The organism is Flavivirga spongiicola, assembly GCF_030540825.1.
GTDB lineage: Bacteria > Bacteroidota > Bacteroidia > Flavobacteriales > Flavobacteriaceae > Flavivirga > Flavivirga spongiicola.
In genome coordinates this window covers 2,168,632-2,283,974 of the sequence record NZ_JAUOEO010000001.1, presented here as the reverse complement: position 1 = coordinate 2,283,974, position 115,343 = coordinate 2,168,632, and the positions used below count along the sequence as shown (strand labels likewise).

Sequence of the window (115,343 nt, the reverse complement as noted above, 5' to 3'; positions counted from 1 at the left end):
TAATGCTGGTATCTGGGTTTGTTTTATAATTTTTCCTGATGTTTTCCCTAAAAACACCTCATCTCTAATAGAATTAGTTCTGGGTTCTACTATAATTAAATCAATATTGGCTGCTTTACTCGCCAGTTCAAGAGTGTCAACCAACTTTCCTTTTAAAACCTTTGTAACAACTTCAACCTTTTTAGTATCAATTTTAGAAACTAAACCCTTCAAAAAAGCGTTGCTCTCCCGCTCTATGATGTGGTCTACTTTAATCATGGTTCCTGCCTTTGTATAGACGTTATATACCTGTACAATAAAAAGTTTTGCCTCGAAAGCTTCAGCAAAATCTACAGCATATTGTAAATGACTCAAAGCATTTTTGGATGACCCCACAGGAACTAGAATATTCTTCATAATAAATATAGTTTACTGACTAAATTTTTAACGATATTTATGCAAAAATAAAACATTTAAATGATTCGTAAAGGGAACCTTTCAGATATTGGTCATATTATAGAGATTACCAAATCTTGCGCTGTAGCTATGATGAATAAAAATATTTATCAATGGAACGAACATTACCCCAGTAAAGAAGCCTTTTTTAAAGATATTGAGCGTGACGAATTACACGTTTTAGAAATTGAAAATACCATCATTGGTTGTATAACCATTTCTACATTTATGGATGAAGAATATATTCCCATTTCATGGCTAACTGAAAATACAAACAACATTTACATACATAGACTAGCCATACATCCAACACATCAGGGAAAAGGATATGCACAAGACCTTATGACTTTTGCTGAAACATTTGCTGCAAAAAACAACTATATTTCTGTACGATTAGATACCTTTTCTCAAAACCATAGAAATCAAAAATTTTATGAACATCGTGGGTATAAACGTTTAGGAAATATTTATTTTCCTAAGCAAAGCAAACACCCCTTTTATTGTTATGAATTAATACTGTGAGTACAGATATCAGCTTAAAGCATATAAACAAATTAGCCATACCAGCACTTATTTCTGGTATATCAGAGCCTATTTTATCATTAACGGATGCTGCCATCGTTGGAAACATAGACTTAAATGCTACCGAGTCTTTGGCAGCAGTTGGTATTGTTACCACCTTCTTATCCATGCTAATTTGGGTGTTAGGGCAAACACGAAGTGCCATATCGTCTATTGTATCACAATATGTTGGCGCTAATCAACTCGAAAAAATCAAAAATCTACCAGCACAAGCTATTTTCATTATAACATCCTTAAGTGTTTTAATTATAATAGGCACCTATCCTTTTGCCCAAAGCATTTTTAAATTATACAATGCCTCCGACCTCATTTTAGACTATAGCGTCGATTATTATAAAATTCGTGTTTTCGGATTTCCATTTACATTATTTACTATTGCTGTTTTTGGTGCTTTTCGAGGTTTACAAAATACTTATTACCCTATGATAATTGCTATTATAGGAGCCTCTGCTAATATTATATTGGACATTATTTTAGTTTATGGTATTTCAGGTTTTATTCCCGCCATGCATATAAAAGGAGCTGCCTATGCAAGTCTTATAGCTCAATTTATAATGGCTATTTTATCAGCCTATTACTTATTAAAAAAGACAAGTATCCCTTTGAAATTAAGCTTTCCTTTTAACGAAGAAATCATTAGATTTATTATAATGATTCTTAATCTATTTGTTAGAACGCTAGCCCTTAATGTTACGCTTTACTTTGCTACTCGTTTTGCTACAGGCTATGGCGCTGCCTATATTGCAACCTATACTATTGCTATAAATTTATGGTTCTTTGCAGCTTTTTTTATTGATGGTTATGCAAGTGCTGGTAATATTTTATCAGGAAAATTATTTGGTGGTAAGGCGTATGATTTACTCCTTAAACTAAGTAATAGATTAATTAAATATGCTATAATTATAGGTGTTTTACTAGCTCTAGTTGGTGCTATTTTTTATTATCCAATTGGAAGGCTTTTTTCTAAAGACCCAGAAGTATTAGCTCTTTTCTATGACTCTTTTTGGATTATACTTATCATGCAACCTTTATGCTCGTTAGCATTTATTTTCGATGGTATGTTTAAGGGTATGGGCAAAATGAGATCTTTAAGAAACGTGTTGCTGTTTTCGACCTTTATTGTTTTTGTACCAATTCTTTTTTGGTTAGATTATTTAGGCTATAAACTACACGGTATATTTATTGCTCTTACATTTTGGATTCTGGCCAGAGGTATTCCTTTAATTATAAAATTTAGAAAAATATTTATTCCGCTTTCTTAACCCGTATTATTCACAGTTATTCTATTCCAAAGCCAAACTGCCTGCTAGCTTTGGCAATGCTCTTAATTTTTATACCTCAAAAGTGGGAGGCAATTTATCCTTTAAAAATTATTGTGCTTCCAAAATCTATTGCCATTTTGACTTTTCATAACGAAAACCATGAATAATACGGGTTAAAACGATTAACTTTGCATACAGTATAAAAACAAATATGCTATTACTAACTCCCTTTCTTCAACAAATTGGTATAGAAGAAAAAATACAAAACGCTCCTGATAAAGGTTACGAAATAGGTGTCTTTATTGGCTCCATGTTACCTTTTGTTGTCTTCGTGTTGATTGCATATTCAATTTATAGATATAACAAAAAGAAGAATCAATAAAGAATAATTATGGATATCATGTCATTTATAAGCGGAAACGGATTATTTCTGTTATTAGCTGTAGTTTTAATAATTGTTTATCTCGTAAATAAAAGAAAAAGAAGATAATGGATCATAACATTCGCATCACAAAACAATTTTCTTTCGAGACAGGTCATGCTCTCTATGGGTACGACGGTAAGTGCAAAAATGTACACGGCCACAGTTACAAGTTATCTGTAACGGTTATAGGAAAACCCATTACCGACCATACCAATGTAAAATTTGGGATGGTTATCGATTTTGGGGATTTAAAAAAAATTGTAAAGGAAGAAATCGTTAATGTATTCGATCATGCGACCGTATTTAATAAAAATACACCACATGTAGAGCTTGCTAAAGAGCTGGAAGATAGGGGACATAATGTGCTATTGGTAGATTACCAACCCACCAGTGAGATGATGGTTATCGATTTTTCTAAAAAGATAAAAAAACGTTTACCGAAACACATTTCATTATTTTCCTTAAAACTTCAGGAAACTGATACCTCTTTCGCAGAGTGGTATGCTTACGATAATCATTAATCAGTGTTCCTTTTTCAGTTTACAGTATCAGCATTCAGTTAACCGTTTTTAGTTGTCTACGAAGTTTATTAAGAGCATATCGAAAAACAAGAATTAGTTATATTTACAGCATGCAAATTCAAATTCCTAAAGGAAAAAAAATATACTTTGCCTCTGATAATCATTTAGGAGCACCAACCAGAGAAGCATCACTTCCTCGCGAAAAAAAGTTTGTAGCTTGGTTAGATGAAGTCAAACAAGATGCTGCTGCTATTTTTCTTTTAGGCGATTTGTTCGACTTTTGGATGGACTATAAAAAAGTAGTCCCAAAAGGCTTTACAAGAACATTAGGTAAATTAGCTGAAATCTCAGATTCAGGAATCCCCATTTATTACTTTGTTGGTAATCATGATTTATGGATGAACGGCTATTTCGAAGAAGAACTTAACATTCCCGTTTACCACAAACCAAAAGAATTCACATTTAACAACAAAACATTCTTTATTGGCCATGGTGATGGACTAGGCCCTGGAGACAAAGGCTATAAACGTATGAAAAAAGTGTTTACAAATTCGTTTTGTAAATGGTTGTTTAGATGGTTACATCCAGATTTAGGGGTGAAAATGGCACAATATTTATCAGTAAAAAACAAACTTATTTCTGGCGAAGAAGATGCTAAATTTTTAGGTGAAGACAACGAGTGGTTAGTACAATATTGTAAACGAAAATTAGAAGACAAACACCGCGATTATTTTGTGTTTGGGCATCGCCACTTACCGTTAGACATCGATCTTAAAAATCATTCAAAATACATCAATCTTGGTGACTGGATTTCTTATTATACCTATGGTGTTTTTGATGGAGATCGTTTTGAACTGAAGGAATATTAGTCCTCGTTCTCATGAGCCTCAATATCTTTTGTTAAGTCTAATTTTCTAAACGACGGTGACACCAATCCAGTAGTAACAACGGTTATTAATGTCATCGTACCTCCAAAAACGACAGCTGTAACGGCTCCCATATACTTTGCTGTTATACCACTTTCAAAAGCACCTAATTCGTTAGAAGACCCAACAAACATAGAATTTACAGAAGACACACGCCCACGCATATGGTCAGGTGTTTTAATTTGTAAAATGGTTTGCCTAATGACCATAGAAACACCATCTGTCATCCCACTAAAAAACAACGCAAGCAACGAAACCCAAAAGATAGACGACAGCCCAAAGACTATAATACAAACTCCAAATCCGAAAATAGCGGCTAGTAATTTCATACCTGCATTTTTACTTATTGGGATATATGCCGTCACTAACATGGTTAAAAAAGCACCAACTGCCGGTGCAGCGCGTAATACACCAAACCCTTCACTTCCTACCTTTAAAATATCCTGAGCAAATAACGGTAATAAGGCGATGGCACCACCAAATAAAACAGCCACCATATCTAAAGTCATAGCACCTAAAATGGCTTTTGTTTTAAATACAAATTCAACTCCTTCTTTTAAACTCTGTGCTACAGATTCACCAATTTTTGGATTTAAAATAGGCTTCCGCTTTATCTGTAATAAGATAATTAAGGATAGCAAAACTAATCCGAAAATAATGCAAAGCGACCAATGCACACCTATCCATCCAATAAAAAGCCCTCCAAATGCAGGACCCAAAACACCTGCCATTTGCCATGTAGAACTATTCCAGGTAGCAGCATTAGGGTAAACCTTTTTAGGAACAATCAATGCGACTAAAGAAAAAATGGTCGGCCCGAAAAAAGAACGTAAAAAGCCTCCAAAAAATACTAGGCCATAAATAGAGTAAAGTATTGTTCTTGTTGCCCAATCCTTAACAATGATATCCCAGGTTAATAAAAACAAACCTAAACTAATCAATGAAAAAGCAGCTATACATAAAGCTAAAAGATTTCGTTTTTCTTTCTGATCTACAATATGACCTGCAAATAAAGCCATAGTAAACGCTGGAATTATTTCCATAAGACCAATGATTCCAAGAGAAAGAGGATCTTTAGTGATGGTATAAACCTGCCATTCAATAATAATAAATTGCATAGACCACCCAAACACCAATATAAAACGAACCAATAAAAAGATATTGAATTCTTTGATTCGTAAGGCTGCATACGGGTCTTTTTTCGCCATAAATTATGCTTTAATATCTTTTAATTTAAGTTGCAACGATACGTTTCCGTTCCATTCATTTTCATCAATAGAATAGACTGCTCTAAATGGTTTTCCGTTAGAAATTAAATCCAATTTATGTCCCATACTAAAACCAATACAGACCATGTTATTTGCCTCAGGTTGTGCAGCTGTTAATCGTAAATGTGTTTTATCTGCTCCCACACACTTACCATAACCTGTATCTGTTAAATTTTCAGTCATAAAAATGGGTGCCATATTATTCGGACCAAAAGGAGCAAACTGTTTTAGAACTCTATAAAACTTTGGTGTAATATCCTTTAAATCTATTTGAGCATCTATCTTAATTTCTGGCGTTAACAGGTTTTTATCGATGGTTTTAGCAACCTCTTCTTCAAATGCTTGCTTAAAAGCTTCGTATTGGGCTTCTTTAAGTGTTAACCCCGCTGCATATTTATGGCCTCCAAATTGTTCAATATAATCGGTACACGCCTCCAAAGCACGATAAACATCAAACCCTCTAACCGATCGTGCCGAGGCTGCTAGTTTATCACCACTTTTTGTAAATACCAAGGTTGGTCTATAATAAGTTTCTGTTAATCTAGAAGCCACAATACCAATAACACCTTTATGCCAAGTTTCATTGTAAACAACAGTAGTAAAACGTTCCTGTTCTTTCTGTTCTTCAATTTGTTGTAAAGCTTCTTCTGTAATTCGTTTATCAGTTTCACGTCTGTCGAGGTTATATTCGTTAATTTCGGAAGCGTATTTTTTTGCTAAATTTTCTTCTGTTTCAGTTAATAAAGCCACTGCGTAATTACCATGTTTCATACGTCCTGCAGCATTAATTCTGGGGGCTACTATAAATACAACATCAGTAATGGTGAGTTCTGTCTTTTCAACCTGATCTAAAATGGCTTTAATCCCTGGTCTTGGATTCGCGTTAATTACTTGAAGTCCAAAGTAGGCTAATACTCTGTTTTCTCCAGTAATAGGAACAATATCTGCGCCAATAGCTGTGGCCACCAAATCTAAATATTCTATTAGATCTTCAACCGTTTTGTTTTCTTTTGATGCTAGTGCCTGTATTAATTTAAACCCAACACCACAACCGCATAATTCTTTATATGGGTATTCGCAATCCTTCCGTTTAGGGTCTAAAACAGCAGCTGCATTCGGAATTTCATCTGCAGGTCTGTGATGATCACAAATAATAAAATCGATACCAAGCTCTTTAGCATAAGTTACTTTATCAACAGACTTTATACCACAATCTAACGCTATGATAAGCGAGAAATCATTTTCTAAAGCAAAGTTGATCCCCTTATACGATATACCATACCCTTCGTCATAACGGTTGGGAATGTAAGTATGTACAAGCTCATACTTAGATTTTAAATAGGTAGACATTAATGCGACTGCAGTTGTTCCATCGACATCATAATCGCCATAAACCAAAATATTTTCTTTGTTGGCCATTGCTTTTTCAATACGGGCAACGGCCTTATCCATATCTCTCATTAAGAATGGATCATGTAAGTCACCTAAACGGGGTCTGAAAAACGTTTTAGCATCTTCGTAAGTTTCAATCCCCCGATGTAATAACAATGTTGCTAAGATTGAATCTACCTGAAGCGCTTCCTGTAAAGCCTTGATTTTTTCTGATTCCAGTTTTGGTTTTAATGTCCAGCGCATGTATTATTCCTTTAAACGAATACGATTTTTATACATTTCTTCTTCATCGACAAATACCTTAACATAATACCTTTTTTTAGGCAAATAAGACAGGTCAAAACTAAGAGCCCCTCGGCTAAAATTGGCATAAGAATGCGTTTCCAATACGTGGGCTTCATCTTCTTGATCTACAATAAGGACTTTTACATTTGCAGGTTTATTTGAAAAGTAATCTAATGTAAAAGGTCCATTTGTTCTTGCTGGAAAAGCAGCTATTGATGGCATATTATCCAACTCATAAGGCATATCTGTTCTTACCGAAAAATGATAGTTAATACTGCTACCAAAATCTGACTTAAATTGCTTTATGGCGTTTCCTAAAGAATCTAATAGTTTTACTTCACCACGACCATCTTTTACCTTATACCAAAACTCTAGGCCATCACCTTTAGTATCATTAAACGTAAAATTATAATTTCCTTTTTTTAGCTTAATAGTATCTTGATAAACAGTATTAGGCTTCATATTTAAACTATCTTTTTTTAAAAAGACATGTCCAAAACTGTCTTGAATGCTATACGTATTTTGACCGGGTTTATTATTGGTTTTATAATATACTATAATACTTTCTGGCAAAATATTAGGACGCTTATAACCCGATTGTTGCTTATTATCCGATATAAAAGCATCTTTTTTTCCATTTGGTTTTAATAATTCAACATGGAAATTTGCAGATTCTTTTTTGCTAAATACCTCTGTAGGAAGTGTAATAATTGCAGATTCTCCAAAAGAAATATGACCCGTCCATTTAAAGTTTTGAACACGTTCTCCTTCAATAAAATATTTTATGGTCATTTTTTTTAATGGTTTACTACCATTATTTTTAACTCGTATTACAGGTAAGCCTCCTATTGGGTTTTTTCTGCTATGCTCTAAACGTGTTGAGGGCTGAATAATATCTACTAAAGTGACATCGTTAGCTGCATTTACTTTTCCGTATTCTATAACGTAAGCCGTTAAAAGTTCATTCGCACTGGGTTTTTCGGTCTCATACGGTTCCATGTTAATGTCTATAGAAAAAGATTCATTGCCTTTAGTATTTAAAAACACTTCATCAGGTTGTACCAAATACCCCGGACACCAATTAGCACGATCGAAAATCCAGGTCCCAGCCTGAGGATACAATGGATTATCGCCACATGCTTTCCAAAGATCCTGATGGTCTACAATCGTTCCATTAAATACAACATCCCGATATTTACTGCAAAACTCACCGCAACCATTGGCATCCATTCCATGTCCTGTTTGATGAATTTTAATTTTCGAGAAATTGGTTTCAGGGTTTGTTTTTATTGTTACAGGTTTTAAATGGTTTTCGATAGGATCATCTTTATATCCATACTTATAATTACCATCATAAATTTTGTGAATAGCCACTGGATTGGCAACAGGGTTCCCATAAGTGATTTCGAAATCTACGGTTACCTTCCAGCCTCTTGTTTTATTATCTTCATACCCTGTATGAATATAATCTATTTCTACGTCTTCTCTTAATATCTGGCTAAAATCGGTAATATCAACCCGCCATTCGAATCCCCAATCTTTTTGAAAAAAACCACCGTAGGGTGTTAGCATACGTGCAATTTCGTACACAGTCGAATCATTTTTCTGCCTAGCTTTAATATGGTCTACATAATCCCAATCGGCACAACGCATTTTATCAGGGCACTCAAACTTTAGATTTAAAATAATGCTGCGTATTTTTTTTGTTTTATCGGGAAAAACAGCAAATCGTTTATAACTGTTACGCCCTTTTGAAGGGTCTGTAACAATCGTTTCTTCATTATGAGAGATAACATGTGTTTTTTGTTGTGCATAGCTTATAGCACTATTTAATAATAAGCCTATAACTAGTAAGTGTATTCTATTCATTTAAAATTTTATTTATTATGAAAATGTGTTTCTATTTTAATTTCAGCAAACTGACGAAACATTTCCATAACACCACAATATTTCTCAACAGACAAATCAACTGCTGTTTTTATTTTATTTTCATTCAAATTATTTCCATAAAAATGGTAATCGACAGAGACTTTATGATAATATTTTGGATGTTCGTCTGTAAGCTCCCCTTCTACAACCATTTTAAAATCATCTATTTTAACTCTCATTTTATTTAAAACAGAAACAACATCTAACCCAGAACACCCTGCAAGTGACGATAACATCATAGCCTTAGGAGCCATTCCCGAGTTCGTACCTCCAAAATCATCTGATGCATCCATCATTATTGATGGCCATCTGGGGTTGTCTGATTCAAATACCATATCTCCTTTCCATTGTGTTGTAATTTTATCTGCCATATCTAAAATTTTTTTTGTTTCTTGTGTCAAATTTTTAAAAAAATCAGGATACAAGCAACATCCTTAAAATAACTCGAATTTCAATTTGACTTTATATTAATGATGTTTCTTGTTGCTTCAAAAATACTACTAAAAAATAAAAATATGCCTTTAGTAACACCTTTATCTGCTGACCATAATTTAGAAACCAAAGAACTTGCAGAATTCTTTAATGAAACACTTGGGTTTTGTCCAAATTCAGTTCTTACTATGCAACACCGACCAGCCATAAGTAAAGCTTTTATAAATTTGAATAAAGCAGTTATGGCTAACGAAGGCAGAGTGACCTCAGCCCTAAAACGCATGATTGCCTGGGTAAGCAGTAACGCTACGGGTTGTAGATACTGCCAAGCACATGCTATTCGGGCAGCAGAACGCTATGGAGCCGAACAAGAACAACTCGATAATATTTGGGACTATAGAACACACCCAGCATTTAGTGAGGCCGAACGCGCTGCTTTAGATTTTTCTTTACAAGCTACTCAAGTACCTAATGGTGTAGATGAAAGCATTAAAAAACGTTTATATGAACATTGGAATGAAGGTGAAATTGTAGAAATGTTAGGTGTTATTTCCTTATTCGGATATTTAAACCGTTGGAACGATTCTATGGGAACTTCTATTGAAGATGGTGCTGTTGAAAGTGGTGAAAAACACCTTGGAAAACATGGTTGGGAAAAAGGAAAACATCAATAATTTTTAAATAAATACTTGATGGTTAAATAACGGATATTTAATCCATTGGATCCATTTTATAGGGAATTCTATTGTTAGAAGCATAAATAATTTCTAACTAAACACTTGGCGGTTAGGCAATTATTACTTATGTTAGCCCCAACTATTATAACCCAAAATAATGAATTTACCTACAACAACCGCTCGCGTGCTGTTATTTTGCGCGCTTTTTAGTCTTTACAATTGTAATAATAAAGCAAGTAAAGATCACACAGAACCCAACTACATTCCAAGAAACTCATATTTTGTAGACTCTTACAATAATGTAAAAATTTATAGAGATAACAGTACTAGAGAGCCTATGGATGGCTATTTCATCGTTGGAAATAAAACAACTAAATGGGAAGAATTCCATATTAAAGAAGGTCTTTTATATGGAGATTACGTTTTCTATCATCAAAATGGAGAAAAATTTATGCATTCCACATATAAAAAGGGAAAGCTTCATGGTGAAGAAATTACATATTTCCCTTCTGGAAAAGTAAAAAAAGAGAGTCACTATAAGAATGGTTCACTTAACGGGAAAGTTATATCGTATTTTGAAAATGGTCAAATACTTTCTGAATCTGTACTTAAAGATAATCAACCTATAACTTCAATAACATATAACGATACTGGGGACATTGAATCTAAAATGTTTATTGAAGAAGGAAAAAACATCACACAATCTATTAAAAACGGTAAAGTATTTAAGGAACAAATATCTTCTAACTATGATAATTTTGAAGGTGTAAAATTTTATAATGACGATAACACTATGAAAATTTACCTACAGATGGTAGATGAAGGAAAGGAGACTTTTTTAGTTGAGCTAAATGAAGAAGGCAAAGAAATAAAACGTATTAATTTTGCTACTAATCCTAGAGAAATCTCAAAATATAGACAGTATATTAGTAGTCTTTAATAATTACTTTTATATTATAAATTTAAACCTCACCGTTTGGTGGGGTTTTTTGTTATTAAAATATCCCATTTAAATCAGCTGCTTTACTCTTGCTTGTAGCTCTGGCAAAACCTCCACATCAAACCAAGGATTCTTTGTTAACCAAAAACGGTTTCTAGGTGATGGGTGCGGCAAGGGTAAATATCCTTTTGGCAAATAGTCTTTATAATTAGCCACTGTTTCCGTTAATGTTTTCTTTGCTTCTTTTTTTAAATAATATTTCTGAGCATACATTCCTATTAAAATAACCAATTCAATATTTGGCAACTTATTTAATAATGGTTCATGCCATTGCGGAGCACATTCTGGTCTTGGTGGTAAATCGCCCGTTTTTCCTTTTCCAGGATAACAAAAACCCATAGGGACTAAAGCAATTTTAGTTTCATCGTAAAACGCTTCGTCTGTAACACCTAACCATTTTCGTAGCTGTCTGCCACTCGGGTCATCCCAAGGAATCCCAGTTTTATGAACGCTAGTTCCGGGAGCTTGACCAATAATAATAATTTTAGCATCAGGATGTGCTGTTACAATAGGGCGAGGACCTAATGGCAAATGTTCTGAACATATGTCGCATTGCCTTATATTGTAAAGTAAATCATCCATCAAATAAACACCTATTTTTTACTTAGTGGTTCTCCATTAAAAGAAAGGCCGTCAAAGCCTGTTTTTATAAAATTTCTAATGTTTTGGTGGCCTGAACCATTAGGATCGTTCAATACCTCATCAAAATAAAATTTACCAAAACATGCCAAAGTTTCTTCTTTTGTTAAATCTTGTACTTTTGCAAAAGCAAACAATTTACAGGAACCCAAATTCTCTCCACTTTTATTTTTTAAGGGACCATTTGTGAATGCTACCGGAAAGAAATTATAATTTGATTCTATTATGTCCATCGTTTCAGAAAATTCGATGGTTCTGGGTGCGCTTTTAAGTTTATTTTTAAATAGCTCTATCGTCATTAAATCTTATTTTTTTCCACCAACAACAATCACAATTTCTCCCTTTGGCGGTTTATTAGTATAATATTCTAAAACCTCTTTGGCTGTCCCTCTAATAGTCTCTTCGTAAAGTTTTGTGAGCTCTCTGGATACTGAAACTTGCCTTCCTTCACCAAAATACTCACAAAAATGGCCAAGTGTTTTCACTAATTTATGTGGACTTTCGTAAAAAATAATGGTTCTGGTTTCTTCTGCCAGTAATAGCAATCGTGTTTGTCTCCCTTTTTTAACAGGCAAAAAACCTTCGAACACAAACTTATCGTTTGGCAGTCCAGAATTCACCAAAGCTGGTACAAAGGCCGTGGCTCCAGGAAGGCAGTCCACTTCAATATTATTTTCTATACACGTTCGGGTTAGTAAAAATCCTGGATCGGAAATTGCAGGTGTTCCTGCATCGCTAATTAATGCTACGGTTGTCCCGCTTTTTATTTTCTGAATAACACTTTCAACAGTCTTGTGCTCATTATGCATATGGTGTGATTGCATATGTGTTGTAATTTCAAAATGTTTTAAAAGTTTTCCAGAAGTTCGCGTATCCTCAGCAAGAATTAAATCAACTTCTTTTAAAACTTCAACAGCTCTAAAAGTAATATCTTTTAAGTTCCCTATGGGTGTTGGTACAATATAGACTTTACTCATTAGAACTCATTTTAAAGTTTTTGAATTATAGCGAAAATTAGTCATTTTTTTTATAGATAATAACTTATTTTAATGGCATAGCATCGCTACGACATTAAAAAAAGGCTAAATATAGATGAAAAAGGGCGGTTTTTTAGCCAATTGAAAAACTTTAAATGAGTTCATTAACCTCTAATTTGTTTTCCTAAAAAATAAGATGGAAAAATTAACAGCAACCCGTAAAGTGAAAAGCCTACAATCCCATGTCCTGCATAATGATGTGCTACTGTTGCTAATACCATATCAAAGAAAAAACCGGCATAAGCCCATTCTGTTAACCAGGTACTTTTTCGCCATAAAATCATAACGGTACCTAAAACTTTTAATATGGCTAAAGGAATTACTATATAAGTTGGATAATTAAGATTTTCAAAAAAACCTTTAACCATTTCTGTATTTGTAAAGTACATAGAGGCAGAATATGCCATTAACAAACACAAAAACACAGTGCTTGCCCAATATAAAATTTTGTTTATTTTCATCAGGCTATAGTCGAGAAGTTTTATTCAAACTTACTTTCTATAATTTGCATAAATCGTGTTTCAAACTCTTCTTTATCAACCCAGTTATTATAATCTGGCTTTATAATGTCTTCTATTAAACGCTTTGCGTCACTAAAAGTAACCGATGTATTTAGCTGGGAAACTACACGATCATAATCTTCACTTTTACCATCGAATAAATGTTTTATAAAGGCAATTTTATCGTTAAGCCCGATGTTAAAACCTCCAGTTTTTAATTTATCATTCAATGATTTTTTTTCATCTTCCTTCCCATTCTGCCCTTTAGAAACAGGTTCAAAAATCGGGGTGTCCTTAAATCCCGCAGTAATTTCTTCTAAATCTGTTTTATGATATTGTTTAGGAATGGCTTCTTCAAAAATAGCATCAATTTCTTGAGCTTCATGAGGCATTTGCGCTACCATGTCTTTAATCTTTTCTATAACAGGCTCCATAATATCGTCTTCTTCGACCTCATCAAGATTAATATAAATTTTGTCTTCAATTTCAATATTATCACTAACCTTGTTATTAAATGCCTTATCTAACATACCAAAAAAGGACGAGTCACTTCCAATTGTTGGTATACCATCTTCAAAATTCTCGTGCGCAAATCTTAATACCGACAGTTTTTCATAAAGAGCTGATACTTCTGTATGCATCTTAATAACATCTTCTTTCCCTTTCAGTTTGAGAATTCTATGTGCTATACTAATGAGTTCCGACTCTAACTTCTTCTTCATTATTTATAATTTTTAAATTATTGCTATTTTGGCTTTTGATTTTTAATAAATTTACGCCACCTTTATACAAACGAATAATAGCTTTGTTTTAGTGCTAAAATTACGAAATGTTTCTTGAAAATACAGTAAATCATAAAGAACAATTTGGATGGATTGAAGTTATCTGTGGTTCCATGTTTTCCGGAAAAACAGAAGAATTAATCCGCAGGCTTAAGCGTGCGCAATTTGCAAGACAAAAAGTAGAAATTTTTAAACCTGCTGTGGATGTCCGTTACAACGAAGAAATGGTGATCTCTCACGACGCTAACGAAATTCGTTCAACACCTGTTCCTGCTGCTGCTAACATCCCTATTTTGGCTGATGGTTGCGATGTTATTGGTATAGATGAAGCTCAATTTTTTGATGATGAAATTGTACGCGTTTGTAACGATTTAGCAAATAAAGGTGTTCGGGTTATTGTTGCCGGACTTGATATGGACTTTAAAGGAAACCCTTTCGGACCTATGCCCTTTTTAATGGCAACCGCAGATTATGTTACAAAAGTACATGCCGTTTGTACTAGAACTGGTAATTTAGCTCAATACAGTTATCGCAAAGCTAAAAGTGACAATTTAGTGTTTCTTGGTGAAGTTGATGAATACGAACCCTTAAGTAGGGCTGCTTATTACAAAGCCATGATGCGTGATAAAGTTAGAAATATGAAGGTAAACGATGCCGAAGAAGTGACTTCTAAACCCAATAATACCTGAGATGCCTAAAGCGCAAGAAACTGTACTTGAAATTGATTTAATAGCCCTTAAACATAATTTTGAGTATCTAAAGTCTAAACTCCAGAACAATACCAAGTTTTTAGCTGTTGTTAAGGCTTTTGGCTATGGAAGTGATGCCTGTGAAATTGCAAGTTACTTACAGACATTAGGAGCTGATTATTTTGCCGTAGCATACATAAATGAAGGTGTAGCATTGCGTAAATCTGGAATTACAAAACCTATTTTGGTATTACATCCGCAAGCAGTAAATTTAAAAACATTAATAACATATTCCTTAGAACCTAGTTTATATAACGCGAAAATCTTAAAGGAATTTATTAGCATCGCTTCAGTTGAAAAACAAAAAGATTACCCTATTCATATAAAATTCAATACAGGTTTAAACCGACTTGGCTTTTGGGAAAATGACGTTGATCATATTGTTTCAGAAATAAACAAAACAGACGCTGTAAAAGTAACATCTATCTTTTCTCATTTAGCAGCTAGTGAAGATTTAAATGAAAAAGAATTCACTTTAGGTCAAATTAAAAACTTTAATACTATTTCTAAAAATCTAATTGACAAACTTACTTATAGACCTATGCTTCACATGTGCAATACTTCGGGGATATTAAATTACCCCGAGGCACATTTTGATATGGTTAGAGGTGGCATAGGGCTTTATGGGTTTGGAAATTCTGACAAAGAAAACAAAAACTTAATACCTATTGCTACTTTAAAAACGATCATTTCTCAAATTCATAACATTGAAAAAGGGGAATCTGTCGGATATAACAGAGCTTTTAAATCTAATTCGTTTTTAAAAACAGCGACACTTCCTATTGGTCATGCAGATGGTATTGGTAGGCAATACGGAAATGGAAAAGGCTTTGTTACTATAAATGGGCAAAAAGCTCCTATTGTTGGCAATGTTTGTATGGATATGATTATGGTTAACATTACCAATATAGAATGTAAAGAAGGGGATGAGGCTATTATTTTTGGGCAAGATAATACTGCAGAGCAATTAGCAAAAACAACAAATACTATTTCTTACGAACTGATAACCTTTGTTTCTCAACGAGTTAAACGCCTTTTTTTAAAATAAGATATTTTAACAAATGTTAAATTTTTAACAGATTTTAACTATTTTAGTCTTCACTAACTAAAAATTTTAAAGATTATGCTTAAAGAATTCAAAGACTTTGCAATGAAAGGCAATTTAGTCGATATTGCTGTCGGTTTTGTAATGGGTGCTGCTTTTAACAAGGTAGTTGCTTCATTTACAGGAGGTATTGTATCTCCATTAATTGGGTTAATATTCAATGCCGATTTCAAGGATCTAAAATATGTCCTTAAAGAAGGGGTTGCGAATGCCGATGGTGTTATAGAAGGTGAAGTATCTGTACTTTGGGGGGCTTTCTTAACCAATGTCATTGACTTTATTATTGTGGCATTTGTGATGTTCATGATTGTTAAAGCAGTAAACAAAATGAAGAAAAAAGAAGAACCTGCTCCTGAAGCGCCTAAAGGGCCATCGCAAGAAGATTTACTTACTGAAATAAGAGACTTGCTTAAAAAATAACTATTTGTTAAATAAATAACAACGTGTTATTTGTTGTTAAAAAGACCTCGTTTAAAAAAAATGAGGTCTTTTTTTAGATTCTGGAATAGAATTAATACTTAATTTTGTCCTTAAGAAATTTATTAAATATTATACAAAATGAAAGTAGCAGTTGTTGGGGCCACTGGGATGGTTGGCGAAGTGATGCTTAAGGTGTTAGAGGAGCGTAATTTTCCTGTAACAGAATTATTACTTGTAGCATCAGAACGTTCGGTTGGAAAAAAATTAACTTTTAAAAATAACGAATATACCGTTATTGGTTTAGCGGATGCAGTAGCAGCAAAACCTCAGATTGCTATTTTTTCTGCAGGAGGGGACACCTCTGTAGAATGGGCACCTAAATTTGCAGAAGCTGGCACTACGGTGGTTGATAATTCTTCGGCATGGAGAATGGATCCTACCAAAAAACTGGTCGTTCCAGAAATAAATGCTAGTGAATTAACCAAAGAAGATAAAATTATTGCCAACCCAAATTGCTCTACCATACAAATGGTCATGGCATTAGCGCCACTGCATGAAAAATATAAAATGAAACGTGTTGTGGTTTCCACCTATCAATCGGTTTCCGGTACTGGTGTAAAAGCTGTAAAACAATTAGAAAATGAAATTGCTGGGATTGATGGTGAAATGGCATACCCTTATCCTATTGGTAGAAATGCCTTACCACATTGCGACGTTTTTTTAGAAAATGGTTATACCAAAGAAGAAATGAAATTGGCTCGCGAGCCTCAAAAAATATTTAATGACAGGACTTTTTCTGTTACAGCAACAGCCGTTAGAATTCCAACTGCTGGTGGACATTCTGAATCTGTAAATGTAGAGTTTGAAAATGATTTTGATGTAGCAGATGTTCGTAAAATGCTTCACGAAACGTCTGGTGTTATTGTACAGGACAACACAGATACCAACACTTACCCAATGCCTATTTATGCACATGATAAAGATGAGGTTTTTGTAGGTAGAATTCGTAGAGATGAAACTCAACCAAACACATTAAACATGTGGATTGTTTCCGATAATTTGCGTAAAGGAGCGGCAACAAATACTATTCAAATAGCTGAATATTTGGTTGAAAATGATTTAGTGTAGACTCTTTTTAATCTTAAAATAAGATAAAGCCCTTGTAATAAACAAGGGCTTTTTTTATGGTATTCAATCTTGCTTAATAAATGTCATCTTATAAGTCGTGGCAGCAAGTTTCATAATGGTTTTATAAATATATTCGCAAACCTGTTTTTCGCCTTTAATATTTATTAAATCGATGGTGTCTTCAGGAGTATGATATTGTGGATGTCCACCAGTGTGCATCCCTAAAACAGAAATTTCTTTTTTATAAAAAGACACATGATCAGATCCGCCAACAGAACCTGCATGTACTACAGGGTTTAAACCTAACGACTTTCCTAATTCTGACATAAAATTTACGCCATCAGGAAATGTGCCTGCACCTCCCATATAAACCTGTTTTTGGTCATTTAATCTTCCAACCATATCCATATTAATCATTAATTTAATTTGAGATATAGGGACTAATGGATTTTCTACAAAATATTTACTTCCTAATAAGCCTTGTTCTTCAGCTCCAAAAGCAATAAACAAAACACTTCGTTTTAATTGTTGTTGTTGAGATGCTATTTTTTCGGCTATTTCTAATAATGCAGCAGTACCACTGGCATTATCGTCAGCTCCATAATGTATCGTGTTTTTTTTATCCGATTTAGACGATGGCCCTCCGAGGCCTAAATGATCGTAATGAGCTCCTAGGACAATATATTCATTTTTTAAAATAGGATCGCTCCCTTCAATAAAGCCAATAACATTACATGTTTTTACAATGGGTTTCTTATCAATTCCTTTTTCTACACGCAATGCCGCTTTAAAGGGTTGTTTATACTTCTTTTTAATGGGGATAACACCGATTTTTTTAAATTCGCCTTCTATATATTTTACAACCCGTTTGTTCGCTTTGCCTCCTGGATATCTTCCTCCATTTACTTCTGAGGTTAAAAATAATATATGGTCTTTTAGTTCGTTTTCTGTTATTTCTACTTGAGAAAATACACTAAAACAAACAACATTTAATAGTAGAAAGAAAATCTTTTTTTTCATTGCTTTTTTATAATTTATTTAGAAGGTTTAAAGGTATAATAAACATCACTAATATTCGTGCGAATACAATAAACATTAACAGTATACGTAAATGATTTTGTTTATTTTTGAAAAGCTTAAAACACATTCGTCATGAAAAAAACAATAACAAACCTTTTAATCCTCTTAATATTAGTGGCTTGTAAAAAAAATAACGTAGAAAAAAAAGCTGTACTTGTGAATTACCCTGAAACAAAGGTTGTAGATACTATAGACACCTATTTTAATGTAGAAGTAAAAGATCCATATCGTTGGTTAGAAGACGACAAAAGCCCTGAAACTGAAGCTTGGGTTAAAACACAAAACAAAACAACATATGGCTATTTAGATAATATTCCGTTTAGAAGTGAACTAAAGGAACGTCTTTCAAGTTTATGGAATTATGAAAAAATTAGTGCCCCTTTTGTTGAGGGCGATTACACTTACTTTTCTAAAAATGACGGTTTACAAAACCAAAGTGTGATACATAGAAAAAAAAACAATGGTGAACCTGAAGTCTTTTTAGATCCTAATACTTTTTCTAAAGATGGCACGGTATCTTTAGGAGGCACCAGTTTTTCAAAAGACGGCAGCATTTTAGCGTATTCTATTTCGGAAGGTGGCAGTGATTGGAGAAAAATTCTTGTCATGAATACTGAAACCAAAGAAATCATAGAAGACACACTTATAGATGTGAAATTCACCCAAATATCCTGGTATAAAAATGAAGGTTTTTACTATTCCAGCTACGATAAACCAGAAGGCAGTGAACTTTCAGCAAAAACAGATCAGCACAAAGTATACTACCATAAATTAGGCACGCTGCAAAAAGAAGATGTTTTGATTTTTGGAGGTACCAAGGAAGAGAAACATCGCTATATATATGCGAATGTCACCGAAGATGATAATTATTTAGTTATTGCACCTCGTGTCTCTACCTCTGGAAATAAATTGTATATAAAAGACCTTTCCGTTCCTAACAGCAAATTAATTACTGTTCTAGATCATACAGACAGTGACACCAATATCATTGAGAATGAAGGCAGCAAATTATTTCTGGTCACCAATCTTAATGCGCCAAATAAAAAAATAGTTACTGTTGATGCTTCCAATCCAACTCCGGAAAATTGGGTGGATCTCATTCCAGAAACTAAACATGTCTTAAGCCCATCAACAAGTGGAGGATACTTTTTTACTGAATATATGGTTGACGCCATTTCTAAAGTAATGCAATATGACTATAGCGGTAAATTAATTAGAGATATCAAATTACCTGGGGCTGGAAACGCGAATGGTTTTGGTAGTAAAAAAGAAGAAAAAGCAGATTATTATTCTTTTACAAACTACAACACACCTTCTAGTATTTATAAATTGAATATTGAAACAGGCGAATCTGAATTGTATTGGAAGCCTTCTATAGAGTTTAATAGTGACGATTATGAAAGTAATCAGGTATTCTACACATCAAAAGATGGCACTAAAGTTCCTATGATAATTACTCATAAAAAGGGTATCGAGTTAAATGGCAAAAACCCGACCATATTGTTTGGTTATGGCGGATTCAACATTAGCTTAAATCCCTCATTTAGTATTACCAATGCCGTTTGGATGGAACAAGGTGGTATTCTAGCAGTTCCAAATCTTCGTGGTGGTGGTGAATATGGCAAGGCGTGGCATGATGCAGGAACCAAACTGCAAAAGCAAAATGTATTTGACGATTTTATTACCGCAGGCGAATATCTCATTGAAAATAAGTATACATCTTCCGATTATTTGGCTATAAGAGGCGGCTCTAATGGCGGCTTATTAGTCGGAGCCACGATGACCCAACGTCCAGATTTAGCTAAAGTGGCTTTACCAGCTGTTGGCGTACTAGACATGCTTCGCTACCATACCTTTACCGCTGGTGCTGGTTGGGCTTATGATTATGGAACAGCAGAACAAAACAAAGAGATGTTCGAATACTTAATAGGATATTCACCGGTGCATAATGTAAAAGCAGGTGTACAATACCCCGCAACATTAGTAACTACAGGAGACCATGATGATCGTGTTGTCCCTGCACATAGTTTTAAATTTGCTGCCGAATTACAAAGTAAACAAACAGGTCATAATCCTACTTTAATACGTATTGAAACCGATGCTGGTCATGGCGCCGGAACACCTGTTAGCAAAACGATTGAGCAATATGCCGATATTTTTGGTTTTACTTTATACAATATGGGCTTTGAAGTGTTACCGACAAAAACTAAAGAGAAAATAAAAGGATAAAATCAATTTAAATTCTACCAGACCTGACAGGTTTTAAAAACCTGTCAGGTCTATTTAGAATATGCTACAAGTAAAAAACATATGCTTTCGCTATAAAAAACAAGCGGTTCTAGAAAACATTAGCTTCCATGTAAAAGCAGGTGATCATGTTTCTATCATTGGTGAAAGTGGCTCAGGAAAAAGCACCCTTTTAAAGTTACTTTATGGCACTTACGATTTAGATGAAGGGCATATTTTTTGGAATGATTCTGAAATTTTAGGCCCTAAACATAATCTTATCATTGGTCCGGAATTCATGAAATATGTTGCCCAGGAATTCGACCTGATGCCTTTTATTACTGTCTCCGAAAATATTGGTGCTTTCCTCTCTAATTTCTTCCCAGAAGAAAAACAAGAGCGCATTAACGAATTATTAGATGTTGTTGAATTAAATCCTTTTGCAAAAACGAAAGTTAAAGAATTAAGTGGTGGCCAAAAGCAACGTGTTGCTCTGGCAAGAGCCATTGCCAAACAACCTGAAATCATTTTATTGGACGAACCTTTTAGCCATATTGACAACTTTAAAAAACAGTCCTTACGCAGAAGCTTATTTAAGTATTTAAAAGAAAAGAACATTACCTGTATTGTTGCTACGCATGATAAAGATGATGTTTTGTCTTTTTCTGATCATATGATTGTATTACATAACACTGAAGTTTTAGCCAATAACACACCTAAACATTTATACGATAATCCAAAAAACAAGTTGATAGCTTCTTTCTTTGGAGAGTTTAATGAAATAAATGGTGAGATTGTTTATGCTAATCAGTTAAAAACTGTTGATAAATCAGAATTAAAAGCCATAGTAAAACAATCATATTATAAAGGGTATTTCTATTTAATTGAAGCTGATTTAAATGGTGAAATCGTGTTTTTTGAGCATGGTACACAACTTAAAAAAGGAAAAACTGTGTTTTTAAATCAGGCCTGATATTAAACTCATTTTCTATATCTTTGCATTAGTTCATTGAAACTTTCTTTTGATAAATTTTGAAAGCTATGTAAGGCAATAATGTCTTACATAACATTTAAAATTAAATATTATGAATTGGAAAATTCAAAAACTACAAAATGGGGAAACCATTATTTCAAAAGAACCCGGTAATTCTATGTTACCTTTGCTAAAGTCTAAACAACCTGTAAAACTGAAACCTATTCGATGGGAAGATTGCGAAACAGGAGATATTGTTTACTGCAAAGTTAGAGGCCATTGCTTTACACATCTTGTAAAAGGAAAAAATAACAAACGCGGCTTATTAATTGGCAATAATCACGGTAGGATTAACGGATGGACTAAAAATGTTTATGGAAAAGCAATAGAAATATTACCAATGTCATAGACATTATCTAATAAATAAAACACTCACAATACTTCTTTTTCGGCATACTGCAATCCATTTGGCAATTCAATTGAGGAGAACTCTAAATGTAATACACGTCGTCTTTTCTGAACTGTAGTCTCAGAGGAAGCATGTAGTAATAACGGTTTTAATAATTGAACACCTCCAGAACCTATCTCACTAACAAAAGGAATGGAGTTAGCTGTTATCAACTTGATTTCGGCATCATTTAATCCTTTATTATGTGAGCCTGGAATGACTTTTAGCGCACCATTTTTTACAGTAGTATCATCTAAATGAATACGCATTGAAAATGTGTTTTTAGAAACCACTTCTGGTGGTCGCACACTAATCACACCCTTTTTATTAGTCCAGCAACTAAAACCATTAGTTTCTATTTTCTCTGCAACATTAATCGGGATATCCTGATGCCATGTAACATACCAATTATCTTTAGGCGATTTATCAAAATAAATAGCTTTCGTTAAAAACACCTCTTTATCAATCGATTTTATTAGTTTTCTGAAGTTTTTATTGAATAAAATGTCTTTTAATTCTGGTATCTTTAAAAGTACTTCACGCATGCCGAAAACCTGTTCTTCATTTTGTTTAATATAAGTATCAAATCTGGTTTTAAGTTTTCTGATATCTCGTTTTGAATACACATGGTTTAAGATCCCAAAACCTTTATACTCTAATCGCTTTGCAATCGTTCTCAGGTTTTTGTCACTAATTTCAGTTTCATAGGCGTCTACAGCGTCATATAGCCGCTCTTTAATGTTTCGTTTTAAACGTTCGGGAGCAATCACTTTCACGCCTTCACCTAAACCTAGTATTTCTTTCTCCAATTCAAAATTCAACTGAACCTCTAAAGAAATTGTGACACCATAATTATCTCGACTCACCTCCTTTTGGGAATGGTGAAAAGGTTTCGTAAGCACATAAGGTGCATGTTTATGATTCACATAAAGCAAAACTGTTTCGGGTTCTAAATTGGGGCTTACTGAAACTCCAATGGCATTTTTATAGTAGATTTCAGAATTAAAACCAGTATCAAAAACAAAGGCTTTTTCACTTCGTTTGATTGAAATGATTCGGTCTAAAGCCAAATTCATTAAACCTTCATTTTTTTTGCGCTTACCAATTATAAACCAGCGATTTCTAAATTCTTTTAATAAGTATGGATGGTAAGTAAATGTGCTTTCCTGTCGTGCTTTAAATGACTGATAAGTGATTTCTATCGCTTGTTTTTTTAATATAAATTGATAGAGTTCATCTAAAAACTCTAAACCTTTTAAATTTTCATTCTTCTCAAAGTCAATCAAAGATTTTTCCTGTGTTTTTTGAGTATAAACATGATCTTCTAGTTTCTGTACCATACTTCCCAATTCAGCAAAATGAGAAAAGCCCTGAAATTGTTTTAAAAACGAAACAGCTTCCGATAGTTTGGTTAAATCCTGATTAGAAATAGGGCTATTCGTGATGCTATAATTTTCATCATCATACTTATAAAATTTTCTATTATAAACTACAATTGGCGCATTGTATCCTAACTTATCACTGCGCATCATTTGCAAGTCCAGCTGTACTGTTCGCTTACTCACGTCTATATCTTTTCCTTCATATTCATAGAGTGCATCAGAAACAGCTTCAATCAAATCGCCAAGCGTCCATTGTCTAAAGTTATTTTGAAGGCATTTATCTATGGTTTTGTAACGAATTAATGCATTTTTGTTAGAAGCCATTTTACTAAAAAATTAAGTTGAAATAAAAGTAAAAAATTACTACGCAATAAATATGCGTAAATACAAAAAATGATGAAATTTGAAATTATTTCGAGGCTTATGTTGCTTTTTTCAAAAAAAGTTAATACTACGTATTAAGAGCTCGATTTTTTAGAAAACAAAAAAATAAATTTTGAAAATTGAAAAATAAATCTAAATCTTTGCATCGCAATAAAGCAAAAAAACAAGTTTAACTAAAATCGAAGCTATGTGTTTATTTATATCATATCAAGACAATCCGAAGGGCATAGTGCCTTTTGTGATGCTTCGTGATTATCGTTAGATAAACTTTTCAAATTATAAATGAAAAATCCGAAGCAACTTAAAACTGTTTCGGATTTTTTGTTTTCAGTCGTTAGTAATTCTGCTAAGCATTTTCCAAAAACAGTTTAAAATTAAAGTCAAAAGACTCAATTCATGAAATTGAATCTTAAAAAACTTTACAAAACAATTTATTAAAATTAAAACAATGGACACACATTTGTTAAACAACTATGTGCTAAAAGCCATCGATGCTTATCCATACGATTTAGAAGAAACAGTAGAAAATTTAAACTACGCCTTATCATACGAATCCAATAATGCTTACGCACTTTTCTTAATGGGGAAATTACAAGCTGAAAAAATTGGAGATTTTGAAATAGCAAAGTTGTATTTCGCTGAAGCTTTGGCATCAAAAATGGATTTTCAAAAGGTATATCCAAAATATATTCAAACCCTATTATGGAATGACGATCTGGATGAAGCTCAAAAATTAATAGACTTTGCATTAACCGTAAAAGGCATAGATAAAGGTGCTATTTGGGACAAACAAGGTCAGCTTTTTGAAATAAAAGAAGCATACAAAGCCGCTATAAAAGCATATAAAAAAGCAAAAACATTTGGGTATAACGACTCTTTTATAAGCTATATCAATAATGAAATTAGCAGAATAAAAGACAAAGTAAAGCCAAAGAAAAACACTTCTAAGAAAAAGAAGTGCAAGAAGAAAAAAAAGTAAAACAATATTTATTACGCAAAAACATTGCGCAATAGTATAAAATATTTGCAGAGTAATCATAAAGAAGTCTTATTAGTTAGACTTTGGTAGTAGCACTCCACCAGACGCGGACGCTGGTGGGGTTTAATAGAAAACGTTCATTAAAATATTAAATTGGAAGTATTGAGCAATTGGTTGGCTCGTCAGACTGTAAATCTGATTTCATTATGAACATGTAGGTTCAAGTCCTACTACTTCCACATCAAGCAAGTCTTGTTACGTGTTTCGGTATAACACTATTGTATAAATCCTTACTGTTTAGTATAAGGTTTTTATATTCAACTTGACTTGAAGGCTTCGGTTATTTGCCAAATAATAATCACCAATCTATCGGTCGTGGGTTCGATTCCCACTCTCATCAATTTGAGATAGTTCAGTCTGGTTAGAACAATAGATTCAAGTGTAGGTTCGAATCCTACTCACGCAAATGCGTGATGGCGAAACTGGCAGACGCACTGTATTTAGGTTACAGTTTGAAATGGACTCAAAATCCATCTTTACAAAGAAGGTCACTTTTAAAAATAGACCACCAAGTGGGTCGCACTTTAAACGGCAAAAACAAAGTGAAATTAAACCAGCACAAGCAACTTGTTGCTTGAGCAGTCCAGAAAACACCTTGAGATACAGTTGTATTACAAATCGTTTTAAATTTCCTTTTTATGGATTCATTTGTCAAAAGAGAATGGTAACCTATCACAAATCAAATTGACAAAACATCTCTAAAAACGACTCTTGAAATACTTTTAATCACTTGTATTTCCGTAGTTAGAAAGATCGTTTTCTTTTGCTTTGTTTTAACTCAGAATAGTCATTCTCATAAGAGAATTCTATTATAAATGTTTAATCGTTCCGAAGTAAAAAAAGAAACAGCGGAACAAAAAATTAGAAATCATGAAAAAAGTAAGAATTCATGCAGGTTTTGTAGGTTTAGTGTTTAAAAATGGTAATTACGCTCGTGTTATTACCGCTGGAAAACATTGGATAAGATTTAGTGAGCGCGTTATAAAATATGACTTGACCGTTCCATTTCAAGCACCAAAGGCATTAGAGATCTTACTTAAAGATCAAGCTTTGTCCGAAATGTTAATCGTCATCGAAGTAAAAGATAATGAGATTGTTTTGGTTTACGAAAACAGTAACTTCAAACGCTTATTGACCGCTGGTCGCTATACCTTTTGGAATAGCTTGATTGATTATAAATTTGAGACTGCCGATTTGGGCAAAATTGACATCATCGAAGATATTAGCAAAGCATTGTTTAACAACATACAATTGCGTCCATATATTCGTGTATTTGAAGTTGCAGCTTACGAAAAAGCTATCATGGTTGTCGACGACGAGTTCGTTAAAACCCTTGAACATGGCACATATCATTTCTGGAAAAACGAGCAAACCATTAAAATAGTGAAAGCAGATATGCGTCAATTGCAATTAGAAATAGCTGGTCAGGAATTGTTAACTAAAGACAAAGCAACCGTTCGTATTAACTTTTATGCACAATACAAAGTCACAGATATTGAAACAGCTTTGATGCGAAACAAAGATTACGAAAAGCAATTATACATCACATTGCAATTAGCATTACGAGCATTTGTAGGCGCTTACACATTGGATGAATTGTTAGAGCAAAAAGAAACCATTGCTGAAGCAGTTTTAAAAGATGTAAAAATGCAAGCAACCAAATTAGGTGTTAATGTATTACACACAGGTATGCGAGATGTCATTTTACCAGGCGACATGAAAGATATCATGAACCAAGTATTGATCGCACACAAAAAAGCGCAAGCCAATGTGGTAACAAGACGTGAAGAAACAGCTTCTACAAGAAGCTTATTAAATACTGCAAAATTAATGGAAGACAACACCATGTTGTTCAAATTGAAAGAGATGGAATATGTTGAGAAAATTGCCGACAAAATTGGAGAAATTACAGTTGCTGGGAACGGCAATGTGATTGAACAGTTAAAAGATATTTTCTCTGTGAATAAATAGAATAAGCCTGCAAGTTTAATAAAAACTCTTGCAGGTTTTATTAAACTTTAAGCTACGCAAAAACATTGCGTAATACACTATAACATTTGTAGTGTCATTAAAAATAAATTATGAAAACACATACTAAAATTACAGGATACGATTTAATCGCATTAGGATTTAGACAAGGCAAATGGATGAAAGAAGCCATTACATATATAAACGAAAACAAACTCGAAAATGAGGCAATAACAACCTATTTAGAACAATTTAAGTCACCGGATCCAATAGCGCTACACGAGAAACCAATTGATTTTTCAATTAATATCAAAGCAGAAAACGAATTGGAAGAAGACAATGTTTCTAAAGTAATCAACTCCATGCAGACTTTAATGAAAACACCAACTTTAGTTGACGGAGCTATTATGCCAGATGCTTGTCCAGCAGGTCCTGACGGAACGATTCCAGTTGGCGGTGTTGCGGTGGCGAAAAATGCCATTCACCCAGGCATGCATAGTGCCGATATCTGTTGCTCGGTGATGCTAACAGATTTTGGCAAAGCAAACCCAAAAGACATCTTAGATACAGCACATGCTAACACTCATTTTGGCCCTGGCGGACGAGATAGAAATTCACAGTTTAGATTTCCGAAGGAATTATTGGACGCTTTTGAAGCAAACTACTTTTTGAATGATGGAAATATGATTCAGATTGCGAGATCTCATTTAGGAACGCAAGGTGATGGCAACCATTTTTTGTTTGTTGGAATCTCTAAAAAAACAGGAAACACCATGTTAGTTACACATCATGGGTCCAGAGGTCCGGGAGCAAGATTGTATACTAAGGGGATGAAAATCGCTGAACGTTTTAGAAAAGAACTATCTCCAGATACTAAAAAACAAAACGCATGGATTCCTTTTGAAACTGAGGAAGGTCAATCATATTGGAGTGCTTTGCAAGTCATAAGAGATTGGACAAAGGTCAATCATGAAGTGATTCATAATTCAGTAGCTGAAACTTTAGAAATTGATATTGAAAACAGATACTGGAACGAGCATAACTTTGTATTTAAGGATGGTGACTTATTTTACCATGCCAAGGGAGCAACACCTTTAGACGCTAAGTTTATGCCAGATATTACCGGCCCGAGGTTGATTCCGTTAAATATGAGTGAACCTGTATTAATTGTTGAGGGATCTACTACCAAAACCAATTTGGGATTCGCGCCTCATGGAGCAGGTAGAAATGTAAGTAGAACACAACACAGAAAGAGCAAAACAGGAACCATTATGCAAATTTTTAAAGAGGAAACAAAAGGTTTAGATGTTCGGTTTTTCTCTAAAGAAATTGATATTACAGAATTGCCTAGTGCCTACAAAAGTGCAAAGGCAGTTAGAAATCAAATGGATGAATACGGTTTAGGAACTGTCATTGACGAAGTGATGCCATATGGTTGCATTATGGCAGGCGATTGGCAGAAAAATGCACCTTGGAAAATTAAAAGACGACAAGATAAAAGAAATAGAAAATGAATACTCCAGGATTACGTGCTGTAATTCAGCAATTAAAGGAAACTAACTTAAAAGAAAATGCCTATTTAGGTTTTTTTTATAATGATGATGAAACTTGTTATGTAAAAGCAAACAAAGAAGGCTTGGAGCTCTATGCAACTAAGCTTCTTGAAGCGAGTTTAGAAATGGATAGCAGAGTATTTATTGAAAATAAAAAAGAGGTCTTTAATTTATCTCTCAAAGAGCTTATTAAGGATTCTGATTTTCAATTTTCTTTTATTGAACTTGTACATAAAACAAAAGCTGAAATATTAGAACCTGTTAAAGAAGAGCATAATCAAACTTGGAAAGATGAGTTAGCAGGCTATATAATTATTGGTTGTTTTATTTTCGTTTTAATCTCAATGCTTACTGGTTTTGTAACCATTATCACTTGGTTTTTTTGAAGGAAAAATAAATCTTAGAAATGGGAAAACGAAATAAAAGATAAATAATGCTTGGAATTTAGAATCTATAAGCGAACTTATTCTATTCTTAAAACAGAACAATTCATAGAAAAAAAGTGGACTGGCGAGAGTTAGTCTGCTTTTTCATTTTTAACTAATCTGATTGATTATAAATTTCTGCTCCCTAAATACTACTTCTTCTCCAACCCTTTTTCCAATCAACAACTGTCCAATTGGTGTACTGGGAGAAATAGCATAAAACCGAACACCGTCAATAGTTAATTCTCCAACACTAATCGCAATAAAATAATTAGATTGAGAGGTATAAACGGCACTTCCTAAACCTATGACCTTTAATGTTTTAGAAATATCTATTTTAAATAGAATTTCTTTGATTTTTTGAATTTCGGCTAATTGGTTCCCTGCCTTTTCGCGTTCTAACTGTAGCATAGCACGTCCCGTTTCATGCTTATCTCCTGCACTGCTTTTAGTTTCTGAAGTTAATGAAACTTGAATTTCGTTTATAGTATTCTGTATGGTTTGAAATCTACTATTTATAACATCCAAACATTGCGAATAGAGATCTTCTTTAATTTTTAAGGGGTTTTCCATCATTCATTCTTAAGATAATCTAGCGGCCCAAAATAGTTCATTTGTTTTACAATCCAAGTTTTTCTGGATTGAATATAGTTTGATGCCGGATTTGCTTTGTAAACTCTCGGATTTGGCAAAATAGCAGCAATGGCAGCAGCTTCTAACTGTGATAATTTACTTGCTGGTTTTTTAAACCAATACTTCGATGCAGCTTCTGCTCCATAAATCCCATGACCCATTTCTATACTGTTTAAATAGACCTCTATGATACGTTCTTTGGTCCATACCCATTCAATTAAAAAAGTAAAATAGACTTCTAATCCTTTACGAAACCAACTACGTTGGGGCCATAAAAAAACATTTTTTGCCGTTTGCTGCGTGATCGTGCTAGCGCCCTTTAATCTTTTACCTTTTTTATTATTCTCATAAGCTTTTTCAATCGCTTTTATATCAAATCCTTTGTGGATTAAAAAGTTTTGATCTTCACTACAAATAACTGCTAACTGTAAGTTTTTAGAAATAGCATCAATCGACACCCAATCATGTTTCCAAAGAGTCTCTTTCTTAACATCTGAGTTTTCCAAATGTCTTATAACCATAAGAGGCGTAATAGGGACAGGCACCCATTTATATAGAAAAACTAATCCTATAGATACTATAAAGAACCATAATATAATTTTAAATATAAATTTAAAAAAACGCTTTATCAACTTGATTTTTTATTTTTAAGATTCCTTTTTACTTAGATCCCCGCTGGAGTTTGTCTTGAGTACTTCGACTACACTCAGTATAAACTAAAGTCGAAAGGCGGGAATGACAATTCCAACAGAAACCACGAGGCTAGCCTCGTAGAATTGTTTTAGACTAAATCTGCTAATTCTTTTCCGACTAAACTCCCGATAGCAACACCCATACCTCCTAAACGAACACCACAAAACACATGGTTTGATATGTGTTTTACAACTGCTTTTTTCTGATTGCCCAATCCCATAATACCGCTCCACCTATGATCAATTTCAAAACTAGCTGCTGGCAAAATAGTTGTTTTTAAAAGCGCCTCCAATCTATTTTGGATTAAAATTGTTTGATTAAATTCTATCGTTTCTTCTCCTTCAAAATCAAGATGTCGACCACCGCCAAGCAATATTCTATCATCAATATTTCTAAAATAATAATAACCTTTATCTAAATGAAATGTCCCATTTATATGAAGGTTTTTAATAGGCTTCGTAATTAACACTTGAGCGCGAGCTGGTTTTACATTTTCACCTAATAATTGCGATGCAAAACCATTAGTAGCTATTAATAGCTTAGATGTTGAAAACTCAAATTGATTGGTTTTTATTTTTACCGTATTGATATTTTCTGAAAAACTTTTAACAGTCATATTGTTAAGAATTTTTATTCCCTTTTTTAACACCAATTGTGTTAATGATACCATCATTTTTCCTGTATCAATTTGTCCTTCAAATTGATTGAAAATATATTTGTTCTCTATATTCTGAAATTTAAAACTATTAGGCCTTACGCTAAATACATCATCTTTAAATATAGGTTGAAGTAACTTGTTGATGTCTGTTTTTTTTGAAAGGCATTGCTCCAATAAACTATCTTCTTTTGTAAAACTCATAGCCCCCAAGTTCTTGATAGTTAATCGTTTTATCCCCTAAAGTTCTACGCAATAATTGCAGACCAACCATTCTTTTTTTTACGAGTTCTAAAACTTCAGCTTCAGTATGTGATTTTAAATCTTCAAGAATTTCGCTTAGACTACCAAAGCAAGCAAATCCGGCATTTTTAGTACTCGCTCCTTGGGGTAAAACACCCCTTTCCAGTACTAAAATATTGGCTTTAGGAAAGCGTTCCTTTAAATTTAAAGCACAATTTAAACCAACAATACCACTACCTACAATGGTAAAATCCACATTAGTCAACCAGCTTTTTATTTCCCAATACGATAAATTCATCTTACGAAATTACAGTTTTCGTGTTAAGAACAGAAGTACTCGGCTCACAATAATATAAAAAGGATATGGTGTGTTTTACCTTTATGTGGCTATTTAATTCTCCAAGTATATCTACATTGTCTCTAAATAGAGACCTTCATCTGCATTAACAATCTAAATTTTCATGCTTTTTCATCTAAAGGTATTTCAATAGTAACTACCGTACCTCTATTAAGAGCACTATCTATGACAAACTTTCCATTAAGCTGCTCTATTCTATTTTTTATATTGGAAAGCCCTATGCCGCCTTGTGCTTCCTCTACATTAAAGCCAGTACCATCATCTTCAAATAACAACTGAAACATTTTTTCATAAATAGTAAGATGCAAATCAACGTTTTTTGCATTTGCATACTTTATGGTATTAGTAAATAGCTCTTGAATAATCTGGTAGATTTGTATTTTAACCGCTTCAGATAAATTGTTTATTTTTTCCTCAGGATGTGTTAAAAAAGCTATTGAAAAATCTACATTTTGTTTTATGCTTTGAACATATCCATCTATAAGTGCCGTAAAAGCATTTTCATTAAACTTTTTAGGGATAAGGTCATGAGAAATGTTACGAACCAACTCATACGTTTCATCAACTTGGAGTATGACTTCCTGACCCTCTTTATTCAAACTTTTCATGTTGGACATTCGTAATTTGATTCCTGCTAAATTACCTCCAATACTGTCGTGTAATTGTTGAGCTATTCTGGTTCTTTCCTCTTGTTGAGCACCTAGGGATGTTCTTGCTAATTTTAGTTCCTGTTCACTTAAAAGAGATGCTATTTTACGGTTGTTTAATTCTTTTTGTTTTGTATTCAGTTGACTTTGTGTCTGTAATTTTTGATAGTAAACATAAAGTAAAGCCAAAACAGGAATTAAAAGAGCTAAGAACCCATATAAAAATGCTTGTTTAATCGTTTTTTGGCGACTTATTTCCTTCTCTTTCTGTAAAGTTTGGTATTTGTATTCCAAATCTTTGATGACTATGCTATTCTGTTGTTTTAAAACCTTATTAGAAACATTCAAATATTGGGTCAATAGATTATAAGCATTTTTATAATCACCTTTTGCATAAAAAACACGTCGCAAATCATTTATTATCTTTTTTTGAAGTTCAAAGCGGTTCCATTGTATGGCATTGGTATAAGCCATGGAGAGTATTATCTGTGCATCTTCATACCTGCCGAGCTCTGTGTATATTTTTCCAAAATTTAAAACCGCTTCAATATAAAGGTCATAATAGTTATGTTCCAAACTACGATCCATAACGCTCTTAAAAATATCTAAGGATTCATTTAGTTTTTCTTTTTCCCACGCTATAAGTCCTTTATATAATTCTATTTTTAAAATTAGTTTTAAAGATTTTTCTGAACTAGCTAAGGCTTCATCAAAAAACACAGTAGCCTCAGCTATATTGTTCTGCATATACTTCAAAGCTCCTAAGCAATAGTTTGCCTGTGTATTTAGCTCATTATCTTTAATAGATTTTGAACATTCTTGAAATAGAGCTTCTGCCTTTTTATAATCCTCTTTTTGAAAGTACACTTTTCCCAAGCCCAATTTCAACCATCCTAACTCTGAATACTTTATAGAGTTTTTGACCATGGAAATACCTTCTATATACGCTTTAAGAGCATTTTCATAAAGCCCATTCATATACATTCCATCACCGAGAAGCCTTTTGGCCTTAATTTGATATGAATTATAATTATTTAGTTTTTCATCTGTATGAGAAATAACCGAATCTATTTTTTTAGCATAGAATACTATAGAATCTGTTGTTCCTGCACGAACATGTGTTATTCCAATATTATATATCAAATTCAGTTTTTTATCTATATCTGTTTCGTGTTTTAGTTGATGATAAACGGAATCTGGAATAATATTAGGCATATAGCCAAAGGCCTTAAAATTAACCTTTTCTTGGCCAATAACTGTGTTAAAACAGAGGAGTAACACTAAGAAAATTACGGTATTGTCTCTATATTTTTGACAAGGAAAGACCTTCTTTGTATAATGACTCAATATGGTACTAGTTTTTAAATTTCAAGTAATAAAAAAACTCCGAAATTGCTTTCGGAGTTTTATGATTTATTCTTCTATTTCTTCTTTTTCTATTACAAAGTCTTCCATAAACTTGGTGGTATAATTTCCAGCTAAATAATCTGGATGATCCATAAGTTGCCTGTGGAAAGGAATCGTGGTTTTAATACCTTCTATTACAAATTCGTCTAGAGCGCGCTTCATTTTATTAATAGCCTCTTCCCTTGTTTGCGCTGTTGTAATTAACTTAGCAATCATAGAATCGTAATTCGGCGGTATCGCATAACCAGCATAAACATGTGTATCTAGACGCACACCATGACCCCCTGGGGCATGTAACGTCGTTATGACACCTGGTGATGGACGAAAACCATTAAATGGATCTTCTGCATTTATACGACATTCAATAGAATGTAATTTAGGCGTATAATTTTTTCCGGAAATTGGTACTCCCGCAGCTACCAAAATTTGCTCACGAATTAAGTCGAAATCTATCACTTGTTCAGTAATAGGGTGTTCTACCTGAATACGTGTATTCATTTCCATAAAATAGAAATTGCGATGCTTGTCTACCAGAAACTCTATGGTTCCTGCACCTTCATATTTAATATACTCTGATGCTTTAACAGCTGCCGTTCCCATGTCAGTACGAAGTTTTTTCGTCATAAAAGGAGATGGCGTTTCCTCTGTTAATTTTTGATGACGACGTTGGATTGAACAGTCTCTTTCTGATAAGTGACATGCTTTACCTCGAGAATCTCCAACAATTTGAATTTCTATATGCCTTGGCTCTTCAATAAGCTTTTCCATATACATATCGTCGTTACCAAATGCTGCCTTACTTTCTTGCCTTGCTGAGTCCCATGCATCTTTTAATTCTTCGGGTTTCCATACGGCACGCATACCTTTACCACCGCCTCCGGCAGATGCTTTTAACATAACAGGATACCCTGTTTCTTTTGCTATTTTTTCACAATCTTCAAACGTTTGTATAACCCCATCACTTCCTGGAACACACGGTACACCCGCAGCTTTCATAGTCGCTTTAGCATTCGCCTTATCGCCCATTCTATCGATCATCTCCGGCGAAGCACCAATAAACTTTATGCCGTGTTCGTCACAGATTTTTGAAAATTTAGCGTTTTCGGATAAGAAACCATATCCTGGGTGAATAGCATCAGCATTAGTAATTTCTGCTGCTGCTATTATATTAGACATTTTTAAATAGGACTCACTACTTGATGCCGGACCTATACAAACAGCTTCATCTGCAAATTTAACATGCAAACTTTCTTCATCTACCGTTGAGTAAACAGCTACCGTTTTAATACCCATCTCTTTACAGGTTCTAATAACACGTAGCGCTATTTCTCCTCTATTGGCTATTAATATTTTTTTGAACATAACTTGTTGAATTAAAAATTACAAATTCCAATCGCCAAATTCCAAACATTGGATTTTGAGATTTGTATATTGGAATTTTTAATAGGTTATGACGGGTCTACTAAAAATAGTGGTTGATCAAATTCTACAGGTGAAGAATCGTCAACTAATATTTTAACTATTTTTCCAGAAACTTCAGATTCAATTTCATTGAAAAGTTTCATGGCTTCAATAATACAAAGTACATCACCTTCTGCGATGGTTTGTCCAACCTCAACAAATAAAGGTTTATCTGGTGATGGTTTTCTATAAAAAGTCCCAATGATTGGAGACTTAATCGTGATGTATTTTGAGTCTGCATCTGCTGCAGGTTCTTTTGTTTCAGTTTTTGTAACTTCTGCTATAGCTGGCTGTACAGCAACTGGAGCAGCCTGAGGTATATGAGCGGCAGGAACCTGATGCACAATTGTTGTGTCTGATTCTGATCCTGTTTTAATGGTGATTTTAATATCATCCATCTCTAATTTAACCTCACTTGCACCAGATTTGGCAACAAACTTGATTAAGTTTTGAATCTCTTTTATATCCATAATTTTGCAATTAGTTAATGGTTAGTTTATTGAATTATATGCCCATTTTAAATAAATGGCCCCCCAATTAAATCCGCCTCCAAAAGCGGCAAATATTATATTATCTCCTTTTTTAAGTTTTGATTCGTAGTCATTTAAAAGCAAAGGTAACGTTGCAGATGTTGTATTGCCATATTTTTCAATGTTCATCATGACCTTTTCTTCTTCTAAATTCATACGTTGTGCAGTGGCATCAATAATTCGCTTATTTGCTTGATGCGCTGCCAGCCAAGAAACATCGTCTTTCGTTAAGTTGTTTCGTTCTAACACTTTAATAGTTGCATCTGCCATATTGAATACCGCATTTTTAAATACCGTTCTTCCTTCTTGAAAAACATATTGCCCACCTTCTTCCATAGTTTCTGGTGTTAACGGAAATGAAGACCCTCCATAAGTAGCTCGTAGAAACTCTCTACCAGAACCATCACTTCTTAAATATTCGTCTTGAAGTCCTAAATTCTCTTCATTAGGCTCAAATAAAACAGCGCCTGCTCCATCACCAAAAATGATACAAGTAGCTCTATCTTCATAATTAATAATGGAGGACATTTTATCTGCTCCAATTAATAATACATTTTTATACCTACCTGATTCTATATAACCTGAGGCTACCGACATCCCAAACAAAAAACTAGAGCACGCCGCATCCATATCAAACGAAAAGGCATTAATTGCTCCAATATTAGATGCTGTAAAAGCTGCAGTTGAGGCTGCTTTCACATCTGGTGTTGCCGTAGCGACAATAACAAGTTCTATATCTTTGGGATCAATACCTCTTTTATCAATAAGGTCTTGGGCAGCTTTAATAGCTAAGTAAGACGTTCCTTTTCCCTCGCCTTTAAGAATCCTGCGTTCTTTTATTCCTGTACGAGAGGTAATCCATTCATCATTTGTATCAACCATAGTCTCAAGAATTTGGTTGGTTAATACATATTCTGGCACATATGCGCCTACAGCTGTAATTGCTGCTGAGATTTTACTCATAATTTTATAGTTAATTAGACCAAAAAATCATTAGAATTGGACAAAAAAGTTCAAATTTTGGTGAAAACTACTAAATTTTAGTTTAATAACACACAAATAAATTGTTTTTGTCTTAGAAAAAACACTTCATAAAAAAAAACGCTCACATGTGAGCGTTTTATTATATGCGTGCATACTATTTATGCTACGTTTTCTACTTCTGAGTTATCAATTAAAACTTGACCTCTGTAGTATAATTTCCCTTCATGCCAATGAGCTCTGTGGTATAAATGAGCTTCTCCAGTTGTTGGACATGTAGCAATCTGTGGCGCAGTTGCTTTGTAATGTGTTCTTCTCTTATCTCTTCTTGTTTTTGAGATTTTTCTTTTAGGATGTGCCATTTTTTATATTTATTTATCCGTTAATAGTTTCTTTAATGTATTCCAACGAGGATCGATATCCTCTTTTTCTTTATCTTCTTTAAGTTTTGGACTTAATTCTTCTAGCTTTTTAAGTATGTCTGAATTTAAAGTGCCATCTTCAACTCCTGGATGTACTCTTTTATTTGGTACAGCAAGGACAATTAATTCGTAAATGTATTGTTGTATATTAATTTCATAAGTCCCGTGAGGAATTATAAGAATATCAATATGTTCATCATTATACGCATCTCCAAAATTCACCACTAAATCAAACTCATTTTCTATAGTTTGATTATATGGTTCGTTTGTTAAATCACAATTAACATTAACCCATCCTGAAACTTTAAAATGCAATTCAAGTAATGTTGTTTTTTTTTCTAGTTCAACATTTACATGGATATTTACATCATTAAATTCTTCATACTCAAAATATTCAAAGAACGCTTGTTCAATCTTGTACTCAAAAAGATGTTTCGCTATTTTTAACCCTACAAATGGAATTGTAAACTCTTTCAAAGGCTTCATTCTCTCATCTATTTTGAGCCTGCAAATATATGAATTTTTATGTTATGCAACATTACTTATAAACATTTTTTTGTTTATATCTATCTCTTTGCTTTTTTTAACGGATTTGAGGTAAGTTCTTCATAATCAAATCTATTCTTATATATCTGTATGGCGGAAAAAATAGCTTCCTTAAACGAGCTTGAATCCGCGGTTCCCTTTCCTGCTATTTCATAGGCGGTGCCATGATCTGGCGAGGTTCTTACTTTATTTAGGCCTGCTGTAAAATTAACTCCTTGACCAAAAGATAATGTTTTAAAAGGAATTAAACCCTGATCGTGATATGTGGCAATTATAGCATCGAAATTTTTATAATTACTAGACCCAAAAAAGCTATCTGCTGCATAAGGCCCATACACTAATTTTCCTTCTTCTTTAATCTTTTTAAGTGTAGGCCTTAAAACGTCATCATCTTCATGGCCAATGACACCATTATCGCCAGTATGTGGATTAATCCCCAAAACAGCAATTTTAGGCTTACTTATTTTAAAGTCTCTTTTAAGAGAATCGTAAACCGTATTTATTTTTTTCACAATTAAGTCTTCCGAAATATGCTCAACAATATCTTTTACGGGCACATGGTCTGTTAACAATCCTACTCTTAATGAATCGGTTACCATAAACATTAAACTTTCTCCTTCTAGTTGTTCTGCTAAATAATCGGTATGTCCAGGAAACTTAAAGTCTTCCGATTGAATATTATGCTTGTTTATTGGAGCAGTGACTAAAACATGAACGTCATTATTTTTTAACGCTTTTGTTGCTGCTTCTAAAGACTTTATAGCATACTCACCTATTTTAACATCGGCTTTCCCAAATTCAATTTTAACAGGGTCATTCCAGCAATTAAACACATTAACTTTTCCAATTGCTAATTGACCTATATTATTAATATTATGGAAATTAATACTAGATTTAAAATGAGTTTTAAAAAAATTCATGGTTTTTGCTGAAGCAAAAATTACTGGTGTGCAAAAATCCAAAATTCTTGCATCTTCAAATGTTTTTAAAACTATTTCACCACCAATACCATTTAAATCTCCTATCGATATTCCTACTATTATATTTTCTGTTTGTACCATTAAAATAACAACTTTTGTTCGTAATTTTGACCCTATACCAAATTAGCGTCTAAATAACCTATTGTATTTGTTTCTTTTTTGTTCATATTTCAATATAAAATATAACTGTAACTAATGCTATGCTTAGATTTCCTATTTTATCTGAATAAAAATAATTCAAAATAATGACGCTTGTTTTGAATGTCATTTGGTATGGCAAATTTAACCAAATAAAAAGAGAATAATATGTTTACAGGAATTATTGAAGATATGGGTGTTGTTTCTAACTTAAAGGAAGAGTTGGATAATCTCCACATATCTATTAAAAGCAATATAACAACAGAATTAAAGATTGATCAGAGTGTGGCTCACAATGGTGTATGTTTAACGGTTGTAAATATTAATGATGATGAATATACAGTTACAGCTATAAAAGAAACACTAGACAAAACAAGTCTTAATACTTTAAAAATTAACGATAAAGTGAACTTAGAACGTGCCATGAAATTGGGAGATAGGCTTGACGGGCATATAGTACAAGGTCATGTAGACCAAACAGCAACCTGTACTAAGATAGAAGAAGCAAATGGCAGTTGGGTATTTACGTTTGCTTATGATGCTTCTCTTAATAACATGACTATAGAAAAAGGATCTATAACAATTAATGGCACTAGTTTAACGGTTGTAAATTCAAAAAAAGACACCTTTAGTGTTGCCATTATACCTTATACATATAATCACACTAATTTTAATACTTTTAAAATAGGTACTACTGTAAACTTAGAGTTTGATGTTTTAGGAAAGTATGTCGCTAAATTAGTGTCATTGAATAAGTAGTGTCTAGCACAAAATTAAAAAAGTTTCTTTTTATAAAATTAGTCTGTTTCCGACTAGTTACTAAGTAACAATTAATGATTCTTATTCTTAATCAACAACTTTCTTACGCCATAAAATAAAGCGAAAATTATACCCATTAACACCCCTCCATCAATAGGAAGACCCGGAGGAGGCCCTGGTGGTGGTGGTGGATCTTGAGCAAAACAAGCAAAGCTTATTAATACAAATAAGACTGAGGCTAGTATTCTTTTATTTTGTACTGTCATGGGGTAACAAATGTATTAAAAAAAGCGAGTTCACAAAAAAAATATATCATTATTCGTAAAAAAACATCCATGAAACGCTATAAATCATCGTTGAAATACAAGTTTTAATCTGTTACTAGATTGTATTGATTAGCTATTTTTTTTAACAAAAAGGTATCTACATATAAAAAATAATCCTTCCTTTTTATTTTATGGGCAAAGATATATAATATTAATAATAAAAATGAATTAAATTTTAACTTCCTCTATTTTAAATGATTACAAATAATCAGCGTTAAAATCATCCGATAATACAAATGCCTTTCCTTTCTCAAAAGCTTTACCTTTTCGATAAGCTCATTTAAGAAGGTCTTTAATCTCTTCCAATATTTTTGTTTTGGTTTCTACTAAATTCTTAATGGTATAATAAAATAACAATTAACAGAAAATCACATATACACTAAAGTAACTCCTCTAAAAGTGTTCAACAAGACTAAAAAACAATGATTATCAAATGGTTATCGTCCTATGCATAGAAAAAAAGCAGAGATACTAATTGTAATACTTTTAATTTTACTGGGAAGCATTTTTCTCATAATTATAGCAATTATTGGAAGCTCTTTACTTTTATTTTTCTAATCTGATTTGTTTCCACAACCAGCTAAAACCAACACGATCAATAACACAAGGTTTGTTCGTTTAAAAAATTTCTGTCTCCCTTACAGTCTTATAACTCCCCAACAATGCGTTTACCGTGATAAGCACTAGATTGAATCCTTCCATGTACTGTCATGATATTTTCATCGGTAACCTTACCGCAGGCAATAATTTGTATCTGATTCGCTGCTTTTTTAATAAGTTCCTTAATCAATTCTTGGCCTTCTTCCCAGGTTGGTGACTTACCCGAAGTGAGTATGGCATCAATACCACCTATTCTCATTAGCCTGCCTAATTCATTCAGTGGGTCAGACACAGTATCAATCGCTTTATGAATCGTCACTTTAAGCGGAGTAGCAATACGTGTCAAGGCATCAATTGCCGAAATATCAAGTGTATTTTCCTTAGTCGTCATTCCAAAAACCACACCCTCAACACCTATATCTTTACAAACTCGAATACTTTCCTTCATTTGATCCAACTCTGAGACTGAATAAACAAAACCACCCTCTCGTGGACGTATAATGACCCTAATTGGTATTTTACAATTCTGAAAAACTGCTTTGATCATTTCAACTTCTGGTGTGACACCATCCAAATCTAAACGTGCGCAGAGCTCAATACGATCTGCTCCTTGTTTCTCCGCACGTATTGCCTGATTCAATCCTTCTACACAAGCTTCTACTAAATAATTTCTGTTCTTCATTTCTTATATTATACCATTTCTATTATAAAATCCAACATATAATTTATTTATTTTTCACTAGTTCAAATTATTTATATCGCATTTTATAACAGAACTGGTGTTGATCGTATTTAACTGCTCCTAATAAGCTTTACTTTTTATCCATCGTTTACGACCCTTCAACCTATTAGGTTGTTTTTTTATTAAAAACAACGTCTTATAACACAAATAAAAACCGATACTTACAATAAGCATCGGCTAAAAGCTAAACTCGTTCAAATTATTATAAATTCAAACTTGATATAAAAGTCGCTTATTTTAAGTCATGTTTATTTAACTAAATATCACAAAAAAACTTATTAAAAAACTATTTTTCTGATATTTCTAGGGGTTCACCTTTCATTACGTTAATACCGTTTTTGATATTTAAAACAGTCAAAATAGTCGGTGCTATTTGATTACTATATAATTGTTCTGCATGTGTAACTTCACCTAGGTTTTTAATGTTTTTTCCAAAAGCTATCATCCATACTTGTCCAGCACCTTTAATTTCACTTCCATGACTTTTCCATGTTTCCAATGGCTGGGTTCCTCTTCCATGGTCTGTAGTAATAATAAATACCGTATTGTTTTTATAGAATTCATCTTTCTCAGTAAATTCCCATAATTCTTTTATTAAAGCATCCGTATTATGTGCAGATTTCAAATAAGCCTCATAGTTCCCATCATGGGCAAAATCGTCTGTTTCTCCATATGAAATGTAAACGACTTTAGGGTGAACTCTTTTTATATACTCTACAGCATAATGATGCGTAAACGCATCCAGACGAACCGTTTCCCAAAGTCTGGGAATCTCAGGCTGTAGCTCATTTAAAAACTTTTCTATATCCGATAAATCACTTCCTTTCGCAATTTCAAAACCAGCATTAACAGGAATTCCTGAGCGTTCTTCATTGATAATATAAGGAAACACATCCCAGCTCCCAAAAGCAACTACTTTTCCTTTATACTGTGGCAAATTATTGATGATTTCTAAAACTGTTTTGTTGGGGTTGTTTATTTTATCATTGCTAGCAATGTTCTTATCATCAGCTTTTCCAGAAAGGATTTCATTGTATCCAGGGTAAGAAAACCACATGGTGTTAGTTAAATCCATCTTACTCCCTAACGTTCTGTTACCATGAATTTGCCCCATTTCAACAACTTCATTCCAAAAAAATGGCATTAATGCTTCACGTCTCTTATGGGGGGTTTCTCTCCAAAACTTTTCTTTTAAATGAGAAGCATCCTGTACATAATCCTTATGTGTAATCAAAAGTGAATCTGCACCAGAAAATAATTCTTGCCAGCGCAAACCGTCTAATGTGATTAAGATAACCTTTGTTTCTGTTTTTGATATTTTTTGAGCTACTAGAACATAGACAAAAAGGGAAAATATAATTGTTAATACTTGTGTTCTTTTCATTATTCTTTCGTTTTAATTAAAATTTGCATTTGGTCGTGCTGAGCAACTCCTACAAATGGAAATATGTAAGATTATAAGGAGCCTTATTATGCTAGTTTTTCATGATTTATTTCTGCTTTATGGTTTAAAATAGTTTATAAGTTGTGGTTCAAAATGTTAAAAAGCCTTATTTTGCTCTTTTCTTGAAATGATTAATGCTGATGATAACTGCAATACATTCCCTGAAGATACTTTAATTTTAAACACGCATACACAATCTATCCTGTTTCTTTGATTGCCTTTTTCTTTGTTTTTGTACCAGTTACTAATCTATGCCCCGTAAAAGTCCCATCACCCTAATCTCCAAAGACCGGGTGTTTCTTTTTAAGCGCTAAAAGTGAGGTCTCCATATATGTCGCATCTTTATTTATCTTTTTCAAAAGCCTGCTATCTTCGATAAACTTAATGGTCACTAATCCAGAAATGGCATCTAATGAAGCTCCTTCTTTTATTAATGTATCAAAAGTTGGTGTGTTTGCCTTTTCTAAACTATCAAAACCAATAACCACTACATACTTTGCTCTAAGGATTTCTTGAGTTTTTTCAGAAACACAAGACCATAGAAAGCATATTCCTATGGTCATGGTTATAAATATTATATGTTGATCCACTAGTCATTATCAGCAATATCCCACCAAAGTCTAGTATTTAAATCATCTGCACCCATGTTAGATACAGCCTTTTGATAGTTGGCATTATTGGTTGCCTTTACTGAATTTGGGTACTGAAAACGCACAGGAACTTTTCCTCCGTTTACTGCATCTGGGCCTGGTATTATTACCGGAATGCCAGTACGCCTCCAATCTGACCATGCCTCAAAACCAGTATAGAATAATGAAATCCATTTTTGAAGTGCAATTTTCTCAAGTTTTTCGTTAAATGTTCCGGTAAGTCCAACAGCAGTTTGAGCTATATACGCATCAACATCAAATCCTTGTAAATCATTAACAATGTCGCTCCATCCTCCAGCAATAACTCTTTCCAAATAATAAGCGAAAGAAGCTCGTATACCATTTTCATAATACTCAGAAGCATCACCTACACTTATAAATCCTTTCTCTCTCGCCTCAGCTAAAATAAATTGAAGCTCAGAATAGTCCATAATAATTGTTTGCGAAGCTGTAGCCGAAGCTTGTTCTACATTACATGCTCTACACGCCAAGAGAATCCCAAGTCTTGAAATAAAATTAGATCCTGATTCATTTGGATCTCCTGAAGGGCTATATCCTAAGGCTGCATCATCATCTAAACCATTAGGCATACCTACATAATCATCTAAATTATCTGAATAAATTCCTTTTCCGGAGTTTGAAGTAGGTTGTGCAAAAACAATCAACCTTCTATCACCTAAAGCTTTTAACCTTGTCTCTAATGTGGTGCTTAAACGAACCTCATCAAAACTACCAGAACGCGTATCGTATTTAGGCTGAGGGTTGTCTGAGTTCCATTGTAATAGAGCTGCATCTGCATTGCTTTCAAAAATAGGATATGTAGAAAAACCTCCTATAATTTCCTGCATTTCAGCAACGGCCTTAGCATTATTTACATCACTAATTCTCATCGCTAATCTTAAACGCAAAGAATTGGCAAACTTTCTCCATTTTAAAATATCGCCTCCATATAGAATATCTCCAGATATATTTTCGGTTCCTGTTAAAATGGTATTGGCCGTTTTTAAATCTGCCATAATACCATCATAAACTTCACTTTGAGGCGTAAATTCCGGCGTAATATTATCATCACTTATACCTTTTGTAGCATCGGTATAGGGAACATCACCATAGGCATCTACTAAATAAGAATATATCCATGATTTAAAAATCAAAGCAACACCATAGTAATTTTGTTGATCATCCTTGTCTTTGGTTGATCTAATAATGTTCTCTACATCTCTTAATGATGCGTAGGCATCATCATAAGGGTTTCCTGTAGGCGACCAATCGTATCTATCTCCAGATGTAAACTGTAAACGAGAAGCGTACTGTGTTACAGTAAAACCTTCTTCCCATCCTTGGCCTCCCCAATTAGATGCCATTTCTCTCATTATTCCTGGTAATAACAGCGAGGGCTCAGCACTTTCAGGAAAATTTGGATTTTTATTGATTTTTTCAAAATCGGCGGTACAGCTGATTATACATAACAATGAAAGTGTTATGAATACCAATCTTTTCATGTTTTTTAGTTTTTTCATTTTAGTATATAATTAAAAATCAACTTTTAAGTTAAATGTGAACGTTCTTGTACTTGGGTATGACATGTTCTCAATACCAGGCTGTAATGTGCCTCCTGAAACTGAAACTGTTTCCGGGTCAAAATGCGGGTTATCTGTCCAAAGAATTAAATTTCTTCCTGTTACTGAAAATCTGGCATTGTTTATTGGTAATTTATCTATAAATCTTTTTGGAAGTGTATAACCTAAACTTATTTCTCTAAGTTTTGTGTATGAAGCATCATATTTAGCTGCTTCTACATTATCTCTCTTATAGTACTGGTTATTATAGGTTCTGGCATCTACATTTGTTGTATTTGGAGTATATATGTCTGGAGATGTTTCAACAACACCCTCTCCAACAATTCCTGTTTCTCTACCAAATAATGTTTCTTTTAATTGACCCGAAGTACTACCAATGGTTTTTGTTCTGGAAACCACAATACCTCCTTGCCTTGTGTCTATTAAAAAGCTTAAATCAAAAGCTTTATACTTAAACCTATTTAGAAGACCTAATGTGTAATCGGGTGCATAATCTCCCTGATATACTAAATCGTCCGTTCTTTGCGGAATACCTTGCTCATTAAATATGATTTGTCCAAAACTAGGACTACTCTCGTCTTCCACTCTTTGAAACCCTCTTCCATAGATAGCACTTATTGATCCTCCTTCACGTGCTTGTATAAATGCACCGTTACGACTTGTTAAAGTATAGTTTACACCTCCTAAATCTGTTACTTTACTTTTATTCGTAGAAAAATTAAAAGTAGATCTCCATGAAAAGTTTTCTGTTTTTACCGGTATAAAACTGGCAATAGCTTCAAAACCATAATTTTTAACTTCTCCTGCATTAATTAATTTACTGGTATAACCACTAGCTATATCAGTGCTAATTGGTATAATTTGGTTTTTTGTAATGCCACTGTAATACGTTGCATCTAAATTAACCCTACCACTAAACAAACGTACATCTAAACCAAACTCGTAAGAGGATGTAATCTCTGGCTTTAAATTGGCATTCGGAATTAAAGATGATTCAGTTAGTACAGGATTGTCTCCAAAAGGCGTTTCATTGGTATAAAAACTAGATAATTTATAAGGATCGGTATCATTACCAACTTCTGCATATGCTGCTCTAAATTTAGCAAAAGACACAAAATCCGGTAATTCTACAAGATCACTTACAATGGCACTTAATGTTGCCGATGGATAAAAATAAGAGTTGTTATCTGTTGGCAATGTGCTGGACCAGTCATTTCTACCGGTAATGTCTAAAAACAACTTATCATCATAGGCAAACCTTGCAAAACCATACAAACTGTTAATTCTTTTTTCTTTATCATTAGAAGACACTTCTAATGGTTTTCTGTTATTATTAAAGGAATAGACTCCCGGGTTTATTAACTGAGGTGCAATGGTTTGGGTGAAGTCCTGCTTTTGTCTAAACTGGTTACCCCCTACAGACATATTAATATTCCATTTCTCATTAAATGTTTTGTCGTAAGAAATTAGAAAGTCTGTATTAGATTCTTCGAAAAACACATTATCTTCTCTATAGTAGCCCAAAGGAAAGCGTTGTGTACTGAAAGCTCTTTTCTTAGTCCGTAAATCACGATAAAAATCTCGACCTGTACGAACCATTATATTCCAGTGGTCATTGATTTTATAGTTTACACTTACATTCCCATAAATTCTATCTTTATCCTGCCCATTAGTGTTTTCATATACATTAAAGAATGGGTTGTCATGATAATTGTAATTATAGTTAAACTGCTGTACACCTTCCCTTCCTGGCATCCAGTAATCACGTAAACTATTTGTGTTTAGTTGTCTTCCATACCATATAAACAAATACATGATGCTTTCTGTACCGTAACTTAATGACGGCCTGTTACCACTATCTGTTTTTATGTAGTTGATATTGGCATTTAACCTTACTTTATCAGTAAGGTTTAGACCTGAACTTAAATTAAAGGTGTTTCTTTTTAAATCTGTATTCGGAACAATCCCCTTCTGATCAAGGTTTTGATAAGAAAAACGAATATTCCCCAGATCTCCTGATTTAGATATGGCAATGCTGTTGGTTTTAGTATACCCCGTGTTAAAAAAATCTTTTGTATTGTCGGGGTTAGAAACCCAGAGAGTTGGTGTAATGGGTGAATTACTTACTAAATAATCTCCTCCTCTGGTACCATCGGCTCTTGGGGAGTCGAATTGAGCAATTAATGCTCCGGTATCTAACCTTGGTCCCCAACTTTCGTCAACGCCATCTGCGATACCACTTCCATTTCCATCAACAAATTCAAATTGTTGATTATTCCCTTGACCGTACTCATTTTGCCAATCGGGTAAAAGTAAAAGGTTTTCCATGGTAAACCCGGTATTGATAGAAACTCCCAATACGCCACTTTGCGATTTTCCTTTTTTCGTGGTTATTATAATAGCACCGTTTGCTGCACGTGCACCATATAAAGCTGCTGCAGCGGGTCCTTTAAGAACATTTATAGATGCTATGTTTTCAGGGTTTATTTCTGATGCTCCGTTACCATAGTCCACGTCTTGAGTCCCTGAACCGGAAGATCCTACAATTTCATTACTTATAGGCGTTCCGTCAATAACAAATAATGGCGAGTTACCATTAATATTTAAAGAAGCATCACCACGTATAGAAACTCTAGCGGAACCGCCCAATCCGGAGGGGCTATTAGTAATTTGCAAGCCTGCAACTTTTCCCGAAATTCCATTAAGAAGATTGGGTTCTCTTGCAGAAGCAACCTCGTCTGAGTTAAGTTCCTGAGAAGCGTATCCAAGTGATTTTTTCTCTCGTTTAATCCCTAAAGCAGTTACAACAATTTCTCCTAATGATTCAGAGTTAGATTGTAGTATTATTTCGGCTGTCGCTTTTCCTGTCGTATCAAAATCCTGAGAAAGATATCCAATAAAAGATATTTCCAAAGTTTCATTTCCTCCTGTCAATTTAATCTCAAAATTTCCATCAAAATCTGTAGCCACCCCGATGGAACTTCCTTTAACAACAATTGAAGCTCCAGGTAAAGGAACTTGGTTTTCATCTAACACCTTTCCCTTAAAAATAGTTTGGGAATGGCCAATGGTAAAGGCAAAAAATGCGAGAACCATTACTAGTAGTCTTTTTTTCATTTTTTCGTATTTGTAAACTTTAATTAATTATTAGAAGACAAATGTCACGAGCAAAAGTTAAAATAAAAGGCTATTAGTATTAAGATATTGCAACTTAAACATTAAGAATATTAAGAAAATGTTAATCTAAGAAAGTTTACAAATAGTTAATTTTTATCACATAAATATTCATGAAATATTTTATTACTCAATAAAACCCAAGCTCATAAAAAGTTGTTTATTTTTTTATAAAACACCAAAAGACAAGTGTTTGTAATTATTAAAAACCAACAATGGAAGGTTCTCTTATTGGAATGGGAAAACGTATTAAAGAAATTAGAAAAACAAACAACAAAACCATAAGTGACATTGCCTTGAATGTAGGAGCTACCAGTGAACTAATTTCCAGAATTGAAAATGGCATAATTATGCCTTCGTTGCCTGTTTTATTAAAATTCATTAGATATAGAAGTAACTAAATTCTTTTAGGGAATGCCACAAATTAATAATTCAAACTTTATTGTTTTCAGAAAAGAAGAAAGTACCTTTATTGAAAAAGAACATGAAGCCGTTGGTTTTTCGTATCAATATCTTTTTGGGAAACAAATGTCTTCTCTAAGCTTTGAGGCTGCTTTATTAGATGTTGCTTCCTATTCTAAAAGAAAAAAAGTCACAACTGATGCCTATGAATTCAAATATGTTCTTTCTGAAGAATGCTATTATCTAATAGGAGAAGAAGAAGTCCTATTAAAACAAGGTAACAACCTCAATGGTTTAGCCGCTTACTCAAGTTTTTTCGGAAACACATTTTTTATAATTAATTAGCTTTCATAAAATGTTTCATGAAACTAAAAACCAAAATAAGCTCATCATCATTGAAACCTTTTCTGATTTTTTGATAAGCAATTCGCATTTGAGATTCAACGGTTTTTATAGAAACACCTAATAATTCTGCAATTTCCTTATATTTTTTACCTTCTTTTTTATTTAATAGTAAAACTTGCTTGCATTTTGGAGGCAAACCTTCTATCAAATGGAGTAAACGGTTAACGGTATTATTTTTGCCATCGTCTGGGGCATTTATATAATCGTTTAATGTCTTTTGTTTTATTTCATCAAGAACCTTATCTTGATACTGTTTTTTCTTATAATGATTTATATATTGATGGTAAGCAATTTTGAATAGGTAATTTTTTATTAATGAGTCATCTTTTAGATGACTTCTTTTTTCCCATAAAATAATTAAGCAGTTTTGTACAATATCTTTTGCTTCTTGTTGGTCGTTTGTGAACGTAGTAACATAGGCTACTAGAGAATCGTAAAACGCTTCAAAAATAATTTTAAAAGCTTTTTTATCACCTTGTTTAATTTTAGGAACGAGTTCGTTATAATCCATTAAAATAATCCAATCAGTTTTTCAAATCCTTTTTAATAGTAAAATATATATCCGTATAGAATAAAGACTACACAGCTAATAACAAGGATTCTGCTATATTACGAGAAATATTTTTAATTTAATTTATTGATGCTTAGCAATTCAATTTCAAACGCTTGTAATTTACTTATGATACAATAGTTTAACAAATAATACAAAAATAAACAAAATTTACTTAAGGGTTTTTTTTAAGCGAGTTGTTATAATAGTATAAGTTTAAATTAAACAACGTTGGTTTGGTAGAATTAATCACAAAATATTTCGCAAATACGCTTACCTCATTAGAGAAAAATAATTTATTAGAATTATTAGAGAATCAAGATAACAAAATACTATTTGAAGCTTATATTAGAGACCATTATAATTTAAATTTAACGCTTCAGGATGTATGTGTTGATGAGGCCTATTTAGCGTTTCTTAAACAGTCTGGTTCTAATAAAAAACCGATAATCTCTTTGTATAGAAAATGGTATAAGGTTGCTGCAGTCTTAATCATTATGTTGGGGATAACCTCTTATATAGTGTCGCAATTTTATCCTTCTCAAAATATAATAACCAATGAAAACAGTATTACTTTAACCTTAGATAACGGTGATATAAAAATAATTTCTGAAAATGGTGATGAAACTATTGTTGACTCCAACGGCACTGTTGTTGGGAAACAAGAAGGAACAATACTAAATTATACTAAAGATTCAGAAAGTAATGAAGCTATAGTAGAAAATTTGGTGTACAATGAATTAGCTGTCCCCTATGGAAAAATATTTCAATTAGCATTATCAGATGGAACTCTGGTACATTTAAATGCTGGAACGACTATAAAATATCCGGTTAAGTTTTTAAGAAATAGAAACCGCGAAGTTTTTATTGATGGAGAAGCTTATTTTGAAGTGACTAAAGATGAAGACCATCCTTTTGTTGTGAACTCCAAGGAAATGAATATACGAGTCTTGGGGACAAAATTTAATATAAATTCTTATTCTGAAGATCTTGTAGCGCATACAGTTTTAGTAGAAGGATTAGTTAGTGTATATGATAAAGACTCTGTTTATGATGAAAATGCCATATTGATGGCTCCCGATCAAATCGCTTTTTGGGATAAGAACGATGCTAAGATTAAAATAAGAAACATTGATATAGATGAATATATCGCATGGGTTGATGGAAGGCTTGTTTTTAAAATCAGGCCGTTTTCAGAAATCACAAAGATTTTAGAAAGGCATTTTGATGTGTCTATTACCAACAATTATAAAGCCTTAGATACCCAGCGCTTTTTTGCAAAATTTGAAACTGAAACCATTGAAGATATTTTAATTTCATTTCAGAACTCATACCCATTTTCATATCAAATGGATGGAAATAATGTAATAATTGATAACCCTTAAAAAAGATATGCCTATGATGTAAACCAGTACGATTTAAATCGAACAACTAAATCACTTATATCGAAAAAATCGGGAAATGGACCAACATTCCCCGATCTAATTAAGTGATTGAATTAATGATTATTAACCCAATTAAATTAAGACTACAAAAATATGAAAAAAATCATAAAGGAGATGTTGTTCTATGATATCTCTAAAATTAGTTTGAAAATGAAATTAACGTCACTATTGTTTATTGTTTCGCTTTTTTATATGAAAGCAGACAATAGTTACTCACAGAATACCAAGATTTCTTTAGATATGGAGTCTGTGAAAATAATGACTATTCTTGAAAAAATTGAATCGTTAAGCGAATTTAGATTTTTAGGAAACGAAAATGTAATCAACGATTTTCGATTAGTTACTATAAAAGCTAATAAAAAACGCATCCGTAAAATACTGGATGAGCTTTTTAAAGGAACTTATATTACCTATAAAGTTATAGACCGTCAAATTGTTTTAGTTAAAGAAGCAAAGTTAAATAAAACGGTTCCGAGAGAACGTATAGATTATATTCAAGGGCAGCCAATAAACGGAACAATAAAAGATGCTTCCGGTATACCGTTGGCAGGTGCTACAGTTATAGAAAAAGGAACTCAAAATGGTACGCAAACCGATTTTGATGGGAAATTTAATTTAACAGTTAAGGATACTAATGCATCCCTGTTAATATCTTATATTGGTTATGCTACACAAGAAATTAGTGTAAATGGAATCACTGTCTTTAACATTACAATGCAAGAAGATGCATCTGAACTTGATGAAATTGTTGTTGTTGGTTATGGAACAGAGAAAGCACGTAATATCACAGGGTCTGTTGGATATGTTTCAGGAAAAGTGTTGGAAGATAGGCCAATTGCTAATTTATCAGAAGGCTTACAAGGTGTGTTGCCAGGACTTAATCTTAATTTTTCAGGAGGTGAACCTGGTAAACAGGCATCTATAAACATTAGAGGTTGGACAGGTTTTACTAAAGGAGAACCTTTAGTTGTTATCGATGGTATACCAGGGGATTTAGAACTTCTTAACCCTACTGATGTAGCTAGTGTATCAGTATTAAAGGATGCTGCATCTGCTTCAATTTATGGTGCACGAGCTGCTAATGGAGTTATTTTAATTACCACTAAAAAAGGTAAGAATACTCAAATGAAAGTAAATATTAGTTCCACTATATCTATTCAAAAACCAACGAACTTACCAGAATTTGCAAAATCTTCAGATTACGTTCAAGCCTTACAAGATGGTGGGCTAACAAATTTCACTTACTGGTACAATAGCCCAAGTGTAACTATGGATCAATGGATTGATTTTATAAAATTAAGAGAGCAAGATCCTGATAAGTATCCAAAGTTATTGTTAAGAAAAGAAGATGGCCGATTTTTATTTACAGGTAGTGAAGATTATGTGGGCACGTTAATTAAAAAATCGACACATTTACAAAAACATGACTTTAATATTTCTGGTGGAAATGATAAAGCAACCTATTATGCGTCTGTAGGGTTTTTAGATCAAAAGGGGGTTTTAAAGTTTGGTAATGATAAGTATACTAGATTGAATGCAAATCTATCGCTTACATTAAAACCAAAAAAATGGATAGACCTTGATTTTAGACTTAGATATTCGAACACACATGAGAACAGCCCTACTCAATATGGTAGTCAAGAGGTTTGGAATAATATATATCGAACGCCACAATATAGAGCCCTGAAGAATGATGAGAACAAAATATGGCAGTGGAACGATGCTACTAATCAATATGAAGTGACTGCTTATGAGCCAACGGGTAATTATATCTGGGATAATAATGCAATAGCTAATTTAGATAAAGGAGGACGTGACATACAAAGAAGGAATGATTTTGTGCTAACATTTGCCCCGACTTTTAACATTGGGAAAAATTTGAAGATAAAAAGTGATTTCACATATAACCCTTCTTTTTATCAAAGAAACCTGTATTGGAAAGAGATTGATTACGAAATTCTGGAACCAGGGAATATTACAAATTATGTTACTGGTGACGATCGCTATAACAAAGATGTTGACTATGATCTTTATTATGTTTTCAATGCTTATGCAGAATACGAAAAAACTTTTGGAACAAAACATTATTTCAAAGCATTAGCTGGTTATAACCAAGAATGGAAAGAGTTTGAACATACTGGAGCTACACAAAGGGATATATTAGTACGCGATATTCCAGAAGTAACAATTGGAGAAAGAACTTCCAGATTTGGTGCAGACCACTGGGCGGTAAGAGCTAGTTTTTATAGGTTTAGCTATGTCTTTGATGAAAAATACATGATTAAAACAACTGGACGTTATGATGGAACTTCTAAATTTCCTAAAGATGGTCGCTTTGGCTTTTTTCCTTCTGTTGAATTAGGATGGAGAGTATCCAATGAATCATTTATGGATTTTTCTGAAGATTACCTAAGCAATTTAAAGTTTAGAGTATCGTATGGTTCTTTGGGTAATCAGGCGTTAGCGGGTGGAGGTAACCATCCGTATGAACCTTTTTTAAATATAGATGATGAAATATCGTATTCTATTGCAGGGGCTAGACCTCCAGGGGTTACAATTCCTGGAACATTACCAGCAGCTGGAAATATAACATGGGAAGAATCAAAAACAAAGAATTTTGGTGTTGATATAGGGCTATTCGCTAATAGATTTAATTTAAATTTTGATTATTTCATTAAAGATATAGATGGTTTACTACGAAGAGACGTTTATTCTGAGTTATTAGGGGTTTCTGGTCCTCAAGAAAATCTGGCATCTGTTAGAAACAAAGGATGGGAGTTAAGCTTAGGTTGGAGAGATAAAATAGGTGAAGTATCTTACTTTATAAATGGTAATTTATCTGATTTTAAAGGAGTTATTACAAAAGTAGACAACCCTACACGTGTTCTTAGTAGACTGTATGAAGGGCAAGTACTTGGTGAAATATGGGGTTATGTATCGTCCATATTCCAAACAGATGAAGAAGCTGCTACAGCAAACCCAGGAGGTTCTAACGATCAATCTGTTTGGCGTTCAGGAGGTGGTTGGCAAGCTGGTGATATTAAATATCACGACCTAAACGGTGATGGCGTAGTCAATAGAGGTGATATAACTGCAGACAATCCTGGAGATCTTAAAGTAATAGGAAATAGCTCGCCTAAATTAAGATATTCTTTCACACTAGGTGCAGATTACAAAGGCTTCGATTTTAACATGTTTTTTCAAGGCGTTGGAAGGCGTGATTTTAGACCTAATACTGGAGTTTTTCAACCAGTTAGTTCAAAATGGGGGAACCATTTAAGGTCATGGCAATTAGATGCGTGGACACCTGAAAATACAGATGCCTACCTTCCTAGGTACACTACAGGGACTGGCTATAATTTCTCTACCCAAACGCGCTTTTTGCAAAATGCTTCTTACTTAAGACTTAAAAATTTAACTTTAGGTTATTCATTGCCTCAAGCTGTAATTGAAAAGCTAGGTATGACTAAATTGAGAGTTTATTTTGCTGGACAGAATTTATGGGAGACAACTAAGTTAAAAGTACCATGGGATCCTGAAGCAACAGATGGTTTTAACTCAGGTTCAGGTAAGAGTTATCCTTTTCAAAGATCTTATTCTTTTGGCGTGAATTTAACCTTCTAATTAAAAAAAACTTGAGATGAAAACAAAAAAAATAATATATATCATATTTGCTACTTTTTTCATAATTACAGGATGTAACGATGATTTTTTAGAGAGACCCTTTTTAGATGAAATAGGAGATTTAAACTTCTGGAAAACGGAGTCAGACTTAAAACTTTACTTAAACGACCTTTACCCGCGTTACCTAACTGGTCACGGCACTGGATTCTCACAAAGTGGTATGGCGTTTGCTGATATTCAATCGGATGTGCTAACAGGAAATACTTTAGGTAGAATTAGAAGAACAAATGGAGCGCATACTATTGATGATGGTTATGGTTGGGATTATACCGATGTAAGACGCATTAATCATTTTTTAGCTAATTATGAACAAGCGGATATTGATCAATCTATTAAAGACAGATACGCAGGTGAAGCTCGATTTTTTAGAGCTATGGACTATTATGGTAAAGTGAAATCGTTTGGTGATACGCCATATTTAGACAAACCTTTAGATGTAGATTCAGAAGAATTATCAATGGCTCGTACTTCTCGAATAGAAGTGATGGCAAATGTTGTTGCAGATTTAGATTTTGCAATTACTAATTTACCATCAAAAAGCAGTACTAGAATTGATGAGCGTATTAATAAAGAAGTGGCGTTACATTTAAAAGCTCGTATATGTCTGTTTGAAGGGACCTTTAGAAAATATCATGGTATTTCTGGAGATATAGAATTTATTGAGATGGCTAGAGATGCAGCGAAAGCGGTAATTGATAGTGATAAATTTGAAATTTCTAATGATGGAAGTAATGCATATCAGGATTTATTTATTGATTTAGATTTAAATGGAAATAAAGAAATCATTTTAGGTAGAAAATATTCTGTAGATCTTAGAATTGGACATGCTACACCTAGATATTTTCAAGATAACTCATATGGTTTAACAAAAACCGCAGTAGATTCTTATCTATGTACCGATGGTTTGCCTATTGGTTTAAGCCCCTTGTATCAAGGAAATGAACCAGACTACGCTATGGAAGATGAATATATTAATCGTGATCCTAGAATGGATCAGACATTGAACAAATCAGGCGAGAATTACTTGGGAACAGTTACTGTACCAAATTTAACTAGTACTGGCTATAGTATTGAAAAATACTATAGAGAAGATCAAATAGATTTAGTTAATGCCATTGAAATTGATGCGCCAATATATAGATACGCTGAAACCTTACTAATTTATGCTGAAGCTCATGCTGAATTAGGGACTTGTACTCAGTCTGTACTTGATGTGTCTGTCAACTTGTTGAGAGACCGTGTTGCTATGCCACATTTAACAGCTGCACCAACGGCAGATCCTAATGCTGAATTCTCAGAACTTTCTCCTTTATTGAATGAAATAAGAAGAGAACGCAAAGTTGAATTAATGTTAGAAGGTTTTAGGCGTGATGATTTAATGAGATGGAAAGCTGGTAAGCTTTTCCTAAAGCCAGTATTGGGTATTAAATTTGTTGCTTCGCAATATCCTGCAGGCTTCACAATAGACACAGATCCTGATGGTTTTGTTGATCCTTATGCAGGTATAGGAGCACCCCCAAACACATTTGATGAGAACAAGCATTACTTATATCCATTGCCTCCAGAGCAAATTGCATTAAACACAAACTTAACTCAAAACCCTGGGTGGTAATATAGTTTAGTTTTTAATCATAACTTTTGAATCAGGTTTTGATTAGTTTTTAGAAGCGACAATAGTATTTTCTTATTGTCGCTTTTTTTTAATTAAACTGCTAAAAAGCAGGAGGATTTATTTTTTTATTGAAGCAGTTACCAGAAACGTCTGGTATTAAATTAAAAATATGATGGTGTTGTTCCAAAATTATAATTATTTTTACAAATAATATAATAATTTGAATTATATGAAATTAGTCTGATCTTTAAATTCTTGTCAAAAATATATTCCTACATATATTGTCAATTCAGAGAATATAAATAATTAAGTCTAAAAAAATAAAAAACAAACAGATGAATCGGAGAAGTTTCTTAAAAAAGTCTGGACAAGTAGGTATGGCTATGTCCTTACCATTACCAATTTCAGGATTTAATTTTAACAGTTCAAGTAAGTTGCAAATTGGTATAGTGGCCGATGTACATCAAGATGTTATACACGATGGATATGCGAGATTACGTTTCTTTATGGATGACATGAAAAAAAGGCAACCCGATTTTATTATTCAAATGGGTGATTTTGCGCTTCCCAAACTACAAAATCAACCTTTTCTTGATGTTTGGAATGAATTTGAAGGGCCTGCATATCATATTTTAGGGAATCATGATATGCGTGATTCTGGTTTTACCAGAGAACAAACTATGGCCTGGTGGGGAATGAAAGAACGTTACTACTCATTCGATCAGGGAGACTTTCATTTTATTGTACTCGATGGCAATGATAAAAACCCTAAACCATGGAGCGGTTATGATCGTTATATTGGTGAGGAACAAAAGGAATGGCTAAAAGATGATCTTAAAAAAACACAGAAACCAACTGTGGTTTTTGTACATCAAAGTTTGGAGGCAGAACATGGCATTGCCAATGGTGAAGAAATTAGGGACATATTGGAGAAGTCAAAAACGGCTTCAAAACAATTAAAGGTTATTGCTTGTTTGTGTGGACATCATCATACAGATTATGTCAAGGAAATCAATGGCATTCCATATATCCAAATTAATAGCATGTCCTATAAATGGGTTGGTGGAAAATATAAGAGAGAACGTTTTGCACCGCATGTGGAAAATGCTTTTCCTTGGGTTAAGAGCACATGCCCCTACAAAGATCCATTATATACTTTGCTTACTTTGGATGCATATAGAGGCGAACTACATTTAGAAGGGAGCTCAACAAGTTTTATTGCACCTACTCCTAAAGAAATTGGTATGCCCAACGCAGATGAGATGAGTCCTACAATTACAGAAAGGAATTTAACTTTTGATAATTAAATAAAATGAAAAAACGCTTCAACTCAACATTGGTTATAATATTTAGCTTAATTATAATTGGGTTCTTATCCTTTGGTTTTATAAATGGAAGCAAAAGATTAGCTTCAAAAAATAAAACCATAAAGGTATTAAGTTACAATATTCATTATGGATTAGGAATGGATAAAAAATATGATTTAGCCAGAATAGCCAAAATTATTTCCGATCAAGACCCGGATATTGTAGGGCTTCAAGAAATAGGAGATTCGATCATGGCAGCAACCTTGGGCAAACTCACAGGGATGCATTATATTTTTGGTCCTTCTAAGGAAACCATGAAAGGTTATGGAGATGCTGTTTTAAGTAAACATCCTTTTGAATGGGTGGCTAATTATTCCATCCCCAGCGCAAGTTCCAGTCGCTATCAGGTTATGGGTGTTGATGTAGATTTATCTGCAATTTATGAAAAAGGAACAAAAGTGAGATTCTTAAATACTCATTTTGACTGGACCCAATCCATCGGTTCACAAGAAGCGAGATTATCTACAGTTGATGTCATAGAAAGAGGCTTTCTTGAAAACAATAATTTGCCGTTAATTTTAACAGGAGACTTGAATGCAGAGCCAAATAGTGAGCCTCTTAAAAAGCTAAAGAAAAAAGGATGGGTAAATAAAGAAGGTGGTGAAGAATTATTTACCATACCTGTTGTGAGTCCAGATAGGCAAATAGATTATGTTCTTGTAAGGCCTAAAAAATCATGGGAGATTGTGGATGTTAAGGTACTTAATGAACCTGTAGCTTCAGATCATTTACCAGTTTTAATGACATTAGAACTGAGGTAATAATAGTATGAAAAATATTAATAGTTTACTTCTTGTTCTATCAATAATAAATCAAGTCTGTGGTCAAGAACAGAGTGAAAAAGAAGCTAATTCTCTTAAAATAATCTCATGTAATATTTGGAACGGATGAAGAACGTAAACAAAATGCTATTGACTGGATTAGAAGACAAAATTCAGATGTAATAGCGCTACAGGAGCTTAGTGGCTATACACAAAAAAACATTCGTAAAATGAACAATATTTTTAGATATAAAACTCTCTCTCTTTTAATAATTGCTGTACTTTTTAATGTAAGCTGTAGAGCAGCTGATGAAAAATTAGAAAATACGCCAAATTCAGAACCTTTTGAATTTAAATTGATGACCTGGAATATATGGGGGAAACTTAATTTAGATCCTAAATACACTATTAATGGAAAAACAGGAAGAGATAGAGTTATTGAAATTATAAAAGAAAGTGAAGCCGATATTATCACAATGACTGAAACATATGGCTCGGCATCAGATATTGCAGCAGCGTTGAATTATAATTATTACACACCATCACCAGATGCGAACCTTACAATCTTTAGCCGTTTTCCGTTAGAAAATTTTGGGAGAATTACTAATTTATCTCCGTTCTCTTTTATTTCTGGAACGGTGAAATTGCCAAATGGCAAGAAAATTAGAATTTATAATATTTGGCTAACAAGTGGTGGAAGACATATTGTAGAAATAAAAAACAAGTCTATTTCTGATAAGGAATTTAATAATGGGGATCAAAATCGTTATAATCATATTCAAGAATTATTACGGCATCCAGATTTCAAAAGTGATTTAGCAAACAAAGATGAGACCCCTGTAATTGTAGCAGGCGATTTTAATTGCGTATCACATTTTGATTATACACAAGAAACTAAAGGCAACGGTTTGAATTATTCTAGAATTTTAGCAAATAAAACTTCATTAGCTATGAAAGAGACCGGATTTATAGATTCTTACAGATTTATACACCCTAACATTACTAAAGAAACTTTAGGATATACTTGGACTACAGTTGGTCAAGGATATACTTATATCTCAGGTCAAGGTTTTATTCCAGTTAATGTAAACCCTCATCCAAAGTACCAAGACCCTTATGCTAGAATAGATTTTATTTACAGTGCAGGAAAAAAGATAAAACCTATTAAATCACGAACTATTAAACATCACTCGTCAAACACCATTCGAAGTTTTCCTGAATTTCCTTCAGATCATAGTGCTTTGTTGACCACTTTTTTGATTGAATAGATTGATATGTGAAAAATTTAAAAATTAAAAGAAATGGCAAAAAATAAAAATGTACTAGACAGAAGAACATTAATAAAAACTCTAGGCTTAACTGTAGGTGCTACTTTAGTTTCTCCAATTGTTCATGCTACATCTGATGTAAGCAATAAGAAAAGCAAAAAAGTATTGACGGTTGCTCATATTACCGATGTACATATTCGTCCGGAGCATGATGCACCAAACCGTTTTAAGAAATGTTTAAAGGATATAAAAAAACATAAAGTTGATTTTTTCCTTAATGGAGGCGATACTATTTATGCTGCAGATTATGGACACATTAAAAGAGAACGTGTTAACGAACAATGGGCCATATGGAAAGAACTCAGAAATGATTTTTCTGAATATGAAGTTCATAGTTGCCTAGGAAATCATGATATGTGGTGGGCGGCTCCTGACAAATCAGACCCTATGTATGGAAAAGACTTTGTCGTAAAGCAACTTGAAACCCCAGGAAGATACTACAGTTTTAACAAAAGGAATTGGCATTTTATTGTATTGGATAGTAATAATAAAAACGCAGGGTCATTAGATGAAGAACAACGCAAATGGCTAGAAACAGATTTAGCCAAACTGGACGATAACAGCAACATATTAATATTATCACATTATCCAATTATTGGTGTCAATGGAGGAACACACACAGACCGTAACTATATAACGGACTTGTACTACAAGCATAAAGACAAAAAAATAACATGTTTGAGTGGTCATGTTCACTTGTTAGATAGTATTGTTTATAACAACGTAAATTATTTTTGCAATGGTGCCTTAAGCGGTTTTTGGTGGGAAGATGGTAATGAAAAATCAGGTGGGAAATATTGGGTGAAAGAAACACCTCCTGGATATGCTATTATTAATTTATTTGAAGATGGGACTATTGAGAATACGTACTATCCACATTCATATTGATGGTCGAATAAGTTAAAGTGTTTAAAATAGAATTATTAGGGTTTGTATAGAATGAAGAGATTAATAGTATTTGTGATAATGTTATTAGGCAGTTCCGTGGGTTTTTCACAAGTAGCCCGAGAGTTAGAATCGAAAGAAGTTACCGAGCAATCTATTGAAAACAAAGATGAATTGTTGGCAGATTATTACAAGCTTTCTAACGAACCGGGGCTTTTAAGTAGAGGACAAAATACAGTTTATAAGGGTGATCATTTGGGGGCTATCCAATTTCCAGTAGGCGGTATAGGGACAGGTTGTATTCAATATGATGGGAATGCTGTACCCCGATACTGGCAGATTTTCAATAACATGGGGCATGGCTTTATTCCCAATAGTTTTTTTGCTATTCGGGTTAAAAATCAAAATGATATAAAAGTCAGGGCACTTCAAACTGAAGATGTAGGCCCATTCAAAGGCATGGACGCCTTGGAAGCAACGTCCGAATTCCCTTTTCTAAAGTATAATTTTCAAGATGATATTGCTGTCAAAGTGAGTATGGAGGTGTACAATCCATTTATCCCAACAAATTTAAAAGATTCGGGAATCCCTGCTGTTTTTTATCAATTTACCATCAAAAATCCAACAGATAGCGAGCTTGAAATAAGCTTACTGTCTTCCCAGCAAAACGCCATAGGCTATTCGAAAATACCCATAAAACATACCGAAAACGGATTTGCATATAATTTTAAAGCATCTAAAGACCAAAAAAATGTGGTGGGTAATACATCCCGTTTTTATGAAGGAAACAGAAATAGCGTAGCTACCGAAAATGGAACTAAGATTCTATATATGGAAGGTAATGAAGATACTAATGACGAGCACTTTGGACAAATGGCACTAATGCTATTTGAAGATAAAAATGCGGAAGGCATAGCCAGTTGGACCAACGAAAAAAGCTTGTACGATAGTTTTTCTAAGAAAGGGAGCATAAATGGTAAAGATCAAACAAATATAAGTAAAGACGGTAATACTTGGACAGGCGCATTAAATACATCTTTTGTCATGCAAGCAGGTGAAAAAAAGGTCGTTAATATGGCTTTGCTATGGTATTTCCCCAATGGCAAAAATGGAGGGTTTATGGATAAATGGGATGGCTGGGGTAAAGGTAATTGGGAGGGTGATGGAAATCAATATGCCTCTCATTGGAAGCATATAAAAGAGCTTACTGCCTATGTAAGAAGCAACTATAAAAACCTAACCCAAAACTCAAGATCTTTTAGTAATACATTTTACAGTACCAATTTACCGCATTGGTTGACAGAGCGCATTGGCAACCAGTTGGGTATATTAAAAAGCCGCACCTTTTTCCATGATAAAAATGGTTTTGTCGGTATGTGGGAAGGCACTGGCGGAGTAGATGGCTCATGTGCGGGTAATTGTAACCACGTATGGCATTATGCACAATCTCATGCACGCTTGTTTCCGGAATTAGGAAGAACCATTAGGAATCAAACTTTTAATGCCATAAAAGAAAACGGCCAAATTCCATACAGATTACCGGCAGGAACTCCTGCTTTCGATGGGCAATGTGGGGATATTTTAGGGGCTTATAGAGAGTACCTGCTGTCACCGAATAGTATTTGGTTAAAAAGTCAGTACCCAGCCATCAAAAAAGCCATGAACTATACTATTAATACTCATGATACTGATAAAGATGGCTGGTTATCAGATAAACCGAAACATACAACTTATGATGCTTCTATGACAGGAAACCCATCGTTTCTTTCATCATTGTATTTAGCGGCTCTTAAAGCCAGTGAAAAAATGGCAATAGCCATGAACGATATAGAACAGGCAAAAGAGTGGGGAAGCATTGCTGAAAAATCAGCTAAACGTCAAGATGAAAAATTATGGAATGGTGAATATTTTATACAGGTAAAAGGTGAAAAACATGCCACAGATTATAATGATGGTTGTCACTCAGACCAACTACTAGGGCAATGGTGGGCAGACCAATTGGGATTGGGCAGTCTGTATCCAAATTATAAAATCAAATCGGCCACTGAAGCTGTTTTAAAATACAATTTTAAAAGTAACTTAAAGAAGCATAACCAAGGGCACAGAACGTTTGCATTGCCAGAAGAAGCAGGTATGATAGCTACCACATGGCCCAATAACGACAGGCCAAAATACGCTTCTGGGTACTCTAGTGAAGTATGGACAACTTTTGAATATACCATAGGAGCCTCTCTTTTAAAATACAATAAAATTCAGGACGCATTAACAATTCTTCGTTCTGGTTATAACAGGTATGATGGTAAACTACGAACAGGCTATATAGGAGTCTGGGGAAATTTTGGCTTTAGCGGCAATCCATTTGGTGATGACGAATGCGGACAATTTTATGGTAGAGCTTTATCGATTTGGTCAGTATTATTAGCGGCTCAAGGTTTTGAATACAATGGACCCGAACAATCTATTGAGTTCAACCCAAAGTGGAAGCCAGAAAACCACAAGTCGTTTTTCTCAACAGCAGAAGGATGGGGGCGTTTTTCTCAAAAAAGAAAAGACAATAATGAACAAGTAAATATATTGGATATAAAATATGGGGCTTTAAACTTATCTAAGATCACGTTACATTCAGATAGCGATAAAAAAGGAGAGGTCAAGCTTAAATTAAATGGGCAGAATATATTAACCTCAGTCGATAAAAAGAAAAATCGTTACGAATTGGCATTTAATGAAACCACTTTAAAAATTGGTGATATTTTGGAGGTTATAATAAGTATAGAAAAGAAAAACAATGTGAACCCATCATCTAATTCAAACAAAAAACGTTAATAAATTATATGAAAATCATAAGAATAGCTACCATCACATGTCTATTACTTACGTTAGCAAAATCAAGAGCACAAGAAAACAATAGAGACGAAGTATTGATTTCTACCCTGGATCTTTCTAGGGTAGAACAACCTTTCTGGACGCCTCAATCGAACAAAGCCATCAATGGAGAAAAAATTTATATAAAGGGAGTACGGTTTAAGAAAGGCATCGGCACCATGTCCCGAAGCAGAATCTATGTCTTTTTGGATGGAAAGTCAGAAGAATTTACAACCCATGTAGGCATTCAAGATCCGCAAAAAATAGAAGAAGACTTAAATTTTAATGTGCAAAATGACGGTAGCAAGCTTTTTTATAAATTCAATAAATATGAAGAAAAGCAATTCGTAGGCATAGGCACCAATCAGGAATCCATCGGAAAAGGAAGTGTTCGTTTTGTAATAAAAGGTGATGGTAAAACTCTCTGGAAAAGTAAAAAAGCAACTGGAGGAAAAGCTGCTATTCCCGTATCGCTTGATGTAAAAGGCATCAAAATTTTAGAACTCATTGTAGAAGACGCTGGTGATGGTGTTTCGGGAGATCATGCAGTTTGGGCAGGTGCCAAATTATTTTATAAAGGATACAGGCCACAATTGGTGTATGCCAATTACCTCAACCAACAACAAAAGGCTGATGGTCATTTTTCAGGTAATATCAAACCTTTGATTGAAGCCCTTCCTAAGAGCACTAAGGAACAAATAGAAGGAACAAACAAAGATTGGCTAGTCCATAATATCGCCATAAAATCGGGTGTTTTTCAAGGGGATAATCCAAAAGAAATCGTGCTTTCCAATGGTTTGCTGAGTCGAACATTCAGGTTAACACCCAATTGCGCTACAGTAGATTACACAAATCTGATAACCGGAGAAGCTTTACTGAGAGGTACCCGACCAGAAGCTACGATTACCTTAGATGGTGAAGAGTATGCTGTAGGAGGGTTGGAAGGACAAATAGAATACGCCTACCTTAAAAAAGAGTGGCTAGACAAAATGTGGAGTCCCGAAGGAGCCTTTCAAGTACAAAGTTTTTCAGTAGGAGAAATCAAAGAACGCATCAACTGGAAAAACAGACGTTGGGCTTTAGCTAAGAAAGAACCGTTAAAAGGGAAAAGTTTAACCTTCGTTTATTCGCACCCAAAATTCGATAACCTTAAAGTTGAAGTGCATTATAACATTTATGACGGTATCCCTTTAATCAGCAAATGGTTTACCATCCAGAATAATGGTAACAAAGATGTTAGACTCAACACTTTTAAAAGTGAGATCCTGGCTGTGGTAGAAGCAGAAAGCGCTGTAGAAAAACAGAAAAACTGGGAGTTACCAAACATACATGTAGAAAGCGATTACGAATTCCATTCTATGTCCATGAAAAATGCCAATAAAGTGGTACACTGGGAGTTTGACAAAAGATATACCTCGCAAGCAAATTACTTGCTTAATACGCCTTGTTTACTCGAATGTAAGCTTCCGGTTGGACCAAACGAATTGATAAAACAAGGCAGTAATTTTGAGTCTTTCAGGATATGGGAGCTTCCTTTTGACAGTGACGACCGCCAGCGTAAAGGACTATCTACCAATAGAATGTACAAAGTATTGGCGCCGTGGGTCACAGAAAACCCATTGTTTCTGCATCTAACATCTACAAAAGAAGAAATTGTAAAAAGCGCTATAGATCAATGCCTAGAAACAGGCTACGAAATGGTCATTTTAAGTTTTGGTAGTGGATTGAATATGGAAGATCATTCGCCAAAAAACATAGCTAAATTTAAAGCCTTAGCAGATTATGCCCATGGAAAAGGCATAGAGTTAGGAGGTTATTCCTTATTATCTAGTAGATGGATAAGCGAAGAAGTTGATGTGATTAACCCCGAAACAGGAAAAAGAGGAGGCACTATTCACGGAAGTGCACCCTGTCTAAACAGCGAGTGGGGTATCGATTACTTTAAAAAAGTAAAATATTTCTTTAAAGAAACTGGGTTTGATCTACTGGAGCATGACGGCTCATATCCCGGGCAATATTGTGCTTCAACCAAACACGTAGCTCACGAAGGTTTAGAAGATTCACAATGGAAGTCATGGAAACGGATTACGGATTTTTACAAGTGGTGCAATGAAAATGGCGTGTCGTTAAACATCCCTGATTGGTATTATTTAAGTGGCTCTACTAAAAACGGAATCGGCTACAGAGAAGTCAATTGGTCTTTACCAAGGGAACGCCAGCTAATCATCGGACGACAAAATATGCTGGATGGCACCAGAGACAGATTACCAAGTATGAGCTGGACTTTTGTACCCTTGACACAATACCACGGCGGTGGGGCGGCAGCTACTATTGAGCCATTGAACGACCACTTGGATGCCTACGAAGCACACATGGTGCAAAATTACGGTATGGGCGTGCAAGCATGTTATCGAGGCGCAAGACTGTACGATACCGACCGTACCAAAACATTAGTAATCAATGTAGTAGAGTGGTACAAAAAATACCGGAACATTCTTAACTCACCCATAGTGGGTATTAAAAGAGCCGATGGAAAAGACATCGATGGTTTTTTACATGTAAATCCCGATCTAAAAGAAAAAGGCTTTGTGATGTTCTTTAATCCGAGCGACAAAACGATCATCAAAAAAATGAAGATCCCTCTATATCATACAGGCTTGACAGATGTTGCAAATATTAGAGAAAAAGAAGGAGCTTCCAAACAAGTGGAACTTGCCAGGGATTATAGCATAGAAGTTGAGGTTAAACTACCTGCCAGTGGTTTTACCTGGTACGTTGTGGAATAAGTTAAAGCATTAATATAGTTATATCATAAAAAATGAAACGAAATAGTACTAAAATAATAACCTTATTATTATTTTCAATTATTATTAGCAATTGTAAACAAGTAGCTAAGAAAGAGGTTAAAGCACCGCTGCGAATTAATAATATTCAAGTCATAGGAAGTCATAACAGTTTCAAACAAAAAATTGAGCCAGCTTTATTGAAATTGATTGAACAAGAAACTTCACAATCTTTCGAAGGCTTACAATACGGTCACCTTTCTTTTACAGAGCAATTAGAAAATTATAACCTTAGAAATTTGGAGATCGACATTGTCTATGATCCCAAAGGAGGGCGATATGCAAAACCTTTAGGTTTAGAACTATTAAAGCAAAAAGGAATTGCTACACAGCCTTATGATAAACACAAGAAGCTAGAAAAACCAGGGTTCAAGGCAATACACGTACCAGATATCGATTTTAGGTCCAATTGTTTACGGTTTATAGACTGTTTACAAGAAATTAAAGATTGGTCAGACTCACATCCAGAGCATGTCCCTATTTGTATCACCTCTAATGCAAAAAGTGACAACATAGACAAACCGGGGTTTACAAAATTATTGCCATTTACTACCGAGGCTTTTAATGCTTTGGATTCGGAAATATTATCTGTATTTCCAAAAGACAGAATTATAAAACCTGATGATGTACGAGGTAATTATAACACGCTCGAAGAAGCTGTAAGATCTCATAATTGGCCAAAATTAGAAGATGCCAGAGGTAAAGTAATGTTCGTTCTAGATGAAGGAGGTGAGAAAATGGAGGCTTATCTGAAAGGGCACCCATCCCTTAAAGGACGGGTTATGTTTGTAGCGGCACCTCCTGGAACACCACAAGCGGCATTTATTATACGTAATTACCCCATTAGAGACCAGGATACTATAAAGGCATTAGTGAAAGCTGGCTACATGGTTCGCACCAGAGCAGATGAAGATACCAAAGAAGCTAGAAAAGGAGATTATACAAGGTTTAAAGCCGCTCTTAGTTCTGGAGCACAATTTATTAGTACAGATTATTATGAGGAAGATAAATCTCTAGGTACCGATTATAAAATTAAAATGCCTAATGGAGTTATAGCACGCTACAATCCAGTTTTAAATCAAGAACAATGTGCTGGTGAAACATTGGAATAGTATTCTATAAGATAATTAAAAATAAGTTTATTTTCAAATCAAACCATAAGATGTCAAATCAAATCGTAGTGCAAACCCAATTTCAAATCTTTGAAAAAACAGGGAAACCCTTTCAACTTGAAAACAAAGAATTCCAATCAGATTTAAAGTCAGGTGAAGCTTTGGTAAAAATTATTTTATCTACCATTTGCGGATCGGATCTTCACACCATCGAGGGAAAGAGAAAGGAAGACACCCCTTGTGTTTTAGGTCATGAAGCAGTAGGTGAAATTATTGATATCAATTCTAGAGAAGGATTCGCTATCGGAGATCGTGTAACTTGGACAATTGCTAATAGTTGTGGTAAATGCCCTTCATGCACAGAGTACGGACTTCCTGAAAAATGTGATGAACTTTTTAAATATGGTCATGCCTCTATTCATAATGGTTCTGGTTTGAATGGGTGTTACGCGACACATATTCTTATTAGAAAAGGGACCCATATGGTTAAAGTTCCAGATACTGTAAGTCATGCAGCAGTAGCTCCTGCCAATTGTGCTTTGGCAACCATGGTAAATGCGGTTTTACAAACGACAGCAAAGCCTAAAAGGGCTGTAGTACAAGGCGGTGGATTGTTAGGCGTGTATGCTTGTGGCCTTCTTAAAGAAATGGGGGTATCTCAAATCTATTGTTTAGAAGTTAACGAGAGTCGTTTTCAAATGATAAAAGACTTTGGAGCTATTCCAGTAGACGCTAAAAACGACAATGCTATCCAATCCATTTTAGATGCCACTAACGACGGTGTCGATGCTGTTTTTGAAGTAGCTGGTATAAAACAATTAGTCCCTCAAGGCTTACAATTATTAAGACCAGGAGGTGATTATATTCTTGTTGGATTAGTTCACCCTGATTCCGATTTAGGCATTACGGCAGAACAAATTATTAGAAAATGCATCCACATTAAAGGGGTTCATAATTATGCACCATGGCATTTAGATGAATCTGTTGCATTTCTGGAACGCAATCAAGGGGTATTTCCTTTTGAAAAACTGGTAAGTCCTCCTTATAAATTAGAAGACATAGGAGCAGCGGTTCATGAAGCCCAGAAGCAAAAATGGATGCGAGTATCGGTTAAACCTTAATGTATGAGTGATATAAACGTTTCAGCTTCCGATTTTAGAAGATCTCAATGGAAAATGCTTTTTGCTGTTATGTTTTGTTACCTGTTTTATTATACAGGAAGACAAAATTTTGGTTGGGCAATTCAAGGTATAGGATTAGAATTTAACGTCACCAAACAGCATATAGGATGGGCAGGAGCAGCAATGCTATGGGCATACGGAATAGGGCAATTCATTAACGGAAATTTGGCTGATAAATATGGAGCGAGGCGTATGATGGTTATTGGCGGCTTGCTTTCTGTTTTAATGAATTGGGCAACAAGTTTTGCGACTGCCTATTGGATGATCGTTTTGTTTTGGGCTTTAAATGGCTTTAGCCAGTCTTTGGGCTGGGCTCCGGGAAGTCGTTTAGTGTCTAATTGGTGGGGAGGAAAAGAAAGAGGAAAAGCCTTTGGCTTTTATCTATTTGCAGCAGGTTGTTCTTCAATTCTAATTTATTTATTATCGATCGTGATGCTCGATATTTATGAATTAGACTGGAGGTGGTTGTTTCGATGGCCTGTTTTATTGTTACTTATAGGCTGTGCCGTTTTTTATTATGTTGTACGAAACAAACCTGAAGATTTAGGGTATCTACCTTTAGAGGAAGATAAAGCAACTCAAGAAGTAAAATCTGAAGAAAAGGAAACATCGTTACAACGTTATGGTAAAGTTTTGAAAAACAAGAAATTTATTTTGGCTTGTGTTTCTATTGGTTTTCAGAATACCGCGAGATATGGGCTTTTGGTATGGGTTCCTCTATATTATTTAGGAACATCAATAAAAGGGTCTTCAAATTTATGGATAGCATTGGCACTCCCAATTGGAATGGCATTAGGCACTATTTTCTTTGGGCAATTGTCCGATAGGGTGTTTAAGTCCAACCGCTCAAAACCTATAGCGCTTTCTATGAGCTTGGCAGCTTTAGTGATTTTAATGGTATACATTGTTCCAAAAGAAAATATGGTTGGTGGATTAGTACTTATGTTTTTAGCAGGTTTTTTAGTATATGGCCCACAATCATGTTACTGGCCTTTAAGTCCTGATTTATTAGGTGTTAAACGATCAGGTACAGGCGTTGGAGTGATGAACACTTTTGCTTATGGATTTGCTGGTGCAGGAGAACCGTTTATTGGATATATGGCGGATCTTACCGGGCAAGAAAATATTGTGTTTTTAGTGACTGCATCTATGTGTGCTTTAAGTGCACTTATCATCTTGTTTGTTAGACGCTGATTTTAAAAAATAATAAAAATGAGAAAAATTATGAAAAGTACAAGTTATGTTTTACTGTTGTTTTGTTTATCATTGCTAGCAAGTTGTAGTGATAAAAATCAAAAAGAGGAACCTATATCTAAACGCGTTGTTATCCTTGGTTTAGATGGTATAAGTGTAGATGGTTATAATACAGCAAAAACCCCAAACTTAGATAAACTTATGGAGGATGGCGTTTTATCACTAACCACGCGTAATGTAATGCCTTCGGTAACCTTGCCAAATTGGACTTCACATTTAACAGGCAGTGGACCAGAGCAACATGGCGTTTTAAGTAACAGTTGGCAAAAAGATAAAATAGTATTACCAGCAATTGAAAAAGATAAAGATGGTTATTATCCTTCAATCTTTAAATTATTAAAAGAAGAAGTTCCAACCATAAAAACAGCATTTTATTATAATTGGGCAGAATTAATTAATTCAATGAATCCACGTTATTTTGATGAAGTTAGTTTTGAAGATAATGATGAATATCTAAAAAATTATGGTCAAGCTTTTAATTTCATTAAGACTAATAAAGACTATCCTACTTTAGTCTTTTTATATTCAGTACATACCGACCATGCGGGACATAACCACGGGTGGATGTCACCAGAATATATCGCTTCAATAGAAGAGGTAGATGTGCATATAGGAGCATTTATAAAAAAATTGAAAAAAGAAAAACTTTATGGTGATACACATTTCATGTTCTTCACTGATCATGGAGGAGATCCAAAAAGAGGACATGGAGGCAAAACCAAGCAGGAATTAGAAGTGCCATGGGCAATTACAGGTCCGGGGATACAAAAAGGAAAACTTACAGAGCCAAATAATTCAGTGAATACAGCAACAACCATAGCCCATTTATTTGGAATAAAAAACATTCCACTTTCTTGGACTGGTGAAGTGCCAGAATCAATATTCATTAAAAAATAATGATCATTAAATAGTTTGGACGAATAAAAACAGTAACAAATTACCTGACAATTTTAGCATTTATGGTTTGTTTTATCACCGTAAACGCGCGCAAATAAAAAGCCCCCTAAAGATCAGTGCAACAGTAACTAAAGAGAAGTAAAAGCAGATCGATATAGATATTCTATACGATTCCGGGAGAAAAAATATGGAGGCTGGTTTTAAACAGCGAGTTAAATAAAAAAGCTTCAAAGAATAAAAACTCCGTGAAGTCTTGATTTTACTAGTGATCCCACTTGAACTCATCTCGATTATGCTCGATACAGGCTTCTCGTCCAAAACATTTTAAATAAAGAGGCTGTCTAAAAAGTAATATGTTTTGTCATTCAGAACATAGTGAAGAATCTTATCATTTTATAAATCAACATATTATGTTTTAAAGAGATTCTTCACAGCTTCGCTGCTACCTTCTAAACAAAATATATTTTGTTTCTCGGTAATATTCAGAATGACACTTTTTAGACAGCCTCTTATGCATGACCTCACTTGTTTTAACATAAAATATGGTAATATAAAACGTCATTGGAGCAATAGAGAGTTTTGAATACATCATTTCTGTATTTTAAAAATGACAAAGTAACCAAGCGTTGCAGCGAACCTTCAAATTAAAAATTTTAGCCGAACTTAGTATTTAATTCTTCAACAATTATTTCTATCTTTTTGTTTTTAGCTACTTTGTCTAAAATAATTGCTGGAGCTTGCCTAACCTTGCAGTCTTTAATAGCACAACGCTCGCAAGTTACTCCCACCTCTTGTGTTTTAATAGCTTTATCATCTAAAAATTTTAATTTGCGTTCCAATTGTTTATTAATCAGCAACCCAATACTAATGCTTCTATATTGATTGTCTTTAAAAGGATCTTTAGTCGCAGATGATAATACTAAATACTTTGTATCATCACCTACATAATTAGAAATTTGAATATCAAATTCATGAGTCTTTTTACTTTTGTTAATATCTTTTAAAACTTTTAAAGACACCCAACGTCTACAATAATGCTCATTGGTTTCATAGGCGCGAGGTGAATGTTGATGTGATATATGAAGTTCCTTTTTTAAATGATATTTTTCGCTATCTGCCTTATGCGTAAATCTTAAAAAAAATAAATTCTGAATATTAAATGCTTTAGGTAAGATATTGGTTAAACGCTGATAGAATGATTCTGGTGAAGCATTAAAAGCTTCAAACATTTTAAGAAATAAGACTTCGTCAAAAGTTTCTTTCTCAAAAACAGTCTCTAATTGCAATATCAATTCCTTTTTAGGAATGATTAGCGCTCCTGCAAAATATGAAGCATATAAATTATTAAGTACATGATCAAAGCTCTCAAATTTTATCCACGGAAAAGTATATAATCTATCCGTAATTTCTAAAAAATTATACGCAATTTCTTTAGAATAAATAAACGAGCGTTGCCTTTCGTCTATACCATCAGCAAGCAATAGTGTTTTGGTTTTAGGTACAAAAACAGAACGCAAATTTTCTAAAGCCTCATATTTACCTAATTCACTTTCTTTAATAATATATCCATATTCTTCAATTAAAATATCTTCCAATTCTTTAGATAAAATAGGCCTATTCAGGTCTATCTGATAGGTTGTGGCAAATTTCAGGACACTCTGTTCAACGCCATCAAAATAGTTGTTATTGGCTTCTTGGAACGAACGCAACGATGCCAGATAAAAACTCTCTTTACCAAAGCTATAATGTTTTGCTATTTCTATAATCGTACTTATAAAGGCATTGACTTTTGCCGGAGCATTCGCTACAATATCAATTAAATTGCTTTCCTTAATCCCAAAGATCTCTAACGGAATTTCCTTTAATATATTTGATCGCAAAATTTCACCTATAGGCGCGAGGTTATTATCTAATTTTAAAGAAACTATATGGTCGTAGGGTACGTCTAACTTTTCAGAAAGGATGACAATTTTATCTGGCTTTGGATATTTTTTCCCTTTTTCAATTTCGTTAAGATACGATTTCGATAAACCTGTGAGTTTTGACAAGCCAAACAATGACAAGCCTTTTGCGGTTCTTAATTGCTTAAGTTTTAACCCAAAAATTAATTTAATATAATCTTCTTCCATAATTGCTTTCAAAGATAACATAATTTGCGAATAAACTAATTTATGTGAACTTTATCGTTTTAGCGAACGTTCGCTTGTTTTTTAAGAAAAAAAATTCTATCATTGTTCAAACAAATTCTATAAACCGATGCAAAATATACTGACAAAACAGTCAAAAGTTCAATTTGAAAGAGGCATGAACAACTATTTTCCTGAAGTCTTAACAGGTGATGCTCTTGCTTTTATTAGCAAGTTGCATGAAAACTTCAATGATAAAAGATTGCAATTACTTAATAAAAGAAAAGAGCAACAAGCCATTTTTGATCAAGGTAAATTCCCTGAATTTCCGAAAGAAACAAAAGATATAAGAGAACGTGATTGGGTGGCAGCGCCCATTCCTCACGATTTGCAAGATAGACGTGTTGAAATTACTGGGCCTGTCGACAGAAAAATGGTAATCAACGCGCTTAACTCTGGAGCAAAAACATTTATGGCAGATTTTGAAGATAGCAATGCACCTACTTGGGAAAACACAATTGAAGGTCAGAAAAATCTAATAGATGCTAATGAGAAGACGATCTCTCTTTTTGATGCAAAGCGCAGTAAGTCATACCAGTTAAATGAAAAAACAGCTGTTTTAATGATTCGCCCAAGAGGTTTACATCTAAATGAAAGACATATTATAATTAACAATGAAGAAGCTTCTGGTAGTTTAGTTGATTTTGGCCTCTATGTATTTCACAATACAAAAACCTTGTTAAAAAATGGCACAGCACCTTACTTTTATCTCCCAAAATTAGAACATTATACAGAAGCGCGCTGGTGGAATGAGGTGTTTAATTTTGCTCAAGAATATTTAGAAATTCCTATAGGTACATTTAAAGCAACGGTATTAATTGAAACCATTACCGCGAGCTTTCAACTAGACGAAATCATCTATGAGCTTAAAGATCATATGGCTGGTTTAAACTGTGGTCGCTGGGATTATATTTTCTCATACATCAAAAAATTCAGAAATCATCTCCATTTTATAGTACCCAATAGAGATCAAGTAACCATGACTACTCCTTTTATGGACGCGTACTCTAAGTTGGTAATACAACGCTGTCATAAACGAGGTGTCCACGCCATGGGTGGAATGGCTGCTCAAATTCCTATTAAAAATAATGAAAAAGCCAATGCTGCTGCTTTAGAAAAAGTACGAATGGATAAAGAACGTGAAGTTAAAAATGGTCATGACGGGACATGGGTAGCGCATCCAGCATTAGTTGCTGTAGCCATGGCAGAATTCAATAAACACATGCCAACACCAAACCAACTAAATGTCACTAAAGATGATATTAGTATTACGGAACAAGATCTGGTTGAAATTCCAAAAGGGACGGTTACAGAAGAAGGTGTAAGAAAAAATATTAACGTTGGAATTCTATATACAGAAGCTTGGTTAAGAGGTCATGGAGCTGTAGCTCTCTATAATTTAATGGAAGATGCAGCAACTGCCGAAATATCAAGAACGCAAGTATGGCAATGGTTAAAAAACGAAGCAACACTAGAAGATGGTAGAAAGTTTAACCTTGAACTCTACACTGAGTTTTTTGATGATGAAGTTGAAAAAATCATAAAAGAGCATGGAGAAGTTGCTATCAAAAAAACAAAATTTGAAGTAGCTATAGCACTTTTTGATAAACTAGTTCAATCAGAAGAGTTTGAAGAGTTTTTAACACTTCCTGCCTATCAATACATATAAAAAAACAATCCTGCGATTGCGGTAACAATCAACAGGATCTAATTATTAATAATAAATAACTTATAACAAAATTATGAAAAATTTACCACAAACAAATTATCGTTCTGCATTACAAACTGTAAAAAACCTTAAAAAAAAGTACGGAGAAACTTGGAATGCAATACATCCTGAAAGCGCAGCTAGAATGGTTGTTCAGAATCGCTTTAAAACAGGTTTAGATATCGCTAAACATACAGCCGCTCTTATGAGAAAAGATATGGCAGAGTATGATACAGATTCATCTAAATACACTCAATCTATGGGTTGCTGGCATGGTTTTGTGGCGCAGCAAAAAATGATAGCTGTTAAAAAACATTATAAAACTACTAACAAAAAGTACTTGTATCTGTCTGGATGGATGGTGGCTGCATTACGTTCAGAATTTGGGCCTTTGCCAGATCAATCCATGCACGAAAAAACGGCTGTTCCGTCATTAATAAAAGAAATTTATGATTTCTTACGTCAAGCAGATGCTATAGAGCTAAATGATTTATTTAAAAGACTTGAAAATGGGGAAGACGTGCAAGATCAAATTGACAACTACGAAACACACATTGTCCCTATTATTGCTGATATTGATGCAGGTTTTGGAAATGAAGAAGCGACCTACTTACTAACAAAAAAAATGATTGAAGCTGGCGCTTGTGCTATTCAAATTGAAAACCAAGTTTCTGATGCCAAACAATGTGGGCATCAAGATGGAAAAGTGACTGTACCTCATGAAGATTTTATTGCTAAATTAAATGCTATTAGATATGCGTTTTTAGAGTTAGGAATTGATGACGGAATTATAGTTGCAAGAACAGATTCTGAAGGTGCTGGTTTAACCCAAAAATTACCAGTTAGTCAAGAGCCTGGAGATTTAGCTTCTAAATATTTAGCTTTTGTAGAAGCAGAAGAAATAATGATTAACGATGCCAAAGAAGATGATGTACTTCTGAAAAGAGATGGTAAATTAGTACGTCCCGTAAGATTAGCTAATGGTTTATATAAATTTAAAAAGGGTTCAAACATAGATAGAGTTGTGTTAGATTGTATTACAAGTCTTCAGAATGGTGCCGACTTACTATGGATAGAAACTCCAACGCCAAATGTTAAGCAAATTGCTCATATGGTAAACAGAATTAAAGAAGTTGTTCCTAATGCTAAATTGGTTTACAATAATTCACCATCTTTTAACTGGACATTAAATTTCCGTAATCAGGCATATGAAGAAATGCTTTCGGAAGGTGAAAACATGACAGCTTATGATAGAAATAATTTAATGGACGTACAATATGATGATTCGGAATTATGCTATCGTGCTGATGCGAATATTAGAAAGTTCCAAATAGATGGTGCAAGAGATGCTGGGATTTTCCATCATTTAATTACGCTACCAACTTATCATACTACAGCACTTCATATGAATGATTTAACTGAAGGATATTTTGGAGAAGAAGGCATGTTGGCTTATGTAAGAGATGTTCAGAGACAAGAAATTCGCAAAGGCGTTTCTTGTGTAAAACATCAACGCATGGCAGGTTCGGATTTAGGGGATGATCACAAAACCCTCTTTGCTGGAGACAAAGCATTAAAAGCCGGAGGAAAAAAGAATACAAGTAATCAGTTTGAAGTTAAATCTAAAGCCAATAAAGTTCAAAAAAAATTAAGTGCTTAATCAAAGGATAGTACTCTTTTTTTGCGTCCGATTTTCCTGTGGAAAACCCTCACTCGGTTGATTAAGCAGAAGATTTATTCTTGCTCATATTTTAAAACCGATCAAAGGAAACACAAATAACACCAATTAACAAATGGAAATATTAAAAACGCTGGTGTTTCTTGACAAATATTAACTAATAATTTTAATATCAAGTTGTTAAATTAAAGTTGAAACAAAAATAGAGGTGGTAAATAAAAAGATAATTTGTTTAACCTATGCTAAAACCTTTAAAAAAGAAAAAGCCTCACATCACTGTGAGGCTTGATTTTAAAAGTCGTTCCACTTGCTCTACTTATTATACCAATTTGGGTATAAGTATAGTGTAGTGCAGTTATATGGAGTTTTGAAAGCACTCTTCTCTGTTCTAAAAGTTATATGGAGTAGTATAGATCATAAAGGTTTGAGCATCTATTGAAAATCTCCCCATTGCACTACTCAGTTAAAACATTGGTAAATACACAGTTTTATAAAACTGAAATAGGGGAAACTTAATACTTTACCAAACTCTACCTTTAATTATTATGACAATTAGTTAATTCCCATATAAGGGACAGTTTACTTTAAAGTGTTTTGGGTTTTGCACTGAAATAATTATTACGTTCTTACTTTAATTAAAATCCAAAATGTTCATTTCTCTAGGTTTTAAACTAATCGTAACTTTATCGCCATAGGCTATACCTTTTTATATTTGAATTTGTCCTTAAAGAAAATGATGATTCTTTTCTTTATATGAATAATAAAAACAAATCATAGCCTTCGTTACGGTTTCTACCCAGTCAAGCTGAGCACATGTTTTTCTTTTGAAATAGAAGGAAAAAAAGGGCGTTTTATTACGGTAAATTTAAATATAAAATAGTATTGCTTATTTATCTAAAAATTCACCTGTATTAGTCAATGGTTATCATAAAGTAAATCCTTGGTCTTCGCGGTTACTGATTTTGTAAAAGCGATAATTAATTTGATAATCAGTAGTGTCCGATAAAACTTTTTAAAAAACGAAATCTCTTAAAAAGATTTCTCTCTTATTTATATCTTGGTTTTTCTTATAAAAAACAGATAAATGGATAAAACCACTCAAAATACCATTACTTCTTCTTTTCAAACAATTGTTTTCGCTCTTCTGGAGTCAATATTTTTAGAGGAGTTACATCAATCGCTTTTTCACCAGCTTTGAGGTACTCTTCAAATCTTCTTTTATATTCTTTTTTAAATGTTTTTTCTACTAGTTTGAAACTTAAATGTTCTGCCGGATAGTTTTTCTCATCATCTAATAAATAGCCTTCTTCTCCTTCAATAGCTATTAATTCTCCTGCTTCACCATCCATTAACTGCATAGCTGGCTTAGGGCTTCCCAAACCATCATATCCCTTCCATTGTATATTTGGCTCTGACCTATATGCCTTTAATATGTCTTGGTAATTGTATTCTTCTTCAAGGTTTTTGTCTTTCCATTTTATAGTAATTTGACTCACTTCCGAACTAAAATAGAGCATACCATCTTTCTCAAAATAATTTTTGGCATTGCTTTCAAAACTCTCAAATGTTTTAAAATAGGGTGTCGGAATAGCTATGTATTGTGGGAATTGATGAAAATTTGATTGGACTACTATTTCTGCTCCTGTGCTGTTGAAATCTATTTTTGCTGAAATATCTCCCATTTCGGTTACAGCGTTTTTAATTTCAACGTACTGTCCTTCTTTTGCCCATTCTGGCGATAGCAACGAAAATAAATAAAGATTACGCTCTTTAGGGTCAAGCCCAGCTTGACCTCCGTATTCACGTACAAGCATATTTCTTGTAAAAACAACTGTTTTCGCTGCTGCCCATGCATGGGGTGATGGTGATGGGTCTGGATCACGATCTTCCCACGGGTCTACCAGATTTTCAAAACCTTCATGTACTGATCCATTGTGCAACATAATATGATAAAAATCTGTGAGTGCACGTTTATAATAACCTGCTGCCATATATTGTTGTGCTTGATTATAGGTTATATACTGATGTAAATGCATACCGTTTCTATAGGTCATAACCCCTTCTCTATATTTGCTTTTGCGAATGGTCTCCAGGGTCCCCATTACTATGGGGTCTTTGGTTTCTAAAAGTTCTGTTGGATATAACAAAAGCATATTTTCCCAATCTTGGTTGGTTCTATATTCCTTAAATCCAGCTCTGGCGTCTTCGCCTATCATATAGTCATATAATCCGGGTGGTAAATAATGACCTTCTTTTGTACTGGTTTTAACAGCTTTTTTTATTGCTGTGAGATAGGTTTCGTGCAATGCTGCCCAATTAGCAACATCTTCTTGCTTGTTTAAAGATCGTGCTACATTAATTGCACTTCTTAGCCCTAAAATCCCCCATAGGTTATGACTGGTATAATACCCTTTTATCATTTCATTGTCATAAGGAGTGGAGGTACGTAGCAGTCCATTCTCATGTGTCTTATGTTCGTTCTCGATCCATTCTACTCCTTTTTTTATTGAGGGGTATGCTGCTTTTATATATGCTTTATCCTGACTCATTGTATAATGGTGTGCCATACTGAAAAGCGCTTGTCCATGAGAGGCCAATATTTCTTGTCCGTGGCTCAAACTTTTGTCTATAAACATGCCGCTTTCTGTTTGTTGCTCTATAAGCCAAGGCGTATTTACATTCACATAATCATAAAGACCTAGTACATCGTAAGCCAAACGCATATCTGAATAGTCGTTAAGAAACAATCCGTCGTATGGCAGTCCACTTCCTTGACGTTTTCTACCTTCTTCCTCTCTTGTGGCTAATATAAGGTGTACCATTGCTGCCCGATAGGCATGATCAACTCTTTCTTCGGGGATGCTAAACGTCACTTTCTTCTCAACCAGACCTTCCCAAAAACTTATTGTTTCCTTGCGATATGCATTGTAATCGGCATTTTTAATTGCTGTTATAGCGGTTGTGTTTTTTACGGGTACGGGAACACGAGGCATTTTAAATACCCATGCTGCTTTTTCTCCAGATTTCAATGTTGCATTGTACTTTGTTACTCCAACTTCTGCTCTTTGGGTAATTTGATAATCTGCTGCGGTAAACGGTGCTCGGTAAGTTTTATCTGGAACTGCATAAAGGGTTTCGCCCTTTTCGTAATTATAAATTAATTGACCATCTCTTGTAAAGACATTGTCGTTCATAACATACTTGGTGTCTGGCGGACAGGCTACTGCTCCTCTATAGCGATGGTCTAATCCTGATGTTCGTGATGCTGCTGCTACGGTCGCTTCTTTTGATTGATCGGAAATGTTGGTAACCGTTACTTTTGCAAATTGTAATGAGTTTGTTTTTTCTAAACCCTTAACATTAGTTCCGAAAATTTCTGTTTCATATAATAGGCCGTCATCTTGCCAGCTATTTTGAACAATTGGAATCCAGCCTTTAAAAAAGGTTCTTTGGCGTGCGGTTATTGGGTTCAAAGTTTCTCCATAGAAAAAAGCAAGTTCTGCCTCTCCTGTATAAATAGCCCCATCGTAAGTGACTTGTACTGGGCTAGGAGAAAATGGTGTCCCTATTACCAAAGTCGGCTTTGGTGAATATGACCAGGGCTTTTCTGGATCGTCTATTGAAGGGTCTACCATTTGATAGGCCCACTTCCCGTCTACAGGGCTTTCTTTTTTATTTTCTGCTACTTCTGGATTTCTGCAGTTGTTCAATATACTTATCGTAAATAATAACAGCAGAGCGTGTTTTAATTTCATTTTTTTATTTTTTATTATGCTATAAATTATTTCTAAAACCCAATATTTTTACTTTTAAAAATATCTGAACTGTATTTTAATCTATAAACATCTTCATATTGCATCGAATTAAGTTTAAAAGAGAAATTTCACCCATACTAACTTATTCCTTTAGCATACATTTTTTAACTCTAAAAAAAATAAAAAAGATGGGTTAAATAATTCTAACCCATCTTTTAAATTCAAAACTAAAACTAATTCAACTGCTATATTTATTTACAAAATTTAATTCCATAACGGATGTTGTTCTAATACTTCAGATACATCTATAGCTCCTTGCGATATTGGCCAAACATATTCTTTAGTGTCAAAAACAAATGTTCCAAATGTAACACCTCCTGCAGCACCACTAGGAATAGGGAATAATGCTTCCGTTGCTGGGTTTGAGATATCGGTTCTAACAAATATCTGATCTACAAAAGAATTAAATGTCCCATCTGGGTTAAACGATTTAATATTTAGAGATTTTTGATCCATGTTCAATACCGTTTCAGCTAGTGCCCATCTTCTTAAATCCCAATACCGTTTACCTTCAAAACAAAACTCTACAGCACGTTCATCACGAATTAAATCTCTTACATTAGATTGAGAAGGGTGCGTAGCTGCACTAACTGGAGGTAAAGTCACATCTGTACGACCTCGTATTTCAGAAATCCTATTATAAACTGCAGCGCTTGGTCCTGTAGCTTCATTTTCTGCTTCTGCTGCCATTAATAATAAATCTGCGTACCTGTATACAATAAAGCTAGCATATCCATCAAATAATCCATGCCCTTCCTTATCCCAATACTTTTGACATGAATAACCTGAAACATTGGCATCAAGATCACTATCTAAAATATAATCTGTACCAGCAGTAGCATCCAATCCATTAAAGATTCTATCTGGTTTACTACCATCTACATAAGAAATCACTGATCCAGGGTATAGAAATGAATAAGCAAGTCTTGGATCTCTATTTGCAAACGGGCGTTGCGGATCATATAAAGGGCTCAAATTAATAGGTAGCCCATCTGTACATGGATATTTATCTATTAATTCCTGAGCTCCTTGCATAGTACCTTCTCCACCTTCACTTTTTAAACGAAAACGTCTAGAGCTTGTACTATTTCTAAAAGTTTCATCTAATCTTACTTTTTCTAAAATAATTTCTTTTTGAGCATCTGTAGAAGCTTGAAGACCTGCCGTAAACAGTCCTGAATAGCTTTCAGCTAAACCGTAACCTTGTGAATCAGCTTCAGCAATGGCTGCATTGGCAGCTGTCAATGCCTCAGCATAGGTAGCTCCTCCAGATTCATTATAACGAGATGCCGTATATAAAAGTAAATCTGTTTTCAAGGTCATAGCTGCCAACTTAGTTAACCTACCTCTTTCCGAACGCTCCGAAGGCAAGTTACTTATTGCCGAATTTATATGTTTGAGAGCTTCGGCTAATATTAGTGCCTTATCCGAAGAGGCTACATCTCCTTCTTCTGGCAATAACACTTTTGTTACTAATGGCACATTTTCATAAGCTCTAAACATAGCAAAATAACGATATGCCAACATATAATATACTTGCCCGTCTAAATTTGCCTTAACTTCTGCCTGTAAGCCATCAAAGTCAGCCACTGCATTAAAATACTCGTAAGCATGTCTTATTGAGCTATAGTCAAAATATCTACTTGTTAAACCTGTATTTGTAGGACTTATATTCCCATTACTCAAAATTGAACCAGCTTCATTTCCTTTATTTCTTATCGAAATATCAGTTCCATAATCCAAATCTATTTCACTACTAGTAGGGATACTCCATTGGTAAGTTGAGTTAACAAACAGTTCGAAATCACCTTGTGATTTAAAAAATGTATCAGGGCTTAATGTATTTAAATTAGCCACATCTGTAGGATCTTCGCAACTTGCAAAAAACAAAATCACTATTGCTATACTAAATATATATTTTTTCATAATTCTATAAATTATTTATGATTAAAAGGAGATAGAAAGGCCTAAACTTAAATTCCTAAGATTACTTAAGTAAGCTCGTGAATCTGTTGAAAAAATTTGATCTGCTTCTGGATCAATAGGATCGTCAAAACCATTGGCTATAGTAAACAGGTTTTCACCAGTAAAATATATTCTAGCTTTTGTAATACCTATACCTGTTGATTCTAATGTTTTACTAGGAATGGTATAACCCACTTGTAAATTTTTTAGCCTTAAATAAGCATAGTTTCGTAAATTCCAATGACGGCTTTCACCACCAAAAGGCCACAATCCTCCAAACAATCTCCCAAAATCATTGGTTGGTCGTGTCCATGTTGCCCATTTATTAGGATTGTCAAGAGAAAATGCATTTTGAGCTGTGCTTCTTAAAATTGCTGGTCCCGGTCTATATCCTAAAAAATAATTACCACCATTTTGTCTAGGCTGCCACCGTGAACCAACTCCATTAAATATAGCTGATAAATCAAAAGCTTTATATTTTACAGAAAAGTTAAATCCGTAGATATGGTGTGGTACATTTGATTTACCAAAAGGTCTTCTATCATCACCATCTAAATCACCATCGCCATCGGCATCTATAAACCTTATATCTCCAGGGCGTGCATTATATAAATTACCATCGGCATCAATTTCTGCTTGACTAACATACAGTCCGTCTGTTAATAAACCATACCATTCACCAGTAGCTCTACCATTTGCAGTTATAGTGCTGCCTGCAAACCCATTATATTTTGGATCTAAGCCTGGAATAGCACCTCCTCTATCATAATCAACAACTTTATTTGTAGCATCAGAAATATTGAATCCTACACTATAACTAAAATCCCCTCTGGTTTCTTGCCAGTTTATCTCAAATTCCCATCCTCTATTTTCTATACTAAAAAGATTAGTTAGAGGAAATGATTGTCCAAAAGTTGTTGGTGCTGGATTACGTGTTAAGATATCATTAGTCTCATCAAAAAAGTAATCAAAAGACCCTGTTAATCTATTGTTTAAAAACCCAAAGTCTAACCCTAAATTACGACTGGTTTTTTCTTCCCATTTCAATCTGTTATCTACAGGCGTTCCTAAAAAAGCTCCTGTTACTGGACTATTCCCAAAAGCTGTAACACCAGAAGGTGTATTTAAAAATTGTGTGAAAGGATATAAATTATCTCCTTGATTCCCTACTTTACCCCATGAGGCTCTTAATTTTAAATTGCTTACGAAATCTACATTATCCATAAAGGATTCCTTACTTATGGCCCAAGCTCCCGATACTGAAGGGAAATAAGCATAACGTTCTACCGGTGAGATTCTAGAAGAGCCATCTCTACGTAACGTTCCTTCTATAAAATATTTCTCTTTATAATTATATTTAAGTCTTCCAACATAAGATTTTAAACCCCACTCTGAAGCACTACCAGAAGCATTTTTCTCTTCATTACTTCCTACCGAACCATTAATCTCTCTAAGGTTATTGTTGATAAAATTACGCGCATTTCCGTTAAGCTCATCATAGCGATTTTTTTCTGTTGTATATCCAATAAATCCATAAAGGTTATGATCTCCAAAACTTTTTGTATAGTCCAAACTAACTAAAGTATTGTAATGAAATTGTTTTGAAAAGGTCTCATCAACACTTGTAGTCCCTTCAAATCTAAGCAGGCTGCCATCCTCATTATACAAAGGAACTCTTAAACGTTGTCTATTAAAGGCTGAATGATTTAATTCTCCTCCTAATGCAACATTGAAATTTAAACCATCTAATATTTTATATTTTATATCAATATTTGCTCTAAATTTATCTCTGTCGTCTTGCCTAGTCCCTGAATTTTCTAAAAGATACACAGGGTTTCCTGCTGCTGCCCAAGCACTATGATTATACTCTCCATTAGGATGTCTAAAGGGTACTGTCGGATCTGTTAAAATAGCTGAACGTAAAAGGTCATAATATCCATTCCAATCGTTAGCCGAAGGAGCATTTCTATCCTCTTTTATATAACTTAAATTTAAACCAAGGTCTAATTTTTCAGAAGCTTTAAAATCTAAATTTATTTGTATTGATTTTCTTAGAAATTCATCATTAGGAATCAACCCATCTTGCTCTAAGAAACCTACACTAGTATAATATTTAAGTTGCTCAGACCCTCCTGAGATATTAACATTATGATTTTGTTGAAAAAAAGATTTTGGAATCCAATCTCTCCATTCAGAAGATCTAGGAAAACCACCTGTACCCGATTCTGCATCAGCTATTTGTGCATCACTCCAAACTGGATTATATGCAGCTCCCGTAGCAGTTGCATCATTTTGTTGTGCCGTATTTGCAAACCTCATATACTCAGCTGTACTTAGGAAGTCTAGGTTGTTTAATATCTGAGAAGATTGAAACCCCGCTTGTCCATTATAATTTATGGAGAGCCCTCCTTCTTTTCCTCTTTTAGTTGTAATTAAAACAACTCCTCCAGCAGCTCTTGCTCCATATATAGAAGCTGCGGCAGCATCCTTTAAAATAGAGATATTTGCAACATCTTCTGGGTTTACATTATTGAATTCAGTTGCAATTCCATCTACAAGTATTAGCGCTCCAATATTACTAAAAGTACTTCTTGATGCCCCCCTAATATCAATATTAACAGGGCCAGCTCCTGGACGTCCAGAAGCTTGTCTGAGATATAACCCTGGAGTTGAACCTTGTAATGCTCCTGTTAAATTAACAGTAGAACGACCTTGGATATTTTCTACGTCAACCGATGTTATTGAACTTGTTAAACTAGATTTTTTCTGTGTACCGTAACCTACAACTACAACTTCGTCTAAACTAGCGGCATCTTCAACTAAAGTAATATCAATATTGGTTTGGTTTCCAACAACTGCTTCTTTTGTTGTGTATCCCAAGTAAGAAATAACAAGTACGGCATTCTGGTCTGCTACTATTAATGAAAATTTGCCATCAAAGTCAGCTTGTGCCCCATTTGAGGTTCCTTTTTCGATAATGTTCGCTCCTGCAAGTGGTTGGCCTGATTGATCCGTTATAGTACCTGAAACTTTGTGTCCTTGCTGTATATTTACAGCATTTAGATTTTTTTTCTTTATGAGAATATCATAATCATTAGTTATTATGATTTCAAAATCACCCTGTAATAAGCTTCGTTTAAGTAACTTATTGGTTCTGACAACTCCTTTTTTTACATGTACATTAGGGAAATCTTTAAATATACCTTCTTCGTAAAAAAAATTGTAATCTGTTTGATCCATGATTAAGTCGAAAACCTCATCAACAGTTAATGTTTTATCTTTTTCTATTTTAATTTTAGAGTTTTGTGATACTACATTTTCTGGTGTTAAGGAAAAAACCGTCGCGCAAAATAAGAAAATGAATGTTCTCATAAGGGTCATTAAAAGTTGCTTTCTATATAGAAAACAAGTATTACTTGATTTAATTTTCATAAATTTGTATGTTATTAGTTAGTTAAACATTTAATTAATTGATAATAATACAAGGGGATAGAGTTTTAAACTTTTGCCGGTTAAACTTTATCCTTCTTTTTTTTTGATAGTTCTTTTTATTTCATAGGCTATAGTTTTAGATGTTAATAATTTATTTTAATAATATCGTTTTATTCTTTATTTCGTATTTATCAAGTTTACTAGACAGCATAATTGATAGAATTCTTTCAATACTCTGGTTTTTATTCAAATTACCTTTGAATTTAACCGATTCCAAATCCTTATTTACAAAAACTACATCAACATCGTACCATCTAGATATTACTTTCATTATGTCTTTTAATGGTTTTCCTTTAAAGCTAAAAATGCCCCTTTTCCATGAAATTTCTCCTTCTACATCAACTACAGCAATAGTCATACTACTATTTAGAATATTCAAATTTGACTGTTGATTTGGAGTTAAATTTTGTTTTAAAATACCATTATCTATAGTCACTTTGCCTTCCACTAATGTTGTGTAAATTCTGGTCTCATCTTTATAAGCTTTTATATTAAATTCAGTCCCTAAAACTTCAACTTCTTGGGCATTATTAATTACTCTAAATTTTGAACCTTTGTGATTGATACTATGAGACACATCAAAATATGCTTCACCATAAACGAGTTCAACTTTACGTTCTTCTCCTTCTATAAAAGATGTAGGGTACTTTAATTGTGTTTCAGAATTAAGCCATACTTCTGTGCCATCTGCTAGTTTTACATGGTATTGACCTCCTCTTGGGATTGTTAAATAGTTATATGCTATTTCTACTGACTTATCTTTACTTGCTTCATAAACTATTTCTTCGCCATTACTACTAGCATTTTTAGTTTTGAATGTATTGCCTTTTTCTAATACTACTACCGAACCATCTTCTAAGGTTAATGTTGCTTTGTCGGTACCAGGTATTATGGTGTTAGTATTTACTATTATTGGAGTTGAGCTTTCTAAATCATTATTAAAAAAGCTGTCTCTAAAAAAATAGCTTGTCGCTAGGATTCCTACTAATATTGCAGCAGCTGTATAGCGCCAAATATAATTTTTCTTTTTAGTTGGTTTTGTGGTTTGTCTTTTTGAAATCTTTAGGATATCATCATGGATTCGGTTTGCAACCTCCAGCTCCACTATCTGTTTTTCATCAAGAAGTTCTAACACCTCCTCTACAGAAGGTATCTGACTAGATTCTTTGAGGCTTTGAATATAAGCAATGACTTCTTCTATTTCTTGCTTGTTGCATTTATTAAGAATAAACTTTTTTAAGATGCTTTGAATGTGATTACTTGGATGCATGATATACTTTATGTGTATATAATACAGATGAGGTTGGTGTAAGTACTACTCGATACTTACTTTTTTAAAAAAATGGAATTTATTCTAACCATCTAGACGATAGAAGTGTGATTAAAAGTGTAACATCACCATGGGTTTGTAAGAAATCCTTAATAGTTGCTAAAGCCTTGCTCATTTGTCCCTTGACTGTACTCACTGAAATATTTAACTCTTTACTAATTTCTTCATAGCTTTTACCTTCATTACGAGACATTTTAAAAATAATCTTGCGCTTCGGTGGCAGCTGTTCAATAGCATTGTTTTTAATAATCTCATAATCATGTTCTGCTATTTTATCTTCAATAGGATTATAGAATTCTTGGCTTTCGTAAAATACTTCTTCCTTAAGTTTTCTATTATTAGCCACTTTACTTATAAGATTGAATGTGAGATTTCTAGTAATTGTAAAAACATAAGACTTGAAAGATAAATCGGGGTTTAATCGGTCCCGATGCTGCCAAATTTTCAAGAATACGTCTTGTACAATTTCTTCTGCGAGTACTTTTGTTTTAAGCATGCTTATACTATATGCATACACATCATTACGGTATGTATCAAAAAGTTTACGGAATGCTTTGTTGTTACCTCCTATAAGTTCCTTAATTAAAAACTTTTCGTTAAATACTTTCTTACCTGACATTATTACAAAAAATTATCTATATAATTATACCGTATTTAATTATGAATTCCACATTGGGGAATTGAATTCTAAATAATAAAACTGCTCAATATTAAACAAATTTAATTAATTCTTAACCGAATCGGGATTCCAGAACATGAATTAATCATTTCTAGAATATCGCAGTTCTTGTATAGTCCTGACCTAAGACACCATAAAATCCCATCTCTCTACATACTAAATTTTTCTATCAAGTAATTACTTACTCGTCATTATTCTTTAGCCTCTGTATCTCTAACTAATTATCTTCTGCACCACTTTCCCATAGTTATCTTGCGTTATTTTCATACTAAAACCCCCTAATAATTCACTAACAATTTCCATAGGTATATCATTATACAACAACACAATACTTGCAAAAATTCTTCTAGCCATATGTATTGTTAGTTTCTTTTCTATACGTTCTACTATTGAGTACAATGTTATGCAGTACTATATAGCAATATGTAGTTTTAGATATCTTCTTTCGCTGTTCTAAAAGTAATATGGAGGAGTATAAATCTATAAAGGTCAGAGCATCGATTGAGAAGCTTTTAAGCTCGATTCCCTCCAGAAACTTAAGTCTTAAAAACAAAGCTATGGTTTGAGCATATATTTAATCCACCAAAACCAAACCAATTACAAATCACTGATTATAAACATATTGTATAAATATAATATAGCCCTCTACAACCTAAGTGTTAAACAAAACATTTATTAAATTTTGGAAATGTAAATTGAAAAGCAAGTTTGATTTATTGTTCGCGCGTATAGTTTAGCAAAACAAAAAAGCCTTGAATATATATATTCAAGGCTTTATCAATCTCTAAAAGTGGTCCCACTTGAACCTTTTTTTAATTGAATCTATGTTATGCTATTTTAACTCAAAATACGCAAATCCCCTTTACATCAAGGCATTACGACTTTATTCAAATAATATACTTATCTTTGAAATCCACACAATTAAAGAATATGTTGTCCCTAATGTTGTCCCTTTTTTAATAAAGAAACAAATATGAATACAATACAATCAACCTCAGGAACAGTTAAATTTAGATTAAAACAAAGTAACAGTATAAAAGAAACACCAATAATCTTTGACTACAGCTACGGAAGAGGAAATAGACTAAAATATTCTACAGGATTTAAAACATTTCCAAAGAACTGGGACTCAAGAAACCAAAGGATTAGAGCTGTATCTACAATAAACAATAGAGAAGAAATAAACAATCGCCTTAAAGAAATTGAACTGAAATTTGTAAAAGCTCTTTCAAAGATAACTGAAGAAGAAAAGCAAAACAAAGATGTTCTTAAAACAATATATGATAAAATAAAAGGTCGAAGAACCAATACTCATGAAGCTAAAATCAAATTCATTAAATACGCAGACGATTTCACTGAAGCGCATGATAAGAACTTAATTAATGCTGCTAGCATGAAATTAAGCCCTGGCACTATTAGATCATACAAACAAACCATAAAACAAATAAAAAACTTTGACAAAGAAAAAAACTATCAACTAGATTTTGATAAAATCGACATGGCATTTTATTATGCTTTTGTAAATTTTTTGGAAGAAAAAGGCTTTTCTTTAAACACGGTTGGAAAACATATAAAAAATGTAATTGCCTTGTTAAATAGAGCGACCGAAGATGGCGTAAACACTAATTTAAAATATAAACACCGAGACTTTAAAAGGGTTTCAGAAGAAAGCACTTCGATTTACTTAACAGCCAAAGAAATTGACGATTTATATAAATTGGATTTATCATTTAATAAAGATTGGGAAAGAGCCCGAGACATCTTTTTAATTGGATATTACACAGGTCAAAGGGTTTCTGATTATAACGGTCTTAGCAAAAAGAATATAAAAGTATTTGATAAAAAAAAGGTTTTCGAAATACATCAAAAGAAAACAAAAAAAACAGTTTTTATCCCAATCCACCCAAAAATAAAAGACATTATGAATTTGCGTTACAAAGGTAGCCTACCAACTAAACTACCTGACCAGCAAATCAATGAGTATATCAAAAAAGTCGGAAGAAAAGCAAAAATCAAAGAAGGCATAACAACCAAAATTACTATTGGAGGAACCATTAAAGAAGAAACCATACCCAAACACGATTTAATTGGCACCCACACTGCACGACGCTCATTCTGTACGAATGCTTATTTATCAAAAATGCCTGTAATTGATATTATGGCATTAAGTGGACACACCACGGAAAAAGAATTTTATAACTATATTAAAGTAACTCCTCAAGAACGCGCGGTTAAAATTGCAGATTCAGCCTTTTTTAAATAACCAAAACATTTAAATCAAACACATGTATCAAAATATATTTGCCGTAGACAAAGTTTCATTTAAAGACAGAAAAAACACTGATGAAGCTTCTTCAGAATACGCACTAAACAATTACAATTATTATAAACCTAGTCTTGAAAAAGATTTTTACTTGAGAGTTTTTCTCAAAAAATCATTATTTGAGATTGACATTTTAGAATTAGAGGACTTTCTCTCTTTTCAATATGAAAACTCTAAAGATGAAGAAAAACTCATAAAAACTTTAAAACTAAAAATACTTCCATCAACTGAAAAAATAATTAACAACGCAAATTTTTCACTTGAAGGAGGTGACTATTTTGATCAAACAGCATTAGAAGACGGATTTGTTAAATCCGATGGCTTAGTTAAACATAGAGAATTTGAATTTAGCATGTTCTATCACTGGGCTGCATGTAAGAATCTTATAGAAGATTTACAAGAAAGAAAAACAATTCTGTTAGATTATATAAAAATGACAGAAAGCTTAAAAAACAATAACAATCTTAATCTATTAAATTGGCACGGTAAACCTAGTCATCTAGCTTTTTTTATAAGTCAATTAATAGAAAATGGATACATAGAAGCTCCAAAAAAAGAAAATGGAGAAATTCATTATAAAGCATTAGCTATTGAAGTGCAAAACTCATTTAAAATAAGAAAAGAGGTTAAAAGAGAAACACTAAGTAAATTCATGAGCCCTGATAATGAAAAAAACCAATCTTTGAAAATAAGCTTTGAAAAAGCAGAATATTATATGCCTCATTCTAAGCTTTTAGGCTAGGTGCCGACACCCTCCGGCACCTGAATCCTCCAATTCGTTTCCAATATTTGTAGTGTAGAATAATCAAATATTGTAAAATGGATTCAAAACCAACTATTTTTTACCAAGCTAACCCAGAGGATATTACCTCAACTATCCTCATTGGTGTTGATAAGAAAATAGAAGACTGCTTTAAGAAATTTAAACAATCTCAAGAAGAGAACGAACAATTACTAACAGTTGAAGAAACCTTAAACCTACTTAAATGCTCCAAACAAGCACTCTGGAATTGGAGAAAAAACGGCATCTTACCTTCATACAGGTTAGGTAACCGCGTGTATTACAAAAAGAGTGACATCTTCGCAAAACTCGTAAAACAAGATTAGTATGATTGGTTTTGTTTTACTACATAGAGAGATTATGGATTGGGAATGGTATCAATCTCCCGAGACTACAAGAGTTTTTATTCATCTTATTTTACGCGCCAATTATTTAAATAAAAAATGGCAAGGAATAGAAATTAAAAGGGGGCAATTGGTAACCTCGAACAAACACCTATCTACAGAATTATCATTATCAATCCAACAAATTAGAACCGCGTTAAAAAAACTTGAATCCAGCGGTTACATAACGCGCCATACAACAAACAAATTCACTTTAATAACCCTTATTGGCTATAGCGACAGGCAATCATCTAATGCAGTAATTAACAATCAAAACAAAACATTGATAACAAACAGAAAACATACGAGTAACAATGAATCAACAACAACTAAAAAAAGTAATAATAAAAAGAAATTAAATAATGAAACAATAGAGCAGCGTAAAGAAAATTTCAAAAAACAAGTTTTTGAACACTCTAATTATTCAAATAATATTTTATCCTCTTTTTTTAATTATTGGAGTGAATTAAATTCTAAAAAAGGCAAAATGCGGTGTGAAAAAGACGATTTTTTTGATATCAAATTACGATTAGAAAAATGGCAATCAAATGAAAAACCAACAACATTCAATAACCAAAAAAACAATACAACTTCAAACAGATAATCATGGAAAATTTAAACTCAAACACCAATGAATCCAACAATATTTTTAATCAGATTAAAATAAGCCTTAAAAATATATCGTTAGAAAAAAAAAGGGATCACCCATTTAACAAAGACATTTTATGGAAATTATTTTTAACTGAATTTCATAATTTACAGGGCAAACCTTTTCTTTACGATGATATTATCGCAAAAAACATCGAACCTATATTTCATTATTTTTTAGAATCAGATACGTTTTTCAATTGTGAAAACTTACGCTCAGACATATCCGCTCCTTCTTTTAGAAAAGGTTTATTACTTTTTGGAAATGTAGGAGTTGGAAAAACACATATAATGGAAGTGTTTGAATTAATATTTAAAAAATACCGCCCTCATAGATTTAAAATAATTCCGACTTATAAAGTTGTCGAAAAGTATGAAGACATAGAGACTTCCGAAGATCGTAAACTTTTTTACAAAAATTTCACAACTGGCACCATTCTTTTTGATGACTTAAATTCTGAAAAAATGGCTAATAATTATGGTCATGTAAATATTATGAAAGAAATACTTATACGTCGCAGCTCATTGGACTATAAAACGCATTTAACAATTAACCCTCTGTCTGGTTTAGAAAATGACATAAATGGTTCACTTTTAAAATTAGGTGATCATTATGACCAAAGAATGGCTGACAGGCTATATGAAAACTTTAATGTTATCCAATTCAATGGAAAAAGCATGAGAAGATAAAACGTTAAATTAAACCTATTTTAACGTTTTATTCCAAAATAAACCAACAATTATGGATAAAAACTGCAAACATTGCTATGAAACATTCATCGCCAGAAGGCGTAACCACATGTATTGCTGTATCAGCTGTAAGACTATGGCAAGCTACAAAAGAAACAACTACAAGTATATCGCTGGGCATTACCAAAAACAACTCACAACCAAACCTGAAGGTAGTATTTTTCCAGTAACCAAAAAGATTGAAGGAACAATCACGTCATTAGAGAACCGTGTTCAGAAAATGGACAAAATCAATGTACCCTCCATTGCGAACGCCGCACTAGGATCCTTTGTCTCTAACACAGCCGTACATGGTGTCAAACGATTATTTACACCTAAAACGCTTCCTGCGACTAAAGGTGATATTGATAAATTAAAAAAGGATATTAATGAAATAAAGCGATTACTAAATAATAAAAGTGATTTTGATGTTTATTAAATTGGTTAGAATAATTAATATAATACATCATGAAAACAATCTTATTACATAACATGACACCTGAAGAATTAAAGGACGTGATAATCAGCGAAATAAAAATAGAAGCTATTTTACTTAAAGCGAAAGAGAAAGAAAATTATTCCGTGCAAGAAGTTTCTAAACTGTTAGGCTGTGCAGAATTAACAATCTATAATTACATTAAAAAGGGGCTACTCCCAGCTTCTAAAATAGGCCGAAATTATATTATTAAAAAATTAGATATTGAAAATACACTTAAAAAAGTAAAATCATTAAAATATAAAAGGAGAACATATTAGTTATGCTCCTTTTTAAAACACGAAAAAATCCTACAATAACAATGATTCTTACAATTTCTTTTATACCTTTAATCTCTCTCTCAAAATTATAGCAAGCATCTTAATTAGACTCCTATTATGCAATACACTTAAATGAAGAAATCAAATTTTATTTATCTTGAAAAAGAGTATCCAATTCTGTGGAATATTGGACAAACAGCGGAATACACTTTATATAGCGACCCTATAGTTACTATTTTTAAAGTTAGAATGCTAGGTGAAAAAATCACAGAATTAATTTTTGAAGAACATTATTTAGAATTCCCATTTGACAATACGTTTCATAATAGACTAAAATCTTTACAGTTCGAAGACATATTACCTACTAATGTATTGGACTTATTTTTTACAATTAAAGGTAAAGGTAATCAAGCAGTACATGACAATAAAGGTTCATTTGATGATGCCAAATCTATTTTATTTTCTGCATTTAAATTATCTATGTGGTTTTATCAAACCTATGGAAAAACAAATATTGATGATGTTAAATACAGTTTACCAAAAAACCTTGACGCAAGACATGCCTTACATGTTCTAAGTCAAGACTATGATGATTTAGAAAAAAAGTATAATTCTCTACTTCAAGAACGAGAAATTAAAGAACAGTCTTTAGAGGAAAAGCAAGAACTTCTTAAACGTTCTGAATTAGCCGCTAAAAAAATTGATTGGGACGAAAAAGAAACCAGAAAACTCATTGACAAACAACTGCAAGAAGCTGGATGGGAAGCAGAAACGGGTGTTCTCGATTATAAAAAAAATAAGACTTTACCAGAAAAAGGAAGACGAATAGCCATTGCTGAGTGGCCTGTAGGTTCTAAATGGGCTGACTATGCTTTATTTATTGGCACTGACCTGTATGGCATAGTTGAGGCAAAAAAATATGAAAGTGATATTTCTACAGACTTACAGCAATCTAAAATATATTCAGAATTAGCTGAAGACGAACACGAAGCTAAACTATTGGGGAAATGGAGAAATTACAATGTGCCATTTTTGTTTTCAACTAACGGAAGAACCTATTTAGAACAAATAAAAACTAAAAGTGGTGTTTGGTTTCTTGATGTTAGAAATGAAAGGAATCATTCTAAAGCTTTGAGAGGGTGGTATTCCCCGGAAGGTATTTTAGAATTATATAAAAGAAATATTCAAGAGTCCAATGATAAACTGAAAGATTCAAACATTTCCTATTTACAAGATAAAGCAGGTTTAAGTTTAAGGGATTATCAAATAAAAGCTATTGAAGCTGTTGAAAAAATTGTTAGACATAAGCCAGATAGCAAAAAAACGCTTTTAGCAATGGCAACAGGCACAGGTAAAACACGAACCATTATTGGTCTTTGTTATCGCCTTATTAAAGCTAACCGTTTTAAACGCATCTTATTTTTGGTAGATAGGAGATTATTAGCAACGCAAGCCATCAACAATTTTGAGGATAATAAAATCGAAGGTCTTAATACATTTGCTGAAACATATAAAGTTGACAAACTAAAAGCTACAATTCCAGATCTTGAATCTAGATTACATTTTTCTACGGTTCAAAGCATGGTAAAACGCTTATTTTATGGTAATAATGAAGATGTTTTACCAATTGACACTTATGACTGTATTATTGTAGACGAGGCGCATCGTGGATATTTACAGGATAGAGAGTTGGATGATGAAGAACTAAACTTCAAAGACCAAAGAGATTACGTTAGTAAATATCGTATGGTTGTAGATTATTTTGATGCTTTTACTGTAGGCTTAACAGCTACACCTGCTTTACATACAACTGAGATATTTGGGCATCCTGTCTATACATATTCATATAGAGAGGCGGTAATAGATGGTTATTTAATAGATCATGAACCGCCTAATATTATTAAAACGAAATTAAGCGAAGAAGGTATAACCTGGAAAAAAGGTGAAAAACCAAAGGTATATATTAAAGAAGATAATCGTATTGAAGAACTTGATGAACTAGAAGATGAATTAAACATAGATATTGAAGGGTTTAATAAAATGGTAATTACAGAATCTTTTAATAGAACTGTTGCTCAACAATTAGTAAAAGAAATTGACCCCGAAGGAGATGAAAAAACCCTGATTTTTGCAGCTAAAGACGAACATGCTGATTTGATTGTTCAATTATTAAAAGAGGAATATGAAAATATAGGCATAGATGTACCTGATGATGCTATTGCAAAAATCACAGGCAAATCCTATAAACCTCAAGAATTAGTAACACGTTATAAAAATGAAAAATTTCCTAGTATAGCTGTGACTGTGGATTTATTAACTACTGGTATTGACGTACCACCAATTTGCAATTTGGTATTTTTAAGACGTATCAAATCTCGAATTTTATACGAGCAAATGTTAGGGCGTGCTACCAGACGATGTGACGATATAGGAAAAGAAGTGTTCAATATTTTTGACGCAGTAAAACTTTATGAATCTTTAGAGGTTTTCTCCTCCATGAAACCTGTAGTGACAAATCCAAAAACATCATTCACTCAACTAATTGATGAGTTTGATGACATTGAATCCAATGTCAGAGCAAAAAAACAGTTAGAACAAATTATTTCGAAGCTTCAACGCAAAAAAACAAAGATTATAGGGCAGAATGAGGAAATTTTCAAATACAATACTGAAGGTAAAGACCCTGAAGCTTTCATAAATATGTTAAAGAATATTGAAGAACATAGCATAGCTTCATCACTTTCGAAATATGACCAATTATGGAGGTTTTTAGATGAATTTATACCACAACCAAGAGCACAATATGTATCAGAGCATGACGATGAGTATCTAGGTAGTGAACGTGGTTATGGTAAAGGACAAAAACCAGAAGATTATTTAAATAGTTTTAAAATCTTCCTTGAGCAGAATTTAAATAAAGTGGCAGCTCTTCAAATTATTTGTACAAAACCTAAAGAGTTAGATCGTCATTCACTTAAAGAATTAAAATTGCTGTTAGACCAAAAAGGTTTTAATTCTAGAAATTTAAATGCAGCTTGGAAGGATAGTAAAAATGAGGACATCGTTGCCGATATTATTTCATACATTCGGACTCTGGCTTTAGGCAGTACACTGATAAGCCATGAAGAACGTATTAGAAATGCAGTTGACAAAGTACGCAGCATGAAAGATTGGAATAAAATCCAATTAAAATGGATAGACCGTTTTGAAAAACAACTTATTCAAGAAACCATTATTAAAATTGAAGATTTAAATAAAGATCCATTTATGTCAGATGGAGGCTTTAAAAGATTAAACAAAATATTTGAGCATCAGTTAAAAGATGTCATAGAAACCTTAAATGATAATTTATACATAGAAACAGCATAAATGAGCGCAGAAGAAATTTCAAATAAACTCTGGAACCTTTGTAATGTATTACGGGATGATGGAGTTACTTATCACCAATATTTAAATGAGTTAACATATATCTTGTTTTTAAAGCTATCCGAAGTAAAAGGTTTTAAAGAACAAATACCTAAAGAATATCAATGGAGCACTTTACTCGAGATTACAGATAATAAAGAATTATACGACCGCTATAGAGACTTATTAGCCAATATAAGTGCTAAAGGAGATAACACAACGATTACAGAAATCTATACTAACGCATCTACTACATTACGTAAACCTGTTAATTTAAGAACTTTAATCACGCAAATAGACCTTATAGATTGGTATAATGAAAGTGAGCGTGATACCATGGGACAGATTTATGAAGATTTGTTAGAGCGTAATGCTAACGAAAAACGAAGTGGAGCAGGCCAATACTTTACTCCTCGACCACTAATAAAAGTGATGATAGAATTGTTGGCTCCAAAATTGGGAGAACGATGGAACGATCCTGCTTGTGGAACTTTTGGTTTTATGATTTCTCTTGATCAGTATTTAGTTGACCGTTACAATTATAAATATGATTCTAATGATAAACAACGTCAATTTCAAGTTAACGAAGCTTTAAGCGGAGTAGAACTGGTTCAAGATGCACATCGTTTAGCATTAATGAATGCTAAATTACATGGCTTAGACAGTACAATCCATTTAGGAGATACATTGACCGATTTAGGTAAAACATTAAAAGGTTTAGACGGCGTATTAGCTAATCCACCTTTTGGAACCAAAAAAGGTGGTGAAAAACCAACACGAGATGATTTAACCTTTGTATCCAGTAATAAGCAACTCAACTTTTTACAACACATCTATAGGTCTTTACATAAAAAAGGAACCGCTAGAGCTGCTGTAGTTTTACCTGATAATGTTTTGTTTGAAGATGGTGATGGGCAACGCATTCGTAAAGACCTAATGGATAAATGTAATTTGCATACTATATTACGTTTACCAACTGGGATTTTTTACTCTGCAGGAGTGAAAACCAATGTGCTGTTTTTTACACGAGGCAAAACCGAAACAGGAAATACCAAAAATGTTTGGTACTATGATATGCGCACCAATGTCCCTAGTTATGGAAAACGTACACCGTTTACAAGAGCTGCCTTTAATGATTTTATTAAAGCCTACACAGGTGGTACTGACACAAGCAAGGTATTAATGAATTATGATCGAGATATCGATGATAAAAAAAGAGAATCTATTAAAGATGAGCGTTGGCAATGTATTACGAGGGAGGAGATAAAAAAGAAAAACGACTCTCTAGATTTAGGTTTAATGGTTGATGAAAATTTAAGCAATGGAGCAGAATTAGATGAGCCTATTGATATTGCCAAAGAAGCATTAACAGAGCTTAATGAAATCACTAAAGCTCTAAACAATATTATAAAAGAACTTTCTATATGAGTTTGATTCATAAAGTAGAAGATCTCTTTGAAGAAAGAACGGGGTTAGTTTCAGCTCATCAAAATTGGGCTTTAATACCTTTAAGTGATTTAGTTAAAATTCAAAATGGATTTGCATTCAAATCCAAGGATTTTAATAAAGAAGGGGATGGAATACCACTTATAAGAATTAGGGATATATTAAAAGGTAAGACTCAAACCTACTATAAAGGTGATTATTCTAATGACTATGTCGTCAATAAAGGAGACTTGTTGGTCGGAATGGATGGAGATTTTAATTCTGATTTATGGAAAGGCAAAAATGCTTTGTTAAATCAGCGAGTATGTCGAATATTTCCGAATGAAAAGTTTTTAATGAAGAAGCTTCTTTATTATGGTCTTCCAGGATATTTGAATATAATAAACGAAAACACTTCGGCTACTACTGTTAAACATTTGTCTTCCAAAAGCATCTACAATATTCCTTTTCCAATACCACCAATAAAAGAACAGCAGCGTATTGTTAAAAAATTAGATACATTTTTCACTCAATTGGAAGAGATTAAAATACGGTTAGATAAAATTCCAGATTTACTTAAAAATTTTAGACAAGCCGTGTTATCTAAAGCTGTTACAGGGAAGCTTACAGAAGGTTGGAGGAAAGATAAAACTCTTGAAAATGCTAATGATTGGCGAAAAAAAATAATAGAAGAAAGAAAGAAATTAGGACTACCTAAGAGAACACCTGGACTAGTATTTGAGAATGTTTCTCAACCATATCAAGTACCCAAAATATGGTCTTTTGGTTATTTACAAAATTTCGGTGAATTTACTAGGGGCAAATCAAAACATAGACCAAGAAATGACCAAAGGCTTTTCGGAGGTAATTACCCATTTATTCAAACGGGAGATGTTGCAAGATCAAATGGTTTAATTGAAAATCACACTCAAACTTATAGTGAGTTTGGATTATCACAAAGCAGGCTTTTTCCAAAAGGAACTTTATGTATTACTATTGCTGCGAATATTGCTGAAACTGGTATTCTAGATTTTGATTCATGTTTTCCTGATAGTGTTGTCGGTTATTTACCATACAAGGGTATGTACTCTTCAAAGTTTGCTATGTATTATTTAAGAACTATTCAGAGAGATTTAGAACATTATGCACCTGCAACTGCTCAAAAAAATATAAATCTAGGAATCTTATTTAAAATAGCTTTTCCTGTGCCACCAAAATTAGAGCAGGATGAAATTGTAAAACGAGTTGATAATCTATTTTCAAAAGCAAATGCCATTGAAAAGGAATATGAGACTTTAATTAAAAAAATAGATTATCTACCTCAAGCTATTTTACAAAAAGCCTTTAAAGGTGAGTTAGTCGAACAGCTGCCTACAGATGGAGATGCAAAAGGTTTGTTAGAAGAAATTAAAAAACTTAAAAAAGAGGGTGAAAAAACAACAAAAAAGAAGCCTAAAAAGAGTGAAAAAAAGCAGTTAATTGGTAAATCAGAAAGTAAAACAACAACATCGGGAACACTAACCAGTAAGGAGATTATATTAAAAGGAACCGATGCTGTATTTGAACATCTAAAAAAAAAGTTCACTCATAATAAATTCACCTTTGAGGAAATACAAATTCCATCAAATTATTCTTATGACGAATTTAGGTTACTGTTATTTCGATTGTTAGATCATCAGAAATCCAATATTAACGAATGTAAACTAAAAATGATATATGACGGAGACATTCTATACTTTCAAATTCCCAAATAATGAAGTTAGTTCACTTTAAATATAGCCATGCTAATAGTTCTCATCCCTTAAATGGTTTTGATGAAGAGTTTAGAAATGAAGCTTTTTTGGAAGATGGATTTCATCCTATTTGTTTGGTCGGAATCAATGGTTCAGGTAAATCAAAACTTTTAGAGTGTATTGCTCAAGTTATGGAGTATTTGATAGGTGAATATTCAGATTTCATTTCAGAATTAGACAATGAATATTTAAGCTTTCAAGTAGATTATCTCTTTAAACTTAAAAAAGGTTATAAATATGTAAGCTTTATTAAGTCTTCAACTAATAAAGTAACAGAATGTTATTTAGGAAAAAACAGAGATGATCTAGAATTATGTAATGATGTTAAAGAAATTAAAAGTTATCTACCAGAAATTGTTGTAGGTTATACGTCAGGCGAAAACGAATCTTTAAGTTCTTACTTTAGACCTTACAATGATGCTTTTTCAGGCTATTATCAAGAAGGTGCAATTTATGATAATAAAAAAGTAAGCCTTCCTGATTTACCCAAATTTTTATGGGTAGATTTTAGTATGAATCACTTAGTTTTTATTGCTAATGCTATTTTAGGTTTTTCAGAGGAATCCACTTGGCCAAACATCACTAAAACTATAAATATTGAGACATTAAGGTCTTTTAGAATTACTATTAAATTAAAACCAAGAAATGGACCAACTAATGGTATTATCCCTGCAAAAGAGCAAGAGTTAATAATAAAAAAGCTTGAACTTTGTGCAACAACAAGTACCAAAATAGAAAAAGAAAACACCTTAATCTTAGACTTTTATAATTCTAAAGCGACTGTTAATGCATTTAAAGATAGTTTTAAAACAAAATTAAAATTATATGTTGCCCTATTTCAGCTCCATTTACTAAATCATATCTTAATAAGATCGGATTTAAGTGAAATTAAGCGTATTGAAAAAAATACAGGAGAAAAATTAGACAGGCCTAACGTTGCAGATAACCAAAAGGCATTTAATATTTCCCATATCAGAATTAATCATAAAAATAAAAACACAATCATCAATTATAATGATTTAAGCGATGGTGAACATCAGTATTTACATGTGTTTGGTACGCTGAACATGGTTAATAAGAATAACGTTTTGTTTTTAATGGATGAACCTGAAACTCATTTTAATCCGCAATGGAGGTCTGCTTTTATCTCAAACATGAAAAGTACCGCAGGTAAAAGTAAACAGGAATATATTGTTACAACTCATTCACCATTCTTACTCTCTGACTCTAAGAGTGAAGATGTTTTTGTTTTCGAAAAAACCAATAATAAAATAAAAATAGAGCAACCTGAAATTCAAACCTATGGTGCAGCTATCGATAAGCTATTAGAGGTTGCATTTGGAGTAGCTCCACCAGTTGCAAAACTTTCTTCCAACGCAATTAATAGGTTGATCAAAGATAAAAATAGTACAATTGAAGAGCTTGAAAAAAAGGCTTTAGGCTTTGGAGATTCGATAAAAAAAATGATGTTATATCATAAAATTGAAGAAATGAAATCGGATAAGAAAAACAAGGAACAATAATTATGCTTCAAAAATGTATTGATCTAGATCATCCTGTTAAAGAGTTACAAGTCTCGGTTCAAAATTACTTGAACACTATTCAAAATTTACCAAGAGGAACTAATTTTGATATAAATAATTGTGATGTAAAATTTGGAGGTTTTATAGGACAAAAAAGGACAACCGTTAAGAAAAACACTAGAGATCTAATTGAAGAGTTTCATATTGCCTTTTTAGATTTAAGTCAACCTGATAGAGATCGTTTTATTTTAATCTTCAATCAAACAAACGATGTTCAGACCCAATTTGCCAACCCAAATACTGCATTAAGATTACTTGACTACCCTATAGGAATAAGAAAACAAACAAAAGCATTGTTTTTGCACTTATATAAAGACACTTTAGGTAAGTATGATATAAAAGATCATTATAAAAAAGTTTTTAAAGAAAAGAAAGACACTTGGTGCCCGTTTTGTGGGATGGAAAAATTCGTCTCTTTTAAAAGATTTAAACAAGATTACGACCATCTTTTATATAAAGCGAAATACCCTGTTGCATCTGTCAATATGCACAATTTGGCACCAATGGGCATAAAGTGTAATCGCATTCATAAGAAAACAGATGACCTTTTAATGGATGATGATGGAAATATTAGGTCTGCTGTCAACCCTTATTATAATATTATTTCACCAATATTTGATTTAAAAGGTAGTACCATGTCGAGTGATCCAAGCAAACGGGTATGGCAAGTGAATATTACACCGAACTCTTCGGAAGTCCTAACATGGGATAGTGTGTTTGACATCACTGATAGATGTAAAGAAGAATTTCTCGAGAAACTAGATAATTCAAAACAAGAAACTGAATGTGATAAACTAATTAATGAATTTCGAAAGGATTCAATGAATAGAATTGCTTTTGAGAAAGACAGTAAAATTTATGTTCAATGGAATTTGGATAGGTTAGAAGGTGAAATTAGATTAAAAAGAAATAGTTTTAACACCAATTACTATCATGAATATAACTTCATAAAACATGCTTTGTTTGACTTTCTTTTAACAGATGAATGTTTAAATTACAGAAATGCAGTTTTAAAAATGATCACGATATAATCTCATGGATTTCTTTACCAATCAAGATTTCGAATATTATTCTAGTGTTATAGGTGTAACTTATAAAAGTGGTACTGCTCAAGCACAGGAGCTAAAAACTAAACTCACTAAAAATGGTGTTTTTGACAAAATAGATTCATTGATTTGGCGGCATCTATATACAAAAGGGTACAAGAAACAATAACAATTTAATTTTGGACAGACTCGCCTTATGGATGCGGTGGTTTTGTTTTCAACTTTATACGGAATAATCTTATATTTGATAAAACTAAATTTAAATGAACGTACGTATTCCTAAAAATGAAAATACACGCATAGGAGATTCACGTGATATTGCACGAATTATGCGTAAAATACTTCTAAGGCAAAATAAACTACATAGGAAAAAGGAATACTTCTGGACTATCGGACTTAGCTCTAAAAGCGATATAGAATATATTGAGCTTCTTACTATTGGAGCATTAAATCAAAATAGCATAGACCCCGTAGAGGTATTTAATTTTGCAGTAGCTAAGAAATGCAAAAGAATAATTATGTGTCATAACCACCCTTCTGGAGACACAAAACCTAGCCCACAAGATAAACAGGTTACCAAAAAAATAAAGAAAGGAGCAGATGTTCTAAATATAGAATTGTTAGACCATCTTGTTATATGTGAGAGTAAGGAGTTTTACAGCTTTGCTGCTTTTGGATTAATATGACTTCTTACCTTCTTAAATTTATAGAAATTGACTAATTTAAAAACACAACTAACTTAAATAATAAAGATTTAGAGGATGTATTATTATAAAATTAGAAAACTCGGGACTCATTAAAATGACATGTAATACAACACCAATAGAGAAACTGAACATTGACGAATATAATTATAAAAAAGTTACCAATGACAGCAGAAACCGTTTTCGAAGTTTATATGGTATTAGATCATGAAGAACAAAATAAATTGTATGATTTGGTTAAGGCTCATTTTAACTCTAAGTATGATATAAAAAAACGAAAAAGAAAACGCCTACCTGATTTTTCGGAAGCGGATGCGATGCGTTATTTAATAGAAAATGTGGTTATGAAAAAAAGGAAGAAACCATAATTATCTTAATTGAATTTTAAATATGTTCATTATACTCTAAAGAATTAAAAAGATCGAAGTCTTTTTTAGTATTAATTAGTGAGCAATAAGGATCACCGTCTTTTAAATGGAACTAGAAATAATACAAATAATTGGATAATTGTCGCCCCCAATGTTGTAACCTTATAAAAAAGAAAAATCCGCAATTCGTTAACAATTAACGATTTACGGATGTTTTCTGTGGTCCCACTTGGGCTCGAACCAAGGACCACCTGATTATGAGTCAGGTGCTCTAACCAACTGAGCTATGGGACCGAAATTGGAGTGCAATATTACTACTTATTTTATTTCTTAGCAAGAAACGAGCACTAATAAATTTTAAAAAACCATTTGTTTAATGTTTTAAATTTTTAATGCGAGAGCAAAGCGGTTACACACGTTTTATTTTTTTAATTAATTTGTTAGCCTAAAATTACAAAAATTAAAACGTGTGAAAAATTATTTCTTTATCTCCTGACATAACTCAATTAAAACACCATTTGAAGATTTTGGATGCAAAAAAGCCACCAATTTATTGTCTGCTCCTTTTTTTGGGGTTTCGTTTAAAACTTTAAAGCCTTCATTTTTAAGGCGTTTAATTTCTGCTTCAATATCGGTAACATCAAAAGCAATATGATGAATGCCCTCTCCTTTTTTATCTAAAAATTTTGCAATCGGGCTGTCTTCATTGGTAGCTTCTAACAATTCAATCTTATTGGCGCCAACTTTAAAAAAAGAGGTGTTAACACCTTCTCTTGCAACTTCTTCTATTTTATAATGAGATTCACCAAATAATTTGGAAAACAATTCATTAGAATTTTCAAGGCTTTTTACGGCAATTCCTATATGTTCAATTTTATTCATTGAATATTTTTTTATCATTCCCTCAAAGGAGGGAATCTTTTCAATTTAGCTCAAATTTATCATCAAGATATGAAAATAGCGAACTAAAAGTAAAATAATCTTTAAATATCCGTTATTTTTGCAATATGGAGGAAAGTCAAAGACAAAAAAAAATAGGATCTGTTTTACAACGTGATCTAGTTGAAGTACTGCAAGGTGCCGCTACACAAGGCGGCATGCATGGTATATTAATATCGGTGTCTAAAGTTAAAGTAACGGTAGACTTATCTGTTGCTAAAGTTTATTTGAGTATCTTTCCAAATGATAAAGCTAAAGAACTTCTTGAAGGCATAAAATCTAATACGCCTTTAATTAGACATGAATTAGCACAACGTACTAAGCACCAATTGAGACGCATGCCAAATTTAGAATTTTTTGTAGACGACTCTTTAGAATATATCGATCAAATAGAAAAGTCCCTAAAAGGAAAAGAAAACCCAATTAAAGACCCAAATATTTTAGATAAAAGAAAAAAATCTTAATCATTTTTTAAAAACCTCAAATTAAAAAACTTATTTATTTACTAATTTAAACATGCACTTCCCATTATATATAGCAAAACGTTATTTACGCACTAAAAGCAGTAACAATGCTATTAATTTTATAACTATAATTGCCATTATTGGCGTTATACTTGGAGCAGCATCATTATTTATTGTGCTATCTGGTTTTGCAGGTTTAAAAGACTTTACACTTGAATTTTCCAGTGTTGTTGATCCCGATTTAAAAGCTGAGCCTTCAATTGGCAAATCGTTTCTTTTGAATGAAGATGATATTTCTAAACTAAACGATTTAGAAGAAATAGCGCTGTTCTCTAAAATTATTGAAGAACGTGTTGCTATTGTCTGCAATGATAAAAACTATTTAGCAACTATTAAAGGCGTTGATAAGCACTTTAAAGACGTCGTTAATATTGAATCTAAAATAGATCATGGTAATTGGCTAAGTCAAAAATCCAATCATATTGTAGTGGGTTGGGGCATTTCAAAGAACTTATCCCTAGGCGTTTTAGATTTGTCAAAAACCATAAATATTTATGTACCAAAACCTGGGAAGGGGCAAATAACCTCTAATAAAAATGCATTTAGCACAGTTAATGCTATTAATGTTGGTGTATTTTACATAAATGAAACATTAAATGACACCTATGTATATGCATCCTTAGATTTAGCTAAAAACCTCTTAAATTATAAACCCAATCAAGTATCTGCTTTAGAATTTAAACTTAATGAAGGTGTTGAAGAAGAACTTGCCAAGCAAAAGATTCAAGCTATTATGGGGGACAAAATTGTTTTAAAAAACAGAGCACAGCTTAACGATGCGCTTTATAAAATGTTAAACACCGAAAACCTTGCCGTATATTTAATATTTACTTTGGTATTAATCATTGCTTTTTTTAATGTTATAGGGTCGCTAATCATGATGATGTTAGATAAAAAGAGAAGCTTAAGCACCCTCTTTAATTTGGGGGCCACCATAAAAGATATCCGTAAAATTTTCTTTTTACAAGGCAGTTTAATGAGTATTGTAGGCGGTATTATAGGCTTAGGTGTAGCATTAATAGTTACAGGGGTTCAAAAAATATTTGGTTTGGTTATGATAACACCATCCTTAGCTTATCCAATGACTATAAAGGTTGAAAACTTTTTTATTGTATTTATAACCATTTCGGTTTTAGGTAGTATTGCCTCTAAAATTGCATCCGTAAGAATTTCAAAATCATTAGTGAAAAACTATTAATTTGAGCGGATTGCCATAAAAATAGTGCCCTATTACAGTTATTTCAAGTGAGGAAATTTAGTACTTACAAAAAATAAATGACCTTGGAGAAAGCTCAAGAAGCATTTGTAGGGAAAAAATATTAAAAATCTCGATCATCGAGTAAATTATTCAGTAAACTGATAATCTGAAAACTTTTCTAACACCTCATCAAAAGCAGCAAACACATCTGCTGAGTGGTCACTAGTTACCATTTTCATACGGTAGTCTTTAAAATGCGGAATGCCTTTAAAATAATTAGTGTAATGTCTGCGAGTTTCAAAAACGCCCAAAATTTCACCTTTCCAATCAATAGCCATTTGTAAATGCCTGCGAGCAGCTTCAACACGCTCCGCTAAAGAAATAGGTGCTAAATGCTCACCTGTTTTAAAATAATGCTTTACTTGTTTAAAAAACCATGGATTCCCAATAGTAGCACGACCAATCATAGCCCCATCCAACCCATAACTATCTCTCATTTCCATAGCTTTTTCCGGACTAACTATATCACCATTTCCAAACACAGGAATATGCATTCGCGGATTGTTTTTTACCTCAGCAATAGGTTTCCAATCGGCATCTCCTTTATACATTTGCGCTCGGGTGCGCCCATGTATAGCAATAGCCTTACAACCAACATCCTGCAATCTTTCTGCAACCTCAACTATTTTTATAGAATCATGATCCCAACCCAGGCGTGTTTTCACAGTAATAGGTATATTAGTGCGTTTCACCATTTCGGCTGTGAGGCTTTCCATCAAACAGATATCTTTTAAGATACCTGCACCGGCTCCCTTACTCACCACTTTTTTTACAGGGCACCCAAAATTAATATCGATAATATCTGGTTTTGAAGCCGAAACAATGTCAATGGTCTGCAACATACTATCTAAATTGGCTCCAAAAATTTGAATACCCACAGGGCGTTCTTTCTCGTAAATATCCAACTTCATAACACTTTTTGCAGCATTACGAATTAAACCTTCACTAGATACAAACTCAGTATATACAACATCAGCTCCCTGTTCCTTGCACAAAGCACGAAACGGTGGATCGCTAACATCTTCCATCGGAGCTAAAAGCAATGGGAAATCTGGAAGTTCTATGTTGTCTATTTTTACCACAATCTAAATTTTGGGCAAAATTACTGTTTTTTAATCAAATTAATTATTCACTCTAATATTGTTGTATTTTTAAAACCAAATTTTAATTTTTGAATATTCCCTACGAACCCATTCTTTTTGGTTATAACATAAATATCCATCTGGTTTTAGAATACCTGGCATTTTTTATAGCCTTTCGGTATTACGTACTTCTAAGAAGAAAAAGCAGCGATGTTATTTCATCAAACAATAGGCTCTCTATTATTTTAGGTGCTGCACTTGGCGCTTTAATAGGTTCCAGACTCGTTGGGTTTTTAGAAAACCCCTTTGTTAACATATCACAAGAAAACATCATTCAACTACTCAATACAAAAACCATTATGGGTGGATTATTTGGCGGTTTACTAGGTGTCGAAATAGCTAAAAAACGCATCGGTGAAATCCAATCATCTGGTGATTTATTTGTGTTCCCGATTATTCTAGGTATTTTTATTGGACGGGTTGGGTGCTTTTTGTCTGGCATAAATGAATTTACTTATGGTACAAAAACAATTTCTATTTTTGGCATGGATTTAGGGGATGGCTTGTTACGTCACCCTGTAGCTCTATACGAATTGATATTTCTAATTATTCTGTTTTTCAGTTTAAAACGTATCAGAAACAGATCAACCTTAAAAAATGGCGACCTATTTAAATGGTTTATGATTATCTATTTTACATTCAGATTCTTCATAGAGCTTTTAAAACCAAATGTGTTTTATCTCTTCGGATTAAGCACAATTCAAATATTATGTCTAATTTGTTTGCTTTATTACCACAAAACCATTTTAAACATTTTTAAAAATGCCCGTTAGAAAATATACCTACTATGATTTTACGTTAAGCCTTTGCCCGGAATGTTTAAAACGTGTCGATGCCAAAATTGTGTTCGAAAACGACCATGTTTATATGTTAAAACGCTGCAATGAACACGGTAATTCTAAAGTGTTAATAGCCGACGATATAGCCTATTATAAAAACATAAGAAACTATAATAAACCTTCTGAAACGCCCTATAAATTTAATACTAAAACAGATTATGGCTGCCCTTACGACTGTGGTTTGTGTCCAGACCACGAACAACATTCCTGTTTAACCGTTGTTGAGGTTACAGACCGTTGTAATTTAACCTGTCCGACCTGTTATGCGGGCTCATCACCAACTTACGGAAGACATCGTACTTTACAAGAAGTAAAAACCATGTTGAATACCATCGTCGCTAACGAAAAAGAACCAGATGTCGTACAAATTAGTGGTGGCGAACCCACCATTCATCCACAATTTTTTGAAATTTTAGATTATGCAAAATCATTACCCATTCGCCATTTAATGTTGAATACCAATGGGATTAAAATTGCAAAAGATTTTGCTTTCGCGGAAAAACTAAAAACCTATGCACCAGATTTTGAAATTTATCTTCAATTTGATTCTTTTGAAAACAGTGTATTACAAGAACTCCGTGGCGCCCACTTAAATGATATAAGGAAACAAGCCATTGAAAATTTAAACCAACTTAATTTATCAACCACACTGGTAGTCACCCTTCAAAAAGGGTTAAACGATCACGAAATAGGTAAAATAATAGACTTTGCTTTAAAGCAAAAATGTGTTCGGGGTGTTACACTTCAACCAACGCAAATTGCTGGTAGACTGGAACATTTTAATCCAGAAACCGATAGAATGACACTCACAGAGGTACGTCGAAAAATCATGGAACAAACCACTATTTTCAATCCAGACGATTTGCTTCCTGTACCCTGTAATCCAGATGCTTTGGTCATGGGATACGCACTTAAATTGGGAGAAGAGGTATTTCCGTTAACCAGATATATAAACCCCAATGATTTATTAGATAATAGTAAAAACACTATTATTTATGAGCAAGATGAAAGTCTTCAAGGTAAAATGATAGAACTTTTTAGTACGGGAAACTCTGTTGAAGTTGCCGAAGAAAATTTAAAGTCAATTATGTGTTGTTTGCCAAACATTGATGCACCAAATTTGGGCTACGATAATTTATTTAGGGTCATTATCATGCAATTTATTGATGCTTATAATTTTGATGTGCGAGCTATTAAAAAATCTTGCGTTCATATTGTAGATAAAGACAATAAAATTATCCCGTTTGAAACTATGAATTTATTTTATAGGGATGATAAAAAAGCGAGATTAGAAACACTTAGAAACGAAATATAACGAAATATTATGACCACACTTTTAATTGAAGGAGGCGATTACACCATTGTCATATTACTGTTTTTATTATTTTTCTTTGGGATACCAATTATTTTAGGAATTATTGCTCTAACTTTAAGACGGAAAAAACCAAAAACAGCCAAAGTTCTAGGTATTATTACTGCGGTTTATTTAATAATTAGCTTAGGCTATTGCGGCATTATGACTTTATGATATTTTCATACTAATTTGAGTATAAAATATCGTATTAAAGACGACGTTATTTTAAAATATAAAAACGCTGTGATTAGATTGCATAGCATCGTTACGGAATTTATGAACAAGGTATTTAGATTTAAAAAAGCCTGTACTCAACTTGATTGGGTAAACGAGTCGACATGGGACATTTTATATTCAAATTGGTATTAGAAGGAAATATGAATTTAGATGGCTTGGTATACTTAATACTAGCGATCATGCTTGGACCAGCTATTTTACTAGCTATTATTGGATTTGCTATTCGTGAAAAAAACAAAAAAGCAGCCAAAGTATTATTTATTTTAGCTGCTGTTTATGTCATTATAAGCTTCGGTATTTGTGGTGGTATGATGTTATAATTTTTAGAGCAAGGCACCATAATAATTAAACACTTATCCACTCTTTAATAATCTCATTATAACTCCTCCCGGTTGTAATGCTCGTTTTCTTTTTATCTCTTAGGGTGATTATATATCTACTATTAAAGTACTTTTGAATGTCATTCACATGATCTTTATTAATAATCATAGACCTGTGAACTCTTAAAAAATTATCAGGTAGTTTTTGCTCTAAACCAGAAATGGATTCTGTGCTCAGGTAAGCTCCAGTATCCGAATAAATGGTTGTATAATTATTATCAGCTTCAAAATAAGCAATGGCCTCTAATTTTATAAAAATTAATTTGTCGTTTTTTCTAACCGTAATAGATGTCATTTTATTGACTTCTTTTTGATTAGAAATGGCTTTTAACACCTTTAAAATTTGATCCGAAGACATACTTTTTTCAAAAGACTTTAGTTTCTCGACTGTTTTCTCGATCCGTTCTAACTTTACAGGCTTTACCAAATAATCAATGCTATTAGTCTCAAAAGCTTCCAGAGAATATTGATCGTAGGCAGTACAAAAAACAACCATGGGAATCGTTTTGAGTCTTCCTAACAAATCAAAACCTGTGCACCCTGGCATTTCTATATCTAAAAAAATAATATCAGGATTTAAACGTTCTATCTGTTCTTGAGCTTCTGTGCCATTTTGAGCAGTAGCTATAATACTAAAAGTTTCAGGGAATTCTTTTAGTAGGTTTTGCAGACCTTCTCTGGCAGGCGCTTCATCGTCTATAATAATTGCTGAATACGGTTTGTCCATCTTATATCGTTTCTGGAATTGTAATGGTAATCATTTTTTCTGGCGTATTTGTCCAATTTAAAGATGCTTCATCTTTATAGCTCAATCGTAACAAATCATAAACGGTTTGCAAACCATGACCACTCAATAAACCTTCTGGAAAATCTGGCCCGTTATCAGAAACTGAAATATTAATTTTATTATCCTCTTTTTTAATTTTTAAAGCAATTTCACCTTTTCCTTCATTTTGAGAGATACCATGCTTCACCGCATTTTCAACTAAAGGTTGTATTAAAAATAGTGGAATCTTGTGTCCCTCCAGCTCATTATTAACCTCAATAATAAACTCCAACCGATCACCAAAGCGAATTTTTTCTATCTCTAAATAGGTTTTCACCATGTCAATTTCATCCTTTATTGTACTCACCTTTTTTCCTTTTCTATTGATAGAATATTTAAACAAATCGGACAAAGAATAGGCCATTTTCTGTGTTCTTCTAGCATCTATTGGCGCTAAACTTGCAATGGAATTTAGTGAGTTATATAAAAAATGTGGATTGATTTGTGATTGTAAAGATTTTAGTTCTGCCTTGGTTTTTAATTCTCTTAAGTTAGAAAGTTTTTTTTCGTTTTCTTCAATTAAGTTTCGTTCTTTAAAAATAAAATAGCTAACAAAAGCTCTTATAGAAGCAATTGCCATTAAATACATAAATACTTGGGATACAATATAAAACCGTTGACTATCATGAACACCATTAGTAAAATATATAAGTGACAAGAAAATAACAAAAGGTAAAAATCCTGTCGATATGAAAATCAATACTGTCTTTGTAAAAATTTGACGTGAACTTTTACTAATTTTTAACTCAATAAAACGAAGTAAAAATATAAAAGGAAATACAAAAACCAGTAAAATTGTAGTTGATATAATTGTATCGTTTCTTATTACAGGAACAAAACGATAGTCATCAGGTATTGTTAAAAAATCATAGACAGATACACAAAGCACTATTATTATATCAGCAAAAAATAATGCTATTAAAGTCATAACTCCAAACCGAAGCCATTCCTTTTCAATTTTAGGAACTAGTGATTGATTAATTTTTTTAATAACAAAGACAAAAGCTAAAAACAAAATAAGTGCTGGTAAAATAAGAACCGAAACAGGGTTTTTTACCCACCAAATTGATTTCTTCCTTTGTGAGATTCTTTCATTTCTAATATTTTCAACAACTAATTCAAATTGCGATTCGGCTGTTTTTAACCGGTCTTCATAGTCTTTTCTATAGACTTCTTTTATAATAGACATATCCTCTTGATTCAGTGGGGTCGTGCTGTTATTATTTCCCACTAAGGGATTGAAAACACTGTTTCTTTTTTCTTTTCTCTTTAGAAATATAAATGAGCCATTAACCAGTATTTTTGCTAACCTCGATTCTAAGGAACTTTGGACTTCCAAATCTGTTTTATCAATCTTATAAATATAAAACTCTCCACTTGTGTACCCAGAACCAGTGTTAGGACCATAACGCCCTGTTATAGTACTATTGACATTATTCACGTCTTTCGCAAGAGTGTCTAAAAAATGTAATTCAAGATTTGAATCTTCGGTATTTGAAAATTTAATTGATATCGTTTCGGTTAAAGCATCTAACTTTTTTACAATTTTATCAATGGTTAGTGAATCAGCTTCAGTGTAAGTCCCTTTCAATTTAACATCAATATTTGTTGCCCATTTTGTAATAGGGAAATATGCATTGCTGTTCATTTCAAGAATATCTTTCCAAGGTTGTATTGGTAATTTTTCAGTTTCTTGGGCAAAAGATGCAATTCCTATAAACAGAAAGAATAAGAAGGGGCATAATTTTTTCATAACGGTAAATTTAAATATTTATACTACAAATGAACTTTATTCGTCATGTTATACAAACCGATTTCTTGCCAACTGCAAATTTGGCTTGTAAACTGCATGAATTAGATTCTTTAGCTGTTGTCAATCACAAACATATTTAACTATCTTTGCAGTCGCTGTTTTAGACAGCTATTTTGACTATGAAGCATATTAGAAACTTTTGCATTATTGCACATATAGATCACGGTAAGAGTACACTCGCAGACCGTTTATTAGATTATACAGGATCAGTAACTGCCAGAGAGCAACAAGCTCAACTACTTGATAGTATGGATTTAGAGCGCGAACGTGGCATTACTATCAAGTCGCATGCCATTCAAATGGAATATGAACTTAATGGCGAACAATATATTCTAAATTTAATTGATACGCCGGGTCACGTAGATTTCTCGTATGAAGTGTCTCGATCTATTGCTGCCTGCGAAGGGGCTTTACTTATTGTAGATGCTGCACAAAGCATACAAGCGCAAACGATTTCTAATTTGTATTTAGCCTTAGAAAATGACTTGGAAATTATTCCTATATTAAATAAAGTAGATTTACCAAGTGCTAACCCAGAGGAAGTAACCGACGATATCGTAGATTTATTAGGTTGCGATCCAGAAGAGGTTATTCATGCCAGTGGGAAAACAGGTTTTGGAGTTGATAATATTTTAGCAGCCATTATAGATCGCGTACCTGCTCCAAAAGGAGATCCAGACGCCCCTTTACAAGCCTTAATTTTTGATTCTGTCTATAATACTTTTAGAGGTATTGAAACCTATTTTAGAGTTTTTAATGGTGAAATTAAAAAAGGTCAAAAAATTAAATTCGTTGCAACAGATAAAGAGTATTTTGCGGACGAGGTTGGAACATTAAAACTGAATCAAGTTGCAAAACAAAGCGTAAAAACCGGTGACGTTGGTTATTTAATAACAGGTATTAAAACAGCTAAAGAAGTAAAAGTTGGAGATACCATTACCGATTTCGCAAACCCAACAACCAATATTGTTGAAGGCTTCGAAGATGTTAAACCTATGGTTTTTGCGGGTATTTACCCTGTTGATACAGAAGATTACGAAGAGCTTCGTAACTCGATGGAGAAACTACAACTAAACGATGCTTCGTTAGTATTTGCTCCAGAAAGTTCTGCGGCTTTAGGTTTTGGTTTTCGTTGTGGTTTCTTAGGTATGCTACATATGGAAATTATCCAGGAGCGTTTAGAACGTGAGTTTGATATGACTGTGATTACTACGGTTCCCAATGTATCGTACCATGCTTTTACAAATAAAAACCCTGATGAGGCTTTTATAGTAAATAACCCATCCGATTTGCCAGACCCTTCAACTGTTAACCGTGTTGAAGAGCCCTATATTAAAGCAACTATCATTACCAAATCTGATTTTGTTGGTAATGTGATGTCGCTTTGTATTGAAAAAAGAGGGCTTGTTCAAAATCAAACGTATTTAACAACAGAACGCGTAGAGCTAACTTTTGAAATGCCTTTGGCTGAAATTGTTTTTGATTTTTACGATCGCTTAAAAACTGTTTCAAAAGGGTACGCTTCTTTCGATTACCATCCAATAGGTATGAAAACTTCTAAGCTTGTACGTTTAGACATTTTATTAAATGCATTACCTGTTGATGCGCTTTCTGCCTTAATTCATGCTGATAATGCTCAGAGTATTGGTAAAAAAATGTGTGAAAAGCTAAAAGAACTTATTCCGCGTCAGCAATTTGATATTCCTATTCAAGCAGCAATTGGAGCAAAAATTATTTCAAGAGAAACTATTAAAGCACTTCGTAAAGATGTTACTGCAAAATGTTACGGAGGTGATATTTCGCGTAAGCGTAAACTTCTGGAAAAACAGAAGAAAGGAAAAAAACGTATGCGCCAAGTAGGTAATGTAGAAATACCTCAGCAAGCGTTTATGGCTGTTTTAAAGTTGAATGATTAAATAAATCCTTTTTGCTCTGCGACTTCAAGTAAGTCTCTGTCACTTTTACTATCTACATTAAAAAGTTCTTTTAATAGGCGTTTTCTTCTTTCTAAAGCAGCTAAAGAAAGTGGGATTATTTGTGTTAGCTCACTCATTTTTGTGCCACGTGATAACTCGTATAATAATTTTCTATCAATATCATCTATTATTAAATCATTAGAGGTTAATTTTCGCATCAGTCGAACTACAGATTTACTATAATAAGGATCGTTATCTATTATTTTTTCGATAGCCAAAACAAGTTCTTTAGGGTTTAAATCGTTTTTTATTAAAAAACCCTCAGGATTTATACTTTTAAAAATACTACTAATCCTATAGTTATCATTATACGTTGTAGCTATAATTATTTTAGTTTTTGGTAGAAGTGTTCTTATTTTAATACCTAAATCTTCACCCGAAATGATCTCTCCATTTTTAGATGGTGGTAATTTAATATCTAAAAAAACAATATCAATAACTTTTGTTTTCTGGGCACCTTTAATCATTAAATAAGCATCATCACAATTTGTAACTTTATTTATATTAAATTTTATCCCTGTATTGTTGGAGCTTACATGCAGCAAGGCATTCTCATAAGCATCACTAATTAATGGATGATCTTCTACAATTAATATGTTCATGTTTTAAAACTTCTTTTATATTGGTATATTTATATTGATTTCTGTGCCTTTATCTGAGGTTGAAGTTATTTTATAATCACCGGCTAGTTTTGATATTCTTGATGTGATGTTTTTTAAACCGATGCCTT

The 115,343-nt window shown here is 33.3% G+C and carries 99 protein-coding genes, 3 tRNA genes and 1 pseudogene (2 of these 103 only partly in view); 60 read left to right on the top strand and 43 right to left on the bottom strand.

Annotated elements, in window-relative coordinates; all coding sequences use genetic code 11:
• Nucleotides 1-396, bottom strand: the beginning of a protein-coding gene (locus Q4Q47_RS09150; protein WP_303306350.1) for a universal stress protein. 399 nt of this gene lie to the left of the window's left edge; only the first 396 of its 795 coding nucleotides appear in the window; the start codon lies at nt 394-396; its stop codon lies off the left edge, out of view.
• A gap of 60 nt (nt 397-456) precedes the next feature.
• Here Q4Q47_RS09150 and Q4Q47_RS09145 point away from each other — a divergent pair, with 60 nt between their 5' ends.
• The 5 genes from Q4Q47_RS09145 (at nt 457) to Q4Q47_RS09125 (ending at nt 4,093) form a co-directional block, all read left to right on the top strand.
• Nucleotides 457-957, top strand: coding sequence for a GNAT family N-acetyltransferase (locus Q4Q47_RS09145; RefSeq protein ID WP_303306349.1), 501 nt, complete (start codon nt 457-459; stop codon nt 955-957).
• Nucleotides 954-2,279, top strand: a complete 1,326-nt coding sequence (locus Q4Q47_RS09140) for an MATE family efflux transporter (protein ID WP_303306348.1) — start codon at nt 954-956, stop codon at nt 2,277-2,279. Before Q4Q47_RS09145 ends, Q4Q47_RS09140 begins: the two co-directional genes overlap by 4 nt.
• A gap of 211 nt (nt 2,280-2,490) precedes the next feature.
• Entirely contained in the window at nt 2,491-2,661 is a 171-nt protein-coding gene (locus Q4Q47_RS09135) for a hypothetical protein (RefSeq protein ID WP_303306347.1), read from the top strand.
• Between the two features lie 107 nt (nt 2,662-2,768).
• A complete protein-coding gene (locus tag Q4Q47_RS09130) occupies nt 2,769-3,224 on the top strand; it encodes a 6-pyruvoyl trahydropterin synthase family protein (protein ID WP_303306346.1) in 456 nt (151 codons plus the stop codon).
• 116 nt (nt 3,225-3,340) lie between these two features.
• The gene (locus Q4Q47_RS09125) at nt 3,341-4,093 is read left to right on the top strand and encodes a UDP-2,3-diacylglucosamine diphosphatase (protein ID WP_303308454.1); all 753 of its coding nucleotides are present in this window, start codon (nt 3,341-3,343) and stop codon (nt 4,091-4,093) included.
• Here Q4Q47_RS09125 and Q4Q47_RS09120 read toward each other — a convergent pair.
• From Q4Q47_RS09120 to Q4Q47_RS09105, 4 genes are read right to left on the bottom strand one after another with little or no spacing between them, the layout of a single operon-like run.
• Complete coding sequence (locus Q4Q47_RS09120; protein WP_303306345.1) at nt 4,090-5,358, bottom strand: MFS transporter; 1,269 nt, start codon at nt 5,356-5,358, stop codon at nt 4,090-4,092. The genes Q4Q47_RS09125 and Q4Q47_RS09120 overlap by 4 nt on opposite strands.
• Nucleotides 5,359-5,361: 3 nt before the next feature.
• Complete coding sequence (gene recJ / locus Q4Q47_RS09115) at nt 5,362-7,053, bottom strand: single-stranded-DNA-specific exonuclease RecJ (RefSeq protein ID WP_303306344.1); 1,692 nt, start codon at nt 7,051-7,053, stop codon at nt 5,362-5,364.
• 3 nt (nt 7,054-7,056) lie between these two features.
• On the bottom strand, nt 7,057-8,964 hold the full coding sequence (locus Q4Q47_RS09110) for a peptide-N-glycosidase F-related protein (RefSeq protein WP_303306343.1): 1,908 nt from the start codon (nt 8,962-8,964) through the stop codon (nt 7,057-7,059).
• Nucleotides 8,965-8,972: 8 nt separating this feature from the next.
• Nucleotides 8,973-9,395, bottom strand: a complete 423-nt coding sequence (locus Q4Q47_RS09105) for an OsmC family protein (RefSeq protein ID WP_303306342.1) — start codon at nt 9,393-9,395, stop codon at nt 8,973-8,975.
• Nucleotides 9,396-9,539: 144 nt separating this feature from the next.
• Here Q4Q47_RS09105 and Q4Q47_RS09100 point away from each other — a divergent pair, with 144 nt between their 5' ends.
• Together Q4Q47_RS09100 and Q4Q47_RS09095 are read left to right on the top strand one after the other, a co-directional pair.
• Nucleotides 9,540-10,130: a carboxymuconolactone decarboxylase family protein gene (locus Q4Q47_RS09100; protein WP_303306341.1), complete on the top strand. Its 591-nt coding sequence runs from the start codon at nt 9,540-9,542 to the stop codon at nt 10,128-10,130.
• Nucleotides 10,131-10,290: 160 nt separating this feature from the next.
• Complete coding sequence (locus Q4Q47_RS09095) at nt 10,291-11,073, top strand: toxin-antitoxin system YwqK family antitoxin (protein ID WP_303306340.1); 783 nt, start codon at nt 10,291-10,293, stop codon at nt 11,071-11,073.
• A gap of 69 nt (nt 11,074-11,142) precedes the next feature.
• Here Q4Q47_RS09095 and Q4Q47_RS09090 read toward each other — a convergent pair whose 3' ends face one another.
• From Q4Q47_RS09090 to Q4Q47_RS09070, 5 genes are all read right to left on the bottom strand, one after another.
• On the bottom strand, nt 11,143-11,715 hold the full coding sequence (locus tag Q4Q47_RS09090) for a uracil-DNA glycosylase family protein (protein WP_303306339.1): 573 nt from the start codon (nt 11,713-11,715) through the stop codon (nt 11,143-11,145).
• An 11-nt stretch (nt 11,716-11,726) separates the two neighbouring features.
• Nucleotides 11,727-12,071 carry a HopJ type III effector protein gene (locus Q4Q47_RS09085; RefSeq protein WP_303306338.1) on the bottom strand — a complete coding sequence of 115 codons (345 nt, stop codon included), beginning with the start codon at nt 12,069-12,071 and terminating at the stop codon, nt 11,727-11,729.
• Nucleotides 12,072-12,077: 6 nt separating this feature from the next.
• Nucleotides 12,078-12,749, bottom strand: a complete 672-nt coding sequence (gene rsmI, locus Q4Q47_RS09080; protein ID WP_303306337.1) for a 16S rRNA (cytidine(1402)-2'-O)-methyltransferase — start codon at nt 12,747-12,749, stop codon at nt 12,078-12,080.
• Between the two features lie 164 nt (nt 12,750-12,913).
• Entirely contained in the window at nt 12,914-13,270 is a 357-nt protein-coding gene (locus Q4Q47_RS09075; RefSeq protein WP_303306336.1) for a DoxX family protein, read from the bottom strand.
• A gap of 20 nt (nt 13,271-13,290) precedes the next feature.
• A complete protein-coding gene (locus Q4Q47_RS09070; protein ID WP_303306335.1) occupies nt 13,291-14,031 on the bottom strand; it encodes a hypothetical protein in 741 nt (246 codons plus the stop codon).
• 107 nt (nt 14,032-14,138) lie between these two features.
• Here Q4Q47_RS09070 and Q4Q47_RS09065 point away from each other — a divergent pair, with 107 nt between their 5' ends.
• The 4 genes from Q4Q47_RS09065 (at nt 14,139) to Q4Q47_RS09050 (ending at nt 17,493) form a co-directional block, all read left to right on the top strand.
• Entirely contained in the window at nt 14,139-14,780 is a 642-nt protein-coding gene (locus tag Q4Q47_RS09065; RefSeq protein WP_303306334.1) for a thymidine kinase, read from the top strand.
• A 1-nt stretch (nt 14,781) separates the two neighbouring features.
• Entirely contained in the window at nt 14,782-15,888 is a 1,107-nt protein-coding gene (gene alr / locus Q4Q47_RS09060) for an alanine racemase (protein ID WP_303306333.1), read from the top strand.
• Between the two features lie 75 nt (nt 15,889-15,963).
• Nucleotides 15,964-16,365, top strand: a complete 402-nt coding sequence (mscL, locus tag Q4Q47_RS09055) for a large-conductance mechanosensitive channel protein MscL (RefSeq protein WP_303306332.1) — start codon at nt 15,964-15,966, stop codon at nt 16,363-16,365.
• Between the two features lie 138 nt (nt 16,366-16,503).
• Complete coding sequence (locus Q4Q47_RS09050; protein WP_303306331.1) at nt 16,504-17,493, top strand: aspartate-semialdehyde dehydrogenase; 990 nt, start codon at nt 16,504-16,506, stop codon at nt 17,491-17,493.
• Nucleotides 17,494-17,556: 63 nt separating this feature from the next.
• On the opposite strand, the gene Q4Q47_RS09045 is transcribed toward Q4Q47_RS09050, so the two are convergent.
• Nucleotides 17,557-18,513 (bottom strand): M28 family metallopeptidase, encoded by a 957-nt coding sequence (locus tag Q4Q47_RS09045; RefSeq protein ID WP_303306330.1) that lies wholly within the window; start codon nt 18,511-18,513, stop codon nt 17,557-17,559.
• A gap of 132 nt (nt 18,514-18,645) precedes the next feature.
• Here Q4Q47_RS09045 and Q4Q47_RS09040 point away from each other — a divergent pair, with 132 nt between their 5' ends.
• The 3 genes from Q4Q47_RS09040 (at nt 18,646) to Q4Q47_RS09030 (ending at nt 22,181) form a co-directional block, all read left to right on the top strand.
• The gene (locus Q4Q47_RS09040; protein WP_303306329.1) at nt 18,646-20,802 is read left to right on the top strand and encodes a prolyl oligopeptidase family serine peptidase; all 2,157 of its coding nucleotides are present in this window, start codon (nt 18,646-18,648) and stop codon (nt 20,800-20,802) included.
• A gap of 61 nt (nt 20,803-20,863) precedes the next feature.
• Nucleotides 20,864-21,772 (top strand): ABC transporter ATP-binding protein, encoded by a 909-nt coding sequence (locus tag Q4Q47_RS09035; protein ID WP_303306328.1) that lies wholly within the window; start codon nt 20,864-20,866, stop codon nt 21,770-21,772.
• Between the two features lie 112 nt (nt 21,773-21,884).
• Nucleotides 21,885-22,181, top strand: coding sequence for a hypothetical protein (locus Q4Q47_RS09030; protein ID WP_303306327.1), 297 nt, complete (start codon nt 21,885-21,887; stop codon nt 22,179-22,181).
• A gap of 23 nt (nt 22,182-22,204) precedes the next feature.
• On the opposite strand, the gene Q4Q47_RS23705 is transcribed toward Q4Q47_RS09030, so the two are convergent.
• Nucleotides 22,205-23,926, bottom strand: a complete 1,722-nt coding sequence (locus tag Q4Q47_RS23705; RefSeq protein WP_331497700.1) for a WYL domain-containing protein — start codon at nt 23,924-23,926, stop codon at nt 22,205-22,207.
• A 508-nt stretch (nt 23,927-24,434) separates the two neighbouring features.
• Between Q4Q47_RS23705 and Q4Q47_RS09015 the strand changes: the two genes are divergently transcribed.
• The 6 genes from Q4Q47_RS09015 to Q4Q47_RS08990 all read left to right on the top strand — a co-directional run bounded on the left by Q4Q47_RS09015 (nt 24,435) and on the right by Q4Q47_RS08990 (nt 28,932).
• The gene (locus Q4Q47_RS09015; protein ID WP_303306326.1) at nt 24,435-24,965 is read left to right on the top strand and encodes a tetratricopeptide repeat protein; all 531 of its coding nucleotides are present in this window, start codon (nt 24,435-24,437) and stop codon (nt 24,963-24,965) included.
• A 155-nt stretch (nt 24,966-25,120) separates the two neighbouring features.
• A tRNA-Tyr gene (locus tag Q4Q47_RS09010) sits at nt 25,121-25,204 on the top strand.
• A gap of 162 nt (nt 25,205-25,366) precedes the next feature.
• Nucleotides 25,367-25,431 (top strand) — tRNA-OTHER (locus Q4Q47_RS09005).
• Between the two features lie 464 nt (nt 25,432-25,895).
• Nucleotides 25,896-26,996: a slipin family protein gene (locus tag Q4Q47_RS09000; RefSeq protein ID WP_303306325.1), complete on the top strand. Its 1,101-nt coding sequence runs from the start codon at nt 25,896-25,898 to the stop codon at nt 26,994-26,996.
• A 110-nt stretch (nt 26,997-27,106) separates the two neighbouring features.
• Nucleotides 27,107-28,507 (top strand): RtcB family protein, encoded by a 1,401-nt coding sequence (locus Q4Q47_RS08995; RefSeq protein ID WP_303306324.1) that lies wholly within the window; start codon nt 27,107-27,109, stop codon nt 28,505-28,507.
• Nucleotides 28,504-28,932: a hypothetical protein gene (locus tag Q4Q47_RS08990; RefSeq protein ID WP_303306323.1), complete on the top strand. Its 429-nt coding sequence runs from the start codon at nt 28,504-28,506 to the stop codon at nt 28,930-28,932. The genes Q4Q47_RS08995 and Q4Q47_RS08990 overlap by 4 nt, the downstream gene beginning before the upstream one ends.
• Nucleotides 28,933-29,082: 150 nt before the next feature.
• On the opposite strand, the gene Q4Q47_RS08985 is transcribed toward Q4Q47_RS08990, so the two are convergent.
• The 10 genes and pseudogenes from Q4Q47_RS08985 to pdxA form a co-directional block, all read right to left on the bottom strand.
• Nucleotides 29,083-29,547 carry a hypothetical protein gene (locus tag Q4Q47_RS08985; RefSeq protein WP_331497699.1) on the bottom strand — a complete coding sequence of 155 codons (465 nt, stop codon included), beginning with the start codon at nt 29,545-29,547 and terminating at the stop codon, nt 29,083-29,085.
• Nucleotides 29,544-30,236 carry a monofunctional biosynthetic peptidoglycan transglycosylase gene (gene mtgA / locus Q4Q47_RS08980; RefSeq protein ID WP_303306322.1) on the bottom strand — a complete coding sequence of 231 codons (693 nt, stop codon included), beginning with the start codon at nt 30,234-30,236 and terminating at the stop codon, nt 29,544-29,546. Before mtgA ends, Q4Q47_RS08985 begins: the two co-directional genes overlap by 4 nt.
• A 149-nt stretch (nt 30,237-30,385) precedes the next feature.
• A pseudogene (locus Q4Q47_RS08975) lies at nt 30,386-31,493 on the bottom strand (NAD(P)/FAD-dependent oxidoreductase).
• A gap of 161 nt (nt 31,494-31,654) precedes the next feature.
• A complete protein-coding gene (locus Q4Q47_RS08970; RefSeq protein ID WP_303306321.1) occupies nt 31,655-33,415 on the bottom strand; it encodes a tetratricopeptide repeat-containing sensor histidine kinase in 1,761 nt (586 codons plus the stop codon).
• Nucleotides 33,416-33,613: 198 nt separating this feature from the next.
• On the bottom strand, nt 33,614-34,969 hold the full coding sequence (accC, locus tag Q4Q47_RS08965) for an acetyl-CoA carboxylase biotin carboxylase subunit (protein WP_303306320.1): 1,356 nt from the start codon (nt 34,967-34,969) through the stop codon (nt 33,614-33,616).
• Nucleotides 34,970-35,055: 86 nt separating this feature from the next.
• Entirely contained in the window at nt 35,056-35,538 is a 483-nt protein-coding gene (gene accB / locus Q4Q47_RS08960) for an acetyl-CoA carboxylase biotin carboxyl carrier protein (RefSeq protein ID WP_303306319.1), read from the bottom strand.
• A gap of 21 nt (nt 35,539-35,559) precedes the next feature.
• On the bottom strand, nt 35,560-36,561 hold the full coding sequence (locus Q4Q47_RS08955) for a beta-ketoacyl-ACP synthase III (protein WP_303306318.1): 1,002 nt from the start codon (nt 36,559-36,561) through the stop codon (nt 35,560-35,562).
• A gap of 179 nt (nt 36,562-36,740) precedes the next feature.
• The gene (gene rpmF / locus Q4Q47_RS08950; protein WP_072400476.1) at nt 36,741-36,941 is read right to left on the bottom strand and encodes a 50S ribosomal protein L32; all 201 of its coding nucleotides are present in this window, start codon (nt 36,939-36,941) and stop codon (nt 36,741-36,743) included.
• Nucleotides 36,942-36,950: 9 nt separating this feature from the next.
• Nucleotides 36,951-37,487, bottom strand: coding sequence for a YceD family protein (locus Q4Q47_RS08945; protein ID WP_303306317.1), 537 nt, complete (start codon nt 37,485-37,487; stop codon nt 36,951-36,953).
• An 80-nt stretch (nt 37,488-37,567) separates the two neighbouring features.
• Entirely contained in the window at nt 37,568-38,608 is a 1,041-nt protein-coding gene (gene pdxA / locus Q4Q47_RS08940) for a 4-hydroxythreonine-4-phosphate dehydrogenase PdxA (RefSeq protein WP_303306316.1), read from the bottom strand.
• Between the two features lie 225 nt (nt 38,609-38,833).
• Here pdxA and Q4Q47_RS08935 point away from each other — a divergent pair, with 225 nt between their 5' ends.
• Complete coding sequence (locus tag Q4Q47_RS08935; RefSeq protein WP_303306315.1) at nt 38,834-39,424, top strand: riboflavin synthase; 591 nt, start codon at nt 38,834-38,836, stop codon at nt 39,422-39,424.
• A 71-nt stretch (nt 39,425-39,495) separates the two neighbouring features.
• Here Q4Q47_RS08935 and Q4Q47_RS08930 read toward each other — a convergent pair whose 3' ends face one another.
• From Q4Q47_RS08930 to Q4Q47_RS08905, 6 genes are all read right to left on the bottom strand, one after another.
• Nucleotides 39,496-39,690: a PID-CTERM protein-sorting domain-containing protein gene (locus tag Q4Q47_RS08930; RefSeq protein ID WP_303306314.1), complete on the bottom strand. Its 195-nt coding sequence runs from the start codon at nt 39,688-39,690 to the stop codon at nt 39,496-39,498.
• 706 nt (nt 39,691-40,396) lie between these two features.
• Nucleotides 40,397-41,032 (bottom strand): copper homeostasis protein CutC, encoded by a 636-nt coding sequence (locus Q4Q47_RS08925; RefSeq protein WP_303306313.1) that lies wholly within the window; start codon nt 41,030-41,032, stop codon nt 40,397-40,399.
• A 346-nt stretch (nt 41,033-41,378) separates the two neighbouring features.
• Nucleotides 41,379-42,476 (bottom strand): sulfatase-like hydrolase/transferase, encoded by a 1,098-nt coding sequence (locus tag Q4Q47_RS08920; RefSeq protein ID WP_303306312.1) that lies wholly within the window; start codon nt 42,474-42,476, stop codon nt 41,379-41,381.
• A 335-nt stretch (nt 42,477-42,811) separates the two neighbouring features.
• Nucleotides 42,812-43,099, bottom strand: a complete 288-nt coding sequence (locus Q4Q47_RS08915) for a hypothetical protein (RefSeq protein WP_303306311.1) — start codon at nt 43,097-43,099, stop codon at nt 42,812-42,814.
• Between the two features lie 26 nt (nt 43,100-43,125).
• On the bottom strand, nt 43,126-44,706 hold the full coding sequence (locus Q4Q47_RS08910; RefSeq protein ID WP_303306310.1) for a SusD/RagB family nutrient-binding outer membrane lipoprotein: 1,581 nt from the start codon (nt 44,704-44,706) through the stop codon (nt 43,126-43,128).
• A 12-nt stretch (nt 44,707-44,718) separates the two neighbouring features.
• Nucleotides 44,719-47,883: a SusC/RagA family TonB-linked outer membrane protein gene (locus tag Q4Q47_RS08905; RefSeq protein ID WP_303306309.1), complete on the bottom strand. Its 3,165-nt coding sequence runs from the start codon at nt 47,881-47,883 to the stop codon at nt 44,719-44,721.
• 272 nt (nt 47,884-48,155) lie between these two features.
• Between Q4Q47_RS08905 and Q4Q47_RS08900 the strand changes: the two genes are divergently transcribed.
• The gene (locus Q4Q47_RS08900; protein WP_303306308.1) at nt 48,156-48,341 is read left to right on the top strand and encodes a helix-turn-helix domain-containing protein; all 186 of its coding nucleotides are present in this window, start codon (nt 48,156-48,158) and stop codon (nt 48,339-48,341) included.
• 13 nt (nt 48,342-48,354) lie between these two features.
• Complete coding sequence (locus Q4Q47_RS08895; RefSeq protein ID WP_303306307.1) at nt 48,355-48,687, top strand: hypothetical protein; 333 nt, start codon at nt 48,355-48,357, stop codon at nt 48,685-48,687.
• Here Q4Q47_RS08895 and Q4Q47_RS08890 read toward each other — a convergent pair.
• Nucleotides 48,680-49,258 carry an RNA polymerase sigma factor gene (locus Q4Q47_RS08890; RefSeq protein WP_303306306.1) on the bottom strand — a complete coding sequence of 193 codons (579 nt, stop codon included), beginning with the start codon at nt 49,256-49,258 and terminating at the stop codon, nt 48,680-48,682. The genes Q4Q47_RS08895 and Q4Q47_RS08890 overlap by 8 nt on opposite strands.
• 275 nt (nt 49,259-49,533) lie before the next feature.
• On the opposite strand from Q4Q47_RS08890, the gene Q4Q47_RS08885 reads away from it, so the two are divergent.
• From Q4Q47_RS08885 to Q4Q47_RS08825, 13 genes are all read left to right on the top strand, one after another.
• Complete coding sequence (locus tag Q4Q47_RS08885) at nt 49,534-50,682, top strand: FecR family protein (protein WP_303306305.1); 1,149 nt, start codon at nt 49,534-49,536, stop codon at nt 50,680-50,682.
• Nucleotides 50,683-50,835: 153 nt separating this feature from the next.
• Entirely contained in the window at nt 50,836-54,366 is a 3,531-nt protein-coding gene (locus Q4Q47_RS08880) for a TonB-dependent receptor (RefSeq protein ID WP_303306304.1), read from the top strand.
• A 16-nt stretch (nt 54,367-54,382) separates the two neighbouring features.
• Nucleotides 54,383-56,038: a RagB/SusD family nutrient uptake outer membrane protein gene (locus tag Q4Q47_RS08875; protein WP_303306303.1), complete on the top strand. Its 1,656-nt coding sequence runs from the start codon at nt 54,383-54,385 to the stop codon at nt 56,036-56,038.
• Nucleotides 56,039-56,373: 335 nt separating this feature from the next.
• Nucleotides 56,374-57,345: a metallophosphoesterase family protein gene (locus Q4Q47_RS08870; protein ID WP_303306302.1), complete on the top strand. Its 972-nt coding sequence runs from the start codon at nt 56,374-56,376 to the stop codon at nt 57,343-57,345.
• Nucleotides 57,346-57,350: 5 nt separating this feature from the next.
• Nucleotides 57,351-58,166: an endonuclease/exonuclease/phosphatase family protein gene (locus Q4Q47_RS08865; RefSeq protein ID WP_303306301.1), complete on the top strand. Its 816-nt coding sequence runs from the start codon at nt 57,351-57,353 to the stop codon at nt 58,164-58,166.
• 230 nt (nt 58,167-58,396) lie between these two features.
• On the top strand, nt 58,397-59,434 hold the full coding sequence (locus Q4Q47_RS08860; protein WP_303306300.1) for an endonuclease/exonuclease/phosphatase family protein: 1,038 nt from the start codon (nt 58,397-58,399) through the stop codon (nt 59,432-59,434).
• A 33-nt stretch (nt 59,435-59,467) separates the two neighbouring features.
• A complete protein-coding gene (locus Q4Q47_RS08855; protein ID WP_303306299.1) occupies nt 59,468-60,382 on the top strand; it encodes a metallophosphoesterase family protein in 915 nt (304 codons plus the stop codon).
• A 51-nt stretch (nt 60,383-60,433) separates the two neighbouring features.
• Entirely contained in the window at nt 60,434-63,202 is a 2,769-nt protein-coding gene (locus tag Q4Q47_RS08850) for a GH116 family glycosyl-hydrolase (RefSeq protein ID WP_303306298.1), read from the top strand.
• A gap of 8 nt (nt 63,203-63,210) precedes the next feature.
• The gene (locus Q4Q47_RS08845; protein ID WP_303306297.1) at nt 63,211-66,027 is read left to right on the top strand and encodes an NPCBM/NEW2 domain-containing protein; all 2,817 of its coding nucleotides are present in this window, start codon (nt 63,211-63,213) and stop codon (nt 66,025-66,027) included.
• 32 nt (nt 66,028-66,059) lie between these two features.
• Nucleotides 66,060-67,196, top strand: coding sequence for a phosphatidylinositol-specific phospholipase C1-like protein (locus Q4Q47_RS08840; RefSeq protein ID WP_303306296.1), 1,137 nt, complete (start codon nt 66,060-66,062; stop codon nt 67,194-67,196).
• Between the two features lie 50 nt (nt 67,197-67,246).
• Nucleotides 67,247-68,317: a zinc-binding dehydrogenase gene (locus tag Q4Q47_RS08835; protein ID WP_303306295.1), complete on the top strand. Its 1,071-nt coding sequence runs from the start codon at nt 67,247-67,249 to the stop codon at nt 68,315-68,317.
• A gap of 3 nt (nt 68,318-68,320) precedes the next feature.
• A complete protein-coding gene (locus Q4Q47_RS08830; RefSeq protein ID WP_303306294.1) occupies nt 68,321-69,571 on the top strand; it encodes an MFS transporter in 1,251 nt (416 codons plus the stop codon).
• Nucleotides 69,572-69,589: 18 nt separating this feature from the next.
• Entirely contained in the window at nt 69,590-70,528 is a 939-nt protein-coding gene (locus tag Q4Q47_RS08825) for an alkaline phosphatase family protein (RefSeq protein WP_303306293.1), read from the top strand.
• Nucleotides 70,529-71,181: 653 nt separating this feature from the next.
• Here the strand turns inward: Q4Q47_RS08825 and Q4Q47_RS08820 are convergent.
• On the bottom strand, nt 71,182-72,657 hold the full coding sequence (locus tag Q4Q47_RS08820) for a helix-turn-helix domain-containing protein (protein WP_303308451.1): 1,476 nt from the start codon (nt 72,655-72,657) through the stop codon (nt 71,182-71,184).
• A 127-nt stretch (nt 72,658-72,784) separates the two neighbouring features.
• Here Q4Q47_RS08820 and aceB point away from each other — a divergent pair, with 127 nt between their 5' ends.
• Entirely contained in the window at nt 72,785-74,383 is a 1,599-nt protein-coding gene (gene aceB / locus Q4Q47_RS08815) for a malate synthase A (RefSeq protein ID WP_303306292.1), read from the top strand.
• 73 nt (nt 74,384-74,456) lie between these two features.
• The gene (locus Q4Q47_RS08810; protein WP_303306291.1) at nt 74,457-76,082 is read left to right on the top strand and encodes an isocitrate lyase; all 1,626 of its coding nucleotides are present in this window, start codon (nt 74,457-74,459) and stop codon (nt 76,080-76,082) included.
• Nucleotides 76,083-77,209: 1,127 nt separating this feature from the next.
• Here the strand turns inward: Q4Q47_RS08810 and Q4Q47_RS08805 are convergent.
• The 6 genes from Q4Q47_RS08805 to Q4Q47_RS08780 all read right to left on the bottom strand — a co-directional run bounded on the left by Q4Q47_RS08805 (nt 77,210) and on the right by Q4Q47_RS08780 (nt 87,780).
• Nucleotides 77,210-79,855, bottom strand: a complete 2,646-nt coding sequence (locus Q4Q47_RS08805; protein WP_303306290.1) for a hypothetical protein — start codon at nt 79,853-79,855, stop codon at nt 77,210-77,212.
• A gap of 264 nt (nt 79,856-80,119) precedes the next feature.
• Nucleotides 80,120-81,841: a RagB/SusD family nutrient uptake outer membrane protein gene (locus tag Q4Q47_RS08800; RefSeq protein ID WP_303306289.1), complete on the bottom strand. Its 1,722-nt coding sequence runs from the start codon at nt 81,839-81,841 to the stop codon at nt 80,120-80,122.
• Between the two features lie 21 nt (nt 81,842-81,862).
• Entirely contained in the window at nt 81,863-85,252 is a 3,390-nt protein-coding gene (locus Q4Q47_RS08795) for a SusC/RagA family TonB-linked outer membrane protein (RefSeq protein WP_303306288.1), read from the bottom strand.
• A 211-nt stretch (nt 85,253-85,463) separates the two neighbouring features.
• Nucleotides 85,464-86,642, bottom strand: coding sequence for a FecR family protein (locus tag Q4Q47_RS08790; protein WP_303306287.1), 1,179 nt, complete (start codon nt 86,640-86,642; stop codon nt 85,464-85,466).
• Between the two features lie 79 nt (nt 86,643-86,721).
• Nucleotides 86,722-87,321: an RNA polymerase sigma factor gene (locus Q4Q47_RS08785; protein ID WP_303306286.1), complete on the bottom strand. Its 600-nt coding sequence runs from the start codon at nt 87,319-87,321 to the stop codon at nt 86,722-86,724.
• Nucleotides 87,322-87,594: 273 nt separating this feature from the next.
• Nucleotides 87,595-87,780, bottom strand: a complete 186-nt coding sequence (locus Q4Q47_RS08780) for a hypothetical protein (RefSeq protein WP_303306285.1) — start codon at nt 87,778-87,780, stop codon at nt 87,595-87,597.
• Between the two features lie 574 nt (nt 87,781-88,354).
• Between Q4Q47_RS08780 and Q4Q47_RS08775 the strand changes: the two genes are divergently transcribed.
• The 15 genes from Q4Q47_RS08775 to Q4Q47_RS08705 all read left to right on the top strand — a co-directional run bounded on the left by Q4Q47_RS08775 (nt 88,355) and on the right by Q4Q47_RS08705 (nt 103,325).
• On the top strand, nt 88,355-89,644 hold the full coding sequence (locus Q4Q47_RS08775) for a site-specific integrase (RefSeq protein WP_303306284.1): 1,290 nt from the start codon (nt 88,355-88,357) through the stop codon (nt 89,642-89,644).
• Between the two features lie 22 nt (nt 89,645-89,666).
• On the top strand, nt 89,667-90,446 hold the full coding sequence (locus tag Q4Q47_RS08770) for a hypothetical protein (RefSeq protein ID WP_303306283.1): 780 nt from the start codon (nt 89,667-89,669) through the stop codon (nt 90,444-90,446).
• Between the two features lie 77 nt (nt 90,447-90,523).
• Nucleotides 90,524-90,811, top strand: a complete 288-nt coding sequence (locus Q4Q47_RS08765; RefSeq protein ID WP_303306282.1) for a helix-turn-helix domain-containing protein — start codon at nt 90,524-90,526, stop codon at nt 90,809-90,811.
• A 1-nt stretch (nt 90,812) separates the two neighbouring features.
• Nucleotides 90,813-91,472 (top strand): helix-turn-helix domain-containing protein, encoded by a 660-nt coding sequence (locus tag Q4Q47_RS08760; RefSeq protein WP_303306281.1) that lies wholly within the window; start codon nt 90,813-90,815, stop codon nt 91,470-91,472.
• Between the two features lie 2 nt (nt 91,473-91,474).
• Nucleotides 91,475-92,206, top strand: coding sequence for a hypothetical protein (locus Q4Q47_RS08755; protein WP_303306280.1), 732 nt, complete (start codon nt 91,475-91,477; stop codon nt 92,204-92,206).
• A 136-nt stretch (nt 92,207-92,342) separates the two neighbouring features.
• Nucleotides 92,343-92,684, top strand: a complete 342-nt coding sequence (locus Q4Q47_RS08750) for a hypothetical protein (RefSeq protein WP_303306279.1) — start codon at nt 92,343-92,345, stop codon at nt 92,682-92,684.
• A 29-nt stretch (nt 92,685-92,713) separates the two neighbouring features.
• Nucleotides 92,714-93,001 (top strand): helix-turn-helix domain-containing protein, encoded by a 288-nt coding sequence (locus Q4Q47_RS08745; RefSeq protein WP_303306278.1) that lies wholly within the window; start codon nt 92,714-92,716, stop codon nt 92,999-93,001.
• Between the two features lie 132 nt (nt 93,002-93,133).
• Nucleotides 93,134-96,370, top strand: coding sequence for a type I restriction-modification system endonuclease (gene hsdR, locus Q4Q47_RS08740; RefSeq protein ID WP_303306277.1), 3,237 nt, complete (start codon nt 93,134-93,136; stop codon nt 96,368-96,370).
• Nucleotides 96,371-97,834: a class I SAM-dependent DNA methyltransferase gene (locus tag Q4Q47_RS08735; protein WP_303306276.1), complete on the top strand. Its 1,464-nt coding sequence runs from the start codon at nt 96,371-96,373 to the stop codon at nt 97,832-97,834.
• On the top strand, nt 97,831-99,585 hold the full coding sequence (locus Q4Q47_RS08730) for a restriction endonuclease subunit S (RefSeq protein WP_303306275.1): 1,755 nt from the start codon (nt 97,831-97,833) through the stop codon (nt 99,583-99,585). The genes Q4Q47_RS08735 and Q4Q47_RS08730 overlap by 4 nt, the downstream gene beginning before the upstream one ends.
• On the top strand, nt 99,585-101,147 hold the full coding sequence (locus Q4Q47_RS08725) for a restriction system-associated AAA family ATPase (RefSeq protein WP_303306274.1): 1,563 nt from the start codon (nt 99,585-99,587) through the stop codon (nt 101,145-101,147). The genes Q4Q47_RS08730 and Q4Q47_RS08725 overlap by 1 nt, the downstream gene beginning before the upstream one ends.
• A gap of 2 nt (nt 101,148-101,149) precedes the next feature.
• The gene (locus Q4Q47_RS08720) at nt 101,150-102,238 is read left to right on the top strand and encodes a hypothetical protein (RefSeq protein WP_303306273.1); all 1,089 of its coding nucleotides are present in this window, start codon (nt 101,150-101,152) and stop codon (nt 102,236-102,238) included.
• Between the two features lie 4 nt (nt 102,239-102,242).
• Entirely contained in the window at nt 102,243-102,422 is a 180-nt protein-coding gene (locus tag Q4Q47_RS08715) for a hypothetical protein (protein WP_303306272.1), read from the top strand.
• Between the two features lie 94 nt (nt 102,423-102,516).
• On the top strand, nt 102,517-102,939 hold the full coding sequence (locus tag Q4Q47_RS08710; protein ID WP_303306271.1) for a JAB domain-containing protein: 423 nt from the start codon (nt 102,517-102,519) through the stop codon (nt 102,937-102,939).
• A gap of 182 nt (nt 102,940-103,121) precedes the next feature.
• The gene (locus Q4Q47_RS08705) at nt 103,122-103,325 is read left to right on the top strand and encodes a hypothetical protein (protein WP_303306270.1); all 204 of its coding nucleotides are present in this window, start codon (nt 103,122-103,124) and stop codon (nt 103,323-103,325) included.
• A 220-nt stretch (nt 103,326-103,545) separates the two neighbouring features.
• On the opposite strand, the gene Q4Q47_RS08700 is transcribed toward Q4Q47_RS08705, so the two are convergent.
• Both Q4Q47_RS08700 and mce read right to left on the bottom strand, forming a co-directional pair.
• A tRNA-Ile gene (locus Q4Q47_RS08700) sits at nt 103,546-103,619 on the bottom strand.
• A 183-nt stretch (nt 103,620-103,802) separates the two neighbouring features.
• Complete coding sequence (gene mce, locus Q4Q47_RS08695; protein WP_303306269.1) at nt 103,803-104,207, bottom strand: methylmalonyl-CoA epimerase; 405 nt, start codon at nt 104,205-104,207, stop codon at nt 103,803-103,805.
• Between the two features lie 125 nt (nt 104,208-104,332).
• Between mce and rbfA the strand changes: the two genes are divergently transcribed.
• The gene (gene rbfA / locus Q4Q47_RS08690; RefSeq protein ID WP_303306268.1) at nt 104,333-104,728 is read left to right on the top strand and encodes a 30S ribosome-binding factor RbfA; all 396 of its coding nucleotides are present in this window, start codon (nt 104,333-104,335) and stop codon (nt 104,726-104,728) included.
• A gap of 52 nt (nt 104,729-104,780) precedes the next feature.
• On the top strand, nt 104,781-105,986 hold the full coding sequence (locus tag Q4Q47_RS08685) for an ABC transporter permease (protein WP_303306267.1): 1,206 nt from the start codon (nt 104,781-104,783) through the stop codon (nt 105,984-105,986).
• Nucleotides 105,987-106,132: 146 nt separating this feature from the next.
• Here the strand turns inward: Q4Q47_RS08685 and dusB are convergent, their stop codons facing one another.
• Nucleotides 106,133-107,128: a tRNA dihydrouridine synthase DusB gene (gene dusB, locus Q4Q47_RS08680; protein WP_303306266.1), complete on the bottom strand. Its 996-nt coding sequence runs from the start codon at nt 107,126-107,128 to the stop codon at nt 106,133-106,135.
• An 89-nt stretch (nt 107,129-107,217) separates the two neighbouring features.
• On the opposite strand from dusB, the gene Q4Q47_RS08675 reads away from it, so the two are divergent.
• The 4 genes from Q4Q47_RS08675 to Q4Q47_RS08660 all read left to right on the top strand — a co-directional run bounded on the left by Q4Q47_RS08675 (nt 107,218) and on the right by Q4Q47_RS08660 (nt 109,938).
• The gene (locus Q4Q47_RS08675; RefSeq protein WP_303306265.1) at nt 107,218-107,961 is read left to right on the top strand and encodes a prolipoprotein diacylglyceryl transferase; all 744 of its coding nucleotides are present in this window, start codon (nt 107,218-107,220) and stop codon (nt 107,959-107,961) included.
• Nucleotides 107,951-109,342 (top strand): radical SAM protein, encoded by a 1,392-nt coding sequence (locus Q4Q47_RS08670; RefSeq protein WP_303306264.1) that lies wholly within the window; start codon nt 107,951-107,953, stop codon nt 109,340-109,342. The genes Q4Q47_RS08675 and Q4Q47_RS08670 overlap by 11 nt, the downstream gene beginning before the upstream one ends.
• A gap of 9 nt (nt 109,343-109,351) precedes the next feature.
• Entirely contained in the window at nt 109,352-109,555 is a 204-nt protein-coding gene (locus Q4Q47_RS08665) for a hypothetical protein (RefSeq protein WP_303306263.1), read from the top strand.
• 164 nt (nt 109,556-109,719) lie between these two features.
• Nucleotides 109,720-109,938, top strand: a complete 219-nt coding sequence (locus Q4Q47_RS08660; protein WP_303306262.1) for a hypothetical protein — start codon at nt 109,720-109,722, stop codon at nt 109,936-109,938.
• A 25-nt stretch (nt 109,939-109,963) separates the two neighbouring features.
• Here the strand turns inward: Q4Q47_RS08660 and Q4Q47_RS08655 are convergent, their stop codons facing one another.
• Nucleotides 109,964-110,725, bottom strand: a complete 762-nt coding sequence (locus Q4Q47_RS08655; protein WP_303306261.1) for a LytR/AlgR family response regulator transcription factor — start codon at nt 110,723-110,725, stop codon at nt 109,964-109,966.
• A gap of 1 nt (nt 110,726) precedes the next feature.
• On the bottom strand, nt 110,727-112,577 hold the full coding sequence (locus tag Q4Q47_RS08650; RefSeq protein ID WP_303306260.1) for a sensor histidine kinase: 1,851 nt from the start codon (nt 112,575-112,577) through the stop codon (nt 110,727-110,729).
• A gap of 179 nt (nt 112,578-112,756) precedes the next feature.
• On the opposite strand from Q4Q47_RS08650, the gene lepA reads away from it, so the two are divergent.
• Nucleotides 112,757-114,553 (top strand): translation elongation factor 4, encoded by a 1,797-nt coding sequence (gene lepA, locus Q4Q47_RS08645; RefSeq protein ID WP_303306259.1) that lies wholly within the window; start codon nt 112,757-112,759, stop codon nt 114,551-114,553.
• Here the strand turns inward: lepA and Q4Q47_RS08640 are convergent.
• Both Q4Q47_RS08640 and Q4Q47_RS08635 read right to left on the bottom strand, forming a co-directional pair.
• Nucleotides 114,550-115,215: a response regulator gene (locus Q4Q47_RS08640; protein ID WP_303306258.1), complete on the bottom strand. Its 666-nt coding sequence runs from the start codon at nt 115,213-115,215 to the stop codon at nt 114,550-114,552. The two genes, lepA and Q4Q47_RS08640, sit on opposite strands and share 4 nt — an antisense overlap.
• Nucleotides 115,216-115,230: 15 nt before the next feature.
• Nucleotides 115,231-115,343, bottom strand: partial view of an ATP-binding protein gene (locus tag Q4Q47_RS08635; RefSeq protein ID WP_303306257.1) — the final stretch only. The gene runs 1,945 nt beyond the window's last position; the window shows 113 of its 2,058 coding nt (coding positions 1,946-2,058); its start codon lies off the right edge, out of view — the gene reads right to left on this strand; it ends in the stop codon at nt 115,231-115,233.

Excerpts from the sequence above, each read along its gene's own strand:
- Q4Q47_RS09145 (WP_303306349.1), top strand. The coding sequence starts at position 457 with ATGATTCGTAAAGGGAACCTTTCAGATATTGGTCATATTATAGAGATT.
- Q4Q47_RS09135 (WP_303306347.1), top strand. The coding sequence starts at position 2,491 with ATGCTATTACTAACTCCCTTTCTTCAACAAATTGGTATAGAAGAAAAA.
- Q4Q47_RS09130 (WP_303306346.1), top strand. The coding sequence starts at position 2,769 with ATGGATCATAACATTCGCATCACAAAACAATTTTCTTTCGAGACAGGT.
- Q4Q47_RS09120 (WP_303306345.1), bottom strand. The coding sequence starts at position 5,358 with ATGGCGAAAAAAGACCCGTATGCAGCCTTACGAATCAAAGAATTCAAT.
- recJ (WP_303306344.1), bottom strand. The coding sequence starts at position 7,053 with ATGCGCTGGACATTAAAACCAAAACTGGAATCAGAAAAAATCAAGGCT.
- Q4Q47_RS09110 (WP_303306343.1), bottom strand. The coding sequence starts at position 8,964 with ATGAATAGAATACACTTACTAGTTATAGGCTTATTATTAAATAGTGCT.
- Q4Q47_RS09105 (WP_303306342.1), bottom strand. The coding sequence starts at position 9,395 with ATGGCAGATAAAATTACAACACAATGGAAAGGAGATATGGTATTTGAA.
- Q4Q47_RS09100 (WP_303306341.1), top strand. The coding sequence starts at position 9,540 with ATGCCTTTAGTAACACCTTTATCTGCTGACCATAATTTAGAAACCAAA.
- Q4Q47_RS09095 (WP_303306340.1), top strand. The coding sequence starts at position 10,291 with ATGAATTTACCTACAACAACCGCTCGCGTGCTGTTATTTTGCGCGCTT.
- Q4Q47_RS09090 (WP_303306339.1), bottom strand. The coding sequence starts at position 11,715 with ATGGATGATTTACTTTACAATATAAGGCAATGCGACATATGTTCAGAA.
- Q4Q47_RS09085 (WP_303306338.1), bottom strand. The coding sequence starts at position 12,071 with ATGACGATAGAGCTATTTAAAAATAAACTTAAAAGCGCACCCAGAACC.
- rsmI (WP_303306337.1), bottom strand. The coding sequence starts at position 12,749 with ATGAGTAAAGTCTATATTGTACCAACACCCATAGGGAACTTAAAAGAT.
- Q4Q47_RS09075 (WP_303306336.1), bottom strand. The coding sequence starts at position 13,270 with ATGAAAATAAACAAAATTTTATATTGGGCAAGCACTGTGTTTTTGTGT.
- Q4Q47_RS09070 (WP_303306335.1), bottom strand. The coding sequence starts at position 14,031 with ATGAAGAAGAAGTTAGAGTCGGAACTCATTAGTATAGCACATAGAATT.
- Q4Q47_RS09065 (WP_303306334.1), top strand. The coding sequence starts at position 14,139 with ATGTTTCTTGAAAATACAGTAAATCATAAAGAACAATTTGGATGGATT.
- alr (WP_303306333.1), top strand. The coding sequence starts at position 14,782 with ATGCCTAAAGCGCAAGAAACTGTACTTGAAATTGATTTAATAGCCCTT.
- mscL (WP_303306332.1), top strand. The coding sequence starts at position 15,964 with ATGCTTAAAGAATTCAAAGACTTTGCAATGAAAGGCAATTTAGTCGAT.
- Q4Q47_RS09050 (WP_303306331.1), top strand. The coding sequence starts at position 16,504 with ATGAAAGTAGCAGTTGTTGGGGCCACTGGGATGGTTGGCGAAGTGATG.
- Q4Q47_RS09045 (WP_303306330.1), bottom strand. The coding sequence starts at position 18,513 with ATGAAAAAAAAGATTTTCTTTCTACTATTAAATGTTGTTTGTTTTAGT.
- Q4Q47_RS09040 (WP_303306329.1), top strand. The coding sequence starts at position 18,646 with ATGAAAAAAACAATAACAAACCTTTTAATCCTCTTAATATTAGTGGCT.
- Q4Q47_RS09035 (WP_303306328.1), top strand. The coding sequence starts at position 20,864 with ATGCTACAAGTAAAAAACATATGCTTTCGCTATAAAAAACAAGCGGTT.
- Q4Q47_RS09030 (WP_303306327.1), top strand. The coding sequence starts at position 21,885 with ATGAATTGGAAAATTCAAAAACTACAAAATGGGGAAACCATTATTTCA.
- Q4Q47_RS23705 (WP_331497700.1), bottom strand. The coding sequence starts at position 23,926 with ATGGCTTCTAACAAAAATGCATTAATTCGTTACAAAACCATAGATAAA.
- Q4Q47_RS09015 (WP_303306326.1), top strand. The coding sequence starts at position 24,435 with ATGGACACACATTTGTTAAACAACTATGTGCTAAAAGCCATCGATGCT.
- Q4Q47_RS09000 (WP_303306325.1), top strand. The coding sequence starts at position 25,896 with ATGAAAAAAGTAAGAATTCATGCAGGTTTTGTAGGTTTAGTGTTTAAA.
- Q4Q47_RS08995 (WP_303306324.1), top strand. The coding sequence starts at position 27,107 with ATGAAAACACATACTAAAATTACAGGATACGATTTAATCGCATTAGGA.
- Q4Q47_RS08990 (WP_303306323.1), top strand. The coding sequence starts at position 28,504 with ATGAATACTCCAGGATTACGTGCTGTAATTCAGCAATTAAAGGAAACT.
- Q4Q47_RS08985 (WP_331497699.1), bottom strand. The coding sequence starts at position 29,547 with ATGATGGAAAACCCCTTAAAAATTAAAGAAGATCTCTATTCGCAATGT.
- Q4Q47_RS08970 (WP_303306321.1), bottom strand. The coding sequence starts at position 33,415 with ATGCCTAATATTATTCCAGATTCCGTTTATCATCAACTAAAACACGAA.
- accC (WP_303306320.1), bottom strand. The coding sequence starts at position 34,969 with ATGTTCAAAAAAATATTAATAGCCAATAGAGGAGAAATAGCGCTACGT.
- accB (WP_303306319.1), bottom strand. The coding sequence starts at position 35,538 with ATGGATATAAAAGAGATTCAAAACTTAATCAAGTTTGTTGCCAAATCT.
- Q4Q47_RS08955 (WP_303306318.1), bottom strand. The coding sequence starts at position 36,561 with ATGAGTAAAATCTCAGCAGCAATTACAGCTGTAGGCGCATATGTGCCA.
- rpmF (WP_072400476.1), bottom strand. The coding sequence starts at position 36,941 with ATGGCACATCCTAAAAGAAAAATCTCAAAAACAAGAAGAGATAAGAGA.
- Q4Q47_RS08945 (WP_303306317.1), bottom strand. The coding sequence starts at position 37,487 with ATGAAGCCTTTGAAAGAGTTTACAATTCCATTTGTAGGGTTAAAAATA.
- pdxA (WP_303306316.1), bottom strand. The coding sequence starts at position 38,608 with ATGGTACAAACAGAAAATATAATAGTAGGAATATCGATAGGAGATTTA.
- Q4Q47_RS08935 (WP_303306315.1), top strand. The coding sequence starts at position 38,834 with ATGTTTACAGGAATTATTGAAGATATGGGTGTTGTTTCTAACTTAAAG.
- Q4Q47_RS08930 (WP_303306314.1), bottom strand. The coding sequence starts at position 39,690 with ATGACAGTACAAAATAAAAGAATACTAGCCTCAGTCTTATTTGTATTA.
- Q4Q47_RS08925 (WP_303306313.1), bottom strand. The coding sequence starts at position 41,032 with ATGAAGAACAGAAATTATTTAGTAGAAGCTTGTGTAGAAGGATTGAAT.
- Q4Q47_RS08920 (WP_303306312.1), bottom strand. The coding sequence starts at position 42,476 with ATGAAAAGAACACAAGTATTAACAATTATATTTTCCCTTTTTGTCTAT.
- Q4Q47_RS08915 (WP_303306311.1), bottom strand. The coding sequence starts at position 43,099 with ATGACCATAGGAATATGCTTTCTATGGTCTTGTGTTTCTGAAAAAACT.
- Q4Q47_RS08910 (WP_303306310.1), bottom strand. The coding sequence starts at position 44,706 with ATGAAAAAACTAAAAAACATGAAAAGATTGGTATTCATAACACTTTCA.
- Q4Q47_RS08905 (WP_303306309.1), bottom strand. The coding sequence starts at position 47,883 with ATGAAAAAAAGACTACTAGTAATGGTTCTCGCATTTTTTGCCTTTACC.
- Q4Q47_RS08900 (WP_303306308.1), top strand. The coding sequence starts at position 48,156 with ATGGAAGGTTCTCTTATTGGAATGGGAAAACGTATTAAAGAAATTAGA.
- Q4Q47_RS08895 (WP_303306307.1), top strand. The coding sequence starts at position 48,355 with ATGCCACAAATTAATAATTCAAACTTTATTGTTTTCAGAAAAGAAGAA.
- Q4Q47_RS08890 (WP_303306306.1), bottom strand. The coding sequence starts at position 49,258 with ATGGATTATAACGAACTCGTTCCTAAAATTAAACAAGGTGATAAAAAA.
- Q4Q47_RS08880 (WP_303306304.1), top strand. The coding sequence starts at position 50,836 with ATGAAAAAAATCATAAAGGAGATGTTGTTCTATGATATCTCTAAAATT.
- Q4Q47_RS08875 (WP_303306303.1), top strand. The coding sequence starts at position 54,383 with ATGAAAACAAAAAAAATAATATATATCATATTTGCTACTTTTTTCATA.
- Q4Q47_RS08870 (WP_303306302.1), top strand. The coding sequence starts at position 56,374 with ATGAATCGGAGAAGTTTCTTAAAAAAGTCTGGACAAGTAGGTATGGCT.
- Q4Q47_RS08865 (WP_303306301.1), top strand. The coding sequence starts at position 57,351 with ATGAAAAAACGCTTCAACTCAACATTGGTTATAATATTTAGCTTAATT.
- Q4Q47_RS08860 (WP_303306300.1), top strand. The coding sequence starts at position 58,397 with ATGAACAATATTTTTAGATATAAAACTCTCTCTCTTTTAATAATTGCT.
- Q4Q47_RS08855 (WP_303306299.1), top strand. The coding sequence starts at position 59,468 with ATGGCAAAAAATAAAAATGTACTAGACAGAAGAACATTAATAAAAACT.
- Q4Q47_RS08850 (WP_303306298.1), top strand. The coding sequence starts at position 60,434 with ATGAAGAGATTAATAGTATTTGTGATAATGTTATTAGGCAGTTCCGTG.
- Q4Q47_RS08845 (WP_303306297.1), top strand. The coding sequence starts at position 63,211 with ATGAAAATCATAAGAATAGCTACCATCACATGTCTATTACTTACGTTA.
- Q4Q47_RS08840 (WP_303306296.1), top strand. The coding sequence starts at position 66,060 with ATGAAACGAAATAGTACTAAAATAATAACCTTATTATTATTTTCAATT.
- Q4Q47_RS08835 (WP_303306295.1), top strand. The coding sequence starts at position 67,247 with ATGTCAAATCAAATCGTAGTGCAAACCCAATTTCAAATCTTTGAAAAA.
- Q4Q47_RS08830 (WP_303306294.1), top strand. The coding sequence starts at position 68,321 with ATGAGTGATATAAACGTTTCAGCTTCCGATTTTAGAAGATCTCAATGG.
- Q4Q47_RS08825 (WP_303306293.1), top strand. The coding sequence starts at position 69,590 with ATGAGAAAAATTATGAAAAGTACAAGTTATGTTTTACTGTTGTTTTGT.
- Q4Q47_RS08820 (WP_303308451.1), bottom strand. The coding sequence starts at position 72,657 with ATGGAAGAAGATTATATTAAATTAATTTTTGGGTTAAAACTTAAGCAA.
- aceB (WP_303306292.1), top strand. The coding sequence starts at position 72,785 with ATGCAAAATATACTGACAAAACAGTCAAAAGTTCAATTTGAAAGAGGC.
- Q4Q47_RS08810 (WP_303306291.1), top strand. The coding sequence starts at position 74,457 with ATGAAAAATTTACCACAAACAAATTATCGTTCTGCATTACAAACTGTA.
- Q4Q47_RS08805 (WP_303306290.1), bottom strand. The coding sequence starts at position 79,855 with ATGAAATTAAAACACGCTCTGCTGTTATTATTTACGATAAGTATATTG.
- Q4Q47_RS08800 (WP_303306289.1), bottom strand. The coding sequence starts at position 81,841 with ATGAAAAAATATATATTTAGTATAGCAATAGTGATTTTGTTTTTTGCA.
- Q4Q47_RS08795 (WP_303306288.1), bottom strand. The coding sequence starts at position 85,252 with ATGAGAACATTCATTTTCTTATTTTGCGCGACGGTTTTTTCCTTAACA.
- Q4Q47_RS08790 (WP_303306287.1), bottom strand. The coding sequence starts at position 86,642 with ATGCATCCAAGTAATCACATTCAAAGCATCTTAAAAAAGTTTATTCTT.
- Q4Q47_RS08785 (WP_303306286.1), bottom strand. The coding sequence starts at position 87,321 with ATGTCAGGTAAGAAAGTATTTAACGAAAAGTTTTTAATTAAGGAACTT.
- Q4Q47_RS08775 (WP_303306284.1), top strand. The coding sequence starts at position 88,355 with ATGAATACAATACAATCAACCTCAGGAACAGTTAAATTTAGATTAAAA.
- Q4Q47_RS08770 (WP_303306283.1), top strand. The coding sequence starts at position 89,667 with ATGTATCAAAATATATTTGCCGTAGACAAAGTTTCATTTAAAGACAGA.
- Q4Q47_RS08765 (WP_303306282.1), top strand. The coding sequence starts at position 90,524 with ATGGATTCAAAACCAACTATTTTTTACCAAGCTAACCCAGAGGATATT.
- Q4Q47_RS08760 (WP_303306281.1), top strand. The coding sequence starts at position 90,813 with ATGATTGGTTTTGTTTTACTACATAGAGAGATTATGGATTGGGAATGG.
- Q4Q47_RS08755 (WP_303306280.1), top strand. The coding sequence starts at position 91,475 with ATGGAAAATTTAAACTCAAACACCAATGAATCCAACAATATTTTTAAT.
- Q4Q47_RS08750 (WP_303306279.1), top strand. The coding sequence starts at position 92,343 with ATGGCAAGCTACAAAAGAAACAACTACAAGTATATCGCTGGGCATTAC.
- Q4Q47_RS08745 (WP_303306278.1), top strand. The coding sequence starts at position 92,714 with ATGAAAACAATCTTATTACATAACATGACACCTGAAGAATTAAAGGAC.
- hsdR (WP_303306277.1), top strand. The coding sequence starts at position 93,134 with ATGAAGAAATCAAATTTTATTTATCTTGAAAAAGAGTATCCAATTCTG.
- Q4Q47_RS08735 (WP_303306276.1), top strand. The coding sequence starts at position 96,371 with ATGAGCGCAGAAGAAATTTCAAATAAACTCTGGAACCTTTGTAATGTA.
- Q4Q47_RS08730 (WP_303306275.1), top strand. The coding sequence starts at position 97,831 with ATGAGTTTGATTCATAAAGTAGAAGATCTCTTTGAAGAAAGAACGGGG.
- Q4Q47_RS08725 (WP_303306274.1), top strand. The coding sequence starts at position 99,585 with ATGAAGTTAGTTCACTTTAAATATAGCCATGCTAATAGTTCTCATCCC.
- Q4Q47_RS08720 (WP_303306273.1), top strand. The coding sequence starts at position 101,150 with ATGCTTCAAAAATGTATTGATCTAGATCATCCTGTTAAAGAGTTACAA.
- Q4Q47_RS08715 (WP_303306272.1), top strand. The coding sequence starts at position 102,243 with ATGGATTTCTTTACCAATCAAGATTTCGAATATTATTCTAGTGTTATA.
- Q4Q47_RS08710 (WP_303306271.1), top strand. The coding sequence starts at position 102,517 with ATGAACGTACGTATTCCTAAAAATGAAAATACACGCATAGGAGATTCA.
- Q4Q47_RS08705 (WP_303306270.1), top strand. The coding sequence starts at position 103,122 with ATGACAGCAGAAACCGTTTTCGAAGTTTATATGGTATTAGATCATGAA.
- mce (WP_303306269.1), bottom strand. The coding sequence starts at position 104,207 with ATGAATAAAATTGAACATATAGGAATTGCCGTAAAAAGCCTTGAAAAT.
- rbfA (WP_303306268.1), top strand. The coding sequence starts at position 104,333 with ATGGAGGAAAGTCAAAGACAAAAAAAAATAGGATCTGTTTTACAACGT.
- Q4Q47_RS08685 (WP_303306267.1), top strand. The coding sequence starts at position 104,781 with ATGCACTTCCCATTATATATAGCAAAACGTTATTTACGCACTAAAAGC.
- Q4Q47_RS08670 (WP_303306264.1), top strand. The coding sequence starts at position 107,951 with ATGCCCGTTAGAAAATATACCTACTATGATTTTACGTTAAGCCTTTGC.
- Q4Q47_RS08665 (WP_303306263.1), top strand. The coding sequence starts at position 109,352 with ATGACCACACTTTTAATTGAAGGAGGCGATTACACCATTGTCATATTA.
- Q4Q47_RS08660 (WP_303306262.1), top strand. The coding sequence starts at position 109,720 with ATGGGACATTTTATATTCAAATTGGTATTAGAAGGAAATATGAATTTA.
- Q4Q47_RS08655 (WP_303306261.1), bottom strand. The coding sequence starts at position 110,725 with ATGGACAAACCGTATTCAGCAATTATTATAGACGATGAAGCGCCTGCC.
- Q4Q47_RS08650 (WP_303306260.1), bottom strand. The coding sequence starts at position 112,577 with ATGAAAAAATTATGCCCCTTCTTATTCTTTCTGTTTATAGGAATTGCA.
- lepA (WP_303306259.1), top strand. The coding sequence starts at position 112,757 with ATGAAGCATATTAGAAACTTTTGCATTATTGCACATATAGATCACGGT.
- Q4Q47_RS08640 (WP_303306258.1), bottom strand. The coding sequence starts at position 115,215 with ATGAACATATTAATTGTAGAAGATCATCCATTAATTAGTGATGCTTAT.